69 protein-coding genes and 2 tRNA genes (1 of these 71 only partly in view) are annotated in these 94950 nt (G+C 40.0%); 42 read left to right on the top strand and 29 right to left on the bottom strand.

What is annotated here, in order from left to right:
* From ACW6NC_RS05710 to pruA, 3 genes are all read right to left on the bottom strand, one after another.
* Window positions 1-449 (bottom strand): hypothetical protein (locus ACW6NC_RS05710; protein ID WP_457864280.1); only part of this gene is annotated, 449 nt, incomplete at its 3' end.
* 187 nt (window positions 450-636) lie between these two features.
* The gene (locus ACW6NC_RS05705; protein ID WP_457864279.1) at window positions 637-10638 is read right to left on the bottom strand and encodes an Ig-like domain-containing protein; all 10002 of its coding nucleotides are present in this window, start codon (window positions 10636-10638) and stop codon (window positions 637-639) included.
* Between the two features lie 346 nt (window positions 10639-10984).
* The gene (pruA, locus tag ACW6NC_RS05700) at window positions 10985-12628 is read right to left on the bottom strand and encodes an L-glutamate gamma-semialdehyde dehydrogenase (protein ID WP_457864277.1); all 1644 of its coding nucleotides are present in this window, start codon (window positions 12626-12628) and stop codon (window positions 10985-10987) included.
* Between the two features lie 140 nt (window positions 12629-12768).
* Here pruA and ACW6NC_RS05695 point away from each other — a divergent pair, with 140 nt between their 5' ends.
* Window positions 12769-13476, top strand: a complete 708-nt coding sequence (locus tag ACW6NC_RS05695) for an NRDE family protein (protein WP_457864276.1) — start codon at window positions 12769-12771, stop codon at window positions 13474-13476.
* Here ACW6NC_RS05695 and apaG read toward each other — a convergent pair.
* The 3 genes from apaG to ACW6NC_RS05680 are packed head-to-tail and all read right to left on the bottom strand — an operon-like array spanning window position 13473 to window position 16233.
* The gene (gene apaG / locus ACW6NC_RS05690) at window positions 13473-13859 is read right to left on the bottom strand and encodes a Co2+/Mg2+ efflux protein ApaG (protein WP_457864274.1); all 387 of its coding nucleotides are present in this window, start codon (window positions 13857-13859) and stop codon (window positions 13473-13475) included. The genes ACW6NC_RS05695 and apaG overlap by 4 nt on opposite strands.
* A gap of 13 nt (window positions 13860-13872) precedes the next feature.
* On the bottom strand, window positions 13873-14958 hold the full coding sequence (locus ACW6NC_RS05685) for a DUF3667 domain-containing protein (RefSeq protein WP_457864273.1): 1086 nt from the start codon (window positions 14956-14958) through the stop codon (window positions 13873-13875).
* A gap of 24 nt (window positions 14959-14982) precedes the next feature.
* Complete coding sequence (locus ACW6NC_RS05680) at window positions 14983-16233, bottom strand: type IX secretion system plug protein (protein ID WP_457864271.1); 1251 nt, start codon at window positions 16231-16233, stop codon at window positions 14983-14985.
* Window positions 16234-16402: 169 nt separating this feature from the next.
* Between ACW6NC_RS05680 and ACW6NC_RS05675 the strand changes: the two genes are divergently transcribed.
* From ACW6NC_RS05675 to ACW6NC_RS05640, 8 genes are read left to right on the top strand one after another with little or no spacing between them, the layout of a single operon-like run.
* Window positions 16403-17746, top strand: coding sequence for a Na(+)-translocating NADH-quinone reductase subunit A (locus tag ACW6NC_RS05675; protein WP_457864269.1), 1344 nt, complete (start codon window positions 16403-16405; stop codon window positions 17744-17746).
* A gap of 14 nt (window positions 17747-17760) precedes the next feature.
* Window positions 17761-18942, top strand: coding sequence for an NADH:ubiquinone reductase (Na(+)-transporting) subunit B (locus tag ACW6NC_RS05670; RefSeq protein WP_457864268.1), 1182 nt, complete (start codon window positions 17761-17763; stop codon window positions 18940-18942).
* A 2-nt stretch (window positions 18943-18944) separates the two neighbouring features.
* Window positions 18945-19688 (top strand): Na(+)-translocating NADH-quinone reductase subunit C, encoded by a 744-nt coding sequence (locus ACW6NC_RS05665; RefSeq protein WP_457864266.1) that lies wholly within the window; start codon window positions 18945-18947, stop codon window positions 19686-19688.
* A gap of 2 nt (window positions 19689-19690) precedes the next feature.
* On the top strand, window positions 19691-20440 hold the full coding sequence (locus tag ACW6NC_RS05660; RefSeq protein ID WP_457864264.1) for an NADH:ubiquinone reductase (Na(+)-transporting) subunit D: 750 nt from the start codon (window positions 19691-19693) through the stop codon (window positions 20438-20440).
* A 19-nt stretch (window positions 20441-20459) separates the two neighbouring features.
* Window positions 20460-21074, top strand: a complete 615-nt coding sequence (gene nqrE, locus ACW6NC_RS05655) for an NADH:ubiquinone reductase (Na(+)-transporting) subunit E (RefSeq protein WP_457864263.1) — start codon at window positions 20460-20462, stop codon at window positions 21072-21074.
* 16 nt (window positions 21075-21090) lie between these two features.
* On the top strand, window positions 21091-22380 hold the full coding sequence (nqrF, locus tag ACW6NC_RS05650; protein WP_457864261.1) for an NADH:ubiquinone reductase (Na(+)-transporting) subunit F: 1290 nt from the start codon (window positions 21091-21093) through the stop codon (window positions 22378-22380).
* A 60-nt stretch (window positions 22381-22440) separates the two neighbouring features.
* Entirely contained in the window at window positions 22441-22797 is a 357-nt protein-coding gene (locus ACW6NC_RS05645) for a Na(+)-translocating NADH-quinone reductase subunit F (protein WP_457864259.1), read from the top strand.
* Window positions 22798-22801: 4 nt separating this feature from the next.
* Window positions 22802-23806, top strand: coding sequence for an FAD:protein FMN transferase (locus ACW6NC_RS05640; protein ID WP_457864257.1), 1005 nt, complete (start codon window positions 22802-22804; stop codon window positions 23804-23806).
* On the opposite strand, the gene ACW6NC_RS05635 is transcribed toward ACW6NC_RS05640, so the two are convergent.
* The 6 genes from ACW6NC_RS05635 to gpmI are packed head-to-tail and all read right to left on the bottom strand — an operon-like array spanning window position 23807 to window position 28474.
* On the bottom strand, window positions 23807-24571 hold the full coding sequence (locus tag ACW6NC_RS05635; protein WP_457864256.1) for a class I SAM-dependent methyltransferase: 765 nt from the start codon (window positions 24569-24571) through the stop codon (window positions 23807-23809). It abuts the gene before it with no gap.
* A gap of 30 nt (window positions 24572-24601) precedes the next feature.
* Window positions 24602-25165, bottom strand: coding sequence for an HNH endonuclease (locus tag ACW6NC_RS05630; protein ID WP_457864255.1), 564 nt, complete (start codon window positions 25163-25165; stop codon window positions 24602-24604).
* Window positions 25158-25973, bottom strand: a complete 816-nt coding sequence (gene map / locus ACW6NC_RS05625) for a type I methionyl aminopeptidase (protein WP_457864253.1) — start codon at window positions 25971-25973, stop codon at window positions 25158-25160. Before map ends, ACW6NC_RS05630 begins: the two co-directional genes overlap by 8 nt.
* 2 nt (window positions 25974-25975) lie before the next feature.
* A complete protein-coding gene (locus ACW6NC_RS05620; RefSeq protein WP_457864252.1) occupies window positions 25976-26377 on the bottom strand; it encodes a BT0820 family HAD-type phosphatase in 402 nt (133 codons plus the stop codon).
* Window positions 26378-26421: 44 nt separating this feature from the next.
* A complete protein-coding gene (locus ACW6NC_RS05615) occupies window positions 26422-26949 on the bottom strand; it encodes a TlpA family protein disulfide reductase (RefSeq protein WP_457864250.1) in 528 nt (175 codons plus the stop codon).
* A 7-nt stretch (window positions 26950-26956) separates the two neighbouring features.
* The gene (gene gpmI, locus ACW6NC_RS05610) at window positions 26957-28474 is read right to left on the bottom strand and encodes a 2,3-bisphosphoglycerate-independent phosphoglycerate mutase (protein WP_457864249.1); all 1518 of its coding nucleotides are present in this window, start codon (window positions 28472-28474) and stop codon (window positions 26957-26959) included.
* Between the two features lie 526 nt (window positions 28475-29000).
* Here gpmI and ACW6NC_RS05605 point away from each other — a divergent pair.
* The gene (locus tag ACW6NC_RS05605) at window positions 29001-29744 is read left to right on the top strand and encodes a murein L,D-transpeptidase catalytic domain family protein (protein ID WP_457864248.1); all 744 of its coding nucleotides are present in this window, start codon (window positions 29001-29003) and stop codon (window positions 29742-29744) included.
* Here the strand turns inward: ACW6NC_RS05605 and ACW6NC_RS05600 are convergent.
* The 5 genes from ACW6NC_RS05600 to rho form a co-directional block, all read right to left on the bottom strand.
* A complete protein-coding gene (locus ACW6NC_RS05600; protein WP_457864246.1) occupies window positions 29734-31380 on the bottom strand; it encodes a L,D-transpeptidase family protein in 1647 nt (548 codons plus the stop codon). The genes ACW6NC_RS05605 and ACW6NC_RS05600 overlap by 11 nt on opposite strands.
* Before the next feature lie 51 nt (window positions 31381-31431).
* Window positions 31432-31716, bottom strand: a complete 285-nt coding sequence (locus ACW6NC_RS05595; protein WP_457864245.1) for a GNAT family N-acetyltransferase — start codon at window positions 31714-31716, stop codon at window positions 31432-31434.
* A 1-nt stretch (window position 31717) separates the two neighbouring features.
* Window positions 31718-32269 carry a ClpP family protease gene (locus tag ACW6NC_RS05590; protein WP_457864243.1) on the bottom strand — a complete coding sequence of 184 codons (552 nt, stop codon included), beginning with the start codon at window positions 32267-32269 and terminating at the stop codon, window positions 31718-31720.
* A 228-nt stretch (window positions 32270-32497) separates the two neighbouring features.
* Window positions 32498-32573, bottom strand: a tRNA-Gly gene (locus ACW6NC_RS05585).
* Window positions 32574-32813: 240 nt separating this feature from the next.
* The gene (rho, locus tag ACW6NC_RS05580; RefSeq protein ID WP_457864242.1) at window positions 32814-34466 is read right to left on the bottom strand and encodes a transcription termination factor Rho; all 1653 of its coding nucleotides are present in this window, start codon (window positions 34464-34466) and stop codon (window positions 32814-32816) included.
* A gap of 194 nt (window positions 34467-34660) precedes the next feature.
* Here rho and ACW6NC_RS05575 point away from each other — a divergent pair, with 194 nt between their 5' ends.
* Complete coding sequence (locus ACW6NC_RS05575; RefSeq protein WP_457864240.1) at window positions 34661-35071, top strand: DUF4293 domain-containing protein; 411 nt, start codon at window positions 34661-34663, stop codon at window positions 35069-35071.
* Window positions 35072-35147: 76 nt separating this feature from the next.
* On the opposite strand, the gene ACW6NC_RS05570 is transcribed toward ACW6NC_RS05575, so the two are convergent.
* Window positions 35148-35636: a metallophosphoesterase family protein gene (locus ACW6NC_RS05570; protein ID WP_457864238.1), complete on the bottom strand. Its 489-nt coding sequence runs from the start codon at window positions 35634-35636 to the stop codon at window positions 35148-35150.
* A gap of 112 nt (window positions 35637-35748) precedes the next feature.
* Between ACW6NC_RS05570 and truA the strand changes: the two genes are divergently transcribed.
* Together truA and ACW6NC_RS05560 are read left to right on the top strand one after the other, a co-directional pair.
* Window positions 35749-36492, top strand: a complete 744-nt coding sequence (gene truA, locus ACW6NC_RS05565) for a tRNA pseudouridine(38-40) synthase TruA (RefSeq protein ID WP_457864237.1) — start codon at window positions 35749-35751, stop codon at window positions 36490-36492.
* The gene (locus ACW6NC_RS05560) at window positions 36493-38262 is read left to right on the top strand and encodes an ABC transporter ATP-binding protein (RefSeq protein ID WP_457864236.1); all 1770 of its coding nucleotides are present in this window, start codon (window positions 36493-36495) and stop codon (window positions 38260-38262) included.
* On the opposite strand, the gene cdaA is transcribed toward ACW6NC_RS05560, so the two are convergent.
* Both cdaA and folP read right to left on the bottom strand, forming a co-directional pair.
* The gene (gene cdaA, locus ACW6NC_RS05555) at window positions 38259-39032 is read right to left on the bottom strand and encodes a diadenylate cyclase CdaA (protein ID WP_457864234.1); all 774 of its coding nucleotides are present in this window, start codon (window positions 39030-39032) and stop codon (window positions 38259-38261) included. The two genes, ACW6NC_RS05560 and cdaA, sit on opposite strands and share 4 nt — an antisense overlap.
* A gap of 40 nt (window positions 39033-39072) precedes the next feature.
* A complete protein-coding gene (folP, locus tag ACW6NC_RS05550; protein WP_457864232.1) occupies window positions 39073-39894 on the bottom strand; it encodes a dihydropteroate synthase in 822 nt (273 codons plus the stop codon).
* A 161-nt stretch (window positions 39895-40055) separates the two neighbouring features.
* Here folP and ACW6NC_RS05545 point away from each other — a divergent pair, with 161 nt between their 5' ends.
* The 6 genes from ACW6NC_RS05545 (at window position 40056) to ACW6NC_RS05520 (ending at window position 43944) form a co-directional block, all read left to right on the top strand.
* Window positions 40056-40613, top strand: coding sequence for a DUF1599 domain-containing protein (locus ACW6NC_RS05545; RefSeq protein ID WP_457864231.1), 558 nt, complete (start codon window positions 40056-40058; stop codon window positions 40611-40613).
* 12 nt (window positions 40614-40625) lie between these two features.
* Window positions 40626-41720 carry a BT_3928 family protein gene (locus ACW6NC_RS05540; protein WP_457864229.1) on the top strand — a complete coding sequence of 365 codons (1095 nt, stop codon included), beginning with the start codon at window positions 40626-40628 and terminating at the stop codon, window positions 41718-41720.
* A gap of 158 nt (window positions 41721-41878) precedes the next feature.
* Complete coding sequence (gene tpiA / locus ACW6NC_RS05535) at window positions 41879-42631, top strand: triose-phosphate isomerase (protein ID WP_457864227.1); 753 nt, start codon at window positions 41879-41881, stop codon at window positions 42629-42631.
* Window position 42632: 1 nt separating this feature from the next.
* Window positions 42633-43466: a 50S ribosomal protein L11 methyltransferase gene (gene prmA / locus ACW6NC_RS05530; RefSeq protein WP_457864226.1), complete on the top strand. Its 834-nt coding sequence runs from the start codon at window positions 42633-42635 to the stop codon at window positions 43464-43466.
* 38 nt (window positions 43467-43504) lie between these two features.
* On the top strand, window positions 43505-43780 hold the full coding sequence (locus ACW6NC_RS05525; RefSeq protein ID WP_457864615.1) for an ATP-dependent Clp protease adaptor ClpS: 276 nt from the start codon (window positions 43505-43507) through the stop codon (window positions 43778-43780).
* A 90-nt stretch (window positions 43781-43870) separates the two neighbouring features.
* Window positions 43871-43944, top strand: a tRNA-Arg gene (locus ACW6NC_RS05520).
* Between the two features lie 1269 nt (window positions 43945-45213).
* On the opposite strand, the gene ACW6NC_RS05515 is transcribed toward ACW6NC_RS05520, so the two are convergent.
* Window positions 45214-46899, bottom strand: coding sequence for a formate--tetrahydrofolate ligase (locus tag ACW6NC_RS05515; RefSeq protein ID WP_457864224.1), 1686 nt, complete (start codon window positions 46897-46899; stop codon window positions 45214-45216).
* Window positions 46900-47246: 347 nt separating this feature from the next.
* Here ACW6NC_RS05515 and ACW6NC_RS05510 point away from each other — a divergent pair, with 347 nt between their 5' ends.
* From ACW6NC_RS05510 to ACW6NC_RS05470, 9 genes are all read left to right on the top strand, one after another.
* Window positions 47247-49967, top strand: a complete 2721-nt coding sequence (locus ACW6NC_RS05510; protein WP_457864222.1) for a substrate-binding domain-containing protein — start codon at window positions 47247-47249, stop codon at window positions 49965-49967.
* A gap of 242 nt (window positions 49968-50209) precedes the next feature.
* Window positions 50210-51556: a sugar porter family MFS transporter gene (locus ACW6NC_RS05505; protein WP_457864220.1), complete on the top strand. Its 1347-nt coding sequence runs from the start codon at window positions 50210-50212 to the stop codon at window positions 51554-51556.
* Between the two features lie 14 nt (window positions 51557-51570).
* Entirely contained in the window at window positions 51571-53172 is a 1602-nt protein-coding gene (locus tag ACW6NC_RS05500) for a glycoside hydrolase family 32 protein (protein ID WP_457864218.1), read from the top strand.
* 65 nt (window positions 53173-53237) lie between these two features.
* Complete coding sequence (locus ACW6NC_RS05495; RefSeq protein WP_457864217.1) at window positions 53238-55433, top strand: GH32 C-terminal domain-containing protein; 2196 nt, start codon at window positions 53238-53240, stop codon at window positions 55431-55433.
* A 21-nt stretch (window positions 55434-55454) separates the two neighbouring features.
* Entirely contained in the window at window positions 55455-58499 is a 3045-nt protein-coding gene (locus tag ACW6NC_RS05490) for a SusC/RagA family TonB-linked outer membrane protein (RefSeq protein ID WP_457864215.1), read from the top strand.
* A 9-nt stretch (window positions 58500-58508) separates the two neighbouring features.
* A complete protein-coding gene (locus ACW6NC_RS05485; RefSeq protein ID WP_457864213.1) occupies window positions 58509-60221 on the top strand; it encodes a RagB/SusD family nutrient uptake outer membrane protein in 1713 nt (570 codons plus the stop codon).
* 31 nt (window positions 60222-60252) lie between these two features.
* Window positions 60253-62079 (top strand): DUF4960 domain-containing protein, encoded by a 1827-nt coding sequence (locus ACW6NC_RS05480; protein ID WP_457864211.1) that lies wholly within the window; start codon window positions 60253-60255, stop codon window positions 62077-62079.
* Between the two features lie 11 nt (window positions 62080-62090).
* Window positions 62091-63248 (top strand): DUF4960 domain-containing protein, encoded by a 1158-nt coding sequence (locus ACW6NC_RS05475; RefSeq protein WP_457864210.1) that lies wholly within the window; start codon window positions 62091-62093, stop codon window positions 63246-63248.
* A gap of 76 nt (window positions 63249-63324) precedes the next feature.
* A complete protein-coding gene (locus ACW6NC_RS05470) occupies window positions 63325-64215 on the top strand; it encodes a carbohydrate kinase family protein (RefSeq protein ID WP_457864208.1) in 891 nt (296 codons plus the stop codon).
* 78 nt (window positions 64216-64293) lie between these two features.
* Here ACW6NC_RS05470 and ACW6NC_RS05465 read toward each other — a convergent pair whose 3' ends face one another.
* The 4 genes from ACW6NC_RS05465 to ACW6NC_RS05450 all read right to left on the bottom strand — a co-directional run bounded on the left by ACW6NC_RS05465 (window position 64294) and on the right by ACW6NC_RS05450 (window position 66911).
* Complete coding sequence (locus tag ACW6NC_RS05465; protein ID WP_457864207.1) at window positions 64294-64713, bottom strand: VOC family protein; 420 nt, start codon at window positions 64711-64713, stop codon at window positions 64294-64296.
* Between the two features lie 65 nt (window positions 64714-64778).
* Window positions 64779-65360, bottom strand: a complete 582-nt coding sequence (locus ACW6NC_RS05460; protein ID WP_457864205.1) for a sigma-70 family RNA polymerase sigma factor — start codon at window positions 65358-65360, stop codon at window positions 64779-64781.
* Window positions 65361-65391: 31 nt separating this feature from the next.
* Window positions 65392-66096 (bottom strand): LytR/AlgR family response regulator transcription factor, encoded by a 705-nt coding sequence (locus ACW6NC_RS05455; protein WP_457864204.1) that lies wholly within the window; start codon window positions 66094-66096, stop codon window positions 65392-65394.
* Window positions 66093-66911: a sensor histidine kinase gene (locus tag ACW6NC_RS05450; RefSeq protein ID WP_457864202.1), complete on the bottom strand. Its 819-nt coding sequence runs from the start codon at window positions 66909-66911 to the stop codon at window positions 66093-66095. The genes ACW6NC_RS05455 and ACW6NC_RS05450 overlap by 4 nt, the downstream gene beginning before the upstream one ends.
* Before the next feature lie 431 nt (window positions 66912-67342).
* On the opposite strand from ACW6NC_RS05450, the gene ACW6NC_RS05445 reads away from it, so the two are divergent.
* The 12 genes from ACW6NC_RS05445 (at window position 67343) to ACW6NC_RS05390 (ending at window position 88979) form a co-directional block, all read left to right on the top strand.
* Window positions 67343-69610 (top strand): GH92 family glycosyl hydrolase, encoded by a 2268-nt coding sequence (locus tag ACW6NC_RS05445; RefSeq protein WP_457864200.1) that lies wholly within the window; start codon window positions 67343-67345, stop codon window positions 69608-69610.
* Entirely contained in the window at window positions 69610-71487 is a 1878-nt protein-coding gene (locus ACW6NC_RS05440; RefSeq protein ID WP_457864199.1) for a sodium:solute symporter family protein, read from the top strand. The genes ACW6NC_RS05445 and ACW6NC_RS05440 overlap by 1 nt, the downstream gene beginning before the upstream one ends.
* A gap of 3 nt (window positions 71488-71490) precedes the next feature.
* Window positions 71491-72456, top strand: a complete 966-nt coding sequence (locus ACW6NC_RS05435; RefSeq protein ID WP_457864197.1) for a glycoside hydrolase family 130 protein — start codon at window positions 71491-71493, stop codon at window positions 72454-72456.
* Between the two features lie 2 nt (window positions 72457-72458).
* Window positions 72459-73523, top strand: a complete 1065-nt coding sequence (locus tag ACW6NC_RS05430; protein WP_457864195.1) for a carbohydrate-binding family 9-like protein — start codon at window positions 72459-72461, stop codon at window positions 73521-73523.
* Window position 73524: 1 nt separating this feature from the next.
* Window positions 73525-74634 (top strand): hypothetical protein, encoded by a 1110-nt coding sequence (locus tag ACW6NC_RS05425; RefSeq protein WP_457864193.1) that lies wholly within the window; start codon window positions 73525-73527, stop codon window positions 74632-74634.
* The gene (locus ACW6NC_RS05420; protein WP_457864191.1) at window positions 74631-76850 is read left to right on the top strand and encodes a GH92 family glycosyl hydrolase; all 2220 of its coding nucleotides are present in this window, start codon (window positions 74631-74633) and stop codon (window positions 76848-76850) included. Before ACW6NC_RS05425 ends, ACW6NC_RS05420 begins: the two co-directional genes overlap by 4 nt.
* Before the next feature lie 155 nt (window positions 76851-77005).
* Complete coding sequence (locus ACW6NC_RS05415; RefSeq protein WP_457864190.1) at window positions 77006-79306, top strand: GH92 family glycosyl hydrolase; 2301 nt, start codon at window positions 77006-77008, stop codon at window positions 79304-79306.
* Between the two features lie 8 nt (window positions 79307-79314).
* The gene (locus tag ACW6NC_RS05410) at window positions 79315-81525 is read left to right on the top strand and encodes a GH92 family glycosyl hydrolase (RefSeq protein WP_457864189.1); all 2211 of its coding nucleotides are present in this window, start codon (window positions 79315-79317) and stop codon (window positions 81523-81525) included.
* Window positions 81526-81750: 225 nt separating this feature from the next.
* On the top strand, window positions 81751-84840 hold the full coding sequence (locus tag ACW6NC_RS05405) for a SusC/RagA family TonB-linked outer membrane protein (protein WP_457864188.1): 3090 nt from the start codon (window positions 81751-81753) through the stop codon (window positions 84838-84840).
* Between the two features lie 11 nt (window positions 84841-84851).
* On the top strand, window positions 84852-86552 hold the full coding sequence (locus tag ACW6NC_RS05400) for a SusD/RagB family nutrient-binding outer membrane lipoprotein (RefSeq protein WP_457864187.1): 1701 nt from the start codon (window positions 84852-84854) through the stop codon (window positions 86550-86552).
* Window positions 86553-86647: 95 nt separating this feature from the next.
* Window positions 86648-87625: a N(4)-(beta-N-acetylglucosaminyl)-L-asparaginase gene (locus ACW6NC_RS05395; protein ID WP_457864185.1), complete on the top strand. Its 978-nt coding sequence runs from the start codon at window positions 86648-86650 to the stop codon at window positions 87623-87625.
* 37 nt (window positions 87626-87662) lie between these two features.
* Entirely contained in the window at window positions 87663-88979 is a 1317-nt protein-coding gene (locus ACW6NC_RS05390; protein WP_457864184.1) for a sugar MFS transporter, read from the top strand.
* 130 nt (window positions 88980-89109) lie between these two features.
* Here ACW6NC_RS05390 and ACW6NC_RS05385 read toward each other — a convergent pair whose 3' ends face one another.
* Window positions 89110-89487, bottom strand: coding sequence for a putative quinol monooxygenase (locus tag ACW6NC_RS05385; RefSeq protein WP_457864182.1), 378 nt, complete (start codon window positions 89485-89487; stop codon window positions 89110-89112).
* Between the two features lie 259 nt (window positions 89488-89746).
* Here ACW6NC_RS05385 and ACW6NC_RS05380 point away from each other — a divergent pair, with 259 nt between their 5' ends.
* Window positions 89747-91447 (top strand): mechanosensitive ion channel family protein, encoded by a 1701-nt coding sequence (locus ACW6NC_RS05380; RefSeq protein ID WP_457864180.1) that lies wholly within the window; start codon window positions 89747-89749, stop codon window positions 91445-91447.
* A gap of 9 nt (window positions 91448-91456) precedes the next feature.
* On the opposite strand, the gene ACW6NC_RS05375 is transcribed toward ACW6NC_RS05380, so the two are convergent.
* The 3 genes from ACW6NC_RS05375 to ACW6NC_RS05365 form a co-directional block, all read right to left on the bottom strand.
* Window positions 91457-92632: an MFS transporter gene (locus ACW6NC_RS05375; protein WP_457864179.1), complete on the bottom strand. Its 1176-nt coding sequence runs from the start codon at window positions 92630-92632 to the stop codon at window positions 91457-91459.
* Between the two features lie 89 nt (window positions 92633-92721).
* Complete coding sequence (locus tag ACW6NC_RS05370; protein ID WP_457864178.1) at window positions 92722-93453, bottom strand: SDR family oxidoreductase; 732 nt, start codon at window positions 93451-93453, stop codon at window positions 92722-92724.
* Window positions 93454-93534: 81 nt separating this feature from the next.
* On the bottom strand, window positions 93535-94803 hold the full coding sequence (locus tag ACW6NC_RS05365) for a Kelch repeat-containing protein (RefSeq protein WP_457864177.1): 1269 nt from the start codon (window positions 94801-94803) through the stop codon (window positions 93535-93537).
* A 117-nt stretch (window positions 94804-94920) separates the two neighbouring features.
* Here ACW6NC_RS05365 and ACW6NC_RS05360 point away from each other — a divergent pair, with 117 nt between their 5' ends.
* A protein-coding gene (locus ACW6NC_RS05360; RefSeq protein ID WP_457864176.1) for a flavodoxin family protein crosses the window boundary here: on the top strand, window positions 94921-94950 show its start. The gene runs 621 nt beyond the window's last position; 30 of the gene's 651 nt are visible here — the first part of the coding sequence; it begins with the start codon at window positions 94921-94923; the stop codon falls past the right edge of the window.

Here is a 94950-nt window from a genome sequence, read left to right as displayed (position 1 = left end):
ACCACAGCAGGATCTGCTGCCGGGACCTCCGCCGCACATTGCACGTTTATGGGAGCCGGGTTGCTTGCCGTTGGATCTTCGTTATCTGAAATCGTAACTACCTGAATGTCAGTATCCGTGTTTCCTGCGTCATCTGTGACCGTCCAGGTTACTATGGTTTCTCCCAATGGAAAAGAATCAGGAGCATCGTTAGTTGCACTGTTAGTTGTTCCATCAACCGTTGGAGTTCCAAGATCTAGATTTGATTTTAAGGTGTGGCACTCACCGGGATCATTAACCTCATTAACATCATCAGGGGCAGTTATTGTAGGATTATATAATAAGAACCCTACAAAATAGGTCGATTGCTCCCCTGCATTCAATTTTAAATTTTTGGCAGGAAATTCCGCAGCATGCAGAATACTGCAGCTGAAAAACAAAACTATCAATTTGATTGAAAACAAATTCAACCGGGGAGTAATTTTACCCATAGGCACTCTTTATTAAAAGAAAGAGTAAAATTACATATAAAAAGTTAAGTCATACAAATTTTTACGCTTAAATATCTGATTTAAATCACTAAAAATCAGGTATAAAGCTATTTCAAGCTTTAAAATTGAAATGAATGTAGGAAATAACCTACACATTAAATCAAAATTACTTCATTAAGAATTTGATATTTTTAACTCCTGAAGGAGTAAGTAATTTAACAATATAAACACTGGAACCTATTGGTCTGGTATTTAGAATTATTTCTTTAGACTGAGGTATATCTTCAAAACCCTGTATACGTTTTCCTACTAAATCAAAGATCATAACCTCATTAATTTTAATTAGATCTGGATTCATAATAATTAATTCCCTCCTATCGTGAAGATAACGAACCTGAATATTGGTTAACTCTGCCCCAGGATTTGGTGTCTCTGGAATAATTTGGTCAGGTTCTTTATGGAATATGATCTCAAAACGATCCAGAATCTCTCCTGGTTCTGAAGTTCCGTGATATTCTCCTTTTTGCAAATCGTGAATACTGTCGTTTAGATGATCCTGTAGATAAATCGGTTTCTCACTTGGCCAGTTTTCCAGGGTATCTATTTTAAAAGTGAATTCAGAATCCCCTTTTATTCTTACCCCAAGAGGTAAAACTTGCTCTTTATCGAAATCTGGAACCGCCTGAATTACATATTTATCTTCACCGATCATCCAGAACATATCTTCTGCACTATTATCCCTTAACCGCGCATCATAACCCCAGTCGAAGCCATTGGTTGTAGTAGGAATTGCTGCTGCTAAAATTTGTCTGTGATAGCCTGTCGGAGATCTGAAATTAAGTCTGATTCGAGGGACTTCCTCATCCTGTTGTTTGGTGGATTTTTCCTTTCTTTCGTGACTCAGAAATACAGAGTTACTTCCAGTACCAGTTTCTCTTTCGTACACTCTTTGACCATTTCTGAATTTTACATCTCCACCTAAGGCTCCTGTCGTATTGATCATAAATCCCTGGCTCACTGGAATAAATTGGCCTGGTTTTTTATTGCTAGTTGCATCATTCGCATCGATCCTTTCATCATTGGAAATTGCACTTACCCCGATTGGAGAACTCAAATTCAGATAAGCATAACCTCCGATATAATCTGCAAGAATATGGTCTACTTTAATAAAGTGGTCCCAGAAATAAATAGTACCATCGAAAACACCGTTTTCACTTCCGTTGTCTCTTATAAATTGATGACCATCAATGGCTGAGGGATAGGGGTTACCTATAAGATAATTTTGTCCTGAGGCGATTGTTAGCTCAAAATCGCCATTATGAGGTTTTCCTTTAAAGGTGTAATTCTGCTCATCTCCAATACCTGCCGTACCATCTGGACCTTTCATCGTAAAGCCTTCGCCGGTTTTTAATAAGCCATCTGCCATGACGTGATCCCATTCTGCATAAATATTAGCTGGTGCAGGAGAGAAGCCCCATATCCAGTAAGTACTAATAGTTATAGGATCGGATTTGCCTCCATCAGCTGCCCAGTAAGGAGACTGGAAATTGATTGTTTTAGGGGTGGAGGTTGTAGTTCCATCTCGTAAAATTTCCCTTACCGTGTAATCAGCATTATTTGTATTGCCTTGAGCGCTTACTGGAGAAGTCCAGTAATTATAAACAAAGCTGTTTCTTTTTCCCTGTTGATCGCGTTCCAACCATCCTTTACTGGTGTTTTCCAGTATACTTCCCGAATCCTGGAGTAATTGGGACTCCCCTATAAGATCCATATTTCCGTCAAGTAAAAGGTAGTGAGTCACTCTCATCATTTGACCGCTATTGGTTTCATCCATACTACTTGCAGGATTTGCCATTGTAATTAGTTTCTCTAGGGTTTCCGATTTTAATCCGAGAAGCGTAATGTCCTTGGCATCCGAAGTAATATTGTGGAAAGTCCTAACAATATTCCACTCAATTGGATTCCCGCCTATTCCGGTTGAATTAGGGATATCCCAGACCTGGGGCCTTAACCAAGTATTGATATCGGTCCAAGCACCATCCTGTTTAGAAAGATAAGGCAAAGGTGCAGTGTTTTGCTGATTGGTGGTCATATTATATAACCTGCCAGGAATCTGATTTATTGCTATATCAGGAGTTAAACCGTTTTGTGGCATTAAGGCAGGATCGTAAGTAATCGGCCCGCCGGGTAAAAGTGGATCTGGTTCAGCGGAAATTAACCGGTAGTAACCAGCAAGATCAGCATATGTTAAACCACCTGGAACAGGCATTGGTATTTCTACACCCATATTTGCTGAATTCTGAAGATGTTGGTTCATCATGAACCTGACCTGGTCTTCGGTAAGATCTTTTTTCCAAATCCTAACTTCCTCGATCCAACCGGAAAAATGGTTTTCAGATAGCTTAGTATTAGAGTTCCACCGCGCACCGATTAATGTATTGTTTCCTCCAGTTCCACTTATGTTTGAAGTCGATTGTTTTAGCCCATCCACCCATAATTCCTGGTTATTGGATACCGCTATATGATACCAGCGACCATTTGGGGTAATGCTTCCAGGTAGGTCTTCCATTTTAATTTCAAAACCAGGACCGGAAATTATTGTTCCTGTTGAGGCTTCCGGCCTTATCCATGCTTCTATAAAATAATTCCCGGTATAAGTGGTTCCTAAATCTACATAATCATCTATTCCGTCAAAATCCAATGCGGTACAATCTTCTATTAAAACATCAACATCGGTATAGATAGGAGGACAACTTTCATTTACAAGATCGTCATCGGCATTGCGTTCTAATACCCACCTTAAAGTGAAGGACCCTGATATACCAGGGGAGAAAACCGCATTAGGATCATTTATTGCAGGGGTTGTACTATCTTCATTAGTAAAATGAGTTGTAGAAAAAGAATAATCCGTGGGAGCAGAAAGGATCTCCCAGCTGGCAGTAAAATTGTCTCTGGTCGGGAATTCTGTAACTTCTTCAGAAAGACCGTTGAGTACCTCTCCCTTTAACTGAATATCCTTATTGCCACAACTTCCGGCATTTGCAGTGGCGATAGAGGTATACTGATCAAAAACAAATACGGAGATAGTTGAAAAGTTTTCCGCAACAGGACATTGCTCTCCTGTACTATCAAAGGTTAGTCTAGTTCTTATTTCAAAATCATTCCATCCAATGAGCTTTGGAGTCCATTGTTCAGAGTTATTTGTTCCAATTATCACAGGATTTTCTGGATCGGTATAATCCCTCCAAGTGAGATCTACATTGGTTGGTTCAACAGGAAGACTTATAGCGTCTACAGCCCATACATCCCCTGTTCTTGTTCCTTCATATCTGAACCTTATTCTAAGATTTTGAAGACTTGCATAGGCAGTCAGATCAAGGGTTATTTTATTTTCAGGTCCTGCATCATCATCTCCAAAACTGTCATAGTTTCCACTGGATCCATCTTGAGCATCTGTAGCTGTTAACTGAGATAAAATATTTTCCGGAGAATAAGTTGCTCCTCCATCTGTCGATATTTCTACATAAATAGCTGAGCCAGGAGTAAGGTTGTAGGCCTGGTCAAAAGTCAGTACCGGGTTTTCAACAGCAAAAAGATTGAATATTGAAGTTTCCAAAGTAGAAGGATTTGGTCCGGATACGATAGCAAAACCTTTATTCCCTTCGTTACCTATACTGGAATCCCAATTTTGAGAATAAGTGGTGCCAGGAGAGTTTAGGTTGGCAGTAATAAGAGGCAAGGGGTTCGTTCTAAGCCATATTGCGGCTACTCCATTGTCTGCGCTTGAGTCGAAATTAGATTCATTACCCTCACTGTCTTTAATTCTCCAGCCTTTATTGGTAATACTAGAGAAATCAAATGCTCCTCCTTCTTCAAAACCAGGTCCTCCGCCATAACCCGTACTACCGCTAAGGGTCACCTCTTCTCCAAAGCACACTACACCTGGAGTTACTGTAACTGGGTCAGGAGCAATGTCTGAAGAAACAATACCCAGGGTAGCATTCTGGGAAAAAACACCTGGTGTACAGGCACCGCTCCCTACTTCAACTTCAAAAATAGTAGATTGATTAATACCCAGGCTTCTAATTAATTCGGGACTTAAGGTGGTGCCCGAGAAGATGTTTTCTCCATCCATTATGGTGGACCATTGCGTGTCTGAACCCTCCTTAAATCTCCAGCGAAGTATTTCCCCTGAATGGCCGGATAAATTTAAGGCTATGTTATAGTCAGGTCCTGGATTAGAGCAGATTTCGATTGTTCTACCCAGGCCGTCAAAGGCTAGTTCTCCCCCCACTGGCAGAGGATCGATAGAAACTGACCACTGTTCAGAATAAACCTCCTCACAAACCCCTCTTCCAATTACCGCTCTAAAGTTAGTAGCCTGAGCAATGGTGAAATCATATGATGTTTCCTGATGGGCTGTTTCCATCCACTCTGTTTCACTTTCTGTTTTATATTCCCAACGAATAACATCTCCAGAATGGCCTGATAATTCAAGGGTTCCGGAAGGATTGGAGATACAGACACTTTCTGGCCCCTGAATTAATCCTCCAATAGGACGCTCCTCAACTGAGATAGTGAACTGGGAGGTATTGATACAGCCATTTGCATTGGTTCCGGTAATTGTATAAATGGTCTCTTCGGTAGGTTGTAAACTAACTGTTGTGCCGCTCAAAGGGTCTCCGGGGTTACCTGCCCAATCCCATGTATAGGTGGTGGGAGATAAGGATTCATTACTGTCAGCAGCAGAAACCTCAATAGAATTTCCGGAGCAAATTGTAATATCATCTGGAGGTACAATGGCCGGCAAATCATTGATTGTTACGGTAACAATTTCTCTCTCTCCTTCGCAGCCGGAACTATTGGTTTGACTTACCCAATACTCCAGAATACCTTGCGCTTGGGTTGGAGGAACAGGTGCGGAATCTAAGGGTGTAGACGAGCTGGCACTGTCATACCAGTTAAGAAAAGCACCATCCTCAGCAGAAGCAGTAAGGGCGGAGGCGGTTTCACCCAAACAGTATTCAAGGTTTTTTTCTGTTGCTGTCAGCCCCGGAACAGCAGGCCTTTCATTGACGGTGACTGTAATAGTTGCAAGTTCGCTCTCACAGTAGAGAGGAGTTTGGGAAACGTAAAAAGTAAATTCTCCAGAGGCGGTTGTTGTTGGCACTGGAGCGTTTTCCGAGGGAGTTTCATCATCAGGGCTGTCGTACCATAAAAGATTAGTTCCTGTAGCAGTCAAAGCGGCTGCATCCTGATTAAGGCAATATTCAATATTTTTTACCACCGGAGCATCCGGGAGAGGATTTACTTCCAGTTCAAAAGCATTTGAGGTGGCTGTTGGACAGGTAAAATCATTACCCGCTCCGTCTATTTGTACGGCATAAAGGTTTTCGTCGGCTTCTACAATATTGTGTATAGTTAGTGTTCCAATGTAAACTTCTATTCCTGTGTCTTTATAATTGGCCTGGGTCGTAAGTGAGCTTTCAATTTTGTTGCCATCAATAGGAACGTTAGTTCCATTTCCATAGATCCAGGTGAATTGAAGGGGAGCACCATTGGCATGGGCTACAAACCGGAATTCAACAGTCTTATCTCCTGTCTCACAAACCGATACATTTTCGGCGGGTTCAAGAATAACAATGTCTTCATCCACGTTTAGGGTGACCACATCAGAGTCAACCATCATTTCTTCAGTTGGGGTGCAGGCATTGGTGCCGGAAATTCGAACAAAATATTCTCCCGCGTCCTCTGAAGTGGCCACAGGAAGCTTAAGGATTGGGTTTTCAGCACCAGCAATAGGAGTCCCGTCTTTGAACCATTGAAATTTCAAGTCATCACCAGTAGCTGAAACAGAAAATTCTGCATCCTCGGTGGAACATATCCCAACATTAAATGGTTGAGAAGTGATTTTCACCTCCTCAAAAATTGAAATTGAAAGCGTCAGGGTTTCCTCTGGGCATCCTCCATAGGGAGGAATCGTATAGGTGAGGGTGTAATCTCCGGGATCTTGGCTAGCAGGGACGAAAGCACCTGTATTTTCATCAAGCGTGAGTCCCGGTGCAGAAAATTTGCCTCCGCTATAGGTGCCTGTTCCCTCCAGGATCGGAGTGTAGGTGGCTGAGTCTGCTGTACAAAATTCAGTTTGATTTTCAGCAAAAGTCATGCTTACGTCCGGATCAGGAGCAACGGTCACCGTAGCCGATCCAGAAACAGGAGTATTGCATTCCGGAGTATCGGAGTAGGCTACCGATTGGATGGTATATAGAAAATCCGTATTATTTCCTGAGGTAGCCACCAGGGAACCGGTATTTAAAGTACCTTCTCCGTTTGCATCTAAAACAAAGGTCTGTAAAGCGGAATTGTTGTTATTAATGGTATAGGTTACAATACCGTTGGGTATGCCATTTGAAAAAATGAGGTCTGTACTATTTCCACTACAGATTTCGGCACTACCCGAAATTTCTACAGTAGGAGTTTTTCTTACAGTTAAAGTGGCCGCTTCTGAGATAATCGGACTGCATTGATATTCTGCAGGGCCACTGATTTCTGCATAATATTCACCCGAATCTGCTTCGGAGGTCGTAGTTATTTCCAGGCTTGGTGAGGTGGCTCCCACAATTGGGGTGCCGGATCCAGGACTCCCTTTAAACCACTGGTAGGAATAATCTGAGCTTAATGCTGTTCCTCCTGAAGTAGCTGAAATACTGATACTTGCTGAACTGTTTTCGCATACACTAATAGCTTCTGGTTGATTTTCAATAACAAGGTTTTCATCTACTATAAGTTCTGCCATCAGAGATGTTACAGAAGTACAAGCTGCTGTTCCACTTACAACCACCATATATTCTCCCGCATCTCCTGCAGTAATACTAGTGAGGTTCAAGATATTTGAATTGCTTCCTATTTCATTGCCCACAGCTACGGAATTTTTATACCATTGATATGAAAGCTCATCTCCTGTAGCTGCTACTTCAAATTGAACATCCCCTCCTTCACAGGCTCTTGCCTGAGTAGGTTCAGCAGTAATTGCAATTTCTTCTGAGATATTAACTTCAGTGGAGACAGTGATTTCCTCACATCCTTCTGAAGCCGGAATGGTATACGTGACGGTATAAATTCCTGGAGTACTTAGGGAAGGATTTATTCTTCCTGAACCGGCATCGATACTTAATCCTGAATTTGAGGAAAAAGTACCACCTGAATAATTATTCGTTCCGGTCAGGGAAACGTCCAATAAAGTTTCTGAGCTGCAAGTATTATTATAGGAAATTTCAGCGGTTGGTACTTGTGTTACGGTAAGGGTGGCAGTTCCTGAAATATTTCCTGAACAGGAAGGGGAGTCCGTGTAAACTGCACTTACTAAATCATAAGTAGTATTTTCGGTGAGGATTCCACTATCAAGGCTAACCTCTCCAGAAGAACCAATTGTGACATTTTGATTTGACCCGCCGTTAATGGTGTAAGTAACCAGGGTATTGGGATCCCCGCTAATAGTTAGATTTGAAGCGGTGCCAGCACAAATTGTAGCATCCCCAGTGATGGTAACACTGGGATCATCCCTAAAAGATATTATCATTTCATCCTCGCCTGGGCCGCAGGCTCCTACAGGAGCTTCGGTGGTAATCGTTATAATAACCTGGTCCAGGTTATCTATGTCTGCCTGACTTGGGAGGTAATCAATAGAATAATCACTCACGTTACCGTTAGGAACATTCGTAAAGGTTCCTGTACCATTTGTTGTTGGTGTGATTTTCATTTTACTTCCATTGAAATCCACCAATCCGGAGATGGTAATGGCCTCCGTAGTTCGACAAACAGTCTTATCACTCCCTGCGTCCACTTGTACATAGTCAGATAATACAATATTATCATAGGTTTGGACTGTACTGCTACCACAAATATTTACCGCCTCAACTTGGACACTTTCATTTGAATTATAACTGGCAGCGGCCGTAACTTTTACCGTAATACTGGAAGTGTTAGCTCCTGAGGAAATTTCCCATCCCGTGGGCAGAATCCAGTTGTAGCTATCTGCATCCGTTGCCTCTGAAACTGAAAAAGTAATTCCAGAAGCAGGAGGGCAAATAGGATCATTCGAACTGGTCTGAGAATCCCATAAACTGGAGCTGATTGCTGTAGGCTGAGCAGGTACCTGATCTATGCTTGTTGCTGCTAAACTCACCGGAGCGCTTTGGCCACAGTCATTTTCTGCAATCACTTTTATATCACCGTTATCAGTTCCTGCTGAGACGGTTATAGAATTAGTGCCATTCCCGGAATTAATGACCCAATTTCCAGGCACACTCCAGATATAATTCGAAGCATATTGAACTTCTGGAATTGAATAGACAATTCCTGAATCAGAATGACATACGGTCGTTTCTCCTGAAATGACCTGTGAGGTAATCACTGGGGCCGGATTTTTTACCATTACTTCATAGGTAGCTGTTACACTTCCGCAATCATTACTGGATCCAGTGAAGGTAATTTGGCCATCATCTCCTAATTGTCCGGCGGTTACCGTAATTTCATTGGTGTTATCACCTCCTGTAATGGACCATCCAGAGGGAACCTGCCAGCTGTAGGAGTCTATTTTGGTGTCAGTAGGCACCTGGAACAGTATTCCAGAGGCACCAGGGCAAAAACTTTGCTCTCCATTGCCCTGAGTGATAGAAGTAGCCTCAGGAGTACCATCATCGACGGTAAGGGTTTTGGTGCTGCCGTTAAGGGTTGTGTAATCAGCCGAATTTACGCATTCATTAACAGCGATAACTTTTAGAGTCCTATTCCCGGGTGTAGTGCCGCTATCTAAAGTTACTGAAGTGCCATTTTGCCCGGTAATCTCTGCACCATCCAAAAACCAGATATATTGATCGGCATAGGTTACGGCGCTGATGCTATAGATCATTTCTGAACTTGGACAAACGATATCAGGACCACTTATTTCACCAGGTGTGGCAGGCACAGGTTCATTGATGCTAAAACTTCTGGACCTTGCATCGCTGTCAAGACAGGTATTAGTCGAGAAGACAGATACGCTACCATCTTGGCCATAATTCCCGGCAGTCACATTAATCTGGTTTGTGCCTTGTCCACTGATAATGCTCCAACCGTTAGGCAAACTCCAGGTATAGTCGTTAACGCTATTATCAAGGGGCACTTCTAAAGATATCGTTTGACCGGGACAAATAATTCCAGGATCGGAAATTTCGCCCGGAGTATCAGGTTTTCCTGGGCCTACATTAACGGTCAAAGACGATTCAGCACTTTCACCACATTCATTAATGGCTTTCACTTTGATGATCTGGTTATCAGCAACATTTCCAGAAGTGATGATAATGCTATCATCGGTGCTATTGCCTGTCCAACCTGTTGGAAGGGTCCACTGATAGGAAGTGGCTCTGTCAACAGGAGTTATGCTATAAGTAATTCCGGTGGTATTCGGACAAACTTGAGTTTCTCCTGAAATAGTACCAGGCGCATCGGGTGCGGCAGGTTTTACTGAAATGGTAATGATATTGCTTTCTATCGTATTATTACTGTCACTATCCCCGTCTATAGCACATGGACGGTTTGAAGTGAGTAATAACTGCACCTTATCTCCATCTGAAAACTGATTCCAGGAAAAGGTTGCTGAAGTCTCCTTTTCAATTCCGTTCACCAACCAACTATAGCCCGGACTGGTCCCCTCATTGCTTACATTGGGTGAAAAGGTTACAACCTCGTTGGGGCATACCAGGGTTTTGTCAGAAGATATACTTGCTGTAGCTGTGGTGACGTCTACCACGGTTATTGTTCCTGAAGTATTACTCGTTACAATTTCCTCGTTAGAAGCGCCATCACAAAAAATAAGTTGTAATCTGAACTTTGAATTGTTCTGGGGCGTGTAGTCTAAAAGATCCTTTCCTGTTCCTTCACCAATATCCACCCAGTCACCGGTTCCTATTTTTTCCTGCCACTGATACACGGCACTGGCCGCCCCATCCCATGTAATATCAGATTCGTATGAAATAGTTTCATCAGAACATATGGTAGAGGAACCTTTCAGACTAATACTGACGGAGGTATTGGTGTTTGGTCCATCTGTACATTGCCCGAAACCACTCCATGTATTCAGTAGAAATAATGATATTATAAAAAAAAGAGAATGTAATTTTTTTCCCATAGTTGTAATGCATTAGGTTGGATCAATAAATTACGTAGGGATAATTTTATGCTAACTGAGGTCTGGCTGAGTAAACCATTGGGGCGAAGACAATTAACAATTAAAAATAGGGAATCTTTAAGTGGGAAATTGTTTTTTTCGTTGAACGGGATGATTATTCGTTTAAAGTGCACAATTTCTTACTTTTTCTTACTTCACAAAAGATATATTAAGTTGAATTATAGTGCTTTAAGCCGGTGATAGGCCGATTTTTGGTATTGAACTACTACTGCTTAATACCCTAAAAACAAAAAAAGCCACAGCTTTTTCAGGCTGTGGCTTTTTGTAAGAAAAACTCTTACAAGTATTATTCCCCTAGGAAGGGATATCTATAATCTGTAGGAGTTACAAAGGTTTCTTTTATTAATCTTGGGGAAACCCAACGTAATAGGTTTTGCTTTGATCCAGCTTTATCATTGGTTCCGCTTGCTCGGGCTCCACCAAAGGGTTGTTGGCCAACCACTGCACCTGTCGGTTTATCATTGATATAGAAATTCCCGGCAGCATTTTGCAACATTTTTGTAGCTTTTGCGGCTGCATATCGATCTCCAGACAAAATAGCACCAGTCAGTCCATAAATGCTTGTGTTGTCTACAAGTTCTAAAAGATCTTCCCATTTTTTCTCAGAGAAGTTATTGTCGTCATAAACATATACAGTGACTACAGGACCGAAGAGTTCGGTTTCCATAGTAACATATTTTGGATCGGTTGTTAGGATGACCGTTGGTTCAATAAAATAACCTTTTGATTTATCATAATTACCTCCAATGACTACTTCGGCATCCTTATCCTTTTTAGCCTGGTCTATATATCCGGATAGTTTATCAAAAGCACCCTCATGAATGACAGCATTAATGAAGTTGCTCATATCTTCGGGGGATCCCATTTTAAAAGAGCTCAAATCTTCAGCTACGAACTCTTTAACTTCGCCCCAAAGACTTTTAGGAATATATACCCGGGAAGCAGCACTACATTTCTGGCCCTGATATTCAAAAGCTCCTCTTGAAATTGCAGTTGCAACCTGTTTTGAATTAGCTGTCGGATGTGCCACTATAAAGTCTTTACCACCTGTTTCCCCGACAATTCTAGGGTAGGTTTTATATTTCTGAATTCTATTTCCGATCTTACCCCATATATCTTTAAAAACCGTGGTACTACCTGTAAAATGAATTCCTGAAAAATCAGGACTATCCAGTATGATATCGGTAATCATAGCGGGATCTCCCATTACCATATTGATTACTCCATCGGGCACTCCGGCTTCCTTAAAGACCTCCATAATGATCTGTGCTGAGTATACCTGGCTATCGCTAGGTTTCCAAACGGCTACATTCCCCATTAAAGCAGCACTTGAAGGGAGATTTCCTGAAATGGCTGTAAAGTTAAATGGAGTAATAGCGTAAACAAATCCTTCCAAAGGACGATATTCTACTCTATTCCATGAGCCTTCTGAAGATTCGGGTTGCTCGTCGTAGATCTGAGCCATATATTCTACGTTGAACCTTAAAAAGTCGCACAACTCACACGCTGAATCTATCTCAGCCTGATAGATATTTTTTGATTGCCCAATCATGGTGGCAGCATTAATTCTTGCACGATACGGTCCAGCAATTAAATCAGCGGCTTTTAGAAAAACGGCAGCCCGTTGTTCCCATTCCAAATTAGCCCAGGCTTCACGAGCTTCCAAAGCAGAGTCTATAGCCTGTTGAACATGTTTTTTATCGGCTTTATGATAGATCCCAAGTTCGTGCTTATGATCGTGAGGTGGATGCATCGTAGCGGTATCTCCTGTCTTAATTTGTTTGTCACCAATATATAATGGAACCTCCATTTTTGTATTAAACAAATCTTTGTAAGTAAGTAAAACTTCTTCTCTTTCCGGAGACCCCGGCTCGTACGTTTTTACAGGCTCATTAACAGCCACAGGAACGTGAAAAAATCCTTTTCCCATAATAATATATTTAAGTTTTTTTGATTATTAATTCTTGCTGTTAAAGGTAAAAAATTTAAGCGATTTTAGGCAATAAGGACATCGACTTCACGAAAGCTTAACTATTTTAGTATTTTGAGGTTATTTTTTAAGAAAAGTCTATGTGTACTATCAGTCTGGTTCCTTTAAATACTCAACAGAAAAGTTTTGTTTTAACCTCTAACAGGGATGAGGTTATAATTAGAAAAACGCTTCCTCCTGAAATAGTGAAATTTAAAGATTCTAAGCTCATTATGCCTGAGGATAAAAAGGCCGGTGGAACCTGGATTGGTGGCAGTACACAGAAAAGAGTTGCTTGTCTTATGAACGGGGAATTTAAACCACATCAAAGAAATGAGCCATATCGTTTGAGCCGGGGTATTATAGTAAAAGATATCCTTGCCGCCGAAGATGGAATTTCCGCTGTAGAAAATTATGACTTTTACGGGGTAGAGGCTTTTACCCTCATCATAGCTGATTGGGAAAAGGAGCTGGTTTTCTTTGAACTTGTTTGGGACGAGAAAATAAAGCATTTAAGGGAACTGGAAATCCAGCCGCATATCTGGTCCTCTTCTCCTTTATATTCAAAAGAGGTAAAAGCCAAAAGAGCGGAGTGGTTCGCCAAAATAATGGGCAGGCTAAGCCCGGAAAATATTCTGGATTTTCACCACAATGCGGGGGAGGGGGATAAGGAACAGGACCTGGTGATGGACCGCGGTTTTTTAAAGACTCAGAGTATCTCCCAGATTATTGTCAAGCCCTGCAAGTTAAACTTTTGGTATAGAGATCTGGAAACTAAAAAAATAACCGAGAAAAAAATGGAATTCTAATTTAAAGCAAAAGGCACGCTTAACTTAAATGAAGGTATTTGTACATTAAATTTTCTGGTTGTGGTGAAATTCACCATTTTATAATAGCCACTCATTGCTCCAAATGGAGAGGTTAAAAGACAACCGCTACTGTAGGAGTGTGATTCTCCTGGCTTTATCACTGGTTTTTTACCGATTACTCCGTCTCCCTTTACGATTTCGGTGTTATTTAAGGCATCTTTTATCTTCCAGTATCGGGAGGTCAATTGAACGGAATCGTTACTTTGATTTTCAATGGTGATCCGATAGGCAAAGGCAAATAATTTCCTGTAGCTTCTGAAAACAGAACCCTCAAAACTGGTCTCAACCGAGATCTTAATACCTCTTGTAACTTGTTGGATCATATTGAATTATAACTTAATATAGCGCGAAAGATGCTATTATTGAAACAATTCCTGCGATAATTGCTAAGGTAAAAAATATAATATTTAGCAACATAAACTTTACAATGGTTTTAACACGATTTTGTCCGTAAAATTTTCTCATTGCTTTATATAAGTAAAAAATGAAAATCAAGGTTGCTACGGTTATACCTAAGTCCGTGGTAAGAATGTAATCCAATAGAAGTGCCAGGCCAAAGAGGATAAAAAATGTGGTTTGAACGTGGAAGGTAAAAATTAAATGTTCCATATAATTAAAGGATCCGCGCAGATAGAGCAACCAGATAAAAAATGCAAAAACCGGAAGATAGAAAAAGATGATAAAGGGCAGTTTATTGATAAAATAATTGAGAAATAACTGAGGGTTACTCTTTAGTATATTCCAGTCTGTGGCCTTTTTGTAAAGCCAGTGGTTATAATTGGAATGAGGATGTCTTAGGCTATCCAGAGCTTGCTGACCTGAAAGGATTTGAGTTTGCTTATAAAATTTTGAATAGATATTGAATTTTTTGCTACTGGCATTTAGAAATGTTAAACTGTCCAGGCCAATTGAGTCAAGGTAAACTTCCTGATAAGTTGCCCTTTCTTTGGCTTGTTGAGTTCTAATAAGTGAATCCAGTTTAATCGCTCCACCTCCTATTTCCGGATTTGATATGTCAAGGGAATCAGTAGCTCTGTTTACAGTTTCAATCCCTTCAGAATCAAGGTTTGTCGTAATGGGTTGTAACTCGAAACTATTTACAAAACCCCAGATTATGAAGAAAATAATGGAAGCGCTGAGGTAGAACCTAAAAGGATTAGCGTAGCGCATACGTTTGCCTAATATATAATCCTTCGAAATCTTACCAGGGTTGAACAGTAATGATCTCATGGTGCGTCGAAATCGGGAATCGTACGCGAGGATGCCAGCAAAGAATTCATTAAAGAAATCATCAAAAGCAAGTTTTTTTGTGCTGTTTAACTGGCCACAGGAAGGGCAGTATTTATCGCTTTTGTCAAGTGGATGGTCGCAATTAAGGCAATGCTCTCCACGATACTTTAAAAGACTTCTTTCTTTTTCCATGTATGTTGTAATGGTTGAGGGGGGTTAGTTGGTGATATTGGTTGAATTGGCACGACCTACCCCAATGAGCCTGTCATATCTGGCTCCAGGACTACGGTAATAAATTAACACCTGGTATTCATTTTCGGTCTGGTAAAAGTTACCGCTGAAAAAGCCTTCGTCAATACTGCCATCTGGTCTTTTTAAAACATATTTGTAATTATAAAAACCTTGTTTAAACAGTCTGGCACCCTGGTAAACATCCGTTTCCTCACCCAAACTTAATTTTGTGGTTTGATCGGTTTTGAAATTATTGAAATTTCCATAGATGTGAATTTCTCCACCTTCAAGTAAGCTATAATTTTCAAACCTGAAATGCACCCAGGAATATTCAGCTTCTGTTTCAGGTTCCCGAGCCTGCAGGCTTCGGACTACAAAACCACCGTTTATATCAGGTTGGTAGGTGTAAGGTTGGTTAGCCCTGGCTCTGTCTGGGAATAAATGGTGGTGGTAAAGCTCATTTAATTCGATAAAATTGATGTCAACCGTACTTGCCCGAAGATCTTTGTTGTCAAACTGGAGGTATTCATTCCCCCCAAAGAATGCGGTTTCTTGGTCGTATCGGTAAATTAATTCATTGCCAATATTATACTGAGGGGCGATGTTTTTAATGGCGGTCCTCAAATTTTGATTCTGAAGAATAAGGACATTGACGGTTTCATTTGGATTCTTAAGAATCAGGTCGGATGATTCTACCGAAAAATTCACCACTTGTTTTTCAGAAATAACACTTAGATCACGCGAACGTCTTAAATTTACCGATACCGTTGCTAGAGGCTCATAAACCATAAATTTTCGGGAAAATACGAGCTCTTTTTCCGCGTTGAAGATCTTCAGCATATAATTTCCGGATACTTTCAGGCCCCGGGTCGTAGAATTTGGTATTTCCAGCTGGTAATGGGAATAGCCTTGTAGGGTATTATAGGAGTTTTTGTAATCGAGAATTCTCACGTCGTCAAAACCAACCATATACTCGGATTTTGAGAGTTGCGTTGGGCTCCAGTCGTAATTGTAATGCTCGATCGTATAGTAATAATCGGCTTCATCGCCTATGATGTCATCGAATTGTAATCTGAGTTTCTCCCCAATTTTTACTATAGGACTCCCATTTTGGCGGGAACTCCCATTAAACTCAATGGTGTAGATATAATTTGGCGGAGCAGTTTCCTTTTGACCTTGTGCCTGTAGGCTAAAAAAAGAAAAAAGAACGGAAATTATGACGAGGATCATTTTCATTGTAAGGAATTATATTCAAAGATAATTACAATTCTCATACCGAACTTTTTAACATTTCAATTTAACAGATTCGGAGTCTGAAAATTCTTGTTTTTATTGGGATTTGTGGGTTTAAAATTCCTAAATTTGCCTGACTTTAAAAAAAAATTTTTAACATACACTCCATCCTATGTCAAAAGACATTCGAATTAAAAGAGGTTTATCTCTACGATTAGAAGGGGAGGCGGAAAAGGAGCTGGTACAAGCTCCGAGGTCAAAGACCTATGCCATTAAACCGCCAGATTTTCATACTGTAGTACCCAAAATGGTTGTTAAGGAAGGTGCGAAACTGCTAGCCGGTGACGAACTTTTCTATTCAAAATACACCGATGAGGTGCGTTTTACCAGTCCCGTTAGTGGAACGCTTAAGGAGATTAAGCGAGGTGATAAACGCCGCATTATGGAAGTAATTATAGAAGCAGATTCCGAAGATGCTTATAAGGAATTTGGGAAAATGGACGCTGCTTCAGCTGATGCTGAAGCCGTAAAGGCCCGAATCCTTGAGAGTGGCTGCGGTGCTTTTATCAATCAAAGGCCATACGATATTATAGCCGACCCCAAAGATAGCCCAAAAGCTATTTTCATTTCAGCAGTTAGTACGGCTCCATTAGCTCCGGATTGGGGCTTCATCTTAAAGGATAAACAAGCGGAATTCCAGGAAGGAATTAACGCGCTCCAAAAATTAACTTCCGGAAAAGTTCACCTTTCTATGGACGATTCCTCGGCAGCTTCTTTGAAAGGGATAAAGGGCGTCGAACTTCACAGTGTTAGTGGACCACATCCGGCGGGCAATGTTGGAGTGCAAATCCATAAGATTGATCCGGTGAACCAGGGGGAAAGAGTTTGGACCCTGAACCCTGAGGACGTTGCTATTATAGGTAAATTGTTCTTAACTGGACGTTTTGAGGCCGATCGCACCATTGCAGTAACCGGTAGTGAAGCAAAAGATCGCAAATACTATAGTGCAAAAATTGGTGCGAATGTTTCCGATTTTATCGGAGAGGTTAACGATGATATCCGAGTAATCTCAGGAAATGTTTTAACGGGAACCAAAATCTCTAATAATCAGTACATAGGTTTCCTGGATAACGAATTAACGCTTATTCCAGAAGGAAATCAATACAGAGCATTTGGTTGGTTGCCTTTTACCTATAATAATATACACTCAAATTCCAGAACTTCACTTTCCTGGTTGTTTCCTAAGCGTAAATTCAAGCCCACCACCAATCTCAACGGAGAGGAACGTGCTTTGGTTGTTACTGGTGAAATGGAGGAGGTATTACCAATGGATATTTTTCCAATGCAGCTTATTAAGGCATGTATGGCCGGAGATATTGAGAAAATGGAGAACCTTGGGATTTACGAAGTGGCTCCAGAAGATTTCGCTTTGGTAGAATATGTAAACACCTCGAAAATTGATATTCAGGAGGTCATTCGTTTAGGGCTTGATTTAATGATTACTGAAGTAGGTTAAAAAGCAGGACAATTATGGAATGGATTAGACAAAGATTAGATAAGATAAGAGAGCCATTTGGCAAGGGTAAGAAATATGAAAAATTCGCACCCGCGGTAAATGCAATAGATACTTTCCTTTTTACGCCGAATCATACCACCCAGAAGGGAGCTCATATTAGGGATGCGGTTGATTTAAAAAGGGTAATGATTACAGTAGTAATCGCTTTAATACCAGCACTTCTTTTTGGTATGTGGAATGCTGGTTACCAGTATTACAGCCAATTAGGGGAAGCTTTTACTTTTTGGGATGCACTGGGACATGGTGCCCTGAAAATTGTTCCAATGATCGTGGTTTCCTATGCCGTAGGACTCGGAATTGAATTTGCATTTGCTATTTTCAGAGGGCATGAAGTTAACGAGGGTTACCTGGTGACAGGTTTGCTTATTCCGATGATTATGCCCATTGACCTTCCACTTTGGATGTTGGCTCTATCAGTTGTATTTGCAGTATTGATTGGGAAAGAAGCTTTTGGAGGTACAGGGATGAATATCCTGAACCCTGCCTTAACGGCAAGAGCCTTTGCTTTCTTTGCTTATCCTACGTATATGTCAGGGAACAAGGTTTGGGTTAGTGAGGCAAGTAATGTAGAGGCCGTTTCAGGAGAAACAATTCTTGGTTCTCTTGCAGCTGGAGATAATGTATCATACAGTATGTGGGATATGTTCTATGGGGTTATACCGGGGTCGGTTGCGGAAACATCTACCTTGTTTGTCCTTGCAGGTGCCCTTCTTTTAATTTTGACTAAGGTTGGAAACTGGAGAATTATCTTAAGTGGATTTATTGGAGCTGCAGTAATGGCTTTAATTTTTAATGCCCTTCCCTCTCTTGGAGTGGCAGGAAATGAGTTGACAAACTTCTATTGGGTGAATCACCTTTTAATTGGAGGATTGGCCTTTGGAATCGTATTTATGGCAACTGATCCGGTTTCTGCTGCACAAACTTTGAAGGGGATGTGGATCTATGGGTTCCTAATAGGTTTCTTCTCGATAATGATAAGGGTATTTAACCCGGCATATCCAGAAGGGGTAATGCTGGCCATTCTGTTGATGAATGTGTTTGCACCAACGATAGATCACTATGTAATTCAGGCTAACATTAAACGCAGACGAAAACGAATTAAAACTGCCACCGGGCAGGTTAAAACAGCAGTTTAGTTATGGAAGAGAAATCAGTAAATAAAACGAACAGTAACGGCTATACTTTTATGTTCGCTATTATTATGGTAGTAGTAGTAGCAAGCGTTTTAGCCTTTACAGCAACTTCCCTGCAGCCTACGCAAAGAGAAAACGTAAGACAGGAAAAGATGCAAAGTATTCTGGCTACTATCGGTGTTGAAACCGATAGGGCTGGAGCTGAAGAACTATACAACCAGTACATCACCGAGGAGATTAGTCTTCGCGAGGATGGATCTGTTGATCAGGAGGTGAACGCCTTTCAGGTAGATCTGGCTAAGGAGTTGAAAAAGCCCGTATCGGAACAGGTTTTTCCTTTATATATTGCCGATGTAGAGGGTGAGCAATTTTATATTGTACCCCTGAGAGGAAACGGGTTATGGAATGCGATCTTTGGATACATAGCGCTAAGGGATGATATAAATACCATTGCTGGTGCCACTTTTGACCACCTGGGAGAAACACCAGGACTTGGTGCTGAGATTACAAAGGAATTTTTCAGGGAAAGTTTTACCGATGAAAAGATTTTTGATGAAAGCGGAAATCTCGTAGGAGTATCTGTTGTAAAGGGCGATATAGATCCTTCAGATAAAGATGATAATAAGGTGGATGCCATATCAGGAGCCACAATTACAGGAGATGGGGTTTCCGATATGATTTCTGAAAGACTTAAGCGTTACCTGCCTTATTTTGAAAAGGAAAAGGAAATTAAAGTAGCAATTCAATAATTATGGCTAACGAGAAAAAATATACTTCCCAGGAAAAGGAAGCGAAGAAGAAAGAAATGATTCTCTTTTTGTCTAATTCAGAAGAGAAAGAACATTTCCTATCTAAAGCGAACAGAAAATTATTGTCTGATCCTTTAGATGATAACAACCCTATTACCGTACAGGTACTGGGTATTTGTTCTGCACTTGCCATCACCGTACAGTTGGAACCAGCTGTGGTTATGGCTATTGCGGTAGTGGCTGTAATGGCCTTTAGTAACATGATTATTTCCATGTTGCGTAATATGATCCCAAGCCGAATAAGGATTATTGTACAGCTTGTTGTTGTAGCTTCCCTTGTTGTTTTGGTAGACCAGATTCTCAAGGCTTATGCTTATGATGTAAGTAAACAGCTTTCGGTATTTATCGGTCTTATTATTACCAACTGTATTGTAATGGGACGGCTAGAGGCTTTTGCCCTTGGAAACGGTGTTTACAAATCTTTCCTGGATGGGGTCGGAAATGCAGCGGGTTATGGGTTAATCCTTATCATCGTGGCATTTTTCCGTGAACTTTTAGGTTCAGGTAAATTATTTGGATTTGAGGTTTTGGGTCATAAAGGCGCCACCCTGGCGGAATCTACTGGCCTGTATGCTTTCGGATACGAAAACAACGGATTGATGCTCCTTTCTCCAATGGCTCTAATTGTTGTAGGGCTTATCATTTGGGTCCAGAGAGCGCGTAATCGCAAACTGATTGAAGAAACCAACTAACAGCTAAAAAAGAATAATAATGGAATATGTAAACTTATTTGTAAGAAGTATTTTCATAGAAAATATGGTTTTTGCTTACTTCCTGGGGATGTGTTCATACCTGGCGGTATCCAAAACCGTTAAAACAGCTGTTGGTTTAGGTGCCGCTGTAATCTTTGTACTTACCATTACCGTACCTATTAACTTCCTGCTGGATAATTACCTGTTAAGGCCCGGAGCCCTGCAATGGCTAGGCGCTGAGTATGCTAATGTAGACCTTAGCTTCCTGAGCTTCATTATGTTTATTGCGGTAATTGCCTCTATGGTACAACTGGTAGAAATGATCGTTGAGAAATTTGCTCCGGCTCTGTATGGCGCTTTGGGTATTTTTCTTCCACTTATTGCGGTAAACTGTGCCATTCTCGGTGGCTCTTTATTTATGCAGCAAAAGGATTTTGGGGCCATTACAGAGGCCGTTACGTATGGTTTTGGAAGCGGCGTTGGTTGGTTCCTTGCTATTCTGGGAATTGCAGCCATTCGTGAGAAAATTGCGTACTCAAATATACCGGCTCCATTGAAAGGCCTGGGAATAACTTTTATTATTACCGGTTTAATGGCTCTTGGCTTTATGAGTTTTATGGGAATTAAAATATAATCGAAAAAGTAGGATTATGACAGTTGTAATAGCAAGTGTAGTAGTATTTTTAGTATTGATCCTGTTATTGGTTTCCATTTTGCTTGGAGCCAAAGCTAAACTGGCGCCATCAGGACCGGTGACAATTAATATTAACGGAGAAAAAGATATGGAGGTAGGTTCGGGAGGAACTCTCCTTTCTACCTTAGGTGATAATAAATTATTTTTACCATCAGCCTGTGGAGGTGGTGGAACCTGTGTGCAGTGTAAGTGTATTGTTTCTGAAGGGGGAGGAGCTATTCTTCCTACTGAAGAACCGCATTTTACACGTAAAGAGATTGCACAGGGTTGGCGCCTTGGATGCCAGGTAAAGGTAAAAGAGGATATGAAAATCCAGATTCCGGAAGAAGTATTTGGAATCAAGAAATGGGAGGCAACGGTAGTTAGAAACTACAATGTGGCCTCTTTTATCAAGGAATTCGTTGTTGAAATTCCTGAGGATATGGATTATAAGGCCGGTGGCTACATCCAAATCGAAATCCCTAAATGTGAAGTGAAATTCAGCGATATGGATATCACCGCTCACCCAGATGAACATCCGGGTGAACCACAAAAATTCCAGGAGGAATGGGATAAATTTAAACTTTGGCCTTTAGTAATGAAAAATACAGAGACCGTAGAGAGAGCTTATTCCATGGCATCTTATCCTGCGGAAGGTCGAGAGATTATGTTGAATGTTCGTGTGGCGACCCCACCTTGGGATAGGGCTAAAGACGGCTGGATGGCTGTGAATCCAGGTATTGCTTCATCATATATTTTCTCCAGGAAAAAAGGAGATAAGGTAACCATCTCAGGGCCTTATGGTGAATTCTTTATCAATCCAAGTGAAGCGGAAATGCTTTATGTTGGAGGTGGTGCCGGAATGGCCCCGATGCGTTCTCATCTTTACCATCTTTTCCGTACCCTTAAAACCGGTAGAAAAGTAACGTACTGGTATGGTGGACGTTCAAAGCGAGAATTGTTCTATAGCGAACATTTCAGGGCTTTGGAAAGGGATTTCCCGAACTTTAGATTCTTCCTGGCACTTTCTGAGCCAATGGAAGAAGATAACTGGAAAGTGAAAAAAGATCTCGATGATGAAGGAGATGGATTCGTAGGATTCATCCACCAGGTAGTGATCGATAATTATTTGAGCAAACACGAAGAGCCTGAGGAAATCGAATTATATTTCTGTGGACCTCCACTTATGAACAAGGCAGTTCAGAAAATGGGAGAAGACTTTGGTATACCTGATGAGAATATCAGATTCGATGACTTTGGAGGTTAATCGTCCAATAAATTAAGCTTAAAAGATCGTCTAAGGGCGGTCTTTTTTTATTTTTGTACTATGGCGAAATTAAATGATCAGGAATTGCATAATCTTGCGATGAATATTGTGGGAAAGGACCTTGAGGAGAAGGGCTATGAATTTTTGGGGGTCAATAGTGAAATTCAGAAAGACCCTCAATTTGTTGCGCTAAAAGATAAGAAGCTGCATTTTGTGATTGTTCGTGCCATAGAATATCCTCACAATCCCCGGGAATTTGAAATTCAGTTTTTACAAACTATAAAACAACATGCCCAAAAATTTAATGCCCGGACCTTCTACGCTGGCGTAGGTCTTGCTAATTCTTTGGATTATGAAAGACCCGTGATTCACGGAGAAGCATATGTAGTAAATTATGATGGCTGGCAGGAAATTTAGCACAATGAAAAAGCATTTTATTTTATTTTTATTAATGAGTTTTTCTCTGGCATGTCAGCCTGAAAATCCAGTGAAAAGTATTTCCGGGAACGCCCTGGGAACTACCTACACGATCAAATATTTTTCTGATGAGGATTTAAAGCTTGACGCTGCCCTTGATTCCATATTCAAGCTCATGAATGCCTCCATGAGCACCTATCAAAACAATTCTGCTATTTCCAGGATTAACAGAGGAGATACATCCGTTGTGGTAGATGAACATTTTGTAGAAGTCTTTAGGAGCTCTCAAAAGATCTATAAGGAAAGTGAAGGTTATTTTGATCCTACTGTCGGAAATCTTGTCAATGCATATGGTTTCGGTCCTGAAAAACAGCTTAGACAACCCAATGAAGAAGTTCTCGATTCCCTCCATCAGCTAGTGGGCTTTGATAAACTTCAACTTCTCAATAACAGTCGGGTCATTAAAAGCGATCCGGGGATTTTTATCGATTTTAATGCCATTGCTAAGGGATACACCATTGACGTTATTTCTGAATATTTTGATAAAAACAATGTAAAGAATTATCTTATTGAATTAGGAGGTGAGCTCGTGGCCAAAGGAAGAAATAAGCAGAAGGATTCCGATTGGATAGTGGCTATTGATGATCCAGAACAGACTGAAGGAAAGAGAACCTTTCAGACGATACTGGCCTTAAAGGACAGGGCAATGGCAACCTCGGGTAACTACCGAAAGTTTATTGAAGATTCCGCAGGTAATACTTTTGTTCACACTATTAATCCAATTACGGGAAAAGCTGAGAAGAATGACCTTTTAAGTGCATCGGTATTGGCCGAAAATTGCACCTTAGCCGATGGTTATGCCTCCGCATTTATGGCCATGGGTTTTAATAAAGCTGTAGCCTTGCTGGAGAAACTTGAAAATGTTGATGCTTATTTTATCTATGTAACAGCCAAGGGAGAACCTGAAGTTTATGCTTCAGAAGGATTTAAAAAAACGCTGATCGAATAATTATTTGTGGCAAACCGGAATTATTTCCCCTGGAGCCAAACGGTAAGTATTTATTTCTTCTGAAGATAGGTATCGGGTATAGTCAATTTCTTCAACCCTGAATCCGATACTTCGTAGTTTATCAAAATAATCCCTTCCGTACACCCTTACATGATCGTACTGACCAAAGATTCTTTCCCGGGTTTTTTTATCGGTTATAGAGTTATCTTCATAGGTTTGTTCCCGTTCTAAGTCCTGGGGGATTTGAAGAATAGCTGTGCCACCAGGTTTTAAAATTCGATAGATTTCCTGCAGGGCCTTGGTATCGTCTGGAATGTGTTCCAATACGTGATTGCAAAGGATAAAATCAAACTGGTTATCTGGAAAGGGCAAATCACAGATATCGGCTTTGACATCAGCTAGAGGAGAGTTCAGATCAGTAGTCGTGTAATCTAGGTTTTTTAATTTCCTGAACCGTTTATAAAAGGCCTGTTCAGGGGCGAAATGAAGTACTTTTAAATTTTTAGTAAAAAATCCGGTTTTATCCTTTAGATAGAGCCAAAGTAATCGGTGTCTTTCCAGGGATAGGGTGGAGGGAGAGAGTACATTTTCCCGTTGCTTCACATAGCCATAGGGGAGGAATTTTCTGAAACTGCTGCCGTCTATTGGATCCGTGTATTTATTCCCCTTTAAAGCTAATCTTAAAAAGGGTCTGGCGAGGTAACTAAAACGAATTAAAAGCGGCCGTGGAAATGCATTGAGAATAAATTTTAAGACTTTCTTCATTTAATTGCCAATCTCCTTGATGTCCATAGATCAAACTTCGATATCGCCCCAATTTTCGCCTGACTTAATCCGGTATAATTGCATTTCGGAAACCCCGAATTGCTTAGCCAGCACCCTAATTCGTGTTTTCCGATTAGGATCCAGTAACTTCTTTTTAAGAATAACCGCCTGGGCATAGGTGAGTTTTGAATAAGAAACTACCTTTCGTAATTTTCTTTTATGCTTGTTTTCCTTAACCTTAGGGCTGTTATATTGATGTTTTACCCATTCTTCCTGGGTCATCCAGGCAAGATTGGAGGCCCGGTTATCGTCTTTCTGAAAGTTTTTATGAACGACATATTTATCGCCCTCTTTTTTCTTTAAAAATAATTCAGCTACCATGCGGTGAATATAATAGCTCTTGGATTTCCCGGATTTCAGTTTCACCGAAAAATTGAGGTAGCCACCGATTTTTCCTCCTTTGACCAATTCTCCTTCTGGATTTCTTAGAAAACTGATCATACGCCCGAAATTGGAAATTTTGTAGACAAATCGCTCCTGCCATTCTTTTTTATGTAAAATCTCCCACCGTTCCTGTCTAAAATTTTTAATCATATACCTGTGCTCTAAATTCTACTTCTTCATCACTCTCTATTCCTAAAGCTTCATAAATATATTTAAAAGTAGATAACAATTCTGGTTTTCCGTTTACCAGGGCTACATCATGTTCAAAATGGGCACTGGGTTTATTGTCGGCTGTTAGAATCGTCCATCCATCGGGTAATTGTTTGATTCTTCTGGTTCCCAGATTGATCATAGGTTCTATAGCTACCACCATTCCCTCAACGAATTTTTTACCTCTACCACGTTTTCCGTAATTTGGCATTTCGGGATCTTCGTGCATCTTTCTGCCAAGGCCATGTCCTACAAGTTCCCTGACCACTCCATAGCCACGACTCTCGGTGTACTGCTGGATGGCGTAACCAACATCGCCTACGCGGTTACCTGCCTTAAATTCTCTTATTCCCACATATAAAGACTTTTTGGTTACTTTAAGGAGTTCTTTAATTTCCGGTAGAACCTCACCTATTTCAAAGGTGTAAGCATGATCACCATAAAATTCATTTTTAAGGGCTCCGCAATCTATTGAGATAATATCCCCTTCCTGCAAAGGAGTGTCATTGGGTATTCCATGAACTACCTGGGCGTTGGGACTCATACATAGAGAATTTGGAAAATCATACATGCCTAAAAACCCTGGTTCTGCACCGTGATCCCTGATGAACTCTTCTGCAAGTTTATCCAAATAAAGGGTAGTCACGCCTGGTTTTATTTCAGAGGCCAGCATACCAAGGGTTTTGGATACTATAAGGGCACTTTCCCTTAACAATTCAATTTCTTCTCTTGTTTTAGGTATAATCATTCTTATTTTTTAAAAGCAGTTAAAAAACCATAGCGCTTTTTCTCTGGTTTCCTGTTTGCGCCTGTTAGTTTCTGATAAATTTCTCCCCAACCTAACATTCCTCCAATATTTCTGTCATCAATAAAAATATCGGCCAGGATCTTTCTGCTAATTCCTTCATCGAAATCTTCTTCGGGATAACTTTTATTTACTGCGTAAAACTCGATTCCCCGTATTCGGCAGAATTCTATTGCCTCTTCTAATCGCTCCCCATACCTGTAGGTCCATAGGATGAGTAAATGGCCTTCTTCTTGTAGCTTTTGCAAGGATTCAAATGCAAAGAGCAAAGGTTTACCGATCTCAGGATATTTGTTCTCTACAATAGTACCATCAAAATCTACCGCTATTGTAAGGGATCTGGGCATAACACAAAATTAGAAAGTTTTGACTTAATTATTATTTATACTCTTCAAAAATCCGCATAGGGATTTTGGTAATCTTTATTACTTACAATAGCGGCCAGGTCCTCTTCGAAAGTCTCTAAGGCAAATTCCACAAAGCGATTTACCTCTTGGCCATCTTTACGAAAGATGATGGTGGGAACCAGGGAAACATCATAATCTTTTTCAATATGATCAGGTGTCTCTTTGTATGGATCAACAGCTATTGTCGTTAAATTAGCGTAATCATAGCCAGCTTGGTCCAGGATCTTATAAAGTTTAGGCACTTCCAATTGACTATCAGCACACCAGGTACCCATAAATAGAACAATCTCATAATCGGAGATATGTTCTTTTATTACCTTCATATGTTCCTCTTCCGGTTGATATTTGCTGTATCCCTGGTTAAACCAATATGAAAAGGGGCTTTGCTCCAGTTCTTGTCGCTGAAACTGACCAAGAAGGAATTCTTCCTGAACATCCTTTTTTGATATAATGGTTTCTCCCTTACTACCACTTAGAAAAACGCTTAGGATTATTAATACAATCTTATTCATTATCATTTTAAATTAAAGGGTCCTCTGTCATTACATCAGGTTGATCTATTCCCATGAGTTTTAAAATAGTGGGTGCGATATTACCGAGTTTGCCACTTTTGATTTCCCTGACATCGTTATCCATTAAAATTAGGGGTACCGGGTTAGTAGTATGAGCAGTATTGGGACTTCCGTCTGGATTGATCATAGTTTCGCTGTTTCCGTGATCTGCAATAATGAGGACCGAATAATCATTTTCACGTGCAGCCTCGGCGACATCCTTGGCACAGCTGTCTACCGTTTCACATGCTTTTACGGCAGCTTCAAAGACTCCTGTATGGCCGACCATATCGGGGTTAGCAAAATTCAAACAGATAAAATCTGCTGAGTGATCCTTGATTTCCGGAATGATCTTGTCTCTTAATTCAAAGGCGCTCATCTCCGGTTGCAAATCATAGGTGGCCACTTTTGGAGAATTGCACATAATTCTTTTCTCTCCCTTGAAGGGTTTCTCTCTTCCGCCGGAAAAGAAAAAAGTTACATGAGGATATTTCTCAGTCTCAGCGATTCTGATTTGTTTTTTTCCGGTATATTCCAGGACTTCTCCTAGGGTCGATTTGATATTGTCCTTTTTAAAGACCACATTGATCCCCTGGAAACTATCGTCATATTTGGTAATTGTCACATAATATAACAGTAATTTTTTCATATTGTATTCAGGGAAATCCTCCTGCGTTAATGCTTGTGTGAGCTGTCTTCCCCGGTCAGTTCTGAAATTAAAGAAGATAACAACCTCTTTCTCTTTTAATTGCGCTACGGGTTTACCCGTATCATCAGTAAGGACAATCGGCTCGATGAATTCATCGCTTACATTATTATTGTAGCTGCGATCTATAGCTTCGGTAGCGTTAGTTGTTTTATGGCCTTCACCTTTTGTAATAAGGTCATAAGCTTTTTTTACTCGTTCCCAACGCCTATCTCGGTCCATGGCATAATATCTCCCGATTATAGACGCGAGTTTTCCGTTTGTTTTTTTAAGGTGTTCTTCGATTTCTTTTATGAAGCCTTTCCCCGAATGAGGGTCTACATCGCGGCCATCGGTAAAGGCATGGACGTATTTTTCTTTAACTCCAAAATCTTCAGCTGCACTGAGAAGGCCCTTTAAGTGATTGATGTGAGAGTGAACTCCACCATCACTTACCAGCCCCATAAAATGGATAGGTTTATTATTTTTAATGGCATAGGAAAAGGCCTCCTCAAGCACTGGCTCATCTTTTAAAGTGTTTTTCTCAACAGCCATGTTGATCTTAACCAGGTCCTGGTATACAATTCTTCCTGCACCCAGGTTCATATGTCCTACCTCACTGTTTCCCATTTGACCTTCAGGCAAACCTACATTCATCCCGTCAGTGCGCAGTTCTGCATGTGGATAATCTTTTATAGCCGAATCCATAAATGGAGTATTAGCCTGTGCGATGGCAGAGACTTTAGGATCCTGGGTAATCCCCCAGCCGTCCAGGATCATCAGTAAAACTTTCTTGTTCATATCACATTTGAATTTTGGCTATAAAGATAAAAACAAATTTCAGCCTTTACTAAGCATCTCCGACGAATGTTTTATAATCCCTACAAACCATTACTTTCGAACTTCGGCAGGGGGGGCTGTTGCTTAGGACCTGCCGGTTATTTTCAGCATCTTCATGGAGGACCCAATTCCTTTTGGCCTAGTACCAAATATGAAAAAATCCTGTTTGGTTCAAATGCAGAAATGTTTAACCTTCCACATTCTAAAATGATCCTTAAAATTTTACTTAATTGGCCTGAAGTATATTCGATAAAACGATTTAAATTTTAACACAAATTCTGGGTATGGTTCATACGATATCTATTTATTTTACGTTGTATTGATTAATCAGATGGATGCCCAATTAGCTGAAAACTAATTAAATATCGCTTTGAAATGTTAAAATTCTCTGGTAGGAGCCACTTTGAAGTAATTAATTCGATAAAAGCATAACTTGGCATGTCCTTTGGAATAAATTAACAAACAACTAAAAAATTAAAAATTGCCTATGATTCACAAGATCTTAACTATTACTGGAATCCTTATTTTTTCTTTCGCTTTTACAACTTCCTCAGATCTTCCTAAAACAACAAACGTTAGTATTGAAGTACCTGCTGCATCTGCTTTGGCTTCAGAAGAAACCAAAACTTTTTCTGAAACCGTTGCAACAGCATACAGCGAATTCTCAGAAAAAAATACTAGCATGCCTGCCTTAAATGTTTTTGAAAGAGCCATGGCAGGTTATTCCAAATTAGAGCAAAGCGGTAAAGTTAGAAATCAACTTCTGACAGTTATTGATTTTGGTCTTTCCTCTACTGATAAAAGATTGTGGATACTTGATATGACTACAAAAAATGTACTTTTCCACACCTACGTTTCTCACGGAAAAAATACGGGGGGAGAGTATGCTACAAAATTTTCTAATACGGTTAATTCCTTGCAGAGTTCTCTTGGGTTTTATATCACTGGAAAAACTTATTATGGTAAAAATGGACTCTCCTTATATTTGGATGGGCAAGAAAAAGGTTTCAATCACAACGCTAGAAAACGATATGTTGTGGTTCATGGTGCCGATTATGCCGAGCCTTCTTTTATAGATCGGATCGGACGTTTAGGTAGAAGTTATGGATGCCCGGCAGTTCCAAATTCCATTGCCAAAGACCTTATTGAGCGCATAAAGGGGAAGTCTGTAATTTTTATCCATAGAGAAGATAGAAATTACCTTGAAAAATCCCAGTTACTTAACTCTTAAGAAGCTTGATAATTTCATTATCCTGGCGGTAAATATCTTCTGCGAACCTGGTTTTGTCACCTTCACGCCATGCCGTCCAGTAAAAATGATGCACTCTTACATCTTTACTAACCATAATAGTCGTGGTTCTTCCTGAATCCAAAATATCCTGAATTTTATCTGGAGTATATTTTTCCTGGTCGTTTAACAAATACTCGGCCAGGTCTAATACTCCTTCAACTCTGACACAACCTGAGCTCTGGGCCCTGGAATTTTTTTCAAAAAGTTTTTTCGAGGGAGTATCGTGAAGGTAAATGGAATACCTGTTAGGATAGATTATTTTGACCTTGCCTAAAGGATTGGCCGGGCCAGCTTCCTGTCGGTAGGTGTAATTTGCTACTTCCTGGTTATTCCAGTTTATTTCGGAGGGATTTAATTTCCTACCCCTTCCATCAAAAACGGACATATTCCTGCTGGTAAGATAACTGCTGTTCTTTTTTGCTGCCGGGATTACATCATTTTTCTTTATAGTTGGAGGAATGGTCCAGGTAGGATTATAGACAATATGTTCTATTTTATCCGAAAAAACAGGAGTTTTACGGGCTTCTGTTCCTACCATTACGCGGTTACTGCTAATGGTGTCATTTCCTTTTACCAGATGTAACCTGTAATCAGGGATGTTTACAATGATGTAATGATTACCCAGATCCTGAGGATACCATCTCCAGCGCTCCATGTTCGCCAGGATTTGATTGTAACGTTCCTGGTAGGTAGTGTTAAGCTGGGAGATAGTTCCTTTGCCTATTACGGCATCGGTTTCTATTCCGTGACCTTTTTGGAAGTTCCTTATGGCTTCCTGTAATTCCTTGTTATATTGATGGGTTGAATTTGGTGGGATACTGTCGATAAAATTCAATTCCTTAAGTCGCAATGCAATCATCGCCATCCTTGAACTGGTGTCCCCAGGCTTAATACTTTCTCCTATTTGGACCTGCGTGGGATTTTTCTCCTTATCCATTAATGTGTGATAATCTTTAAGAGATCTTTGAAGTCCTTTGTAAACAATATGCTTGGGGGCCAGGTCTTCTAAAGTGGCAGCGATTTTACGGTCCGAAATGGCCTTTTCCAAAAGTGGTAGTAATTCGGTATTATTACTATCAATATCCCATATGGAGTAGAGTTTTTTTGGATCTAATTTACCGGAATGCAAATGACGGCCGTAGGTAAAAAAAGTATCGGTGAGTACAAGTTCAATTAGATCTTTCTCCTCCTGGTCGAGGTTAGCAAGATTGGATAAAGCCATCTCAAGGTACTCACCGTGGTAATCTTTAAACCGGAGCCCGTGATTTGGGGCGTTTTCAATACTTCTGTAAAGCTCTTCCCGTAATTCACGATCACTCCATACCGGCTGATATCCACGCTGGGAATAAAAACTATCTACCAGTCTTATGTTTTTGAGCTGAATCTCCGAATTTGCAGTTTCTTTTTGCCAATCTTGAATTCTTTGTTCCACATTGGTGGCGGAAGAAAGCTTTTTAACCTCTTCGATATCCGGAGTGTTTTTGGTTTCTATTCCGGGTTCTTTGGTTTTATTCTTACAGGATACTGCAAGGATTACTAATAATGAGAAGTAGAGGGATAATCTAATTATTTTCATGTAGGTTATTTTGGAGCGGCAATACAGGAATTCCGGGGTAGGTAGTCCTGTTTATTCTGCTTTAACATCCTGGTAGGATTCATTTCGTTCAAATTGCACTTCAGCATAGGGGCAAAGTGGGTCTACTTTAAATCCTTGTTCCCGAGCATATTCCACGGCTCTTTTTAGGAGTCTTCCTGCTATACCCTGTCCTTCCAGCTCCGGCTTCACCTCAGTATGGTCTATGGTGAGAATGTCGTTATCCTGATGAGTATAAGTCAGTTCAGCGTATACACCATTATTGTTTTCTAGATAAAACATCCCCCGGGTCTGGGTTTCTTTATGTTTGATATTCATATTATTTTTTTAAAATATCATCTACGATCCCGTATTCTAAAGATTCCTCTGCATTCATCCAGTAATCACGGTTGAAATCCTTCATAACTTTTTCTATGGGTTGTCCACAATTTTCGGAGAGAATGCGTGCACTGAGTTCTTTTATTTTAAGAATTTCAGCGGCCTGAATTTCAATATTAGAAGCCTGACCTCGGGCGCCGCCCATGGGTTGATGTATCATTACCTTACCGTGAGGTTGAATCAGTCTCCTGCCTTTAGTACCTCCAGATAACAGGATGGAACCCATAGAAGCAGCAAGACCTGAACAGATGGTAGAAACCGGGCTTCTAAGACTTTGCATCGTATCGTAGATCGCAAATCCATCGGTTACAAATCCTCCGGGACTGTTTATAAATAGTTGAATCTCCTTGTCGTTTTCCATATCCAGGTATAAAAGACGATCAATCACATGCTTAGCGGTTTTATCGTTGACATCTCCCCAAAGAAATATTTTGCGTTTTTCTAAAAATTTTGCATCTATGAGGTCCTGAATTTTTCCGGGTTTATCTTTCATAATATTGAGTTGTAATTTTTATTTACCAAGCTAAAAATAAGGTTATTTTGATAGAAAAACTTCTTTTTCCCGGGGCATTTAACAAGACTTTATAAAGGTGCACCTATTTTATATTCAAGCCTAAAGTAAGTACCGTGCTGGCCGATTTGAATACTGGTATGGAAGCTAAGGAATTTCCGGGCTGGGGTATAAAAAAGAAAAACCTCCACAAATAATGCAGAGGTCACATGGAGCGGGAGACCGGGTTCGAACCGGCGACATTCAGCTTGGAAGGCTGACGCTCTACCAACTGAGCTACTCCCGCAATTCTCATGCAAATATAATCTTAATGGTAAGCAATTTCCAAATAATTTCTGAATTTTAGAGCAATAATTCTTTTGAGAGCAATAGAAATTCAAGTCAGGATTTTTATATAAGCTTGATCTCCTTAAGTTTCCATTATTCCTTTCAATTGTTGTTTAAAAGAAATCTCTTGGCTGGAAATAAAAAAACCGGGGCACTTCATTTCATACCCCGGTTTCGGTAATTTTAATATTTCTATAGATTAAGCGTTCATTGAAATCAGGAATTCTTCATTGTTCCTGGTCTGTTTGAAACGTTCTTCTATGAATTCCATAGCTTCAATAGGGTTCATGTCAGCCAAATATTTGCGTAGTACCCACATGCGCTGGATAGTATTTTCATCTAGTAACAGGTCGTCCCGACGTGTACTGGAAGAAGTAAGGTCAATAGCAGGGAAGATTCTCCTGTTAGCGATCTTTCTGTCTAACTGAAGCTCCATATTACCCGTACCCTTGAATTCTTCAAAGATGACTTCGTCCATTTTTGAACCTGTGTCGGTTAATGCAGTAGCAATAATTGATAGAGAGCCTCCATTTTCTATGTTACGGGCAGCACCAAAGAAACGCTTTGGTTTGTGAAGAGCGTTAGCATCAACACCACCACTAAGTACCTTGCCACTAGCAGGCTGTACGGTATTGTAAGCGCGGGCAAGACGTGTAATAGAATCAAGAAGGATTACCACATCGTGACCACATTCCACCAAACGTTTGGCCTTTTCCAATACGATATTTGCTACCCGAACGTGTTCATGAGCTTCCTTGTCGAATGTTGAAGCAACGACCTCTCCGCGAACATTGCGTTGCATATCGGTAACCTCTTCTGGGCGTTCGTCTATGAGTAGCACTATTTGGTATACTTCCGGATGATTCGCTGCAATAGCATTGGCGATATCCTTAAGTAACATTGTTTTACCTGTTTTGGGCTGGGAAACGATCATACCACGCTGTCCTTTTCCAATAGGAGAGAAGAGATCCATAATCCTTGTGGAAATGGAGCTTTGCTTTTCTGCAATATTGAATTTTTCTTTTGGGAAAAGGGGGGTCAGGTGTTCAAAAGAAACTCTGTCTCTAACCACCTGGGGATCTAAACCGTTGATCTTATTGATCTTTATTAAAGGAAAATATTTTTCCCCTTCTTTCGGTGGACGGATCTGACCTAAAACCGTATCTCCAGTTTTAAGACCGAATAATCTTATCTGAGATTGAGATACATAAATATCATCTGGAGAGGTTAAATAGTTGTAATCAGAAGATCGCAGAAAACCATAGTTATCCTGCATAATATCCAGTACTCCTTCGCTTTCAATTATAGCATCGAACTCATAATCGGGTTCGCGGTACCGGTTGCGACTATCACGGTTTCCACCATCACGGGAATTATCACGATTATTATTATCGCGGTTTCCGTTGTCGCGGCCTGAATTTTTTCCTCGGCTATCTTGTTTATCTCTTTGATTTCCGCGGTTATCATCCCTGGAATCTTTAGATTCTCTTGAGGAACGATTGTCAGGTCTTTTATTTTCTCTGGACTGCGGTTTTTCTTTCTCTGGCTGGTTCTTAGCTTTTGATTTATCTTCTTTCTGGGAAGCTTCTTTTTGATTGCGTCTTGGAGGTTTCTTGTCGCTGCCTATTTTTCCTGTTTTTTTCTTCTGTGGTTTTTCTGAAACTTCGGAGCTTTTAGGGCGCTCCTCAGCTAGAACTTCCTTAGCGATTGTAGGGTTGGCAGCCTGGTGATCCAATATCTGGTATACCAGATCTGATTTTTTAAGGCTTCTAAACTTAGGAACGTTTAAAGACTTTGCGATTTCCTGAAGTTCAGGAAGCTTTTTAGCTTTTAATTCTGAAATTTCAAACATGAATAAATAAGAATAAAATTTTGTGTTTGGATTGATTAAACTTCTCGTGGAAGAATCGAAAAAAATTTGGAGACTTAAGTAACCTGTTTAGAACTGGTTACGAATTGTTTCTGCAATGATACGACTTTATTTTAATATTTAAAGTGGAATTTTCTAAAGAATCTGTTATTTTTGTGGCGAATTGTAACCCAGATATGCTACAAAGAATTCAGACTGTTTACTTATTACTGGCTGCTATCGTTAGTGGTGGATTGATTTTTTTATTTCCGCTTTGGGAAAATTCAGAGGGTACTCCCGTATTTGCCAACAATGAACTTATGATTTTTATAATGTTTATTTCATCGGCATTGCTTTCTTTGGTGAGTATCTTTATGTTCAAAAACAGAAAGCTTCAATTTGTATTGGGGCGTTTAAATATACTGTTAAACTTTTTTTTACTAGGAGTGTTTGTTTATTGGTCGCTAAGCTTATCCGGAGAGGTGATAATCTCAAAGAAGGATATTGGGATGTTTCTTCCAATCATTTCTATCGTTTTTCTTGTTTTGGCCAATAAGGCCATTAAAAAGGACGAAGATCTCGTAAAATCTGTGGACCGATTACGATAAGCCTATCATCTTAGTAGTATTAGTGCGTGAAAACCCGGAGCTTAAGCTTCGGGTTTTTTTGTCAGTGTAGGTCCTGTCATTCCAATTCAATGACTTCCAGATCTGAAATATTTTCACCATCTATCTTGAATCGAAGCATCGTTCTTTTTTTATGAAATCCCTGTTTTCCAGCTGCACCCGGATTCATATGCAGTAGATTTAATTCCTTATCATTGATGACTTTGAGAATATGAGAATGACCACATATAAACAATTTAGGAGGATTTCTCTTTATTTCTTCCCTAATTGACGGAGAATACCTTCCTGGATAACCTCCTATATGGGTAATCCAAACATCAATTTTTTCAGACATGAATCTTTGGTGTAGCGGAAATTCTCTTCGGATCTCGGCCCCGTCAATATTTCCATAAACCGCTTTTAAGGGTTTAAGCTTTTGTAAAGCATCGGTTACGCCAAGATTTCCAATATCCCCGGCATGCCAAATCTCGTCGGCCTGGGCGGCATAATGTAGAATTCTTTCGTCGATATAGGTGTGTGTGTCACTTAAAAGGAGGATCTTTTTCAAAATTATTTCTTCTGGTTTAAACTTATTTCAATCTAACCTTGGTGAGGATTTCAGCTTTTGATAATTGCCTTATCTTTGCTGTTCGAAAATATAGAAAATTAATCGTATTGCCTTGAGGTATTTTTTAGAACTGGCATATTTTGGAGAGAAATATCATGGCTGGCAAAATCAACCAGATGCGACCTCCATACAGGAGGTGGTTGAGACTGCTCTCGGTAAATTATTCCAGAGGACAACAGAAATAACTGGTGCTGGCAGGACCGACGCAGGGGTACATGCCAAGCAAATCTTTGCCCATTTTGATACTCTAGAGCGAATAGATGCCAGGCAGCTACAGTTTAAGCTTAACTCTATGTTGCCTTCTGATATTGCTGTTAATGATATCTTTGAGGTAAAGGCTATAGCCCACGCTCGATTTGATGCGTTAAGCAGGAGCTATGAATACCTTATTATCAATAAAAAGAATCCATTTTTGATGGATCGAACATACCTGATCAAGAAGCATCTTGATGTAGATAAAATGAATGAAGCTGCAAACATCTTGAAAACTTATACTAACTTTAAGTGTTTTTCAAAGTCGAGAACCGATGTAAAAACCTATAATTGCAAAATTGAGCAGGCCCGCTGGGAATGGGAAGGGGATATTTTGAAATTCAGTATCACAGCCGATAGGTTTCTAAGAAACATGGTTCGGGCCATTGTGGGAAGTTTACTTGAAGTCGGATTAGGAAAAACCTCAGTGAATAATTTGCACGAAATAATACAAAGTGAAGACAGAAGTAAGGCTGGAACTTCGGTGCCGGCCAGGGCTCTATACCTTACAAGGGTCACTTATCCAAAAATAGCAATAGAATAAATGGCGTCTAAATCCGGAAATGCATTTGATTTTAATTTGTTTAAGCGCCTGCTTAAATATACCAAGCCTTATAAGATAACCTTTTATTTTGTAGGAGTTGCGGCAATATTGCTATCCTTTTTTGCCGTTCTCAGGCCCTATCTTCTGAGAGTTACTATAGACGATGCAATAATGCCGGCTGAGTATGAAAGCCTGGTTTTCTTTGTTTCTCTAATGGGCGGGATACTTCTTTTGGAAGTGATCTTTCAATTTCTCTTTATTTACTTTGCGAACTGGCTGGGACAGGAAGTTGTTCGTGACCTGAGGGTTAATTTATTCCAACATATGCTTCGGTTTAAAATGGCCTACTATGATAAATCTGCCGTAGGACGACTGGTGACCCGGGCCGTAAGCGATATAGAAACCATTGCTAGTATCTTTAGTCAGGGGCTTTTTATGATTATTAGCGACATTCTTAAAATGCTGGTGGTTGTAGCCTTTATGTTTTACCAGAGTTGGCAGTTAACCTTACTGGTCCTAACTGTTTTGCCTCTAATTATGTATGCCACCCGGGTCTTTCAACGTAAGATGAAGGTGGCCTTTGAAGAAGTGCGGACTGAGGTTGCCAATCTCAATACCTTTGTCCAGGAACGCATTACCGGAATGAAGATCGTACAGCTTTTCACACGAGAAAAGGCCGAATATGAAAATTTTAAGCAGATTAATGATAAGCACCGTAATGCCTGGGTAAAAACAGTATGGTACAACTCCATATTTTTCCCAATCGCCGAGATGGCTACATCCATAACCATTGGACTTATTGTCTGGTTTGGAGGGCTTCGAGCAGTAGAAGGCGATGTGATTACCCTGGGAATTATTGTGGCTTTCATCGAACTCTCACAGATGCTGTTCAGGCCACTTCGGCAAATTGCGGATAAATTTAATACTCTGCAAATGGGAATGGTTGCCGCTAATCGGGTTTTCGGGATTTTGGATACCGAATCTTCGATTAAGGATGAGGGGAAAATAGAGGTGACTAATCTAAAGGGTGAGATCGAATTTAAAGATGTTCGATTCAGCTATGTTGATGATGAGGAAGTTTTAAAAGGCATCTCTTTTAAAGCAGAACCCGGAGAAACCATTGCCATTGTAGGTGCAACCGGCGCTGGAAAATCCACCATAATTAACCTTTTGAACAGGTTTTATGAAATAGACAGTGGTAAGATCCTGGTGGACGGAACAGATATCAGAGACATAAACCTTAAATCCCTGCGTTCTCAAATTGCCGTTGTCCTCCAGAATGTGTTCCTGTTTGCCGATACCATTTTGCATAATATTAATTTGAACGATCCGGATATTTCTCAGGAGGAGGTGATCGCCGCTGCAAAACAAATCGGAATCCACGATTTCATCAATACGCTTCCAGGAGGTTATCAATACAACGTAAAGGAAAGAGGAGTTATGCTTTCTTCTGGTCAGCGACAATTGATATCTTTTCTCCGCGCATATATGAGCAATCCAAGTATCTTAGTTCTGGATGAGGCCACTTCTTCCGTGGATACCTACAGTGAACTGCTTATTCAGAAAGCTACGGATAAAATTACCCAGGGCCGTACCTCTATTGTGATTGCACATAGATTGGCAACCATTAAAAAGGCTGATAAGATTATCGTAATGGATGATGGAAAAATTATGGAAATAGGGACACATTCGGAATTGCTTAAGAAAGAAAAAGGCTATTACCGAAATTTATATGAGGTGCAGTTTATGGCGGAAGAGCATTTGGGTTAACTAAGATCCTCTTTAATTTTGTCTATGAGCTCCTTGGTGTTTTCGAACATCACAAATTCTCCGTCTTTGATATATGAAAGTTGTCCGGTTTCTTCACTGACTACCAGGGCAAGAGCATCTGTCTTTTCGGTAATGCCAACTGCAGCCCTGTGTCTAAGACCGAAACGCAAGGGAATAGCTCTATCATTAGATACTGGTAAAATGACCCGGGTCGCCGTTATCCTGTTGTCTTCAATGATCATAGCGCCATCATGCAAGGGAGAATTTTTGTAAAAAATAGATTCAATTATAGGTTGGTTGAGTTCAATATTCATGTCATCACCTGAATTCTTAACAAAATCAAGGTTTGTACTTTTCTGAATTACCATTAACGCCCCTGTATAAGTTCTTCCCATGCTTTCGCAGGCATTCACAATAGCTTTTACATCGGTTGTGGTTTCGAGATCATCTTTGATAAAGCGTAAATTTTTAAAAAATTTTCCTCGCTGTGTAAAATTTGTAGAGCCTATCATTAAGAGGAATTTCCGGATTTCCTGTTGGAAGACAACAATCAGTGCAAACATACCAAGGCCAATAAACTCTCCTAAAACACTACTCAAGAGTTCCATCTGCAACAATTGAGTGACCATTCCAAAAAGGAGAACGATTACAATGCCAATAAAAATGTTTACCGCTACAGTTCCCTTGATTAACTTGTAAAGATAGTACAGTAGGAGCGCGACTAGAACGATATCTACAATATCAAGAATGCGCAGATTTAGAATATCCAAATTAAAGGGCTTTTGTGTAAAAATAGAAAATTACCGAGTATTAGCATACCTGGGAGTATAATTTTACGCATTCTACTGCTTCTCTTACATCATGAACACGTAAAATGGAGGCGCCCCGAGAAAGTGCCAGGCTGTTAAGAACAGTCGTACCGTTGAGGGCTTCTTCCGGGCTTATTTCCAGGCTTTTGTAGATCATAGACTTCCGGGAAATACCAACCAGGAAGGGGAGGTCAAGGTTTTTCAGGAGTTCCAGGTGTTTAAAGAGTTCAAAATTTTGCGTGGTGGTCTTAGCAAAACCAAATCCAGGGTCGGTAATGATATCGGAAATACCATGCTGACGGGCTAATTTAATTTTTTCTGAGAAGTAAAAAATAATATCTCGCGTGAGGTCTTTATAATGGGTTAGGCCCTGCATGGTCTTTGGTGTACCCCGCATATGCATCATAATATAAGGCACTTTGTGCTTTGCCACAACTGGCATCATTTCCTCATCTAGACTTCCGGCTGAAATATCGTTGATAAGAGCTGCTCCTGCCTGAATGCTTTTATCGGCAACTTCTGCCCTGAAGGTGTCAACAGAAATAGTGATCTCTGGAAAGTTTTTAATCAAAAGTTCAATAGCCGGGATTACCCGGTTAATTTCTTCCGCTGTGGAAACCTCCTCGGCATTAGGCCGACTGCTGTAACCTCCGATATCTATGAAAGTGGCACCCTCGGCCAACATCTTTTCTGATTTTTTCAAAAGTTCCGATTCCTTTTTAACTCTGCTTTCGGTATAGAAGGAATTAGGAGTAAGGTTGAGAATTCCCATAACCTTTGGCGGAGAAAGGTCTATGAGGTTTCCTTTACAATTTATAGTCATTTATTGATTATTGAAAATTATTTCCAAGCTCTTGCCGGGGTTTTATCGTTATATAATTCAAAATAGGATAGTCACTAAAACCGGTTCCAGGGTAGCAGGAATTATTAAGTTTTGACATTCTGAAATATTTGCCCGAAATTTACGCAAATTAGAACTTCTAAATGCAGCATACCTTAAAACAATACGACGCGGTGATAGATGCCTGCCGCGCGTTGTTTGTCAATAAAATGGAGGATTACGGCAGTGCCTGGCGTATCCTGAGGCTCCCCTCACTTACCGACCAGATTTTTATCAAAGCACAGCGTATTCGGCAACTCCAGGAGTCCAGTATGAAGAAAGTAGATGAAGATGAAAAATCTGAATTTATCGGAATTATAAATTATTCCGTGATGGCATTGATCCAGCTGGAAAAAGGAGTGACTAATCAACCTGATCTTGATGCAGAGAATGCTGTTGCGCTTTATGATGAGAAAATCGCCGATACTAGGCAGTTAATGCAGGATAAGAATCATGATTACGGAGAGGCCTGGCGGGATATGCGAATTAGCTCCCTTACCGATCTGATTATCCAAAAGCTATTACGGGTAAAACAAATTGAGAATAATAAAGGGAAAACCAAAGTTAGCGAGGGAATTGATGCTAATTATCAGGATATTATCAATTATTCAGTTTTTGCACTTATCTTGATCGGGGAAGACCAGGAGAAACATAGCAATTAAAAGCAAACCGATATGAAATTACTTGTTGGAATCGCCAGGGTGCTGGTTGGGTTTTTATTTATTTTTTCAGGTTTTATTAAACTCAATGATCCCGTTGGCTTTTCCTTTAAGCTTCAGGAATATTTTGGTGAGAATGTATTAAATCTGGAATTTCTTATTCCTTTTGCGCTTGTAATAGCAATCATATTGGTTGTTTTTGAACTTGTTCTAGGCGTTATGCTACTTATAGGTTATCTGCCTAAATTCACGATGTGGAGCCTATTATTAATGATCCTTTTCTTCACCTTTCTGACCTTTTACTCTGCATATTTCAACAAGGTTACTGATTGCGGTTGTTTTGGGGATGCGATCCCGCTCACACCCTGGCAATCATTCTTTAAGGATGTAATCCTGCTGTTGCTTATTATTTTTCTTTTTGTAAAAATTAAATATCTTACTCCTGTGCTGGCACCGGTCTCGCACAGATGGGTCATCTTCCTGTTCTTTATGTTGAGTTTTATGTTTGCCTATTATGTGCTTATGCATTTACCTGTTTTTGATTTCAGGGCTTATAAAGTAGGTAATAATATCCAGGAGCAGATGGAAGTACCTGAAGATGCTCCGAAGGCCGTTTTTGAGTATAAATGGAAATTCCTTCAGAATGGAGAAGAGGTGGTGATCACCAATAGGGGGGAATATCCCCAGGTTGAGGGAGAATTCATTGATGTGGAAACTCAACAGCTCAGTGAAGGTTATAAACCACCAGTTACGGATTTTCAGATTGAAGATGATGGCAATGATATTACCGATGAGGTGCTTTCAGAAGATAAAGTTCTGCTTATTGTCGCTTACGATCTTCAAAAGACCGAAATCGATGGTTACAAAGCCGTGAAGGATCTAAGTGAAGAAGCTCTAAAGAAAGGGTATCGGGTAATTGGCCTTACTGCTTCTGGAGAAAGCGCCCGTAGCAGTTTGATTGAAAAATATGACCTCAATTTTGAATTTTACCAAACAGATGAAACTGCGCTCAAGGCAATTGTGCGTTCCAACCCTGGAATTCTAACTCTGGAACAGGGTACCATCACTCAAAAGAAGCATTGGTATGATGCTGGAGATATAAAATTATAAATCATTTCCTGTTATTTTTAAGGAATCTGTAAAAACTTCTCTTTAAGACAGGAGCGTTACCCTTATGTGCTGTCTATTGGATATATTTGTGATATGTGGAAATTTTTGTTTCCAGAGAAAATAAACGTGTATTATCCCAAGTAGAAAAACTAAAAATTATGAGAAAGAATATAGTTGCAGGAAACTGGAAAATGAATAATGATCTGGCAGAAACCGAAGAGCTTTTGGGTCACTTGAAAATGCAAATGGTAAAAGAACCTGAGGCAGAAGTGATGGTAGCCCCTGCATTCACCAATTTATATACGGCTTTCAGGGTATTGAAGGATACCCCGGTGATTGTCGCTGCTCAGAATATGCATCAGGCTGAGAGCGGAGCTTTTACTGGCGAGGTTTCAGCGAAAATGCTAAAGAGTATCGGTATTAATACTGTGATTTTAGGGCATAGTGAACGAAGGGCACATTTCCACGAAACAAATGCGATTCTTGCAGAAAAAGTAAATACTGCTATGGAACAAGATATGCGGGTGATCTTTTGTTTTGGTGAAGAACTGGATGATCGGAAAAGCGATAAACATTTTGATCTTGTTGCCAAGCAACTAAAGGAAAGCCTTTATCAAATTTCCGAAGATAACTGGAAAAATATTGTATTGGCCTATGAACCTGTTTGGGCTATTGGAACAGGAGAAACGGCAAGCCCTGAGCAAGCTCAGGAGATGCATGCCTTTATAAGAAAGAATATTGCAGAGGCTTATAATGATAAAATTGCTGAAAATGTTTCTATTCTCTATGGCGGAAGTGTCAAACCAGCTAATGCAGCTGAGATTTTTGCCAAGAAAGATGTTGATGGTGGACTTATTGGAGGAGCCAGTCTCAAGGCAGTTGACTTTCTAGAGATTGTAAATTCATTCTAAAATGGTTGGGAATTATTTCGAATTCAGGTTTAAAATAGAACCGCTTCAGCCCGGGGCTGAGATTCTTATTGCTGAATTGGGCTACCTAGGATTCGAAAGTTTTGTGGAAGAAGACGATGGCGTTACCGCTTATATCCCGGTAGAAGAATACGAAGAAGACCTGCTTGCCCAGGTGCACATCCTTCAATCTGATGAGGTAGAAATATCGTATTCAAGAAATGAGATCGAAAAAGTGAATTGGAACCAGGAATGGGAGAAGAATTTTACTCCCATAGTTGTCGACGATCGCTGTAGTATTCGGGCAACATTTCATCCTTCTACAGAAACCGAATATGAGATCGTGATAGATCCAAAGATGTCTTTTGGAACTGGACACCATGCCACCACGCATTTAATGATTCAGCATATATTGAAGAATGATTTCATCGATAAAAATGTGCTGGATATGGGTTGTGGTACCGGGGTTCTTGCCATACTGGCTAGTATGAAGGGAGCTCATATTGTCGATGCAATTGACATTGATAACTGGTGCTACCAGAATAGTTTGGAAAATGTGGAACGTAATAACTGCGATAACGTAAGTGTGGAAGAGGGTGGTGCCGAATTATTGGAGGGCCGAAAATACCATATTATTATGGCCAATATCAACAGGAATATCCTCTTACGCGATCTACCGGTCTATGTGGCATCCTTGGAAAACAAAGGAGAATTATATTTAAGCGGATTTTATGAAGAAGATGTTTCGGCCATTAGAAAATCCTGCGAGGAGCTAGGTTTAAATTATATTGAGCATCTCGAAAAAAATAACTGGGTTGCCGTAAAGTTTTCTAAATGAGTTTTTTATTATTTTTGAGAACCTAAAAATGTTTGATGATGAGTACCAAGGAGGAAGTTTTAGAAAAGGTTGTTAGAAAAACTGAAAAAAAGAAGCAAAACGAGATCGTCTTATATAACGATGATTATAATACTTTTGATCACGTTATAGAAACGCTCATTTATGCCTGTGATCATACTCCTGAGCAAGCTGAACAATGTTCCCTGCTTGTACATTATAAAGGAAAATGTACTGTGAAAACGGGAGCTTATGAAGATCTTAAGCCGCGTTGCTCTAAGTTACTGGATGCGGGCCTTAGTGCGGAGATAATTTAGTTTAAAAAAACTTCAGGTTTCTTTTTCAGAATTTAAAATAAACGATATATTTGCAGCCGCTAATCCGGATAAGGAAAAGCGATAAATAAAGGCCTCGTGGCGCAACTGAATAGCGCATCTGATTACGGCTCAGAAGGTTCCAGGTTTGAATCCTGGCGAGGTCACTTTTTTAGAAACTAAATTGAATTAAAACCCTGTAAATATAATGATTTACAGGGTTTTGTGTTTTTCAAGGTTTTTGTTTGAGAGACTTTTATTAGGTTTATTTTCTCACAAATCGTCAACATAAAACTTATCCTGTCAACATGTTGAAACTTTGACTATCAGTGGCTTAAAATTTTGTGGGTTTGACTTTCGTCTTTTAACTGAATGATACCTATACATACTTCTAAAACATTTTCATTCTTATTTTGGGTGTATACTTCCAGGGTGAATTGGGATAATGAAAGTGTTGGTGCTCTTAAAATCCCTTAAACAGATATGATTTTAAATGGCAAGTTCAAAGTCAAGTACTGAAGGCCTCGTTAATCGTTGGATTCTCAAGGCTTATTTTTGTTTTTAGTAGTCTTTGTCTTTCCGTTGTTTTAATATCCTTTAAAATGGTAGAATAATATATTTCCAGTTTGTTTCGTGATATAATTGACAGACTTTTTTGAATTCAGTTTTTGTAGACAAAAATGTTTGTTTCTAGTTTAAATGTCAATTTCATAGACAAAATTCTTTGAATTCAATTTCTGCACACAAAATTTATTTGAAGGTCGGAAGACTTAATTGATTAGAGCTATTTGTCTTATATTCTTTGCCATTACCCTTTTTTCAATTTAGTACATGAAACCAAAAAGACAAACAGGAATGATATTTCCAAACCCTTTTTCTATATCATCTTTTGCAATGTAGGCATTCTTTGTAGCGGCTATTTTTTTTTACTTTTATTTTTTTTTCGCCTATCTCAAACGTGTAGGTTTTATCAATTACAGAATCAGCAGTTTCTGAACGGTTGATTTCATGTAAACCTTTAAACTGATTCAAGAAAAAAGTTTCCCGAACATTTCCAATATTGGTGTTTTCTTTTGCTAAAGTATACTTTAAATTCGTGTTGTTCAATTATAGTTTTTCAGGTTTGGTTGATATATCAATTATGGAAGTATCTTTCTTCAACTCATTTACCAAACCGTCACGTTCCAGTATTTTTTATACTTTGTACCAACATATTGCGAGAAACTTCTACTTTTTCGTTTTATGCTTTTCCAATAAAGCATTTTGTTCTTTTTTTTGCTTTCTGGATAAAGCAAAATCTGAATATTTAAATAGGGGTATTAAAACACCTGAGCAATTTTCAGATTCACTCTCACCTCCCAGGTCTTTTCAAAATAAAAACCTTCCGGAAATTACCGGAAGGTTCTTGAGAATTTGAAAAGAAATAGATTTTGCTCCTAAATTAGCCCCGAAATAATTCCTTCCAAATCTACTGTAATATTTTCAGAAGCGGGATGCGCAGGCAATCCCGGCATTCGCATCATGTCCCCGGTAATGGGGATAAGGAATCCTGCTCCTGCAGCTATTTCAATTTCCCTCACATTTAGTGTGAAGCCTGAAGGTCTTCCCAAGAGCAAAGGATCATCAGACAAAGATTTCTGAGTTTTGGCAATACAAACCGGTAATTCTTCAAGTCCCAGATCCAAAATGGTCTTTAGATTTTTCCTGGCTTTTGGAGAAAACTCAACCCTATCTGCACCATAAATTTTCTTGGCTACTGTTTCGATTTTGGTCACTACATCCTGTTCCCATCGATATAGAGGTTTAAATTCAGACTTTTTTTCTTCAATGGCTTCTATTACTTTTGTAGCAAGATCGAGAGCTCCTTCACCTCCTTTAGCCCAACCGTCAGAAAGGGCAACTTTTACATTTAGTTTTCTTGCCAGATCAAAAATAACCTGTATCTCTTCATCGCTATCGCTGTAGAATTTATTAATGGCGATAACGGGGGTGATGTTATATAATTTTGCGTTTTCCAGATGTTTTTCCAGGTTTGGAAGTCCTTTTATCAAGGCATCAACATTGGGTATTGTAAGTGTTTTTAAATCCGCTCCCCCGTGATATTTGAGCGCCCTTATTGTGGTTGTCATGACCACCGCCTTAGGAGCAAGTCCAGCACTCTGACATTTAATATCGAGGAATTTTTCGGCTCCAAGATCGAATCCAAAACCGGCCTCTGTCACGGTATAATCTGAAAGGCTCATCCCCATTCGGGTAGCAATGACAGAGTTTGTGCCCTGGGCGATATTTGCAAATGGACCTAAATGAATAATCGCAGGGTTTCCTTCAATAGTTTGCACAAGATTAGGCTTTAGTGCATCCTTCAGCAAAGTGGCCATAGCCCCTTCAGCATTCAGATCTCGTGCATAAACCGGTCTTTTCTTGAAAGTATAGCCTATAAAAATATTTCCTAATCGGCCTTTGAGATCATCCAGGTTTTCTGCCAGGCACATGATTGCCATGATCTCAGAAGCGGCCGTAATATCAAAACCACTTTCTCGGGGAATTCCCGAAGCTGTTCCTCCAAGACCGATCACAATATTCCGTAGGGATCGGTCGTTCACATCCATTACTCTTTTAAGAGAAACAGTGCGGGGATCAAGTCCCAGGTTATTGGATTTGGATTGAATATTATTGTCTACTAAAGCGGCAAGCAGGTTATGAGCTTTTTCAATTGCTGAAAAATCTCCTGTAAAATGAAGATTGATATCTTCCATTGGAAGGACCTGGGAATATCCTCCTCCAGTAGCGCCCCCTTTCATCCCAAAGACAGGTCCTAAAGAGGGTTCGCGCAGAACTACTGTTGTTTTCTTTCCAAGTCTGTTCAGGGCTTCAGAAAGTCCTATAGAAACTGTTGTTTTTCCTTCACCTGCAGGTGTTGGAGAAATAGCTGAAACCAGGATCAGGTTGCCATTTTGAACCTTTTCCTTATCAATTCTGGAAAGGGGAAGCTTGGCTTTATACTTTCCGTACATTTCAATTTCCTCGGAATCAAGACCTAATTTCTGTGCAATTTCAGTAATAGGTTTAATTTTAATATTTTGGGCAATTTGAAGATCGGTGAGAGGGGTGGTGGTTATCATTGATTTTCTGCTTTTGAATACTCAAAATTACATGCTATGCCAGATTAGAAAAATGATTAGGATCAGTTAGTTTGAAATTACTAAATCGTTTTCGGAGAATACACAAAATCCAGAAAGGCTTCTATAATCTTGCATTACAAGGATTAAATATAAATAGCAGGTTTCATTGTTGGTTTTGGCTGTAATAAACATCGTAGAAGATATTTTTAGGTCTTTTCGAGAAATACCGTATTGGCTATTCTCCTTTGAGGAAGAATGTCAGTTTTTTAAAAACAAGCATTTAAATTTATATCTTACCAACTCTAAATTAATTAGAGTAAAGAACAGTTTTTTCCAAGTCCTTACCTATGGCCCTAACCAAAAATTTATTTTTCTTCATCATTATTCTGACGCTCTTTTCCTGCAAAACTGAAAGAGAAGTTGCCAGCTTTAAAATAGGCTTCTCTCAGGCGATGACTACCGATAATTGGCGTAAACAAATGAATAGGGCTATGCAGGTGGAAGCCTCTATGCATCCTGAGCTTGAATTGGAAATCAGCGATGCAGGAAACCAGGTTCAGAAGCAAATTGAACAAATAGAAAGGTTTATAGAAGAAGGAGTAGATATTCTTATTGTTTCTCCTATTCAGTCCGTGCCCATTACACCAGCAATAGACAAGGCCATGGATGCCGGAATTCCAACAATAATAATAGACCGAAAGATCGAAGGCAGTAATTATACGGCATATTTGGGTGCTGATAATTTTGAAATTGGATCCAATGCAGCACGTTATATTCTGTCAGGTGAAAGAACCAATGCTGAAATTTTCGAAATTACGGGTGCCGAAGGTTCCTCCCCGGCTCATGAAAGAAGCAGAGGCTTTAGAAGTATTATTGATTCAGTAAATAATTTCAAGGTCACCCATAGTATTAAAGGAGACTGGGAAAAATCTTCGATCACCAATGCCTTAACTGCTCTTTTGGAAGATAATGTGGTTCCCGATTTCATCTTTGCCCATAATGACCGGATGGCCCTTGGAGCCTGGGAAGTAGCCAGAGAATTCTCCCTTGAGGACCAGGTGAAGATCATAGGAGTAGATGGTCTCTTTGGGCCAAGTGGTGGCATTCAGCTGGTGAAAGAAGGAGTTCTAGATGCTACAATCTTGTATCCCACGGGTGGGGCCGAAGCTATTAAACTTGCTCAACATATTTTAGACGGGGAAAGTGTCAGCAAGAATAATATTTTGCGAACAGTGGTTATCGATTCGGTGAATGTAGGGATAATGCAAAATCAATTTGATAAAATTAACCAGCAACAGAATGATATAGCACGCCAACAACATACCATTAATGAACAAATTGCTACTTATAATTCTCAGAGCAACCTGGTGAAGATTATGATAGCCCTGGCTGCTGTGCTCTTTTTCCTGATGCTTTGGAGTATTTACCTACTTTATAAAAACAAAAAAAGCAAGAAAAGGCTGGAATTGAACAATCGTAAAATTATAGTACAAAGAAACCAAATCGAAGATTTCGCTCAAAAACTAAAGGAATCTAACGAAAGTAAAATCAATTTCTTTACCGCGCTTTCACATGAGTTCAAAACACCGCTAACTTTAATAACCAGCTCTATCGAGAATATCTCAAAAAATGCTTCTGGGAGTTTGAAAGCCTTTGATTATGAAACCAAACTGATAATCAATAACTCCAAACGCCTGTTACGACTTATTAATGAATTGCTGGATTTTAGAAAACTGGAAGGGAATTCTTTTAGATTAAAACCATTAAAAACCAATCTCTACGATTTTATTGAAAATATTTATTCTGATTTCAAAAGTGAAGCCTTAAGAAAATCCATAACCTTAACACTTACTTCCAGTGTTGAATCACCTTGGGCTTATATTGACAGAGATATGATGGATAAGGTCTTTTTTAACCTTCTTTCTAATGCTTTCAGGTTTACACCGAAAAACGGTAATATTTCTATCAACCTTTCTGAAAGCGAAGAGCTAATCGAAATTACCTTTAAAGATTCAGGGATGGGAATTCCGAAAGAGGAATATCAACGCATCTTTGATCCGTTTACCCAGGCTACTAATAATGCAAAAGTAAGTTCAGGCCTGGGTCTTTATATCACCAAGCAGTTTGTTGAATTGCATAAAGGACAGATCAATGTCACTTCCCGGCATGGTGCTGAATTTAAGGTCTCCTTGCAAAAAGGTAAAGAGCACCTTGCAGAGTATCAGGTTTCCGAAGAGGAATTACCATTAAAAATGGATCATTCCCATTCGGAACCAATGGAAGAAACCGAAAAACTGGATTTCCCGCTTCCGGCAGAGGATGAGCACAAGGAAAGTCTCTTGATTATTGAGGATAATCATGATCTTTCCCAGCTTCTTCACAAAAAATTTCATCCTTTTTACCGGGTATTTCTTTCTGATGGAACAGACGGAATTGAAAAAGCCCTTGAAATAATTCCAGATGTGATAATCTGCGATTTGAATTTACCGGAAAAATCCGGTTTCGAAATTTGTCGGGAACTTAAAAATGATTTACGTACCTCTCACATTCCCACGCTTATTTTAACGGCGCTGAGCGATGAAGAATCCCGGTTAAAAGCCCTGAAATCAGGTGCCGATATGTATATCACCAAACCATTTAATTTTGAAGTGCTGGAACAATCAATTATTTCCGTCTTATATAACCGGGAAAAGTTGCGGTATTATTATACCAATAAAATCGATGAAGTTAAAGATGAAGCATTCAACACCTCGGATCAGAATTTTCTCAAAGATTTAAATTCCTTGATCGACAAGAATCTGGCACAGCCCAATTTTACTGTAGAAGATCTTGCAAAGCAACTTCATATTTCCAGGGTTCAGCTTTACCGAAAAGTTAAAGCGATATTAGGAATAAGCATTAGTGAATACATCAATTCTCAAAAACTGGCAAAAGCTAAAAGCATGCTTCAGGATTCCAGTCTAAATATATCTGAAATTGCCTACAAGCTGGGTTATTCTTCTCCTGGATATTTCTCCACCTCCTTTAAGAATAAATACGGCGTTTCTCCAAAACAATTCAGAAGTTAAGATAATGTTACTATTGATCATTTTTTGTTCCTCCAAATGAGGTAACAGGAATGAAAAAAATGTATCATATTCACAACTATAACGTTATCGTATAATTTTATTTTTATTTTTAACCTACTGTTATACAGAGGAGTAACTCCTTTTTTACATCCTCTTAACAATATTGTAACTTTTTGAATAGATCTTGGAATTTATCGGGTCAGTTTAAATATACTTTAGTAATCACGATAATAGATTGAGATATGAACAAGATATTCGCCTGGTCGATAAGTGCAGCTTTAGCCGGCTTTTTATTTGGATTTGATACCGTTGTAATATCCGGAGCTGATAAACAACTTCAGGCACTGTGGGGAACCTCTGATGCCTTTCACGGTTCGGTAGTGATGGCTATGGCCTTATGGGGAACAGTGGTAGGAGCTATTTTTGGCGGAATTCCCACCAATAAGTTCGGAAGAAAAAATACCCTTTTAATAATAGGTGTATTATATTTTATTTCTGCACTTGGGTCGGCTCTTGCTAATGATCCTATCACTTTTGCGGCTTTACGTTTTATTGGTGGTTTGGGAGTAGGTGCTTCGACTATTGCAGCGCCTACCTATATTTCTGAAATAGCACCGGCAAAAGACCGGGGCAGATTGGTTTCTATGTACCAGTTCAATATAGTTTTAGGGATTTTAATCGCTTTTCTTTCTAACTACTTACTAAGAAATACAGGGGAGCAACCCTGGCGATGGATGGTTGGAATTGAAGCCGTACCGGCTTTTATATACTTCCTGTTTGTATTATTTATTCCTAAAAGTCCCAGGTGGCTTATTTCAAAATCAAAAAATTCGGAGGCAGCTGATATTTTGCAGACTATAAACCCTGAAACAAACCTTGAAACGAAAATGCAGGAAATAAAGCAGCAGTCTGAAACTAAAGTTTCAGGGGAAACAATCTTTATGAAAAAATATCGGTTTCCGCTCATTCTGGCTTTTTTGGTTGCTTTTTTCAACCAGCTTTCCGGGATAAACGCTTTTCTGTATTATGCTCCAAGAATTTTTGAAGAGGCAGGCCTTGGAGCCAGTACCGCTCTCTTGAGCAGTATTGGAATAGGCGTGGTGAATTTGCTCTTTACCTTATTGGGAGTTTTCTTAATAGATAGACTTGGAAGAAAACAATTAATGGTAATCGGATCTTTTGGCTATATCATTTCGCTTTCCCTTGTGGCAGCTGCGTTTTTCCTTAATTGGGGCGGGCTATGGGTGCCAATATTCCTCTTTCTTTTTATTGCAGCCCATGCCATTGGTCAGGGGGCGGTGATCTGGGTATTTATTTCCGAGATCTTTCCAAATCATTTGCGGGCATCCGGACAGGCTTTTGGTTCTTCAACGCATTGGGTGCTGGCGGCAATAATACCCTCGCTCATCCCATTTTTATTTTCCACTATTGGGGCGGGCTACGTATTTGCCTTTTTCGCCTTTATGATGGTACTGCAGCTCCTATTTGTGATCTTCATGATGCCTGAAACCAAAGGTAAATCCCTGGAAGAGTTAAGTGAAGAACTGGCATTAAAAGATAACGGGGAACTTTCATATAAAAATCAATAATCAAAGCAGAAGCCATGAAATATATTTATCAAAACTTACTAATCATTGTTCTTGGAGGCATGCTCTTTACCTCATGTAAAGATCATGAAACTGAGAAGCCGACCTCAGAAAATGATACCGTAGTGCAGGCCGACGAAGATTTTCGTCCTGACTTTCATTTTACCCCAAAATCGGGATGGATGAATGATCCCAATGGTATGTTTTACCTCGACGGGACTTATCATCTCTTTTTCCAGCATAATCCTGATGATAATGTATGGGGACCTATGCACTGGGGCCATGCCACTAGTACCGATATGATAAACTGGGAGGAGCAGCCTATTGCCCTGGAACCCGATGAACACGGGACTATTTTTTCGGGGAGTGCCGTTGTAGACCATCAAAACACATCCGGTCTGGGAGATGGGGAGACCCCTCCGGTTATTGCCATTTTTACTTATCACGATGCTGAAAGAGAGCAGGAGGGTGAAGATGATTTCCAAACCCAGGGAATCGCCTATAGCCTGGATGCAGGAAAAACCTGGACCAAATATGAAGAAAACCCTGTTTTGGGCAACCCAGGGATCAGGGATTTCAGGGATCCCAAAGTTACATGGTATGAAGAAGCAAACAAATGGATCATGTCACTGGCAGTCCAGGATCGTATAAGCTTTTTTTCTTCTCCTAACCTTTTAGACTGGGAACACGAGAGTGATTTCGGACAAGATATGGGAGGCCACGGGGGAGTTTGGGAATGCCCCGATCTTTTCAAAATGGAAGTGGAGAATACCGGGGAAGAAAAATGGGTGCTTCTGGTAAGCATTAATCCCGGAGGGCCAAACGGAGGTTCTGCTACTCAGTATTTCGTAGGTGACTTTGACGGAACCGCTTTTACTCCCGATGAATCTATTGCAGGGATGGGAGAGGAGCACCAATATTGGTTAGACTTTGGAAAAGACAATTATGCCGGAGTAACCTGGTCAAATATCCCGGAAGAAGACGGACGCCACTTATTTATTGGCTGGATGTCTAACTGGCAATATGCCAATGAAGTTCCTACGGAAACCTGGAGAAGTGCCATGACCCTTCCACGGGATCTTAACCTTATCCAACAGGAGGATACTTACCGAATTGTTTCTACACCGGTACGTGAACTTGAAGCATATCGTTCTGAAGGAATTTTAAAAAAATCGGTTGAAGTTGAAGACAGCACCAGTTTGGTCAGCTCCCTGGATCTTGACCTAAGCCGAGCAGAAATAGTCTTTGAGATCTCTCAACTCCAGGAGCAGGAATATGTGTTCTCATTGAGCAATGAGATAGGAGATGTTTTAAAATTCGGTTATGAGCACGGCAAGGGAGAATTCTTTATTGATAGAAGTAATTCCGGACTGGTGGATTTCAATGATAATTTTGCAGATAAGATTTCTACTGCTCCGAGACTCTCAGCTTCCGAAAACCTCAAAGTCCGTGCAATAATCGACAATATGTCCATCGAACTTTTCTTTGATGATGGCCACACGGTAATGAGCGAGATCTTTTTTCCGCAGCAGGCCTATACTAATTTTTATGCTAAAGGAGATCAGAAATTTGAAATAAGCAATTTGAAAATTAACCAAATAAAACAAAATAAGGAATAAGTACTGTTCCCATAAGCCAGTAGATTTCTGCGCATAAGCTTTTATTAATCACACATTTTTAACCCATGAAAAAAATGATATTTCTCTTACAAATATTCTTAGCCAGCACTTTGTTTGCTTCCTGCTATGATGACGATGTTGTTTTTATAGATGAGATCGATAGCCTAAGAATAGAAAAACTCCTGGAATTTAATTTTGATGATTCATCTGAAGATTCCGTAACAGAAACCTCTACAGGGGAGACTTTTCCTGTCGAAGGGAAATCGGTAAACCGAATGGAAGGAATATCGGGAAATGCTTTGTTCTTTGACGGATTGAGCAATGAAATAAATGGTCAAATTGCTACCAGGCTGCTTCCCGAGGATGAAGTAACCATTTCACTTTGGGCATCCCCTAGATCTTTTCCCGTCGGGACTGCCGCTATGCTCGCTATGACTTCAGAAGGTTCTGAGTCGGGTATAATGGTTGGGCTAAATACTTTTGGGCAGATCGTAGTACAATACTTTGTAGATGGTTCTTTTGAACAAATCGTAAGTACCACAAGCCTTCCTAAAAACCGCTGGAGCCATATAATAGTTGGAATTAGTCCAGCTACCCAAACGGTAAATATCTTTCTTAACCAAGAACAAATTACTTCTGGTAGTGCCCCATCAGGTTCAATCACCTGGCCATCGGGCAATACTCCTTTCAGTATAGGTAAAAACACCATGGGAGAATCTCTAGGAGATTTTGAAATCGATTTCTTTTCCGGGGCCCTGGATGAGGTGCAGGTCTACTCCGGAAGTGCTACTCCGGCAGTTGCAACCTTCATTAGTGAACAGTATGGTTCCCCTGGTGAAGTAGATTATAACCTGGGAATCGACTATTCCGGGGATCCACACCGGCCAATCTATCACCCAATCCCTGATTATGGCTGGACAAATGAATCTTATGGCCTGGTGTATCTTGACGGAACTTACCATATGTTCTTTCAGAAAAATGAAGTTTTTCTCGGTATTGCACAACAGAACTGGGGCCATTTAACCAGCCCTGACCTTGTAGACTGGGACGAACAGGATGCTGTTTTATGGCCGACTGAAGGATGGGATCAGGCCGGCATATGGTCTGGTGACGCCATAATTCTGGAGGACGGTACTCCTGCCGTTATTTACACAGGGGTAGATGGAACCCGTGCCGGAATGGGGACTGCATTTTCTTCGGATAATTACCAAACCTTAGAGAAAAATCCTAATAACCCACTTATTCCTGCTGCTCCGGAAGAGGTAGACCTCGATTTCCGTGATCCATATGTGATTCATAAAGATGGTTTATACCACATGATCATAGGAAGTGGAATTGCTGCAGAAGGAGGTAATGTGGTTTACTATACCAGCGAGAATTTTGAAGACTGGACTTACCAGGGCATCCTGTTCCAGGGAGATAAAAGCCAGGGCCAGGGAGAATTCTGGGAAATGCCGGTCCTTCACGAAATTTCTGACGGGAGATTTATTCTCCTGGTTCAGAAAACCCCAGACAATACCTCTCCGGCCATCACTTTTTACTGGACCGGTAGTTTCGAAGACGGTGAATTCATCCCTGAATTTGAAACTCCTAAATACCTTGAGGTAGTCAATGGTTTTCTTTCTCCGGCTGTAAGTATCGATGCAGAGGGCAGAACAACTGCGATAGGAATTATTCCCGATGAAGTCTCACCGGAATTTCAACAGCAACAGGGATATGCTCATTTATTCAGTATTCCGCAGGTTTGGACCTTAGACCAGGAAGGAACAATTTTAATTGAACCTCACCCAAACTTAGCGGACTACCGAGGAGAAGAGGTGAATATTGGAAATGTTAACCTTAAACCTGGGCAGGAAAACAATATCGACTTCAACGGAAAACATTTTGAAATGCAGACCACTTTTGATACTGGTAGTGCTGACAAGTTTGGATTTGTATTTGGAAAATCGGAAACCAGTGGTGAACAATATAAAGTGTACTACGATTTCACTACCCAGCAATGGGTGGTAGACGCCTCAGAATCTTCAACTTCAGACCTGGTCAGAAGAGATGTACGTAGAGGTTCTTTCAACTTAAGCCAGGGAAGTACTGTTGATGTCCAGGTATTTGTAGATGGTTCGGTACTGGAAGTATTTATAGATGGGAAATCACACTTTACGGGAAGATTCTTCCCCGAAAGTGCCGATGCCAATGGAGTTGATCTCTTTGTAGAAGGAGGATCTGCCTCGGCCGATGTCACCATATACAATATCGAGAATTAATAAAATAACCTAAACCCAATTATGAAAAATCTAATTGTTATAATACTCTTTCTCTGGTCTTTTAGCGCTTTAGCACAAGACCGCACCATAACGGGTACAATTGTAGACGAGAATGATATTCCCGTTCCCGGTGCCAGTGTTCTTGTAAAAGATACCTCCAGGGGGACAATGAGTGATTTCGATGGGAATTTCGAATTAAATGTTAGTCAAGGCGAGACCCTGGTTATATCCTTTTTAGGATTTCTCACCCAGGAAATTGTAATAGACGACAGAGATAATTATTCAATAAGGCTTCAGGATGATGTATCCCAGTTGGAAGAAGTAGTGGTGACCGGATATACTACAGAAAGAAAGTCTGACATTGCAGGTGCAATTACGGTGGTTGACGTCTCTGAAGTGTCCCAGGAATTCAGTCCTAACATCCTAACCTCGTTGCAGGGAAGGGTACCCGGGATCCAGGTAAATTCAGGGGGAACACCTGGTGGGAATGATTCGCAAATCCTAATTCGGGGTCTAACCACGGTTAATTCTGGTTCCAGCCCCCTCTGGGTTATCGATGGGGTACAAACCTTTAATCCCTCTTCCCTGAATCCTGATGAAATCGAGAGCATCCAGGTGCTAAAAGATGGAGCTTCCGCCGCTTTGTATGGAACATCTGCAGCAAATGGAGTGATTGTAGTCACCACAAAAAAAGGTAAAGAAGGGGTATCTGAATTTTCTGTGAAGTCGGAAACCACCTTAAACATGCTAAGAGACGATATTGATGTTTTAAATGCAAGACAATGGGCCGATGTCTATTACCAGGCCCGAGCTAATGACGGAATTACTGGCAATTTCAATATGCTTATCGACAACGGTAACGGCTTCGATATTCCTGAGTTTCTTGATGATGAACAACTGCTCCGGTCTTCAGATACCGATTGGGTAGATGTGATAATTGATAATTCTGTATCCTATAATTCCGATGCAAACTACCGTTATGGAGATGAAAATATGGAATTATTTGCAGGGGTAAACTACACTAAGGATAATGGAATTCAAAAATACACCTATTACGATAGGTTTAACGCCAGGCTAAATACCACCTTTAAACTTTGGGATGACCGCATTACCGTTGGAGAGAATTTCCTCTATTCGAATTTTAATGAAGTTCAGGCCAATGAATTTGAAAATGCTATTCTGCAAAATCCCTTATTGCCGGTTTACACTGAGAATGGCACCTATATGGCGCCTGTAATTCAGGATAAGGCTAATTCCCTGGCCAACCTCTGGTCTAACCGTAAGAATGAACAAAGGAACAACCGTTTTCTGGGAAATGTCTTTGCTAATGTGGAGATTCTTGAAGGATTAAATTTCAATACTTCCCTGAATTTCGATTATGTTCGACATAATTTTGATACCCGCACTCAGCCTTTTGTGCAGATGAATCAGATACCAAGTGTTTTTAGAAATATTGATGTTGATCAAATAGAAAATGAATTTTTTAAAACTATTTTCACCAGTTTACTTTCTTATGAATTCGAACTCGACAAACACCGATTTAACGTCTTAGGGGGTATTGAGTTCACCAAAGAAGACGAAGATTTTCTCAATGATCGGATCCGAGGTGTGGATATTACCAATTACCCCGAATATATCGTAAGAACTGATGCTGAATTTCAAACCATTCAAGGTGCTGTTGAATATCGTAAGCAATCCCAGTTTGGATCTTTAAAATATATTTTTGACGATCGTTATATTATCTCGGGAAGTATTCGTCGTGACGGTTCTTCAAGGTTTGGACCCAATAATAAATTCGGAGTTTTTCCTGCAGCATCCGTTGCCTGGAATGTATCTAATGAAGAATTCCTAATAGATTCTGAAACGGTTTCCAACTTTAAGCTAAGGGGCTCCTGGGGTGTAAATGGTAATGACCTTATCGGGAACTACCTATTCTTAAGTGCCTTTCTCAATAACAGTGTTGGAAACGTTATCGAGTTTTCAGATTATGATATCGATGGAGACGGTACAGGTACCCAGGGTGGGATTCTTCAGGCAAGGCAGGCCAATCCTGATATTCAGTGGGAAGAAACCACCCAGTATAATGCCGGATTTGATATCGGGTTTTTTAAAAACAGGCTTTCCCTTAGCGCTGACTTTTTCGACAAACGAACCAATAAGTTGATCCTGCAGCCTATTGCCCAGGCAATAACCGGAGAATCCGATCCGCCGACAATTAACGCGGGGGAAGTTTCCAATATTGGTTTTGAGAGTGTTTTGAGCTTTCAAAGTAAACGGGATAATAATTTCACTTTTGGCGCTGATCTTAACTTCTCACATTACAAGAACAATGTGGAGTCTTTAGATACCGATAATAATTTTCTGTTGAACAATGCGGTGGCTATCACCCAAAAAGGTTCGCCAATTGCTTCTTTTTACGGACTTGTTGCCGATGGAATATTTAGAACCCCGGAAGAAGTTGCGGTTCATGCCCGGCAGTCCGGAAAAGACCTGGGAAGGATAAGGTACAAAGATCTCAATAATGATGGAGTGATCAATAATGACGACCGGACCATAATTGGAAATCCTCATCCCGATTTTATATACGGACTTAGTCTAAATGCGGCCTACAAAGGTTTTGACTTTAGCGCCTATTTTGATGGAAAACACGGTCATGATATTTATAATACCCAAAGGAACCTTGGTGATTTCACCTACTTCAGTTTCAATTTCGGGAAAAACACTCTTGATGCCTGGACACCGGAAAGAGCAAATTCCAATATTCCTGCCTTGAGTACCAATAACTCGAATAATGAAATTCAACCTTCGAGTTATTTTGTTGAAGACGGGTCCTATTTCAGGTTAAAAAATATAACTCTGGGCTATACTTTATCAGAAAATATCACCGATCAAATTGGATTAACAAATCTTCGATTTCATCTATCAGGTCAAAACCTTTTTGACTTCACATCCTTTTCAGGCTTTGATTACGAAGTTTCAGGTTTAGGTGCTGGAGGAATAGGAATCGCAGGATATGGTCTTCCGCATACCAAAACAGTCACTTTTGGCGTATCTACAAACTTTTAAATCGATCTTATGAAAACCATGAATAAAAAATTAAAGCTGATACTACCCTTTCTAGGGTTGATGTTGATCGTCGGTTGTGTTTCAGAAGATGATCTTCATGTTCAGGAGGAAAACACGATTTCTGAAGAGAATCTTGAGCCTGAAGCACTGGTAATTGCCGCATATAGTGCCCTGGATTATCGTTACCATACTGGAGATTTTAGAGACCTTTGGCCTTTTGATCACGCCCCTTCAAACTGGGGGACTTCGGATATTCGTTCAGGGGATGCCTATAAAGGTGGAGGTGGCACTGGGGATAACCCTGGTGGAGGTATGCACCAGCTGGAGACTCATGATCTCTTTCCCTCGAGTGATAATGTGTATAACCTTTGGAGATCTATCTATTTTGGTGTAAAAAGAGTGGATACTGCCCTTCGGTTTTTAACCGAACTGGAAGAGGGGGAATTCGAACAGCGCGATGTGAGACTTGGAGAACTGTATGTACTTAGAGCTCATTTCTATTTTGAGGCTATGAAGAACTTCGGATCTATCGTATGGTATGATGAGAATACTCCGGTAACCGAATTGAAATCTATTTCCAATACTTTTGATGAAGAATTTATATGGGGTAAAATTCAAGACGATCTTAACCGGGCTATTAGTCTGTTGCCGGAAACCCAACCGGATCTTGGTCGTGCCAATGCCCTGGTTGCTCATGCCTATTTGGCAAAAGCACATTTGTTCCAGGAAAACTGGCAGGAAGTAATTTCACATACTAATATAGTGATAAACTCTGGCCAATACAGGTTGGTGGAGAATATCGAGCGTCTGTATTCCGAACCCGGATATGGGAACCCTGAAAATATTTTTGCCATACAATTTTCTATTAATGATGGTTCGCAATACGGGAATGTGAATTTCGGAGATCTTTTGAATTCTCCAGATAGTCCTAATGATGATCCCAACCATCCTTACCTTAACGGGGACGATTTTCACAAACCCTCCCAAAATTTGGCCAATGCTTATAAAGTAAATAACCAGGGTCTCCCGATGTTCAATACTTTTAACTCGGAAAATATTAATGAGGAAGATTTGGTGGACCCCAGACTGGACCATACCATAGGCAGGCCAGGAATTACATGGAAGGACTGGACCGCCATGGCTCAGCAACCCAATTGGAGTAGGGATGCCGGAACCTACGGCTTGTTAGTGCGTAAAAAAAATATGATCTACCCAACTTCCGATGGCATGGCCTCCAATCCTAATGGTTTTCCATGGGCTTTAGGAAATCTTGACTTTCCTTTGATAAAGTATTCAGACCTTCTTTTATGGAAAGCCGAAGCCCTTATTGAAACAGGAGATGTTTCCCAGGGTATCGCAATTATCAATGAGATTCGTCTGCGGGCAAAAAATTCTCCTTATGTCAAAGATTTTGAAAACCCTAATGAGGATGCTGCAAATTACTTAATAAGCACCTATCCAACTTCTTTATCTCAGGAACAAGCTATAGAGGCACTGCGTTTTGAGCGAAGATTGGAATTAGCTAATGAGGGCCACCGGTTTTATGACCTGGTGCGATGGGAAATTGCTGATAGCTATATCAGTGAATATATAGCTACAGAACAGGCACGAAGGTCATATTTGTCAGGGGCTAATTTAGAACCTCACGAATACTACCTGCCAATTCCTCAAATAGAAATCGATGCCAGTGGCGGAGTTTATACCCAAAGACCAGGTTACTAAAAAAAATCAAATTAAAAATAAACCTTATCAAATGAAATCATTCCAAAAAATAGTAAAAATTACAATTGGGTTTTTCCTGATATTACCTTTTGTAATGCTGCAATCCTGCAGCGATGATGATAATTTCACCGATGTAGTGCCTGATTATTCACAGGCTATCATTCGGTCATTCGAAGTATATGGTGACTTTGCTGATATAGACCATACCTCGGCAACGATTTCCATGACCTTGCCTGCTGGCACGGATCTCAGTGCTGTTACGGTAGATCTTCAGACGCCTCAAGGGACAAGTGTCTCGCCTGAGTCCGGGAGTACCTTAGATTTCTCTCAAGGTCCTATTATTTTTACAACCCTGGCTCAAAATGGGGCGAATCGCGAGTATACCGCCATGGTTGCTGCTTATGGGGATCCAAAAATTCTCAATTTTTCTATTGGAGAAAATGCGGGGGAAATAGATCATGAGCAAAATACTATTACGGTAAATATTGGTAGTGAAGATGGGGATATTCAAAGCCTAACTCCAAATTTCGTTATTCCTGAAGGTACCAGTGTAGATATCGCTTCGGGCGTTTCAAGGGATTTTTCCAGTCCTGTCGTATATACTATTACTTCAAATGATGGTTTTACAGCTGCTGAATATAAAGTTATCGTCAACCAGATTGAAGGACCTAAAATCAATTCTTTTGTTATCGGGGAAACGGAAGGGGTCATAGACAATGAAGAAAATACCATTTATCTTTCCCTACCAGGAGGAACTGATGTTTCCAGCCTGAGTCCAGTAATAACACTTCCTGAAGGCCAAAGCATATCCCCGGAATCAGGTCAGGAAGTAGACTTTACCGAACCTGTGGAGTATACTGTAACCAATACCGAGGACCTTACAAAAACCTATACTGTTACTGTTGAAGCCGAGGATATCGAGCCTACTTATTATGCCTTCCTTGGCGAGCAGGACGAAATAGATGCCCTGGTAGATGATGATGCAAAAGCAGCCGCCTCCTGGATGAGAAACACTTATGGTGAGGATTTTAAATACTTATCTTTTAGCGAAATCACACCACAGAATATGGCTGAGGTAAAGGTAGCTATGATCTATTATCTAACTCCTGCTGAAGATATAGGTTACAGCGCTACCCCCGATAATGTTTCTACCTTATTGCCTTCAGGTTTAAGACCGGGAGGAGCAAGGGCCCAGGCTTTGAAAAACTGGGTGAGATCTGGTGGTGATATGCTTATTGCAGGAGACGCAACTCCGCTGATCTTTTCGTTAGACAGGGTACCAGCTGAGTTTTCAGCGCCAAGGGAACCTGGAAATTATGTGTATTCTGAATTTGGTTGTGCCGAATCATCGGGTTGTGTAGATACCGGAAAACCATCCGATGATATCTGGGGTCTTGGGATGAGGCCTGAAAATAATTCAGAAGATCGCAAAGGTCATCCGATTTTCGAAGGATTAAGTTTCCAGAACGATGAATTTCTCGCGCTGCAAAATTCGGCAACTAGGGAAGTACGTTTGATCTGGTGGCAGCATTTTGATGGAATTCTGGACCCAGGCTGCTGTGGTCAGGATGCCGCTTTGGTATTTGAACAAACTTTAAGTGCAACTAAGTTTGGTACCCTGGGTCATATAGGCGATGCCTTTGGGTATGGAGCCGTGCTATGGAATAGGACTGATCAAAATATCCACCAAAGCTTCGATGACCAAATCTCAGAAGATTTTAAAGGGTCTATTTTTAGTATAGAAAATACTATTGTAGGTTACGAATGGGATTCTAATGGTACGACGAACGATTTTCAATCGAACATTGAAACATTCACAAAGAATATTCTTGATTACCTATATAATCTTGAAGACTAAATCTAAAGCTCATGAAATATAAAATCAGCTATATTATTTTCAGTTTTCTTGCTCTGGCCATTTTTTTGGGCTGTGAAGAAAGAGAAAATTTTAACGAAGATCTGAGCCCGGTATTAAATTCTGTGACTACTCTTCAAGGTAATGGAACCCGGGCTAGTATAGACCATTTGCAGGGAAGGATCAATCTGGTTCTTCCCCCAAGAACGGATATCACTAATGTTGAACTGGAGATCACTGCTCCCGAAGGTGTAGTGGTTAATCCATCATCCGGGACCACTTTAGACCTTTCTGAACGCGTTGAAATTACTTCAACTTTCGGAAATTCAACAAGGAATTATCAGTTGATCACAAGGGTTTTACCCAATAAAATTGCCTTTCTTGGAGAACAGGAAACCTTTTCGGAACTTCTTGAAAATGCGGATGACGACATCGTCGCAGCTGCACAATGGGTACAAGAAACTTACCCTGAAGATTTTGAATATCTTAATGCTGCCGAGGTAAGCTTTGAAGACCTTCAAAGTGTGAATGTAGTGGTTTTTTACTATGACCAGGTTGGAAGTTCTGAGCTACCTGAAGTTTTTATCGATGGTGGGGCTAAATCTGCTTTTATTCAGTATTTGGTTGAGGGTGGAAAGATGCTGTTAGGAGGCATGGCCACAGGTTTTGCTGAATCTATAGGAAGAGATCAGAGCGGTTTGTTAACTATTCAGGGCAATGGAGAAGGTTTTGATTCACCGGATACCTGGGCCATCGATGGAGGAGTGAACTTTATGAGTTCTAAAAAATCACATCCTATCTATACTTTTAATGAAGGATTGGTAGAAGAAAATGATGAAGGATATTTTCCCATTATTGATGCCGGCTTTAGAGAGGATCATAACAATCTTTGGGATGCCTCTTCTCTTCTGGAATCCGGAAATCAACTCGGCCAGTTTAATGAATTTGAGCGGCTTTATGGGGGTGAGGTTTTAGCTGTTTGGAGTGGAGTAGCGGATGAATGTTGCCCAGGAATTATAGAATTTAAACCTAAAACTCCTTACTCCGGAACTATTATAGCCATTGGTATTGGTGGAATGGAATGGAATATGAACGATGGACGTACCAATGCGTATAGAGAAAATATAGAGGGTATTTATAAGAATGCTATTGATTATCTAAGTACGCTGTAAAAATTTAGGCTGTGTTATCAGGCAGAACATAGAATTCGTTTTTTATGTTCTGCTATTTATAATTTAATTACAAGAAATGGTACAAAAATCTGCAATCTGCTTTGGTGAAATCCTCATCGATGTTTTTCCGGATATGGAACGTATTGGAGGGGCCCCGCTTAATGTTGCTTCCCGCCTTCAAAAACTTGGGGTGGCAACTCGAATGATCAGCCAGGTAGGAGAAGATGAGAATGGGAAAAAATTACTGGCTTATCTTAAGAGCATAGGAGTGGATACCGGGTTAGTTTCAGTTACGCCTGAATTCCCTTCCGGGGTGGTACAGGTTAGACTTTCGGCATCCGGTTCGGCAAGCTATGAGATTTCCTATCCTGCAGCCTGGGATAGGATCCAGGTTTCAGAAGAGATGAAGAGGGCAGTGGAAAAAGCCGATCTAATGATCTACGGAAGTTTGGTATGCCGGGATGAGGTGAGTCGAAACAGTCTGCTTGAATTATTGCCTTATGCCAGATTCAGGGTCTTTGATGTCAACCTGAGGCCACCGCATTATAAAACGGAAATCGTCATTGAGTTAATGCAACGGGCAGATTTTATCAAGTTCAATGATGATGAGCTCTTCGAGATCGCGGAAATGCTGGGTTCTCCTTTTCATTCCCTGGAACAGAATATCCACTTCCTGGCCAGAAAGACCGGTACAAGGAATATTTGTGTGACCAAGGGCCGGCACGGAGCTGTCTTATTGAAGGAAGGTAAATTATTTTACAATAGCGGATTTAAAATAGAGGTTAAAGATACCGTTGGGGCAGGAGATTCATTCCTGGCCTCACTATTAGCCAAATTGTTTCAGGATGAAGAACCTCAGCATGCTCTTAATTTTGCCTGTGCAGTCGGAGCCTTGGTTGCCGGGCGCGAAGGGGCCAACCCTGAATTATCAGAAGAGGAAATAACCGGGTTTCTTCAACCCGGTTAATTTCTGTTTTCTATTACAAATTACAACTGCCATCGCAGGAAGAAGCAAGGTCAATAGCTTTACTGGTTTTTTCATTATCTACCCAGTTGGCCATAGTCTCAGGTGCAGGCCGTGAATTTTTGCCTTCTCCATATACTGTTGCAGTGCCGTGGGTGTAAAAGGCTTCCAATCTACTCCTTGTGGGTCGGTGATCCAGCTTTTCTGACTTTTGGAATAACAACAGGTGCATTCCCCTTCCTCAAAAACCTCGCCCTTGGCTTTTTCCATATAACTGTAAACCTCTTCAAGCCCTTCTTTGCTATCTGTCTGAATGCCTAAATGCTCTATGCCGTTTTCTGAATGCCCGTTGGAAATAGCAAAATTTACCCGGGGGTCTTCGAGCATCCATTTGGCATAATCACCTTTTTGAACACTGGGTGTAGTATTGAATAACGCATTATAGAATTTAATGCTTTCTTCTAAATTCTTTACTCTGATGTGTACATGAAACGTTTTCATAATCCTGATTATTTTTATGGGTTTTTAATCAAGACGGAGAGGATGAGCTAAAGACGCAAAAAAAATTATTTTTTTTCTGAAACCTGGGTTTTCAGTGGGGTGCAATCTTGCTTTACCTTGAAATCCACAAAATTTCCCCGGGCATCTTGTTCTATAATACAGCATTGCATTATTTTTGAGCGTAGGTGTTCCCGACCTCTTTGGACCCTGCTTTTGGCACCTGAAAGACTCAAATTAAGCTCTTCGGCAATTTCGGACTGTTTTTTATGTTGAATATCGGCCATATACAGGGGCCGAGCATATTTTTCAGGAATTAGTTTTAACAATGGTAATAGGAGTTTAGAGGCTTCATTATAGGCATCGGGAATTTCTTCTAAGAGCTGAATTTCAGGAATTTTATTGCTTTTTTTGGCTTCTTTTCTAAAATGGTCTATGCAGGTGTTATGAGCGATTTGATGAAGCCAGGAACGCAAATTAGAGATTTCGCTCCCAGAACAGCAGGAATTATAGACCTTCATCAGGACTTCGCGGCTAATTTCCCTTGAAAGTTCCTTATTCTTGACTAATTTCAAAATATAATTTTCAAGTGCAGCCTGGTATTCCAGCCAGATCTGGCTTATCTCATCATATTTTTCCAGTTTTTGCATAATAAGTCTAATTAATCGATACAATCAATTTTTAAAGGCCAGAGGCTAAGATCCGTTTTTTAGCATCATTAATATAGCTCCTACCGATGGTATATCGGGTACCATTTATTTCTATACTATTACCTTCGATTACATCAATTTTATTAACTGCGACGGTATAGGACCTGTGAATCCTCAGAAAACTATGGGAGGGTAGGTGATTGGTAATTCCAGTTAATGATTGATGAACAATGTAATTACCGTTGGTGGTTATTATCTTTATATAATCTTTGAGACTTTCCACCAGCAGGATATCATCGATAAAGATTTTCTTCATTTTTTTTGAATTCACTTTAACAAAGATATGTTCCTTCTCTAGGGCATTGTTTTGGACAAATGACTTGCTTCGTAATACCGCCTTATTGACTGCTTGTAAGAACCTTTGGAAAGGGATGGGTTTTACCAGGTAATCCAGGACCTCAAGTTCATAACCTTTCACGGCATATTCTTCGTAAGCGGTAGTGATGATCACCTGGGGTTTATTACCTAGGCTTTCCAGGAAACTATAACCATCTAAAATGGGCATATTGATATCCAGAAAAAGCAGATCTACCTGATTTTGTTGAAGAAATTCCAGGCTTTCCAAAGCACTATTAAAACTGGCCACTATCTCAAGACCCTTAATCTGCTCTATATAGTTTTTAATGACATCGACCGCAAGTGGCTCGTCATCAATGATTACACATTTAAGCTTCATTTTAATTTTAACTTTAAGTCAACTAAAAATTCAGATTCTTCTTCGGTGATTTTCAGGTCATAATCTTCTTTGCTATAACCTAAATTGAGACGTTTTCTTACGTTAGCAATCCCAATTCCACCTGCATGTAGGTTTTTCTGATGTTGTGGAGCAAATGCTTTAATTTCTTCCGGTTTAGGACGACTATTGCAGATACGAAAATACAAAATATCTTCTACGGTAATGAGCTCTATCCGTATCATGGTCTCTTTATGGCTTTTATGCGCTCCATGTTTAAAGGCATTTTCTATAAAAGGGATAAGTAGCATTGGTGCTAATCTCTTGTTTTCGGTATTTCCCTGCACTTTTAGTTCTACGTTTAGTTTTTCCCCATACCTTATTTTTTCCAGGTCCAGGTAGTTTTGTATGCAATTAATTTCCTTTTTCAAACATTGTAAGTTGGTTTTAGTTTCATAAAGCAAATACCGCATTAATTCAGAAAGCTTTAAAATGGTCTCCGGTGTCTTAAGCGATTTGTTAAGACTTAGGGAATAAATGTTATTCAGGGTATTGAAAAAGAAATGTGGAGATATTTGGGATCGTAGGAACCGTAATTCCGTTTCAAGCTGAGTCCGCTCTAGTTTTGCAGCTCTTTTATTTTCACTCATCCAGTCTATGGTGATCTTTATTGCTGTAACAAAAGAGACCACATACAATTCTCCCAACATCATAACCAGAATATAATTAAAACTGAAACTCGATTTTTCTTCTGGGCCCTCCGGCCATACATTATTGCTGATTAAAAGATAGGTAAGTTCATATTTTAGAAAGACCATTAAAAAGATTGCACTTAATAGAAGGAAAATGAATAAAAGGAACTTTCTGGTATAAATAAATTTAGGGATAAGCAGGTAAATTGTAAAATAACAAAGGGCCATATGTATGGGAAATCCCAATAAATTTGCCTTAAGAGAAAAAATGTAATCTCCGTAATAACTCCCCCACCGGAGGGTATTGAAAATAAAATAGACTGCCCAGAATATTATGTGATGTAAAGGAGAGATTTGATAGCCCCATCTTTCATTTAAAAAAAAGCTTCTATTAAAACGTTTTCGGAGATACATTGAATGGACAAAGAGAAATTTTAGCTATTCGGCTTTTCTTAAATGTTGTTTGTCTAATATTATTGTTTGCGTTGCGGAATATATAAATATTTATAAAATAACTGCCGGTTTTATTTTTTAATTCTTCATTACCTAAAAAGAATATGTTTAAAAAGTATCCTATTTTTTTAATTACCTTTTTGTGGCTTTTTCTCTCCTGTGAGGACCAAAATAAAAATAATTCGAAGGTCCTGGACTCAGAGAAAGATTTAACCTCTTATGTTGATCCCTTTATTGGAACTGGAGGTCACGGGCATACCTATCCCGGGGCAACCCTGCCATTTGGAATGATACAACTTAGTCCTGATAATGGGGTTAGCGATTGGGACTGGTGCTCTGGTTATCATATCTCAGATGATATCATTGCCGGCTTTTCACATCTCCATCTCAGTGGAACAGGAATTGGTGATCTGGCGGATTTACTTTTTATGCCTATAAACCGTCAAATAGATTTGACTGCTGAAGTTAAAAGTAGGAATGATATTCCCTATAAATCAAAGTTCAGTCACAATAATGAACAATCCAGACCTGGATATTATCAGGTTTTTTTGGAGGATTCTCAGGTCAACGTAGAACTAACAAGCTCGCGGCGGACCGGATATTCAAAATACACTTTTGCTCAGGATGATCTACAATCAGTAGTACTGGATCTCGGGTTCGCCATTAACTGGGATAGTCCGACGGAAACAAAGATTGTTCTCGAGGATGAGAAAACCATTAGTGGTTACAGGCATAGTACTGGCTGGGCTAAAAACCAAAAGGTATTTTTTGCCGCGGAGTTTTCCAAGCCCATTACTTCCCACACCCTGACCTCCGAGAGCAAAAGGGTAGATGGAGAAACAGCTCAGGGAAAAAAAACTTCTGCGCAATTCTTTTTTGATCAAACCACTGGCAGAGAAGTGGAACTTAAATTAGCCTTGTCTTCAGTCAGTATAGAGAATGCAAAGGAAAATATGGATAAGGGAGCCTTTGAATTTCAGGAAATAGTGGGGAAGGCCGATATGAATTGGGAAAAATCTTTACAGCATATCAATATAAAAACACCAGTCGACTCCTTAAAAACCATATTCTATACCGCTTTATATCATTCTCAACTCGCACCGGTAACTTTTAGCGATAGCAATGGTGAATTCAGGAAAGCGAATGATAGTATTGTAAAAGCTGATGACTATACCGCTTATTCCACCTTATCTCTTTGGGATACTTTTAGGGCGCAGCAACCTTTACTTAGCATTACCCATCCAGAAAGGGTCTCCGATATTATAAATACAATGTTGGAATACTATAAAACCAACGAGGTTCTTCCTGTTTGGACTCTTTATGGAAATGAGACTAACACGATGACGGGGTATCACTCCATTCCAGTAATTACGGAAGCTTATTTAAAGGGGATTAAAGGTTTTGATCCCGAAGAAGCCTATACTGCAATGAAGAAAACCATGATGCAAGACGCAAGAGGCCTGAAGTATTATAAAGAATACGGGTATATACCTTACGAGCTCCTGGACGAGTCAGTGACCATTACCCTGGAATATGCTTATAATGATTGGTGTGTTGCACAAATGGCTAAAGCTCTTGGCAAAACAAAAGATTATGAATATTTCTCTTCCCGAGCTGAAGCTTATCAAAATCTCTTTGATAAAGAAAGTGGTTTTATGCGGGGAAAGGCTACGGACGGGCACTCCTGGAATACCCCGTTTGATCCAAAATTTTCCAATCATCGGGAGAACACAGATTACACCGAGGGGAATGCCTGGCAACATAGCTGGTTTGTGTTACATGAACCGGAACGTCTGATCGATCTTCATGGTGGTAGAGAAAATTTCACCTCCAAATTAGAGCAGTTATTTACGGAGAGTTCCGAAATCACCGGTGATAATGTATCGGCAGATATATCAGGTTTGATTGGTCAATACGCCCACGGTAATGAGCCCAGTCATCATATTGCCTATCTATTCAATAAGGCCGGGAAACCATGGCGAACGCAATACTGGGTACGGCACATCTTAAAAACCCAGTATAATACCAAACCAGATGGTTTAAGTGGGAATGAGGATGCCGGCCAAATGTCTGCCTGGTATGTTTTTAGTTCTTTAGGGCTTTACCCGTTTAATCCTGCTGCTGCCCAATATGAAATTACCAGTCCACTATTTGAGGAAACTACCATTAATCTAGGTAAGGGGAAACAGTTTCGCATTGTTGCCAACAATGTATCCGAAGAAAATATCTATATCCAGTCAGCTACTTTGAATGGAGAAAAATTGAACCGGACTACTATTTCTCATAAAGAATTGTTGGCTGGCGGCGAATTAATTTTTGAAATGGATAGTGAGCCTAATAAAAACTGGGGTACTCCGGAAGAAGAAAACTAATGCACCTTATAGACGTTCTAATTATTGCTCTTTATCTCTTCCTTACGCTTTCTATTGGAATATGGGTTTCAAAGAAGGCTTCTCGAGGTTTGGACTCCTATTTTTTAGGGGGGAAAAGCATCAAATGGTATTACCTGGGGCTTAGTAATGGTTCTGGAATGTTTGATGTTTCCGGGACGGCCTGGATGGTAGGAATCCTTTTCCTCTATGGAGTTAAGAGCTTTATGTTTATGTGGATGTGGCCTATATGGAATCAGATTTTTGTGATGATGTTTCTGGCCGTTTGGATTAGAAGGTCTGGTGTGATGACAGGATCGGAATGGATTCTTACCCGATTTGGTGATGATAGACCCGGGAGGGCTTCACATTTGATTGTCGCTGTTTTTGCGGTAATCGCCTCTATTGGATTTATAGCTTATTTCTTTGAAGGGGTGGGGAAATTTATGACGGTTATCCTGCCCTGGAATCTTTCTCTTGGCTTCGGGGAAATTATGCTATTGAGCTCTGAACAGTCCTATGCGTTACTTATTATTTTCTTTACGACCTTATATACGATAAAAGGCGGGATGTTTTCGGTCGTAACTACCGAAGTATTACAGTACGGAATTATGGTACTGGCCGGTATTCTGGTAGCAGGGTATACTTTTGTGAAATTTACTGATGCTGAAATTAATATGCTTGTTCCACAGGCCTGGAAGAGTCTTTCATTCGGAGGTCAGCTCAACGGCTTTTGGGAAGGCAAAAAAGAACCCTTTAATACCCTTATAGATTCCCAGGGTTACAAAATGTTTGGAGCCTTTATAGGTATGACGCTTTTTAAAGGTTTTTTTGCTAGTATAGCCGGTCCTACCCCTAGTTATGATATGCAGAGAATCTTATCCACCCGAACTGTCAAAGAGGCCGCATATATGAGTGGGTTAACCAACCTGGTTTTGTTTATTCCGCGCTATCTATTAATTGCTGGGGTAGTGATTATCGGGTTGGTATTTGTAGCTCCCGATATGCTTGCCTTGGAAAATTTATCCGGAAATGATTTGGAAGTGATTCTTCCAAAAGCGATTAATAATCACGTTCCCCTGGGTATAAAAGGGCTTTTGTTAGCAGGGTTATTGGCAGCATTTATGTCTACCTTCTCAGCCTTTGTCAATGCAGGTCCGGCCTATATCGTAAACGATATTTATAAAAAGTATTACAAACCTAAAGCCTCAAGTAGGCATTATGTTAAGGCAAGTCATATAACTTCTTTTCTGGTTGTTCTTTTAGGGGTTGTTATGGGATTTTTTGCCGATTCTATCAATTCCATAACGCTATGGATTACCAGTGCATTATATGGAGGATATGTAGCTGCTAATTTCTTGAAATGGATTTGGTGGCGATTTAATGGCTGGGGTTATTTTTGGGGAATGCTTTCCGGGCTGTTAATAGCCACCTTCCAATTTTTTCTCGATCAAAATAAGGATAACTTTGGGCCTGATTCATTTTTATTTGAAACAGCACATATCCCTGCTATTTATCTTTTTCCTGCAATTTTCGCATTTTCCCTTTTAGGTGCTTTTTTGGGAACCTATTATACACCTCCAACCGATATGAAAACCCTAAAAAGTTTCTATTTTAACGTCAGACCCTGGGGCTGGTGGAAACCTGTTTTAAATGAATTGCAAAAGGAGAACGGAAAACTAGAAAAGAACAGAGATTTTGGTTGGGATATGTTAAATTGCCTTGTGGGAATAATATGGCAATCCAGTATGATACTTTTACCAATATTTTTAGTGGTACGGGACTACCAAAAAACAGGAATCAGTGTCCTGGTTTTTCTTATTAGCTCCCTAATTTTAAAATTTACCTGGTTAGATAAAATCAATAAACACTTAAATTAAAAAATGCAAGAAATACCCTGGGAACAAAGAAGACCTGATGCTAAAGATGTGATGTGGCGTTATACGCAAAACCCCATAATTGATCGGTATGCTATACCCACCTCTAACAGTATTTTCAATTCTGCAGTGGTTCCATTCCAGGATGGTTTTGCAGGAGTTTTCAGGTGTGATAACAAAGCTGTGCAAATGAATATTCATGCAGGTTACAGCAGTAACGGCTTAGATTGGGAAATAAACCACAAACCTATTGACTTTAAACCTGGTAATACCGAGATGATCGATTCGGATTATAAATATGATCCACGAGTGACTTTCATAGAAGATCGGTACTGGATTACCTGGTGTAATGGTTACCACGGTCCGACAATAGGATTAGGATATACTTTTGATTTTAAAGAATTTTATCAATGTGAAAATGCTTTTCTACCCTTTAACCGTAACGGGGTTTTATTTCCAAAGAAAATTAATGGGAAGTATGCGATGTTGAGCCGGCCCAGTGATAACGGGCATACTCCATTTGGTGATATTTACATTAGCTATAGTCCCGATATGAAATACTGGGGGGAGCACCGATGTGTAATGAAAGTAACTCCCTTTGAAAAAAGCGCCTGGCAATGTACTAAAATAGGAGCCGGGCCAGCTCCAATATTAACTAAAGAAGGTTGGTTGCTATTTTATCACGGGGTCATAAATACTTGTAACGGATTTAGATACTCTATTGGAGCCGCTATTTTAGATGAAAACCAGCCCGACAAAGTAAAATATCGTTCTCAGCCTTACCTGTTGGCTCCCGCGGAGCTTTATGAGATGGCCGGAGATGTTCCGAATGTGATTTTCCCCTGTGCCGCATTACATTCAGAAAAGAGCGATCAACTCGTACTTTATTATGGCGCTGCAGATACCGTAACATCGGTAGCTTTTGGTCACCTGAGTGAGATTGTAGAATTTGTAAAAAATAATAGTTTGTAATTATGAAATTTAAATCGTTCTTAATTCTTAATTTGATTCTGACAGCTAATTTTGTCTTTGCTCAGAATCCACCAAGGTCTTATATAGCATATAAAACCATTGATGAGATTGAAATTGACGGAAGAGATGAAGAAGCTTCCTGGCAAAAAATCCCATCGAGTGAAGATTTTATTGATATTGAGGGGGAAAAGACTCCAAAATATCAGACGAATATGAAGATTCTTTACGACCAGGAGTATCTTTATTTCTATGCCAGGATGGAAGAACCTCATATTTGGGCAACGCTCAAACAACGCGATACTGTGATTTTTTATAATAATGATTTTGAAATTTTTATAGATCCGGATGGCGATACCCATAATTATATGGAGTTTGAAATGAATGCCCTTAATACGGTATGGGATCTTTTTATTGTCAAACCTTATCGCGAACCCGCCCCGGTATTAGATAGTTGGGATATTCAAGGTTTGAAGTCGGCCGTTCATATTTCAGGTTCACTTAACGATGCATCGGATGAAGATGAATACTGGAGCATAGAGGTAGCTATTCCCTGGGAGGTTCTAAAGGAAGCAAATACGCACAATGAGTTACCGGAAGAAGAATTCTGGAGAATTAATTTTTCCAGAGTACACTGGGATCATGATCTCAGCCAAGGAAGATATTCCAGAAAGAAGGATGATGAGGGAGGATACCTGCCGGAATATAATTGGGTATGGTCCCCGCAAGGCGTGATTAATATGCATGAGCCTGAACATTGGGGATATGTTTACTTTTCCTCACAAAAAGCAGGGGACCCCGATCAATTTACCATACCTGTAGATGAAAATATCAAATGGGCCTTATATGGGTTATACCGCTCTCAGAAGGCTATTTTTCAAAAAGAAGGGCAGTGGGCTTCTGATGTTAACGAACTTTATATAAATCCTTTAAAGATAAATGGGGAGATACTATACCCTAAATTAGAAAATCACCTGACCGGATGGAATATCTCCATTGAAAGTCCATTTACCGGTGAAACCTATATCATTAAAGAAGATGGTAAGCTTTTAACTCCAAAATCTAAATAATATGAAAACTAAACTTTTATTAATTGCCTTAATTGCCCTTGGTTTCACGTCCTGTCTGGATAATCTGGGGGCTGCAAAAAGAACGACCCAAAATGATGCTGAGAAAAAACAGGATGATTTTAAATTTTGGGTTTGGACTACTGCCGATGCAAAGAGAACGGATTCTTCTTACACGGCAGAATTTAAAAAATATAGCGAAAATGGAATTGAAGCTGTACTTATAAATACCAATACCGATCCCGAATTGCTCAATAGATTAACGCCCCTGGCAAAAAAGGAAGGTCTTGAAGTGCATGCATGGATTATGGCTATGAATCGTCCTGGGGATAGTATTGCCCTACAAAACCCAGAATGGTACACCGTTAGTAGGGATGGAAATTCCACGCATAAAACAAGGCCTTATGTGGATTATTACCAATGGTTGTGCCCGACTAGAGAGGCATCGAGAAACCATGTGTTAGGTTTAGTAGAAGGCCTGGCAGAGGTAGAGGATGTGGCTAGTGTTCATCTGGATTATATTCGTTTTTCAGATATATTCCTGCCAATTGGCTTGTTGCCCAAATATGATTTAGAGCAGGAAGAAGAACTCCCTGAGTTTGACTTTTGTTACTGTGATGTTTGTATAGCCGAATTTGAAAAAATCCATCATAAGAATCCAAGGGAATTTGAAAATCCGGCCCTGGATATGGAATGGAAACAATTTCGTTTAAATAAAATCAAGGGAGTCGTAGATGATGCCTATGAAATTGCACACGATAATAATAAAAAATTGACCGCAGCTGTTTTTCCTTATCCTGAGATGGCCGATCATATGGTTAGACAACGATGGGATAAATGGAAGATAGATGCTGTTTTGCCTATGATCTATCATAATTTTTATAATGAAGAGGTAGATTGGATTGGTTACGCGACAAAACAAGGAGTAGAAGATTTAAAGGGAAGAAACACCGATTTGCATACTGGAATTTTTCTACCTCCAATGAGTGCTCAGGAGGTTACCCAAGCCATAAGATTAGCAAAAGAAAATGGCGCAAAGGGTGTTTCCTTTTTTGATGGAAATGCTCTTACAGAAGCTCAGCTTAAAGCTATTAAAGCGGCCAGTGAAAAATGAGAAATTCAGTGCTGTTCCTGTTTTTGCTTTTGGCCACATCGGTATTTGCCCAAAAGCAAAAACTTACCAGTTGGGTAAATCCTTTTATTGGTACTGATGGCCCGGGAAACACTTATCCCGGGGCCACCGTGCCTTATGGAATGGTGCAGTTAAGCCCCGATATCGGTATTCCAGGCTGGGATCGGATTGCGGGATATTATTATAAGGATTCGATAATTTCCGGTTTTTCTCACATGCATCTTTCTGGAACCGGCGCGGGGGATCTTTATGATATTCTGGTAATGCCTACCAATAGTCGTTTTTCTAAACGAATCCCTGAGAATAGCCATAAACCTTTTTCAACATTCAGTCACGATAAGGAAGAAGCTGCACCGGGATATTATTCCGTAGAACTATTGGATTTTGGGATTAAAGCAGAACTTACTGCCACTAAAAGAACAGGTATTCAGCGATTTACCTTTCCAGAAGATTCGCTTTCTCAGATCCATGTAGATCTGGGTTTTGCAATGAATTGGGATCGGCCCATAGAAACGCACATAAAAGTGGTGAACGATTCGGTTATTGAAGGGTTTAGGAAGTCAACTGGATGGGCCAAAGATCAACGTGTTTACTTTGTGATGCAGTTTTCCAAAGCCTTTAAGGATTTTGAGCTATTCATGGATGGCGAAAGGATTTTAAAAAATGAAATCACAGCCCCGGACACGAAAATAGTTCTGAACTACCAAACAAATTCCAATGAACAGATCATTGTGAAGACCGGTGTTTCCTCGGCAACCATAAAAGGAGCCTATGCCAGCCTAAACTCGGAGGCCCCGCATTTTGATTTTAATGCCTATAGGCATAATGCTGATAAGACCTGGCAAAACGAATTACAAAAAATAAAGATCAGGACAACTGATAAGGATCGAAAATCGGTTTTCTATACCATGATGTACCAATCTATGTTGGCGCCTACCCTTCTAAGCGATGCTGAAGGGAATTACAAAGGAGCTGATGGAGAGCTCACAAGAGCAAAAGGTTTCGAACGTTATGACACCTTTTCCCTGTGGGATACTTTTCGCGCAGCTCACCCTCTTTACACGATAGTGCAGCAGAAAAAAGTCACTGATTTTATAAAGTCGATGTTAGCACATTACCAGGAAACTGGTTTACTGCCGGTTTGGTCCATGCAGGGGAATGAAACCAATATGATGCTGGGGTATCATGCTGTGCCGGTAGTGGTCGATGCTTATTTTAAGGGATTTGAGTTTGAAACGGATTTAGCCTATAAGGCCTGTCGGGAAAGTGCGATGGCCAACGATAGAGAGATCGACCTATACAGGAAATTCGGTTATGTTCCAGCTGGAGAAGACAATGAGGACTGGAGTGTTTCAAAAACGCTGGAATACGCTTATGACGATTGGTGTGTAGCCATGTTTGCAAAGGATTTAGGAAAAACTGAAGATTATGAATATTTCCTGAGACGTTCTCAAAACTGGAAGAATATTTATGATACAAAAAGCACTTTTTTCCGTCCAAAAACCCGGGATGGTAGCTTTGTTGAGAATTTTATACCAAAGGAATACACAAAATATTTTAGTGAAAGTAATGCCTGGCAATATTTCTGGTTTGTGCCTCAGGATATACCGGAATTAATAAATATAACAGGGGGGAAGGATCGATTTTATCAAAAATTGGATTCCATGTTCACCCTCGATCCAACTGCCAAGGATAAACTACCGATTTTTAGTACTGGGATGATTGGCCAGTATGCCCATGGAAATGAACCCAGCCATCATGTAGCCTATTTATATAATTATGTGGATAAGCCGGCTAAAACACAAGAGTTGATCAGGGAAATTCTCACTACGCAATACACAAATGAGCCCGCCGGACATTGCGGCAATGAAGATTGCGGCCAAATGTCTTCCTGGTATATTTTCAGTTCCCTTGGATTTTACCCTGTCAATCCCGTTCAGGGGGTTTATATTCTGGGGGCGCCCCTTTTTGAATTCGTCGAGCTTAAATTGCCTTCTCAAAAGACATTTAGCATTAAGACCGAAAATTTTTCAGAGGATAATATGTATGTAGCACAAGTTTATCTTAACGGTATAAAACTGGACCGGTCATTTATAACCCATAAGGAAATTATGGCTGGAGGGGAACTTATTTTTAAAATGACTAATAGACCCATCGAGAGAAAATTAAAAATGCCGGAGCCCAATAAAATTTATTAAATGAACTAAATAAGTGATCGGTGCTGAAATAAACAAGTTTAAACCAATCATAGACCAGGGGTAATTGTCATTAAATAAAATCTTGGAGCTTAGATCAAGATTTGTTTTTTTTAAACCTTATCGAATGCCGTGGAATTAAATTAAAATATATAGCAATGAAATTAAATGCATTATTTATTCTGTTTTTTGCGCTTGCTTTTTCAGCAAAGCTCACAGCTCAAAAAAAACAGCCCTCTTATGTGGATTATGTCAATACCTTAATGGGAACAGATTCAGAGTTTAATCTATCCAATGGAAATACCTATCCGGCGATTGCACTTCCTTGGGGGATGAATTTTTGGACACCTCAAACAGCTGAGATGGGAGATGGCTGGGCATATAAATATGACGATCATAAAATTCGGGGGATTAAACAAACCCATCAGCCAAGCCCGTGGTTAAATGACTATGCAGCCTTTTCGCTTATGGCGGTAACCGGGGAATTAAAATTCGAACAACAGGAGAGGGCATCCTGGTTTTCTCACAAAGCCGAAAAAGCCAGGCCACATCATTACAGTGTCTATTTAGCCGATTATGATGTTACCGCGGAAGTTGCTCCAACAGAGCGTGCTGCCTATTTTAAATTTACTTTTCCGGAATCTGACAGTGCCTATATCGTTTTGGATGCATTTAATAAAGGGTCAATGGTAAAAATTATTCCAAAAGAACGGAAGATAATAGGATATGCCAGGAATAACCACGGGGGCGTACCTGAAAATTTTCATAATTATTTCGTAGCTGAATTTGATAAGGATTTTGAAGTAAGCCATACTTGGAAAGATAATTGGGAACTTCAAGAACATGCGACGCGTGCAGAGGCGAATCACGTTGGAGCTATTATTGGATTTAAAACCAAAAAAGGAGAAGAGGTCAATGTAAAAGTAGCTTCTTCCTTTATTAGCCACGAGCAAGCCCAACTAAATCTTGATTCAGAAATTGGTCAAAGTGCTTTTGAAGAAATAAAAAACAAGGCTAAGAATACATGGAACCAGGAACTTGGTAGAATAAAAGTAGAAGGGGAGAATACAGACCAAATAGAAACCTTTTACTCAAGCCTTTATAGGGTATTATTATTTCCACGGAAATTCTATGAAATAAATAAAGAAGGAAAAAGGGTGCATTACAGTCCCTATAATGGGAAAATATTACCTGGATATATGTTTACTGATAATGGATTCTGGGATACCTTCAGAGCAGTGTTCCCATTTTTTAATTTGATGTACCCGGAACTCAATAAAAAAATAATGGCTGGATTAGCCAATACTTATAAGGAGTCCGGTTGGCTACCAGAGTGGGCTAGCCCTGGACACCGGGATGTGATGATAGGTTCTAATTCCGCCCCGATAATTGTAGATGCCTATTTAAAGGGAAATGTGTATCCCGAGGATATTGAAGTGCTTTACCAGGCAATCCTTAAAAATGCCAATATTGAAAAAGGCCGACCAGTAGCTTCGGTCGGACGTGAAGGTTTGAATTTTTATAATAAACTGGGTTATGTTCCTTACAATGTGGATATCAATGAAAATGCAGCCAGAACTCTGGAATATGCCTATGCTGACTGGACTATTGGGAAAATGGCAGAAGACCTGGGCAGAAAAAAGGATGCAGACCGCTTTTATCAGCAAGCGCTTAACTATAAAAATTTATTCGATTCGACGACCAATCTAATGCGAGGAAAAAATAAGAATGGTCGTTTTCAGAAGCCTTTTAATCCGCTCAAATGGGGTGATGCCTTTACCGAAGGTAATAGCTTGCATTATACCTGGTCTGTTTTTCAGGATATAGAAGGGCTTATCAACCTAATGGGAGGTAATAAGGCCTTCACTGGAAAACTCGATGAGGTTTTCGAAATGCCACCGGATTATGATGATTCTTATTATGGATTTACCATACACGAGATCAGGGAAATGCAAATCGTAAATATGGGGAATTATGCTCACGGGAATCAGCCGATCCAGCATATGATCTATTTATACAATTATGCCGGGGAACCCTGGAAAACCCAAAAAAGGATCAGGGAGGTGCTTACAAAACTCTATGCGCCAACCCCGGATGGATACCCCGGTGATGAGGACAATGGTCAAACCTCTGCCTGGTATGTCTTTAGTTCATTGGGTTTTTATCCGGTAACACCCGGAAGTGATCAATATGTAATAGGTAGCCCTTTATTTGATAAGGCTACACTAAAACTGGAGAACGGTAATGAATTTGAGATCATTGCAAATAATAATTCAGAAGAGAACTTTTATATCCAAAAGGCAAGCCTTAACGGAATTTCTTGGGATAAAACCTATTTAAAATATGAGGATATTCTTAACGGAGGAGAGCTTCAACTTGAAATGACCGACAGCCCGAATAAGGAAAGAGGGATTCGGAAAGAGGATGCTCCTTTCTCGATGAGTTCTAATAATAATTAATTCAGGTTATGAAAAATGCAGCTTTATTATTCCTGCTGGTACTGAACATGAAGTATGGGCTAGCACAAAAGACTCCCGTAGATTATGTCAATCCCTTTATAGGTACTTCCAATTACGGAGCAACCCACCCTGGTGCTATTGCCCCACGAGGGATGGCAAGTGTTTCTCCTTTTAATGTTGCCGGAAATCTTGATCTCAACCCTTTGGAGAAGGATAACCAATGGTTGTCTAACCCATATGTTTTTGAAAATGAATTTTTAACCGGATTCTCTCACGTTAATTTAAGTGGGGTTGGCTGTCCTGACCTAGGCGTTATTATTACCATGCCCACTACAGGATCCATAGTGACAAACCATTTGGAATATGGAACAAGTTACACCAATGAAATTGCAAAGGCCGGTTATTATTCAGCAGATTTAACTAAATATAACATTAAGGCAGAAGCTACTGCGACTACAAGGGTAGGAGTCAGTCGTTATAGTTTTCCAGCCGGAAAATCGAATATTTTATTAAACCTGGGACTTGGATTAACCAATGAACAGGGTGGATTACTGAAAATTATTTCCCCTACGGAGATCGTGGGCATCCGCACGGTAGGTTCTTTTTGTTATAACAATCCTGAAGCGGCATATCCGGTTTATTTTGTAGCTAAATTTTCTGAACCTGCCATGGAATTTGGGGCCTGGAAAACTCCATACACCTATACCGGTGAAGAAGCTCAGTGGATGACTTATAATGGAGAGCCCCGGTTGAAAGAGGGTTTTACCCGGGAAGTTATTGGGGATAGCATTGGGGCCTACTTCAGGTATAATTTTGATAAGCCAAGCCAGGTTGAAGTAAAAATTGGAGTCTCCTATGTCAGTATCGAAAATGCACGTGAAAACTTAAAAACGGAAGTAGGTCAATCATCATTTGATCAAGTATACAAAAAGACTCGTGATCAATGGAGTGAAAAGCTCAATAGAATTGAGGTGTCAGGCGGGACAGAGGATGATAAATCTATCTTTTATACCGCGCTTTATCATACTCAAATTCATCCAAATATTTTGAATGATGTCAATGGGGAATATCCTGAAATTTCCACTGGAAAAATTGGTAAGACTGAAGGAACCCGCTATACGGTGTTCTCGCTTTGGGATACTTACCGCAATTATCATCAGCTGATGAGCCTGGTTTATCCGGAAGAACAACTACAGATGGTAAATTCCATGTTGGAGATGTATGATGAAAACGCTTGGTTACCAAAATGGGAGCTGAACTCAACAGAAACTTTTACTATGGTAGGAGACCCGGCGGCCGTAGTAATCGCAGACACCTACATACGAGGTCTTACTGATTTTGATGTAAAGAAAGCTTACCAGGCGATGGTAAAAGGTGCAACGGTCACGGAAAATAATCCTTTGCGACCGGGTTTAGAGGAATATCTTGAAAATGGCTATTTGAGTGTAGATGGCGGGGTGGCAGGGCCTGTTTCAACCACCCTGGAATATAATATTTCTGATTATGCTATTGCACAATTGGCAAAAGCCCTCGGTAAAAGTGATGATTATAAAAAATTTTCTGCACGAGCCTTATCTTATAGAAAACTTTATAACCCCAAAAATGGATTTCTTCAACCTAAATATCGTAACGGGGATTGGTATACACCTTTTGACCCGGAAGCCGGAGCTAATTTTGAAAAGAATGTGGGGTATATAGAAGGCAATGCCTGGCAATACCTATTTATGGTTCCTCATGATATTGAGGGGCTGATAAAGCTGATGGGTGGAGAAGAAAAATTTGAGAAAAAACTCAATTTGGTTTTTGAAAAGGACCAATATGATATGGCCAATGAGCCAGATATACTGTATCCTTATTTGTACAATTATATTAAAGGAAGTGAATATAAAACTTCAGCAAAAGTCACAGAACTTATAAAAAAATATTACAGAAATGCTCCTGATGGGCTTCCTGGCAATGATGACACAGGAACGATGAGTGCCTGGGTGGTATATTCAATGATGGGGTTTTACCCTATCACTCCTGCCAATGCTATGTATACTTTTACAAAGCCGGCTTTTGATAGCATAAAAATTCATCTCAATCCTCGATATTATAGCAATGATTCCATAACAATTGACTCAAAATCAAGGAAAGCCAGTAATTCGACTTCTAATTTTTCTACCTCACTTAAAGAACATTTTTTTATGGACCATCATGTCCTTTTTAACTCCAATTGAACTATTTTACATACTGTTAATAATTAATTAAAATTATGGTTTAAGTGTACGTACTTCTTTCTATTTTAGCTTAAACGTTTTCGCCTAGGTTTGTTATTTAGCTATTAAAATATGTTGTCGGTCGAAAACATTTCTAAATAGTTAATATAAACCTAAAATTTAACTAAATTTATAATCAAAAACATGCTGAAATGCGTGAAACAACTAATCAAAATTCAATTACACATGGTTAAAAAATTATTATTCCTGTTGGGATTAATGTTTTTTTCATTTAATCAAAACCTAATTGCACAGGAGCAGACAGTAACAGGGACAGTAACTGATTCTGAGAACGGAATTCCTTTACCAGGGGTTACTGTTTTGGAAAAAGGTACCAGTAATGGTACATCTACAGATTTTGACGGGAATTATTCTATCGATGTTCCTGAGGAAGCCATTCTGGTATTTTCTATGATTGGCTATGAAGAACAAGAAATCCCAGTAAGTGGGCAAAACACTATTGACCTCACACTTTCTCCGGATACCGAGGCGTTAGATGAGGTGGTCGTCACCTCCCTTGGGTTAACCAGGGAGAAGAAGTCATTAGGGTATGCTGTTACCGAATTGGATTCAGATGAAGTCAACACGGTTAAAGATTATAACGTAGCGAGCTCCCTTGTTGGTAAGGTGGCCGGCTTGGTTGTAAATCAAGCCAGTGGAGTAGGATCCGGGTCCCGGATTACTATTCGTGGAAATAATACGCTAACCGGAAATAACCAAGCGCTAATAGTAGTAGATGGTATTCCCATTGATGCATCCGGAAGTGAATCAGGTGGAAGTATTTATAATAGTACGGTAACTGGTGGAGGTATAACGGATATTAACCCAGCTGATATCGAATCTGTTTCCGTGCTAAAAGGACCGAATGCGGCAGCACTTTATGGATCTCGTGCGGCAAGTGGGGTTATTTTAATCACTACCAAAAAAGGAACAAGGGGAGCTGGATTAGGAATTTCAGTTAACTCCAACATTTCAATAGAAGAGACTATGTTCTTGCCTGAATTTCAAAATGAATATGGTCAGGGAACCAATGGTGCTGTCTATTCCGATTTGGATAATTTTGGATCTAATTCCTGGGGACCCCGCTTAGATGGTTCTCAACAATTATATTATACTGGGGAGGAAAGAGCATATACTGCACAACCAGATAATGTGGAGGATTTCTTTGAAAATGGAATTAAAAGTATCAATACGATCTCCATGGATCAGGGTGGTGAAAATCACAGTGTAAGATTTTCTTACACAAATAACCAGACCACTTCGGTAATCCCGAATTCTGAACTTCATAGTCATAACTTTAACTTAAGAGGAGTTATTGACCTGTCGGATAAATTAACTCTGGATTCTAAAGCCACCTATTTTACCCAGGAATTAGAGAACAGGGTAAATGTTGGTACAGAAGGAGTTTTGGCTTATGTATATAGAATGCCAAGAAACGTTGCTATAGATGATCTGAAAAAATATAAACCATCTTTATGGAGTAATCCAGAAATGTTTCCTGATGAATACGGAGCCATAAGTTATGCTGGGCAAAACAAAAGTTTAGGGAATCCTTACTGGATGTTAAACCAGGATACCAATGATGAACGCAGAGACCGTTTTCTTGGATTCTCAAAATTAAACTATGAATTCAATGACTGGCTTTCTGCATTTATTCGAATTGGTGGGGACGTTACCAATGTTAGAAGTGAGTATATCCAGGACTACGGTCACCACTTCTTCTATGATGGAAGACTAAATTTTTCCAATCGTAAGAATGTAGAGATTAACAGTGACTTTTTATTTACAGCAAATAAGGACCTCTCTGAAAAATTAAACCTTGTAGCCAATGTTGGAGGGAGTTTGTCAAAACGAACTTTTGAGGGAATGAGCGTAAGAGGGTCTCAATTTAGATTACCAACACGTTCCTTTCTAAATAATACGAATGTTCAAACCAGTACCCATACGCCACTTGGAACCAAAAAAATAAATTCTCTATACGGATCTTTTAGCTTTTCCTATGATGATTTTATGTACTTGGATCTAACAGCTAGAAATGATTGGTCATCTACATTAAGCGAAGATAATCGATCTTTCTTCTATCCTTCTGTGAGTTACTCCTTATTAGTTGATCGTTTTCTAGATCCTAATAATGATGTCTTAGACATGCTGAAGTTAAGAGCAAGTTGGGCAGAAGTAGGTAACGATACAGGTGTTTATCAACTTTACCAGACTTTTAGTGTGCCTACACAAGGGTATCTTGGACTTACGGTATTGGAAGGGCCAAGTGTAAAATTGAATCCTGATCTAAAACCTGAAAGTGTGAAATCCACTGAATTTGGAGTTGAATTCAATATGTTTAAGAATAGGTTATACGGTGACCTCTCAGTTTATCAAATTGTGACCACCGATATGATTTTCAATGTTCCAGTACCTTTTTCTACAGGTTATAGTTATTATAAAGAAAATGTAGGTGAGGTTAAAAATAACGGTATTGAGTTCATGGTAGGAGGTATTCCAATTAGAACAGATGATTTTAGATGGGATGTTTCGGTTAACTTCTCCAAGAATGAAAATGAATTAGTGGAATTGATAGACGGGTTGGATTATACTGTCTTAAATTCTCTTGGAGGCCTTTCAGTTAGAGCTGAAGTAGGAGGTGGAATTGGTGATATCTATGGTACCACCTGGAAGACCAATGAGAATGGGGAAAGACTAGTGAATGCGGAAGGTTTCCCTGTAGCTTCCAATGACAGGGAATTATTAGGGAATGCCCAACCAGATTTCATTGGAGGTCTTACCAATACTTTCCGATACAAAAACTGGAATTTACGCTTTTTGATCGATGGACGTTTTGGAGGTGAAATATACTCTGCAACTTCATCCTACCTGGATGCGGCCGGGGTATCAGAAAGAAGCCTTCAATATCGTGAAGGAGGAATTACCGTTGATGCCATTAACGAAGAGACTGGTGCACAAAATGACACCCAGATTAGTGCCCAGCAATACTGGAGTAGTTATTCAGGCATTACTTCAAACTATGTATATGACCAAACAAATGTGCGATTAAGAGAATTTGCACTTACTTACAGATTACCTAGCGAGATGATCGGAAATACCGGGTTAAATTCTGCTTCAATTGGTCTTATTGGTAGAAACCTTTTCTTCCTTTATAAAGATGCTGAAGACATAGATCCTGATGCTTCGATTGGAACCGGTCTTTCAGGACAGGGTATTTCATTGAACAATGCACCAACTATTCGTAGCCTTGGTCTAAACATAAATATCAAATTTTAATATAAATTATTATGAAAGGAATTTTAAAGACAATCGGCGCAACATTGTTGTTAGTCTTTTCACTTACAGGTTGTTCCGATTTTGAAGAGATCAACACAAGACCAGACGCCTTTGGATCTGATGAAGTTAGTGCGAAATACTTTCTTACCGGTATCCAGATTGAACTATATGCCCCTAATCGTTATCCTTATTGGAGGGCACAACTTATTCATGCTGATCGGTTTGCAGGCCAATTTACCTTTGGGTACAACGGTTGTTGGTGGTCTGGCTCCCTAGCCTATAATTATAGTGCAGGGTATACCGATGCTGCATATAACTGGATGGCAGGTTATGTAAGTAACTTGAGTGTCTATCAGAACTTCGTGAAAGAAGGCGGGGACCTGGAGAATGAGAACTTTTATGCTATAGGCCTTATTATGAAAGGACTTTATTACCAGATGTATACCGATACATTTGGTATGGTTCCATATTCAGAGGCTTTGAATCCGGATATTATCACCCCAAAACTGGATGAACAGGCCCAGATTTACCAGGGTGTAATTGAAGAGCTGGATCAGGCTATGGCTATCATTGGAAGTCAATCTGTAACTGGAGAAGGAATTGAGTATTTGGAGGAAAACGACCTTTTCTTCTATGGTGATCTTCAGCAATGGAAAAAACTGGCTAATACTTTAAAATTAAGGATGGCTTTAAGAGCACAGGGTGCTTCAGGAGCTTCTTTTGCTGAAACTGCAATTTCTGAAGCCCTCCAGGCTCCACTGTTAAGCACAGAGATGGACAATGCCTTAATGGAGAAGGATACAGAAATCGATCAATTTGGAAATGCCGCCTATGGGGATATATGGCATAATTTCGGTGGGGTTGGTTCTCACTGGAATGTTGGTAAAACCCTGGTGGATTACCTAAGGGATAATAACGATCCAAGGTTATCCAAATATGCTAAACCTATTTTCGGAGGTGATTTTACTTTCACCAGACCAGCCGAAGGCTCAGCCGCTTCATTATTTGAAAAACACCTTGACTTTGTTTTGGGGGAACTGGATAATGCAGGAGTGCCTTATACCAGAGAAGATTCTGGAGATGAAGTTTTTATTAGTGTGCCACAGGATGAAGATTATTATGTAGGACAGCCCTCGCGTTTGAATTCTGAAATTTACCCACATGTTAAAAATGATTTGTTTTCTGAACCTGCAGACTGGATAATCAATCCGAAAAACCAGGGAGAGGAAATATTCCCAGAAGTGGTATTTACTGCTGCAGAAGGTAACTTCTTACAAGCTGAGGCTATCGTTAAGGGATTAAGTTCCGGCGATGCCCAAGCGCTTTACCAGGAAGGAATAAGACAGGCGATGAAAATCTGGAGAGTGGAAGACAGTGAAATAGACGAGTTTCTAGCTAATGAAGAAATGGCGCTGTTAAATGGAACAGAAGAGGAGAACCTTGAAAAAATAGCCGTTCAGAGATGGATCGCTGCTTATACTGATGGGTTTGAAGCATGGGCGATAGTTAGAGATACTGGATATCCGGTTGAACTGGCTAACGGAGTTTCAGATTATGATATCTATTCTGCAGGAACTCTTAATGGTAAATATCCTCAGCGTATGAGATATGGAAACCAGGAGTATAATACTAACGGTGCAAATGTTGAAGCAGCCATCCAAATACAAGGTCCTGATGAACAGGGAACCGAGTTATGGTGGGCAAAGAATTAATCAATTTCTTCAACTTTAACTGAATATCATAGGGGTCATCTTTGTAAATAGAAGATGGCCCCTTATATTTTCCAATACTAAAATTTTAAGCTATTATGAAAAGAAGAAATTTCATAAGAAAGACAGGCTTAACCGGTTTAGGTCTTTCCATGGTTCCTGCTTCATATTCCAGGAGTTCCATAGAAGAATTAATAAGTGCTCAATTAAAGCCTGTTTGTCTTACCACCTGGAACTTTCACCAGGCCAGCAAAAAAGCCGGGGAATTACTCGACAATAAATCTTCTGCCTTAGATGCGGTGGAACAAGGTGTACGTGTGGAAGAAGGAAATATACAAAACCATACCGTGGGAAATGGAGGAGCACCTGATAGAGATGGCTTTGTTACCCTTGATGCCAGTATAATGGGTCCCGATGGAGATTGTGGCAGTGTAGCTTTTCTGCAGAATATAGAGCACCCTGTTTCCGTGGCAAGAAAAGTTATGGAAAGGACGCCCCATAAAATGCTAGTGGGAAAAGGAGCTTATAACTTTGCAGTAAATAACGGTTTTAAGCCAAAGGATCTTCTAAGCCCGGAATCCAAGCAGAAATGGAAGGAATGGTTAGCGCATAAAAATTATAAACCTATTATTAATATTGAAAACCATGATACCATAGGAATGTTATGTCTGGACCAAAATGGTGATTTGGCTGGGGCATGTACAACTTCTGGTCTGGCTTATAAAATGCATGGTAGGGTTGGGGATTCTCCCATTATTGGTTCCGGATTGTTTGTGGATAATGAGGTAGGGGGCGCTGTTGCTACTGGTTTGGGCGAGGAAATAATGAAAAATGTAAGCAGTTTTCTTATTGTAGAGATGATGAGACAGGGCAAATCACCTCAAGAATCATGTGAAATCGCCATGAACCGCTTAATAACCAAAAATCCAAATTATAAAGATTTTCAGGTGGCTTTTCTTGCCTTAAATAAAAAGGGCGAAGTAGGGAGTTTCTGCATTCATCATGGTTTCACCTACATGAAGTATGGGAATTCAATCAATGAGAATTTCACCAGCAAATCGCTTTTAAAAAAATAACACTTAATATCTTAATTTAAAAGTTCAAAGCTGTTTTATGAAATCAAAAAATTACAGAACTGCCTTTATCTTTCTAACCGCATTATTCTTTCTTTGGGGGTTTATAACGGTATTAGTGGACTCTTTGATACCGCGTTTAAGGGAGATTTTTGAGCTAAGCTATTTCCAATCGGGAATGGTCCAATTTGCATTTTTTGGTGCTTATTTCTTGCTTTCTATCCCCTCCGGTTATATTCTTTCCAAAATCGGCTACAAAAAGGGGATTATTCTCGGTTTGAGTACCATGGCCTTAGGTTGTCTCCTTTTTTATCCTGCCGCTTCTTATCGAATTTTCGGTGTTTTTATGTTAGGTTATTTTACCCTTGCTGCCGGTATCACGATCCTGCAGGTTGCCGCTAATCCCTATGTTACTATTTTGGGTCCGGAAGAAACAGCCTCTAGCCGTTTGAATCTTTCCCAGGCCTTTAATTCTCTCGGAACTGCTATTGCTCCGGCCTTAGGTGCCTTGTTTATTTTGCAGGATAGAGTGAAGACCACTGCTGAGATCGAAGGTTTGGATCCAACCGCGCAAGAATCCTATTATATTGCTGAGGCATCAGCGGTCCAGGTGCCTTTTTTAGGAATTGCAGCCTTTATCGCCATTATTGCCCTATTTTTCTTTTTTGTTAAGCTTCCGAAAGTTAATGATGACAAGGCATCCAATGACTATACTAAAGTACTGAAAAATAAAAACCTCATCCTGGGGGCCGTCGGTATCTTTTGTTATGTGGGGGCCGAAGTTTCTTTGGGGAGTTATATGGTGAACTACTTCTTAAACCTCGAACTTGCTGAAACAGTTAGATCAACTTCCATTATGCGAACAATGGCAGGCTGGATCCTGACCAGTGGAGTAACCGCTTCGAGTGATATGGCAGTAGTTGGGGTGTTTGTTACTTTTTATTGGACAGGAGCTATGATAGGCCGTTTTATCGGTTCTTATCTAACTTCAATCTTTAATCCTGCCAAGGTATTAAGCTTTTTCGCTTTAGGGGCGATTACGATGATTTTAGTATCTATAAGTTTAATTGGGCTTTCAGCTATGTGGACTATTATTGCTGTCGGACTTTTCAACTCCATTATGTTTCCAACTATTTTTAGCTTAGCCTTAAAGGGCTTAGGTAGTGATAAGGCACAAGGGTCCGGAATTCTATGTACCATGATTGTTGGTGGGGCCATTATTCCTCCGGCTTATGGATTCCTAATCGATTCTTTTAATTTTAATATTGCTTTTATTTTAATCATTTGCTGCTATGGTTATATATTTTTCTATGCACAAACCAATAAAAGAAAAATGATTATGAGTCCAAGCCTTTAGGCTAAGCCTGGATTCTGTTAATGATTAGTTCATTATTGTAAAATGGATATTTTGAAAGATTTTCTTTAAAAAAAACATCCCAGGAGCCTGCAATGGAAAGGCTAAGGAAAAATTCTCCTAAGTAAGCTTTTTATTCATATACCGAATGTTCCTTCCAATAAGATATTTCTGGTGGGCCGGCCAAAAACTCCTGGGATTCAGCCTTAAATTGCTTCAGGTGAGCTGTTTCCATGTGCTGATTCTCATAATAGTTTTGGTCGTTCCATACTTCGTAGAGCATAATGTTGGAATTATCTTCCTGGTCAACGTGAAGCTTGATTTGAACAAAATGGTCTTCCTTCTTTACCTTTTCTATGAGACGTTCCATACTTGCCAGCGCATCTATATTCTTATTTGGGAGGGTTTTGTATTTTACCAAAACTATGATCTCTTCGCCTTTTTCCCTATTACAGGATGTAAAGTTTAAAGCCATAAGACCAACAAGTAATAAGAGGATATATTTTTTCATAATTATGATATTAAATGTCCATACCAAAAATACGGCTTTTCCAAGGAATTATTTAGGTTTTGATTTTACATGACTAATCCGTTATAGGTTCCAAAATTAGCGCTATCAATGCTTTCCCTTTTTATCCTCTAAATTCTTATCTTCGATAATGATTTAAAACATCCAATTCAGCTGATCCATGCTTTATTATTTATCTAGAAAATCCATCCTTAAGCTCATCCCCTTTTTAACTCTCCTATTTTTTCTGTTCTCTTTAACCATGGAAGGCCAAATCCTGGGTGCTCCAACTCAAAAGGAGGATCAGCAGGAAACGATTCCCGAAGATGCGTTGGGGCGAAGGAGTCCACGGGGAACAGTAATGGGTTTTATAGATGCCATGGCTGGTCAAAATTACTCCCGAGCTGCCCGGTACCTGGAATTTTCGAAAAAATCTGATCAGGAGGAACGTGAAGAACTGGTGCAGGTCTTAATCAGCCTGCTTGATCAGGGAGGTGATATTCTGCCTTATTCCCTTATCAGTAACAACATGGAAGGGCGCACCGATGATAACCTGGGTCAAGATACGGACAGGATTGGGAGTGTGTCTGCAGATGGAGAAGTTATTGATATTCTTCTTGTACAGACCAAAGATGAAAATGATTATCCTGTTTGGTTGTTTTCACAGGAAAGTTTATCTCAAATCGCCTCGGTAACCATTGATCGTAAAGCTATTGTGAACCGTTTAATGCCGGGGTTTTTACAGGATCGAATTTGGGGAGGTGTACCCGCAGGCCAATGGATAATTGCTGTACTGCTTGTTTTTTTAAGTTATGGTCTGGCCTGGGGAGTGATAAGTTTTTTCAGTTTTTTACTTCCAAGGATATCAAAGAAGGCAAAAAAAGACCCGATATCGGGAGTTATCGGAGCACTGAAATTGCCTTTAATGCTTTATGCAGCTGTATGGATTTTCGTGCTTTTCTCGAGAAACTTGGGCTTATCGATTATAATAAGGCAAAAATTTAGTGTTCTTACCCTTATTATTGGGATAGCTGCCTTGATCATCCTTTTATGGCGTTTGTCTGATTTTTTGGGGAAGTACTCTCAACAAAAGATGATTCTAAGAGGAAATCCTGCCGGGGTCTCTATAGTCCTGTTTCTACAGAGAGCTGCTAAAATAGCCATTGTTATTTTTGGGGTAATTGGAATTCTTGGTATCCTGGGAATTGATGTTACCACAGGGCTTGCTGCATTGGGGATTGGAGGTATCGCCCTTGCCCTGGGAGCGCAAAAGACCATTGAAAACTTCGTAGGCAGTGTTACCCTTATTGCTGACAGGCCTATACGGGTAGGGGATTTCTGTCGTGTAGGGGAAATTACAGGGACTGTGGAAAAAATAGGAGTGAGATCAACAAGAATCCGCACCCTGGATCGAACCCTGGTAACCATTCCCAATGGTGCCTTTTCCTCAGATACTATTGAAAACTTTGCGCATCGTGATAAATTTCTGCTTCATACCCTTATCAATTTCAGATATGAAACAAGTCCCGATCAGTTGAGGTACCTCCTGGCTGAACTTCGGAAAATTCTGTACGGTCACCCAAAGGTTTTTGAAGATCCCGCACGAGTAAGATTTCTTGGTTTTGGATCGAGCTCTCTGGATATCGAAATTTTCGCTTATTTAAATGCTCTCGATTATAGTGAATTTTTGGAAATCAAAGAAGATCTTATGCTTTTAATGATGGATGTGGTAGCAGATAGTGGTACTGATTTCGCCTTTCCTTCTCAAACCCTTTACCTGGCTAAAGATAATGGACTCTCTAAGGAAAAAGGTGAAAATGCGGAAAATAAGGTGAATAGATGGCGGGAAAAAGGAGAAATGCCCATTCCTAAATATAGTCAAGAACAGATTGAAGCACTGCGGTCTACCCTGGATTATCCGCCTAAAGGAGCAGTGACCCAAAAGAAAACACCTGGAAGTTAAATGCAAGCCTTAAGATTTTCCCGAAGCGACCTGTGATTCCCGGAAACTTAATACTCGTCTCGAGATGGGGATCAACATTAACCCTGCGATTAGGAAAAGTCCAAAAGAAACCCTTAAATTAAAAAGATGAGCGATATAACCCACAAGGGGTGGGCCTAGTAGCATACCAGCGATGGCATAGGTAGTCACTATAGAAATAGCCATACCGGGGGAATATTTCTCCGAGGACCCTGCAAGTAAAAATGTCATAGGCACTACAGCAGCAACCCCGAGACCAACCAGGCAAAATCCTAAAAGAGCCGCCCAGAAATTTGGAAGAAGGGTCATTAGCAGAATTCCGGAAATAATAAACACTGAACTTGCCATATATGTTTTTTGCATGCCTAGCCGTTCCATGATCTTATCGGAATAAAACCTGGAAAGGGCCATAAAGATCATAAAGATAAGGTAGCCTAATGTGAAAATGTCCTGGTTCACTACCTCTCTGAAATAAACGCCACTCCAATCAAACATTCCACCTTCACATATTGCAGCGAAAAATACCAACAAGCCCAAGTAAAGGATAAATTTATCTGGCTTTCCCAGTCTTAATTTATTTCCCGCTGAAGACCTGTCCTTTTTTAGAAGAAAGGCGAAACTTGCCGTTGCCGCAATGACCCCTGCAATCACAATTATTAACATATGGTAAAATATAGCTACGTCAAGTTTTATCATCACCGTGGATACTGCCACCCCGGCAACCCCTCCGGTGCTCCATAAGCCGTGAAAGGAACCTATGATCTTTCGCTCAAATTTTTTCTGAAGACTTAAGGATTGAGTGTTTATGGAGATATTAAAAATACGCATGGCGAAAGCGAAAATTGAGATGGATATTACCAGGGTAGGCAAATTATCGGTAAACCCGATTCCCAGAAGTCCCAGGGCCAGCAGAACAAAGGATGCCAGTAGTGGTAACCTGCTTTCAAATCTGGAGACCAGCCAACCTGAAATAGGCAAACCTATCATAGAGCTTACTGGCATGGTAATAAGTAGATTACCCAATTCAGCCTCATTAAGATCAAAGAATGTTTTCAGGCTGGGAATTCGGGAAGCCCAGGTCGAAAAGAAAAAACCCGAAATAAAAAAGTATGTGCTTAAAGCTACACGTTGTTTTTTCCTGTTTTCCATAAGTACTGCAAACTGCAAATATCTTAGCTATTTTTCGAAGAATAAAATTTTATCAATAGATGTTTTTAATCTTAAAGTTTTTGCCTTACTATTTAAAGAAATTTGGACTAACTTTTGGCTGTGGGCTTTATCAGTATTTCATGGATATTCACAGAATTAGGTTGGGATAGGGCATAAACTACAGCATCGGCTATATTTTCAGGTTTTAATTTGGATTCTTCTTTGTTATAGTTCTTGTCTTTTAATAGCTCTTTATCGCTGATATCTTTACGAAGATCAGTTTCTACAGTTCCTGGTTCGATAGAGGTAACTCTTATATTGAATTCCGGGGAAAGCTCCATGCGCATTGCCCTGGAAAGTTCAATGATTGCTGCTTTGGAAGCTCCGTAAACCGCACCACCTTCAAATATTTCCTTTCCATCTACTGATGCAATATTGATGATATGTCCGCTTTTTTGCGCTTTCATAGAAGGAAGTACTTCGTGGATACAGCGCAGGGTGCCTTTGACATTTACTTCAATGGTTTGAAGCCATTCCTCGAGATGTCGATTTTTTAAATAAGTAAGCGGCATTACCCCGGCGCAATTAACCAGGATGTCTATCCTGCCGAATTCCATTTTGATTTTTCCGCAGGCCCTGGAAACACTTGAAGTATTGCTTACGTCCATTCCGGCAATAAAACTTTCATTAGGGAGATCTTTTTTAATCTCTGCCAGCTTTTCCAAACTTCGACTGGCCAGGGCTACCTTGCAGCCCTCTGCTGAGAGTCTTTCAGCAATTGCTTTTCCAATTCCGCTACTGGCTCCTGTTACTAAAGCTACTTTTTCTTTGAGGTTCATTATTTTGGCTTTTTCACAATATCTTGAGCTTAATTGAAAAATGTCGTTAAAGGATTTCCAAATAACATCGTTTTATGATGCTCACCGGCGGGTTAACCTGACTGTCAGGGGTGCCGATTTTCCTGCGGATTTAATATATAAATTCCCTTCTCCTGTTTGTAAAGCATTTATTTCGATATCAAAACTCGAGTTGGGGGCAATGACAAATGGAAGTGCTTCTTTACTTATGATTTCGAAAAGTTCAGGGCTGTCTGTTTGAAGATAGCTTAATAAAAGTGCGGTGTCTCCAGTGTTTTCAATTTTTATTACTTCTGAAGAATTGGTGAAATCAACTTTTTCTGCTGAGGCCATTAGTCTACCTTGTTCAAGGGTATCAGTGGTAAGAGTATGTTTTTCAGCAGCAAATATTTCAAAATCATTAAGTTCCGGGCCTCCCCCGCGATTTCCGCTTCCAGCACCTATAATAATACTACTATCGGTGGAAATGGCCTGAGTGCCGTGTCGGCCTAATTGCATATTAGGTAGGGAAGTCCAGGTCCTGGTTTCAAAATCAAATTGTTCTACTTCCTCATGAGCCTTTTGCTGACTTGGGCTTTCCCCACCAAGAATAACCGGTTTATTATTAAAAATGGCTGCAGCTGTTCCAGCCCTGGGAGTGGGAATATCTGCAAAAGTCTTCCACTGTTGACTTTTAAAATCATAGACATCGGTTTGATTTACCGTACCGGCAAATCCATTATCGGGAACACTGCCAGATTTTCTACCACCGGCCACAAAGAGCTTGTTATCTATAATTATTGATTGGAAATGGTCTCTTGCTACGGGTGAACCGGGTAAGATTTTCCACCTATTAGCATAGGGGTCATATTGATCAAACCAATTCACCCAGCCGGAGTCGTGTCCGTTAATAATTCCGTTTGAAAGGTAAATTTTGTCCTGGTAAACACTTGCTCCTGCTGCGCCCCGCCGGCGACCCTGAGGTATTGCAGGCCCTATAACCCATACATCTTCATTGGGGTCATAGATCAGGATATTAGGCACCGGTGTTTCGTAAGGCCAGGGTCCCGTAAAGGCCCCAATTACATAGATTAGCCCGTCTAAAGCTACAGCCTGAAAATGATGGATTTCCAGAGGCGGTTTGGAAGCCTCGGACCACTTGGTCGATTTCAAATGGTAACGGTTAATTGGTTTTTGGCCTCTTCCACCAATTAGAAATAATTCATTCCCTACTTGAACCATGGCATTTTCGTGCCTGTGAATCGGCTTATTTTCAGCAGGTAACTCTTTCCAGTTTTGTGCGAAAACCGGGATAAAAAATAAAAGATAAAAACATAAGGAGAACAACTTCATTTCTTAAGAATTATAAATTAGCTGAAAGTTAGCTAATTTATAACATAAGTCTAAGCCTTCTTTAACTGCATTTAGCTATTAATTTTAATAAGTTGCAGGTAACAAAAATAATTGAACATGGAACTCAAAGCATTATTTCTAAATTGC

This window comes from Salegentibacter profundi (genome assembly GCF_054121475.1).
This window is presented reverse-complemented; position numbering and strand designations above follow the sequence as displayed.

What these genes read in the sequence shown, in the direction of transcription:
- ACW6NC_RS05675 (WP_457864269.1), top strand. Translation starts at nt 16,403, where the DNA reads ATGTCAAAAGACATTCGAATTAAAAGAGGTTTATCTCTACGATTAGAA.
- ACW6NC_RS05415 (WP_457864190.1), top strand. Translation starts at nt 77,006, where the DNA reads ATGAAATTAAATGCATTATTTATTCTGTTTTTTGCGCTTGCTTTTTCA.
- ACW6NC_RS05460 (WP_457864205.1), bottom strand. Translation starts at nt 65,360, where the DNA reads ATGCAAAAACTGGAAAAATATGATGAGATAAGCCAGATCTGGCTGGAA.
- ACW6NC_RS05605 (WP_457864248.1), top strand. Translation starts at nt 29,001, where the DNA reads ATGATTCACAAGATCTTAACTATTACTGGAATCCTTATTTTTTCTTTC.
- ACW6NC_RS05665 (WP_457864266.1), top strand. Translation starts at nt 18,945, where the DNA reads ATGGAAGAGAAATCAGTAAATAAAACGAACAGTAACGGCTATACTTTT.
- pruA (WP_457864277.1), bottom strand. Translation starts at nt 12,628, where the DNA reads ATGGGAAAAGGATTTTTTCACGTTCCTGTGGCTGTTAATGAGCCTGTA.
- ACW6NC_RS05600 (WP_457864246.1), bottom strand. Translation starts at nt 31,380, where the DNA reads ATGAAAATAATTAGATTATCCCTCTACTTCTCATTATTAGTAATCCTT.
- ACW6NC_RS05590 (WP_457864243.1), bottom strand. Translation starts at nt 32,269, where the DNA reads ATGAAAGATAAACCCGGAAAAATTCAGGACCTCATAGATGCAAAATTT.
- ACW6NC_RS05480 (WP_457864211.1), top strand. Translation starts at nt 60,253, where the DNA reads ATGAAATCATTCCAAAAAATAGTAAAAATTACAATTGGGTTTTTCCTG.
- prmA (WP_457864226.1), top strand. Translation starts at nt 42,633, where the DNA reads ATGGTTGGGAATTATTTCGAATTCAGGTTTAAAATAGAACCGCTTCAG.
- ACW6NC_RS05390 (WP_457864184.1), top strand. Translation starts at nt 87,663, where the DNA reads ATGAAATCAAAAAATTACAGAACTGCCTTTATCTTTCTAACCGCATTA.
- ACW6NC_RS05615 (WP_457864250.1), bottom strand. Translation starts at nt 26,949, where the DNA reads ATGAATAAGATTGTATTAATAATCCTAAGCGTTTTTCTAAGTGGTAGT.
- ACW6NC_RS05505 (WP_457864220.1), top strand. Translation starts at nt 50,210, where the DNA reads ATGAACAAGATATTCGCCTGGTCGATAAGTGCAGCTTTAGCCGGCTTT.
- ACW6NC_RS05475 (WP_457864210.1), top strand. Translation starts at nt 62,091, where the DNA reads ATGAAATATAAAATCAGCTATATTATTTTCAGTTTTCTTGCTCTGGCC.
- nqrE (WP_457864263.1), top strand. Translation starts at nt 20,460, where the DNA reads ATGGAATATGTAAACTTATTTGTAAGAAGTATTTTCATAGAAAATATG.
- ACW6NC_RS05410 (WP_457864189.1), top strand. Translation starts at nt 79,315, where the DNA reads ATGAAAAATGCAGCTTTATTATTCCTGCTGGTACTGAACATGAAGTAT.
- ACW6NC_RS05510 (WP_457864222.1), top strand. Translation starts at nt 47,247, where the DNA reads ATGGCCCTAACCAAAAATTTATTTTTCTTCATCATTATTCTGACGCTC.
- ACW6NC_RS05680 (WP_457864271.1), bottom strand. Translation starts at nt 16,233, where the DNA reads ATGAAAATGATCCTCGTCATAATTTCCGTTCTTTTTTCTTTTTTTAGC.
- gpmI (WP_457864249.1), bottom strand. Translation starts at nt 28,474, where the DNA reads ATGAACAAGAAAGTTTTACTGATGATCCTGGACGGCTGGGGGATTACC.
- folP (WP_457864232.1), bottom strand. Translation starts at nt 39,894, where the DNA reads ATGACTATAAATTGTAAAGGAAACCTCATAGACCTTTCTCCGCCAAAG.
- ACW6NC_RS05405 (WP_457864188.1), top strand. Translation starts at nt 81,751, where the DNA reads ATGGTTAAAAAATTATTATTCCTGTTGGGATTAATGTTTTTTTCATTT.
- nqrF (WP_457864261.1), top strand. Translation starts at nt 21,091, where the DNA reads ATGACAGTTGTAATAGCAAGTGTAGTAGTATTTTTAGTATTGATCCTG.
- ACW6NC_RS05495 (WP_457864217.1), top strand. Translation starts at nt 53,238, where the DNA reads ATGAAAAAAATGATATTTCTCTTACAAATATTCTTAGCCAGCACTTTG.
- ACW6NC_RS05380 (WP_457864180.1), top strand. Translation starts at nt 89,747, where the DNA reads ATGGAAGGCCAAATCCTGGGTGCTCCAACTCAAAAGGAGGATCAGCAG.
- ACW6NC_RS05470 (WP_457864208.1), top strand. Translation starts at nt 63,325, where the DNA reads ATGGTACAAAAATCTGCAATCTGCTTTGGTGAAATCCTCATCGATGTT.
- ACW6NC_RS05500 (WP_457864218.1), top strand. Translation starts at nt 51,571, where the DNA reads ATGAAATATATTTATCAAAACTTACTAATCATTGTTCTTGGAGGCATG.
- ACW6NC_RS05560 (WP_457864236.1), top strand. Translation starts at nt 36,493, where the DNA reads ATGGCGTCTAAATCCGGAAATGCATTTGATTTTAATTTGTTTAAGCGC.
- ACW6NC_RS05450 (WP_457864202.1), bottom strand. Translation starts at nt 66,911, where the DNA reads ATGGTCTTTCTAAAATATGAACTTACCTATCTTTTAATCAGCAATAAT.
- ACW6NC_RS05385 (WP_457864182.1), bottom strand. Translation starts at nt 89,487, where the DNA reads ATGAAAAAATATATCCTCTTATTACTTGTTGGTCTTATGGCTTTAAAC.
- ACW6NC_RS05515 (WP_457864224.1), bottom strand. Translation starts at nt 46,899, where the DNA reads ATGATAACCACCACCCCTCTCACCGATCTTCAAATTGCCCAAAATATT.
- apaG (WP_457864274.1), bottom strand. Translation starts at nt 13,859, where the DNA reads ATGATCCAACAAGTTACAAGAGGTATTAAGATCTCGGTTGAGACCAGT.
- ACW6NC_RS05400 (WP_457864187.1), top strand. Translation starts at nt 84,852, where the DNA reads ATGAAAGGAATTTTAAAGACAATCGGCGCAACATTGTTGTTAGTCTTT.
- ACW6NC_RS05630 (WP_457864255.1), bottom strand. Translation starts at nt 25,165, where the DNA reads ATGATTAAAAATTTTAGACAGGAACGGTGGGAGATTTTACATAAAAAA.
- ACW6NC_RS05540 (WP_457864229.1), top strand. Translation starts at nt 40,626, where the DNA reads ATGAAATTACTTGTTGGAATCGCCAGGGTGCTGGTTGGGTTTTTATTT.
- ACW6NC_RS05440 (WP_457864199.1), top strand. Translation starts at nt 69,610, where the DNA reads ATGCACCTTATAGACGTTCTAATTATTGCTCTTTATCTCTTCCTTACG.
- tpiA (WP_457864227.1), top strand. Translation starts at nt 41,879, where the DNA reads ATGAGAAAGAATATAGTTGCAGGAAACTGGAAAATGAATAATGATCTG.
- ACW6NC_RS05395 (WP_457864185.1), top strand. Translation starts at nt 86,648, where the DNA reads ATGAAAAGAAGAAATTTCATAAGAAAGACAGGCTTAACCGGTTTAGGT.
- ACW6NC_RS05420 (WP_457864191.1), top strand. Translation starts at nt 74,631, where the DNA reads ATGAGAAATTCAGTGCTGTTCCTGTTTTTGCTTTTGGCCACATCGGTA.
- rho (WP_457864242.1), bottom strand. Translation starts at nt 34,466, where the DNA reads ATGTTTGAAATTTCAGAATTAAAAGCTAAAAAGCTTCCTGAACTTCAG.
- ACW6NC_RS05575 (WP_457864240.1), top strand. Translation starts at nt 34,661, where the DNA reads ATGCTACAAAGAATTCAGACTGTTTACTTATTACTGGCTGCTATCGTT.
- ACW6NC_RS05370 (WP_457864178.1), bottom strand. Translation starts at nt 93,453, where the DNA reads ATGAACCTCAAAGAAAAAGTAGCTTTAGTAACAGGAGCCAGTAGCGGA.
- ACW6NC_RS05660 (WP_457864264.1), top strand. Translation starts at nt 19,691, where the DNA reads ATGGCTAACGAGAAAAAATATACTTCCCAGGAAAAGGAAGCGAAGAAG.
- ACW6NC_RS05635 (WP_457864256.1), bottom strand. Translation starts at nt 24,571, where the DNA reads ATGAAGAAAGTCTTAAAATTTATTCTCAATGCATTTCCACGGCCGCTT.
- ACW6NC_RS05645 (WP_457864259.1), top strand. Translation starts at nt 22,441, where the DNA reads ATGGCGAAATTAAATGATCAGGAATTGCATAATCTTGCGATGAATATT.
- ACW6NC_RS05595 (WP_457864245.1), bottom strand. Translation starts at nt 31,716, where the DNA reads ATGAATATCAAACATAAAGAAACCCAGACCCGGGGGATGTTTTATCTA.
- ACW6NC_RS05365 (WP_457864177.1), bottom strand. Translation starts at nt 94,803, where the DNA reads ATGAAGTTGTTCTCCTTATGTTTTTATCTTTTATTTTTTATCCCGGTT.
- ACW6NC_RS05695 (WP_457864276.1), top strand. Translation starts at nt 12,769, where the DNA reads ATGTGTACTATCAGTCTGGTTCCTTTAAATACTCAACAGAAAAGTTTT.
- ACW6NC_RS05620 (WP_457864252.1), bottom strand. Translation starts at nt 26,377, where the DNA reads ATGCCCAGATCCCTTACAATAGCGGTAGATTTTGATGGTACTATTGTA.
- ACW6NC_RS05425 (WP_457864193.1), top strand. Translation starts at nt 73,525, where the DNA reads ATGAAAACTAAACTTTTATTAATTGCCTTAATTGCCCTTGGTTTCACG.
- ACW6NC_RS05455 (WP_457864204.1), bottom strand. Translation starts at nt 66,096, where the DNA reads ATGAAGCTTAAATGTGTAATCATTGATGACGAGCCACTTGCGGTCGAT.
- ACW6NC_RS05705 (WP_457864279.1), bottom strand. Translation starts at nt 10,638, where the DNA reads ATGGGAAAAAAATTACATTCTCTTTTTTTTATAATATCATTATTTCTA.
- ACW6NC_RS05445 (WP_457864200.1), top strand. Translation starts at nt 67,343, where the DNA reads ATGTTTAAAAAGTATCCTATTTTTTTAATTACCTTTTTGTGGCTTTTT.
- ACW6NC_RS05465 (WP_457864207.1), bottom strand. Translation starts at nt 64,713, where the DNA reads ATGAAAACGTTTCATGTACACATCAGAGTAAAGAATTTAGAAGAAAGC.
- ACW6NC_RS05430 (WP_457864195.1), top strand. Translation starts at nt 72,459, where the DNA reads ATGAAATTTAAATCGTTCTTAATTCTTAATTTGATTCTGACAGCTAAT.
- ACW6NC_RS05670 (WP_457864268.1), top strand. Translation starts at nt 17,761, where the DNA reads ATGGAATGGATTAGACAAAGATTAGATAAGATAAGAGAGCCATTTGGC.
- ACW6NC_RS05525 (WP_457864615.1), top strand. Translation starts at nt 43,505, where the DNA reads ATGAGTACCAAGGAGGAAGTTTTAGAAAAGGTTGTTAGAAAAACTGAA.
- ACW6NC_RS05485 (WP_457864213.1), top strand. Translation starts at nt 58,509, where the DNA reads ATGAAAACCATGAATAAAAAATTAAAGCTGATACTACCCTTTCTAGGG.
- ACW6NC_RS05435 (WP_457864197.1), top strand. Translation starts at nt 71,491, where the DNA reads ATGCAAGAAATACCCTGGGAACAAAGAAGACCTGATGCTAAAGATGTG.
- ACW6NC_RS05685 (WP_457864273.1), bottom strand. Translation starts at nt 14,958, where the DNA reads ATGGAAAAAGAAAGAAGTCTTTTAAAGTATCGTGGAGAGCATTGCCTT.
- ACW6NC_RS05640 (WP_457864257.1), top strand. Translation starts at nt 22,802, where the DNA reads ATGAAAAAGCATTTTATTTTATTTTTATTAATGAGTTTTTCTCTGGCA.
- map (WP_457864253.1), bottom strand. Translation starts at nt 25,973, where the DNA reads ATGATTATACCTAAAACAAGAGAAGAAATTGAATTGTTAAGGGAAAGT.
- ACW6NC_RS05490 (WP_457864215.1), top strand. Translation starts at nt 55,455, where the DNA reads ATGAAAAATCTAATTGTTATAATACTCTTTCTCTGGTCTTTTAGCGCT.
- ACW6NC_RS05545 (WP_457864231.1), top strand. Translation starts at nt 40,056, where the DNA reads ATGCAGCATACCTTAAAACAATACGACGCGGTGATAGATGCCTGCCGC.